This is a genomic window from Gillisia hiemivivida (assembly GCF_007997295.1).
Taxonomy (GTDB): Bacteria; Bacteroidota; Bacteroidia; order Flavobacteriales; family Flavobacteriaceae; genus Gillisia; species Gillisia hiemivivida.
Window position 1 is genome coordinate 1 of the sequence record NZ_VORY01000003.1, and the last position, 115,343, is coordinate 115,343.

The window sequence follows — 115,343 nt, forward strand, 5'->3', positions numbered from 1 at the left end:
ATCAAAATGATCCACTAAGAATTGTGGCAATACAAGCTTAATTAAATCTAGGTAGTTATCCAAACCTCTTTTTTTGGCAAATATCGAACTACATTTTCAATTCACACACAACTTTTGAGATTGATCCGGGAGCCCTAGTAGGCCAACTTCAATAGAAAACCCGAAGTTTTTAGTTCGGGTTTTTTGTTTTATGTATTTGGTGAAAAATAATTTGAAATTTTTAGGAGCTTGAATAAGTAATAGAAAAGGTTGTTTTCTGAAAAGACTCTTGACTCTTGACTCTTCACTCTTGACTCTTCACTTTTAATTTAAGAATGCTCTTCTATTATCCTCACAATTTCATCTTTTGGGACTACTCCAGACTGCCGCCAAAGTTGTTTTCCGTCTTTAAATAGAATTAATGTGGGTACACCTCTTACCTGATATTGGGAAGAAAGTTCCTGATTTTTGTCTACATCTATCTTCACGATCTTCACTTTATCCCCAAGGGAAGACTTCGCATCTTTTAATATTGGAGCCAATGCTTTGCAGGGACCACACCAGTCGGCATAAAAATCTACCAGCACTGGTGTTTCTCCTTTTATTATTTCACTGAAATTGCTTTTCATGAGTTATTTTTTTTGTGTAAGTAAAATTACAAATTTTAAGAGTGAGGAATAGTTGGGGGGATGTTAAAGTGAAATTTCAGGTCTCCAGTTCTAGACTAGGTTACCACATTTCTATAGAAAAACATTCGTGAATTCGAGGCAAAATTTAAAATTAAATAGTATAAGGTGTCTATCTTGTCATCCTGACGCAGGAAGGATCTTCATTATATAGTATTCAGTGCTTCCTTGAGATTCTTCGCGCTGCCCTGAATGGCAAGTAATTGCCTTGCTCTTTCTCCTTTTATTGTTAAACCATAAAATTATAAAAGTTTAACAACTCAATAAATCCTATTTACAAACATAGGATGACAAACGAATTTAATTGTCATCTTATCACTATAGTGATCGGAAGGAGAGATCTCAATGGAGCAGCGAGTTACATTAACAATCGAGATTTCACTATACTTAAAGATAGGCTAGCATTCGTTAATTCGTGGCAAGTTTAAGAGTGATTTCTCGACCCCTCTAGATAAGCAACGTAATTATTGGCTTGGTTGATTTTTACAAGAAGTCTAAAATATCAGTGTTCACTGATTTTTAATGCTGGCAGATTTTGGAAACTTGCTGTTACTCGAATCTTTCTATTTCAGTCGGTTTTTGTCGCGTAGCGAAAACATCTGCAATTTTGATAAATCCATTTTCTTCATCCACTGAATAGATGATTTTGTAATGTTTGAAAAGCAAATATCTATATGTAGTTTTTCTTTCCTTGAGGAGTTCTTCCTTTTGTCCTATAAATGGATCTTTTTCTAATCTATTAGGTTCATTAATTAAACTTTGAACCATTTATTTTGCAACTCTATTACTAGCATTTTTTTTATAATATTTAAAGATATTGTCGAGCTGTTTCTCTGCAAAATCTGACCAAATTATTTCTAAATTCATTATTGGTAGTTAGATAATAATTCTGAAGTTTTTTTAAATCGATTTTTCTCAAAGTCAGATTCAGATTGGTCAATTCGTTTATTTAATTCTTTTTTTGTCATTGGTTTGAATTCTTCTTCAACAACATTTTTTTTCTCTTTTTTAAGTAACTTTTCAAGCCGGGAAATAGCTTCCTCACTTTGTAGCTTTAAAAATTCTTGGATGAATTCTATTTTTCTTGACTGTAAATCCATTTCGACGACCTTTTTATCAAAATTACGAATTCTGATTCAATCCTAAAATTCTTTTATAGACTTCCGATTAGCTTTTGTCAACTTGTTTCCTTAGAGACAAATTTCAATAGAAGGATAATTTTAACACTTTAAAACTTGTTTTTAATCACAAAATTTTGTTAATTTATTTTTTATTGAAAAATGTAAGAACCCTAACATTCAAGCATATGCCAGCATTAGCCTATAAATCTTCAATTCTTTCTTCTTACTATAAAATGGATAATGTTCTTTATGAGATCCGAGATGAAAAAGGCATCCCGAAAAACAGGCGATATGAAGCCTGGAAAGAAGAGGTTTTAAGGGATCTTTTACAGGCAGGTTTTATAAAGATGCAGGAGGATCTTTATACCATTTCTGAAGAAGGTCGGGAAGTGATAAAACAGGACAGTTTTTTGTACTACAATAAAAGAGCTAAAATAAATAAAAGTGCCAGTGTTGATGAAAATTTAGAAGAAAAGTCCGGTCTAATCAGCAATTTTTGGATCCTGCTTATTAGCGGAAGCATTCTGGGTGTCGCCCTGCTCTGGTTTCTGATGAAGTCGGGTGTAGTGTTTTAACCGAATCGGTTTCAAAACTTTGAAAGAGGCTGGTTTGAAGGTAGAACAAACTATAGGAAATAGGAGATGAAATTTTTGAAAATAGTACTTGATCAAAATCACTTATATTTTTTGTTTCAGGGATTCCAAATGAAGCCCGAAACAAAATATTAGTAAACTTATACTACGTATATCCGCAAACAGTACTAAAAGTTAATTTTAATATCCCATAGCCGAATATGTCTTTGCCCCAGCCCTAAAGAGTGGTCATATTCTCAAAATTTTGAATAATTCTAAAATTTTGCTTTCTTTTAGGGTCGGGGGAAACAAAAATTTTTGCGTTTCTAAGTTTAGAATATCCATTAGGACGCAAAGCGGATATGCATACTTATACTATTAACAAAAAGCCCCGACTTCTCAGTTAGGGCTTTTTTAATAGTGTATAATTAATTTAATTCCTACGCAGCACTTACAATATTATAATGTGTAAGTAGATTCTGATAGAAATACAAGCTATTTTCATCTGTTTTTATACAAGATTGAATAAAACTCCCAAGATCTAAACATTCAAAGGTAATAGGAGTATATTTGTCCTTTGATACAGGTAATTGAAGATCTACAGTTTGTTCTTGGTAGTTAATCTTAACTTTCTTTGCATCAAAATACCTTTTGATAATTGCTTTGTGAAGGCTTTTAAATTTAGAGTTATCTACTTCTTGGTTGGTGATACTATATGAGATTAGATTTTTAACATCTTCAAGGATTACGTCTGGTGTAAATTTTGGCATATTCAAGTTCATTAATGTTAATAATTGCATTGGGTTGAACGCCAAAGTTACAGTTCACAATGTTAATAAAAACCTAACATCTAGAGGGTTAGCAATAAATTAACTTTTAAAGTACTTAAACGAACATATTTGATTGCTATCGATAAATCACTGTTATCGGTGGGTTTATATGCCTATAAGATTCGTCTATAGAGGATGAATTAATAAATAAAGTTTTGGAAGTTTTAACTTTACCATACTCATTATGTACATGCCCGAATATGTGATGAGAGACTTTTAAGCTATTTATTCTTTCTTTTAAATTCTTGCAGCCTATCATCATTTTGTTATCTAATTCATCTAAAATGCCAAAGGGCGGGATATGTGTAATTAGAATGTTTGTTTCTACAGGGATCTTTTCCCAATGTTTAGAAATTTGCTTTCCTCTATTTTTGCTGAATGCCCAATTGCTATCGTCTGGAATATAAGGCGAACCCCAAAAGTTAATTTTTTCTATCCTAACACCCGAATCCTGTAAATAATGAATATTGTCTGGAATTATTTGATCTAGTTTATGAAATTTCTTTTCTAAGTAAAAATCATGATTCCCGGCAACTAGTATCTTATGCTTATAGGGGGTTGAAGAAAACCATTCCAGGAAATTTGTGGTTTCTTTTTTTGTGCCTGCTTCTGTGATGTCTCCTGCATGAATTATACAATCCCCTTCAGGAAGTATTAACTCTTCATGTTTATTGTGAGTATCAGATATGCAAATAATCTTCATATGTACTTGTAAAAAAAATCCGATGAAATTAATTTCATCGGATTCTCCAAATTATAGTCCTAATCACTTTCAATCTTAACAACAACTTCGACTATAATTTAATTTAATGGTGCTTTTTGTTTTTCAATATGTTCTTCAGAAATAAAGTCGTCATCTGGAAAAGATTCTGATACTGAAGGTAAAATTTTATTTGTGAATTTTGCAATAATAAATGCCACAATAAAAGCTGTAAAAGCGAAAAATAAAAATTTCATTCCTAAGCTATCTGTCATGAGCAAACTGTAAAAGCCAAGAAATAATTCGATGGCCAAAAACACAATTTTTATTGCTAGTTTAAATATCATTTTTAAGAGAAGTAATAGGGTTTATAAGTTCTAAAATTAATTCTTCAAATATAATACCTTAAGTCGTTCTTTAAATGGAATAATTACAATTTGACTTAAATTTAACTTATAGGCTTTCAGTGGCTTAAAGGAATAAGTTAAAATATGCCCAATGGAAATAAAGAAAACTCCACGGGTTTGTAAATTGGCTCTATAAGAACATTTATAGTGGAGAAAAAATATAAGATTTTACTTTATACTTTTATTGGTTTAGCTGTTTTGTTAGGGGTAGTATACTTTGCTAATAAAATAGTTAAACAAAAAATTAAAGCCGGGATAGAACAAGAGTTACTTAATTCTAATGTAGAATATAAGGACATTAGTGTAGATATTATTAGTGGTAGTTCTGTGGTCTCTAGTCCTAAATTAAAGCTTGGTAGTGCGACAATAAGCTCTGAAGAGCTAAGTGTAATAGACCTGGATTATAAAGAATACTTCTCCAATAATAAAATTGTCTTTGATAGAATTGTATTTAAAAAACCGGAAATTCATATAACTCAATCTGATACTCTTAAAGACCCAGATAAAGAAAATTCTAAAAAAGGTTTTAAAGAAGATATTAAGATCCGGCATTTGGTAATTCAAGAGGGCCATCTCAAAATATCAGAAAACGACACCATAAAGGAACAGTTATATATTTCTTTAAAGAACATGGACATCTATGATCTTCATATTACTGAAGCAAGCCTCAAAAATAAAATACCATTTAGTTTTAGAGAGGTTTCAATAAACAGCGATTCCTTATTTTATTCTTTAGATCCGGAGCATGATCTTCAAGTTAAAAATCTACAACTAAAAAAAGGTACTCTCAATATTTCTGATCTAAGAATTATCCCGAAATTCAGCAAGACGGAATTTGATCAAAGACAAAAAGTAGAAAAAGATAGATTTGAGCTGAACGTTCCCAGAATTAAGATGAAAGGTTTCTCGTGGGGCTTTAATGGAGATAAGCTTCAGTTAGAAAGTGCTACAACGTTTTTTGAGAAGGCTGACTTTCTTGTTTATAGAAACAAACTCCTGCCAGATGATAATTCTATAAAACCTCTATACAGTCAGAAATTAAGAGAGTTGGAAACTAAGCTGAAGTTCGATACTATTCAAATTTCCAATTCGAGTCTCATTTATGAGGAAAAATCTGTAGCAGGAAAACCACCGGGAAAAGTGATGTTTTCTGAAATGGATGTGACTATCGCAAATGTCTCTAATTTAAATATGGAGGCAGAAAATTTCCAACCTACCACTATAAAGGCGAAAGCTAAGTTCATGGGGGAGTCTAATTTAAATTTTAATATGGAATTCGATATTAGTGATCTTGAAGATAAATTCAATTTTTCAGGGAACTTGGTAGGAATATCTGCGGGTGCTATGAATTCATTTTTAAAACCAGCCTTAAATATAGAGGTGGAAGGGAAGATATCTTCCATGTTTTTTAATTTCTACGGGAATGATGATAATGCATTAGGAGATACTCGTTTGCAATATCATGATTTTAAAGTCGAGATACTTAAGAAAGATGGTTACAGCAAAAATAAGATCCTCTCTGGATTGGCTAATTTGATTTTAAAGAAAAACGTTGCTAATAAGAAAATAGATCAAAAAAATATTTCTGCCACCAGAGATAAAACAAAATCTTTTTGGAATTTTCTTTGGTTATGTATTCGTAATGGAGCACTAAAAAGTTTTCTTTAGATCTTAAAAGTAACCACTGGTCTATTTGCATGATTTACCAGATCTTCACTGATGCTTCCATTAAAGAAATGTGCTAATCCCTTTCTGCCATGAGTGCTAATCCCAATCAATCCTGCATTGATGCTTTTCGCGAAATTAAGTACGCCTTTTTCTACAGTAACGTCATTATATACAATTAGAGAGAGCTCATCTAGATCTTCTCCTTTCACGAAATCGTTTAAACATTCCGTAGACTCAATCGAAGTTTTAAAATTATTAGCAGTATTTATATAGACAAGGTGTAAGTGCGCATTGATCTTTTTTGCAAACTGGATGGCTTTATTAAAGGTGTGTTTATGTTCCAGATCGCAGTCTGTAGCAAAAACAAAGTTATTAATATCAAATTTATCGTGTTCGTTTTTAATTACCAACACCGGGATAGTGGAATTTCGAACTACTTTTTCGGTATTAGATCCAATAAATACTTCTTTAAGTCCGCTTGCTCCATTGGAGCCCATAACAATAAAATCACAATTATGTTCTTTGCTCACTTCCATGATGCCATCAAAAGCCTGATGAAATTCTACAATATCATGAACTTTAATTCCTTCCAAAAAAGGGGAGTCTATTAATTTTCCAAATTTCTTTTTAGCTAACTTCATGAAAAACAGTGCCTCAGGTAGGTTTTGATTCCCGGTGCCACTTACAGGATTTACTAATTGTAGCGGTAATTCCAACATGTGTAAAAGAAATATTTCACCATTAAAACGGTTCGCTAATTCAGCAGCAACTTTTAACGCGTTTTCCGCTTTAGCGGAAAAGTCAGTAGGAACGAGGATTCTTTTCATGGTAAAGCTTTAAAAATGATTGTATTATTAAAACTACGAATAAAATTTCATTTACAAAGCTGTTTTAATTCTTCAATAATTTTTATTATATTTGCAGCGTTGAAACGAAAATAAATACAGCGAGGGGACGAAAAGTCCCCTCTTTTTATAAGCATTATGTTGCAAGAGAGAGTAGAAAATTTATTGGAAGAAGCCTTTCACGAAAATAATTCCTTATTTTTAATAGCCTTAAATATCAACGATCAAAATCATATTTCAGTGATAATTGATGGGGATAATGGGGTTACAGTAAGTGATTGTGTTGCGGTGAGCAGAAAAGTTGAAGGAGAGTTAGATGAAGATGAAATAGAATTTTCATTGGAAGTGGCTTCTGCGGGTGCTACTGAACCTTTGAAATTCTCTAGACAGTATAAAAAAAATATCGGAAGAACATTAGCTGTCCAAACAAATTCTAATAAATTTGAAGGGAAATTACAGCAGGTTTCAGAAGATGGAATAAGCATAGAGTGGCAGGCAAGAGAGCCTAAGCCGGTAGGTAAAGGAAAAGTGACCGTAGATAAAGAAGCTACTATAGCGTTTCAAGATATATTGGAAGCTAAAGTTGTGATAACATTTTAATAATAATTTGATATGGAAAATATCGCTTTAATAGAGTCTTTTTCGGAATTTAAAGACGATAAGCTGATAGATCGAGTAACTTTAATGGCAATTTTGGAAGATGTTTTCAGAAGTGCTTTAAAGAAGAAATATGGTGAAGATGATAACTTTGATATCATTGTAAATCCTGATAAAGGGGATTTAGAGATTTGGAGAAACCGTATTGTGGTGGCAGATGGAGAAGTAGAAGATCCAAATCAGGAAATATCTCTAGCGCAAGCAAGAAAAATAGAGCCTGATTTTGAAGTTGGCGAAGATGTTTCTGAAGAAGTGAAATTGATGGATCTGGGAAGAAGATCTATTTTGGCATTGCGTCAAAATTTGATCGCTAAGATCCATGAGCATGATAATACAAATATTTATAAGCAGTTTAAAGAGCTTGAAGGAGAGATTTATACTGCAGAAGTTCACCATATTCGTCATAGAGCAATTATATTGTTGGATGATGAAGGAAACGAGATTATACTTCCAAAAGACCGTCAGATCCCTTCAGATTTTTTCAGAAAAGGAGAAAACGTTCGTGGAATTATAGAAAGTGTAGAATTAAAAGGTAGTAAGCCACAAATTATAATGTCGCGTACTGCTCCGGTTTTCCTAGAGAAATTATTCGAACAGGAAATACCTGAAGTATTTGATGGATTGATCACAGTTAAAAAAGTGGTGCGTATTCCAGGGGAAAAAGCGAAGGTTGCTGTAGATTCCTACGATGATAGAATAGATCCTGTTGGAGCATGTGTGGGGATGAAAGGTTCAAGAATTCACAGTATTGTGCGTGAATTGGGCAACGAGAACATAGATGTTATTAATTACACAAGTAATGACCAGCTATTTATAACAAGGGCTTTAAGTCCTGCTAAAATTGTTTCTATCAAATTAGATGAAGAGACAAAACGTGCAGAAGTTATCCTTAAACCAGAAGAAGTTTCTAAAGCGATTGGTCGTGGAGGTCACAATATCAGGCTTGCAGGTCAGCTTACTGGCTATGAGATTGATGTGTTTAGAGATGGTGGAGAAGAAGATGTTGAGCTTACAGAATTCTCTGATGAGATCGAAGACTGGGTGATCGCAGAGTTTGCGAAAATTGGTTTAGATACTGCTAAGAGTATTTTGGAACAAGATGTGAACGATCTTGTTAGAAGAACAGATCTTGAAGAAGAGACTGTACTACAAGTGATCCAGGTTTTAAGAAAGGAATTTGAATAAATATCAATTTTTTTTAAATTGATAATAATAAAATAAGAGGTTAAATTAGAGGCAATTTATGGCTGAAGCAAAAACAATGCGATTAAACAAGGTACTACGTGAATTCAATATTTCGCTAGATCGTGCTGTGGAATTTTTAAATTCCAAAGGACACGAGATAGAGGCACGTCCTACCACCAAAATTTCTGAGGGTATCTACCAAGTCTTAGCTGATCAATTTGAAACAGATAAGAGTAAAAAGGTGCAGTCCAAAGAAGTTGGGGAAGAAAAGCGCAAGGAGAAGGAGGAATTGCGTTTAGCTCGTGAGAAGGAGCTTGACGACAAACGGAAGGATGAAGTTAAGAAGCAAGAGGTTGTAAGTGCTAGAGCTAAATTAGAAGGGCCTAAACAAGTTGGTAAAATCGACTTGGATAAAAAACCTGGTGGAGAGAAGAAAGCTGAAGAGAAAAAGCCAGAAGTTGAAAAGACTGAAGCTAAAACTCCTGAAGTTGAAGCTCCAAAGGCTGAAAAAGCTAAAGAAGCTCCTGTGAAAGAGGAGACGGAGAAGCCTAAAGCTGTTGAGGCTGAAAAGCCTGTTGTGGAAACACCTAAGGCTGAAGCTAAACCTTCTGAAAAAGAAGTGGCTAAAGAGGTTGTGGAAGCGCCAAAAGCTGAAACACCAAAAGCCGAAACACCGAAGGAGGAAGCTCCAAAAGTTGAGACTGAAAAGACTGAGGAAAAAGTTGCCTCAGGAAAGATTGGTGGTGAAGCTGGGCCTTCGAAAGATGGTGCGGAAGGAGAAGCTGAGAAAGATCCTGAATCTGAAACTCATAAAACAAACTACACGAAATTAAACGGTCCCAATTTTACTGGACAAAAAATTGATCTTTCTAAGTTCAAGAAACCAGTTAAAAAGAAGGACGATAAAAAAGCTACAGACGACAAGAATAAGAAGCGTCGTCGTAGAATAAGCAAAGATGTAAAGCCAGGAACTACTACGGCAGCACCTGCTGGAACATTTAGCAAGTCTCGTGCTGGAGGAGGACCTGGAGGAGGACCTGGAGGAAAAAGACCTGCAAGACCTGCAATGGTCAAGGAAGAACCTAGTGAAGAAGAAGTACAAAAGCAAGTAAGGGAAACCTTAGAAAAACTTCAAGGGAAATCTAGCAAAGGAAAAGGAGCTAAATATAGAAGAGGTAAGCGTGATCAACACCGTCAACGTACAGAAGATGATGCTGCACAACAAGAGTTAGATAGCAAAATCCTTAAAGTAACAGAGTTTGTTACTGTAAGTGAAGTTGCTACGATGATGGATGTGCCGGTTACAAAAATTATCTCTGCATGTATGTCTCTTGGAATGATGGTAACAATGAATCAGCGTTTAGATGCTGAGACCTTATCTATTGTTGCTAGTGAATTTGATTATGAAGTTGAGTTTGTTTCCGCAGATATTGAAGAAGCAGCAGAAGAAGAAAAAGATAAGCCGGAAGATCTTAAACCTAGAGCACCAATCGTTACGGTGATGGGTCACGTAGATCACGGTAAGACATCTTTATTGGATTATATACGTGAAGAAAATGTAATTGCGGGCGAAAGCGGTGGAATTACACAACATATTGGTGCTTACGGGGTAGAATTAAGTGGAGGTCAAAAAATGGCATTTTTAGATACTCCAGGTCACGAGGCCTTTACCGCGATGCGTGCTAGGGGTGCACAGGTTACAGATATTGCAATTATCGTAATTGCAGCAGATGATGATGTGATGCCTCAAACAAAAGAAGCGATCTCTCACGCTCAGGCAGCTGGAGTTCCTATTGTTTTTGCAATCAATAAATCTGATTTGCCAGCGGCGAATCCAGAAAAGATAAAAGAGCAATTAGCTCAAATGAATCTTCTGGTAGAAGATTGGGGAGGAAAAATTCAATCTCACGATATTTCTGCTAAAACAGGAGATGGTGTTAAAGAGTTACTTGAAAAAGTATTGTTGGAAGCAGAGATCTTAGAATTAACTGCTAATCCAGACAAACCAGCAAAAGGTACTGTGGTAGAAGCATTCTTGGATAAAGGAAGAGGATATGTTTCTACAATTCTGGTACAAGATGGATCTTTAAAATTAGGAGATTATGTATTGGCTGGTCGCCACAGTGGTAAGATCAAGGCAATGCAGGATGAACGTGGTAAGGATGTAGCGGTAGCCACACCTTCTACTCCGGTTTCTATCTTAGGATTGGATGGAGCGCCACAGGCAGGTGATAAGTTTAGAGTGATGATGGATGAGCGTGAAGCTAAAGATATCGCTGCAAAACGTACTCAGCTGCAAAGAGAGCAATCTGTTCGTACTCAACGTCACATTACGTTGGATGAAATTGGAAGACGTATTGCTTTAGGTGAATTTAAAGAGATCAATATTATCTTGAAAGGTGATGTGGATGGTTCAGTAGAAGCATTAACAGACAGTTTCCAGAAATTAACTACTGAAGAGATTCAGGTGAATATTATACATAAAGGAGTTGGTCCAATTACAGAAAGTGATGTGTTGTTAGCTTCGGCTTCAGATGCGGTTATAATCGGATTTAATGTTCGTCCTGCAGGAAATGCAAGACAAATTGCAGATAAGGAAGAAATCGATATCAGAACATATTCTATTATCTACGATGCGATCAACGATCTTCGAGATGCGATGGAGGGAATGTTATCTCCAGAGATGAAAGAAGAGATCACAGGTACTGCAGAGGTAAGAGAGTTATTCAAAATATCTAAAATTGGAACCATTGCAGGTTGTATGGTGACAGCTGGTAAGATCTACAGAAACGAAGGTATTAGATTGATTCGTGATGGAGTTGTGGTTCACACAGGTGATCTAATTGCGCTACGTAGATTTAAAGACGATGTAAAAGAAGTTGCCAAAGGATATGATTGTGGTATGCAGATCAAAAACTACAATGATATTCAAGAAGGCGATATAATTGAAGGATATAGAGAGATTGCTGTGAAGAAGAAAATGAAGAAGTAAAAGTAATTTCTTATTAATATAAAAAAGGCTGTTCGGATTTTATCCAGACAGCCTTTTTTTTTGCATCCCCTCCTAAATCCTCCCCGAAGGGAAGGACTTTAAAACAACGCAAGGTGTCATTATGAACGAAGAGCAGTGTATTGAAGAATCTCCTTTATGTGACTGTCTACTATGTCATCCTATCTAAGAATCTCATCACAACGAATACTCATAATTTGGGAAGTTATGATAATTAGAATATTAGCTCCCTTCCCATCGGGAAGGGCTGGGGGATGGGATGAATTATTTTCTCATCCCCTCCTAAATCCTCCCCAGAGTGAAGGACTTTAAAACAACGATAGGATAAATTATAGCTCTCTAACAATAAAGAGATTCCTCCTTTCGTCGGAATGACAAAATACGGAAATGTCATCCTATCTAAGAATCTCGTTACCCCTAATACTCCTAATTTGAGAGTTATATAATTAGAATATTAGGTCCCTTCCCTTTGGGAAGGGCTGGGGGATGGGATGAATTATTTTCTCATCCCCTCCTAAATCCTCCCCAGAGGGAAGGACTTTGAAAAAACGATAGGTTAAATTATAGCCTACTAACAATAACTAGATTCCTCTTTTCGTCGGAATGACAAAATACGGAAATGTCGTCCTATCTAAGAATCTCATCACAACGAATACTCATAATTTGGGAAGTTATGATAATTAGAATATTAGCTCCCTTTCCTTTGGGAAGGGCTGGGGGTTGGGATGAGTTGAATTATTTTCTCATCCCCTCCTAAACCCTCCCCGAAGGGAAGGACTTTGAAAAGCGAGGTGTCATTATGAACGAAGAGCAGTGTATTGAAGAATCTCTTTTATGTGACTGTCTACTATGTCATCCTATCTAAGAATCTCATCACAACGAATACTCCTAATTTGAGAGTTATATAATTAGAATGTTAGCTCCCTTCCCTTTGGGAAGAGCGGGGGATGGGATGATGGGTTGGATGGGAACTATTAATCTCGTTGTGGTTTAGGAATAAATGCGGAAGGGAAATCTCCTTTTACCTTCATAAGAGCACGATCTGCTTCTAAACGATTTCTAAAGTTTCCTATCCAAACTTTATAGTTAGGAGTTTCGTAAATTATTTGTGAAGGCCATTCAGAATGAAGAGATCTGAATTCCTTGATCACCTCACTAGCTGAATTGTTGTCACCATAGTAAAGCTGGATTTTATAACGATCGCCAAATTTTCCGTCTTTGGTCATTTCTGACTTCATTTCTAGTAAATTAGGGATTTTTGCGTCCTGTTGAATGTTTACTTTCCCTATTTGTGCAACTCCAATTTGTTGGATTCCTAAGAGGAAAAGGCCTATAAAAAAACAATCTTTTATTTTTAATATTCTCATTATAAATTGGTTTGATGTAAAAGTAAAATTAAATAACTGATTGGGGAGTGATTTTATTATTTAGAACTAATATAAATTACGTGTTAACATATATGCAACATTTCTAAAATCGACTTTAAGTGTTACTTTTGTGCCTGAATTTAGGGGTGCGATAACTGTATTTTTTTTAGTAATTATTTATTAGTGATAGTTATAAAATATCGTGCCAAACATAAGACGTTAATTCAACTTACAATATGAAAAAGGTGAAATTCCGCCATTCAACATCCAGATTACTACTTTTATCAGTAGTGTTTCTGCTTTCATTTACCAATTTTAACTTTGCTCAAGAAGATCAGGCTTCGGCTGGAGATGAGCAGGCTACAGAGGCTGTTGCTGCAGAACCCGGTTCTGGAGATGTGGCAAATGGTAAAGCATTATTCAATTCATTATGTGCTGCATGTCACAAGCCTTATTCTAAGTCTATCGGGCCTGCTCTGAATGGAGTTTCCGACAGGCGTTCTAGAAGTTGGATAGAATCATGGATCTATAATTCAGCTGAAATGATTGCGTCCGGAGATGCACAGGCAGTTGCTATTTATGAAGAATACAACAAAACGGCAATGCCGGCTTTCCCTCTATTAACAGAGGCAGAGATTGGAGATATTCTTGCATACGTAGAGCAGCCAAAGCCAACTGCTCCTCCTGCGCTTGCAGGTGGTGGTGCTACAGATGGCGGTGCTTCGGGTGGTGGAGTTTCGAATAATGTAATTCTAATGATATTGGCATTTGTTCTAGTAATGCTTCTGCTTGTGTTGTTTTTAGTGAACAAGACACTTAGAAATTTTGCTACAGTAAGTGGTGTGGTGCTTCCGGTTAAGGAAAAAAGAAAGCCCTTGTATAAGTCTTTTGTAGAAAATCAATTCTTAGTATTAGTTACCGCAATAGTCGTATTGCTTGCTAGTGGGTATATGGTTTATGGGTTTTTTATGCAAGTGGGTATAGATCAAGGTTATCAGCCAATCCAACCAATTCATTACTCGCATAGAATCCATGCAGGAGACAACCAGATAGAATGTAAATATTGTCATTCTTCAGCAAGAACATCAAAACATTCAGGAATTCCATCTTTAAATGTTTGTATGAATTGTCATAAATCTATTGGTGAAGTTGCAGAATCTACAGCTACTGAAGAATATTCAAAAGAATTCTACGATAAGGAGATCAAAAAATTATACGAGGCAACGGGATGGGATCCAGCAAATCAGGCCTATACCGGAGAAACTAAGCCAGTTAAATGGATTAGAATTCACAACTTACCAGATTTCGCTTATTTCAATCACTCACAGCATGTTACTGTGGCGGGAATAGAATGTCAGAAATGTCACGGTCCAATTCAGGAAATGGAAATTGTTTATCAAGATGCTCCGTTAACTATGGGATGGTGTATTAACTGTCACCGTGAAACCAACGTGAAAATGGCTGGTAATGAATATTACGAAAAGATCCATGAAGAGTTGTCTAAAAAATACGGAGTAGAGGAATTGACTGCTGCTCAGTTAGGTGGTTTGGAATGTGGTAAATGCCACTATTAATAAAAAGTCAGTCCTGAGCAATCGGGTAATTAATTAAGAAGTAATATCTAGATATATATGTCATCAAACAAAAAATACTGGAAAAGTGTTGAAGAGCTAAATGAAAATAGCTCTATTGTTGAGACGATCCAACAAAAAGAGTTTGCAGAAGAAATCCCTACCGATGAATTTTTAGGTGATAAAGATTCTTTAAGTAGTTCTTCTACAACTCGTCGTGATTTCCTTAAATATGTTGGTTTTAGTACGGCAGCTGCTTCTCTGGCAGCATGTGAAGGTCCGGTTATTAAATCCATTCCTTATTTAGTGCAACCAGAAAGAATTGTACCTGGAATAGCAAACTATTACGCAACTACAATTGCAGATGGTTTTGACTTTTCTAGCGTATTGGTGAAAACTCGCGAAGGACGTCCAGTTAAAATTGATAACAATACCTTGTCTGCTGGAATGTCTGGTGCAAACGCGAGAGTGAATGCTTCGGTACTTTCATTATATGACAATCAAAGAGTAAAAAGACCAATGGCTAATGGCCAGAATGTGTCTTGGGAAGATTTTGACCAGCAAGTTGGAGATGCGTTGAAAGGGGTGACTGGAGAAGTTGTTCTTTTAACTCAAACTTTTGCTAGTCCTTCTACTTCAAATTTGATAAATGAGTTTTCTGGTAAATTCGGGAATGCACGTCACGTTGTATATGATACGGTTTCTGAGGATGGGGTATTAACTGCCTTCCAATCTAAATACGGAACCAGAGCATTACCCAACTACGATTTTTCTAAAGCTGGAACCATCGTTTCTGTTGGTGCAGATTTCTTAGGAGACTGGCAAGGTGGTGGTTATGATGCTGGTTATGCCAAGACAAGAATTCCTGAAAACGGAAAAATGTCCCGTCATATTCAGTTTGAGTCTAATATGTCTTTATCTGGAGCAAATGCAGATAAGCGTATTCCTGTTACTCCAGCACAACAACGAGCGGTTTTAGCAGCATTATACGGATATATTGCTGGAGGTTCTTCAAGTAGTGATCTTCCTGGTAAAATAGACGATGCAGTTGTAAAAGCAGCTTCGCAATTAAGAAAAGCAGGTAGTAAAGGGGTTGTTGTTTCTGGACTTCCAGAGGCAGATGCTCAGGCTCTGGTATTAGAGATCAACGAGGCTATAGGTAGCCAGGTGATGGATACTGCTAATCCTAAAATGACCCGTCAAGGGAATGCTACTGCTGTAGCTAAGTTGGTAGAAGATATGCAGAGTGGAAGTATCGGAGCAATTTTAATTGCAGGGGTGAATCCAGTATATAGCTTACCAAATTCTAAAGAATTTGTAAAAGGATTAAAAGATATTGAAGTTTCTGTTGCTTTCTCTATGAAGGAAGATGAAACTGCTAAATTGTGTAAGTTCGTCGCGGCTACGCCTCATTACCTAGAGAGCTGGGGAGATGTTCAATTCACAAAGAATAATTTCAGTTTGATGCAACCTACTATCAGACCATTGTTTGATACTAGACAGTTCCAAGATTGTTTATTGAAATGGAACGGATCTGATAAATCTTATTACGAGTATATCAAGGAAACTTGGAGCTCATTGGGAACAGATGCCTGGAATACTGCCTTGCATGATGGTGTTTTCGAAGGAACTGCTCCTGCTTCAGGTGCAACTGCAGATTCAGAGTTTGTAGGTGGTACAATCAATACAAGTAGTGCTGCTCGTAACCTAAGTGCAGCTTCAGAAGCTAAAGGTTATCAATTAAGCCTTTATACTAAAGTCTCTTTGGGAGATGGACAACAAGCTAATAACCCATGGCTGCAGGAAATGCCAGATCCTCTTACCAGAGCATCTTGGGATAATTACTTAACAATGTCCAGAGAAGATGCAGATGAACTGGGTGTTATCAATGAGAATGTTGCCAATGGCGCCTTAGATGGTAGCTATGTTAACATTACTATGGATGGTGTAGAAGTAAAAATGGTTCCTGTTCTTATTCAGCCTGGACAAGCAAAAGGATCTGTTGGTCTTGCTTTAGGTTATGGTAAAAAAGAAGGAATTCAAGAAGAAATGCAAGTAGGTGTTAACGCCTACCCATTATATAAAGACTTTAGTTCTCTACAATATATAAATATTGAAAAAGTTGCTGGAGTTCATGAATTTGCATGTGTTCAGTTACAAAACACCCTTATGGGGAGAGGAGATATCATCAAGGAGACTACCTTGGAGATCTTCAATACTAAAGAAAAAAATGCATATAACAAGACTCCGCAGGTTTCCTTAAATCATATTGAAACCGATGTTACTTCTCCAGAAGTAGATATTTGGGAGAGTTTTGACAGGACAATAGGGCATCATTTTAATCTTTCTATAGATTTAAATGCTTGTACTGGTTGTGGTGCTTGTGTAATTGCATGTCATTCAGAAAACAATGTTCCTGTAGTTGGGAAACAAGAGATAAGAAAATCTAGAGATATGCACTGGTTGCGTATAGATAGATATTATTCCTCTGAAGATAGCTTTACTGGAGATATTGAAAAGAAAGATGATATTTCTGGTTTAGGAGAATCATTATCTCAGTTAGCCGAAATGGAATCTCCAGCAGATAACCCGCAAGTGGTTTTTCAACCGGTGATGTGCCAACATTGTAACCATGCACCATGTGAAACTGTATGCCCGGTTGCTGCAACTGTACACGGTCGTCAGGGTCAAAATCAAATGATATATAACAGATGTGTAGGTACAAGATATTGTGCTAACAACTGTCCTTATAAAGTGCGTCGTTTTAACTGGTTTGATTATACTAAGAACGATGAGTTTGATTACCATATGAATAATGACCTTGGTAGAATGGTATTGAATCCAGATGTTACTGTGCGTTCTAGAGGGGTTATGGAAAAATGTTCTATGTGTATTCAAAAAACACAAAAAACGATCCTTGATGCTAAACGTGACGGAAGAGTAATAGAAGATGGTGAATTCCATACAGCTTGTTCTGCAGCATGTGATAAAGGCGCTATGGTCTTTGGAGATGTGAATGATGAGTCCGCGAAGATCGTAAACAAGGTTGAAGATAAGAGAATGTATCACTTATTGGAATCTGTGGGAACTAAGCCAAATGTGATGTATCAAACTAAGGTTAGAAATACTTCAGAAGCTTAAAAATTAATATTAGTAAAGAATCAATTATAAAAGGATATGTCTCATTACGAAGCACCTATTAGAAAGCCTTTAGTTATCGGGGATAAGACCTATCACGATGTAACCGTAGATGTGGCTGCACCAGTTGAAGGCCGGGCGAATAAACACTGGTGGATAGTTTTTTCTATCTCACTTATCGCTTTTCTTTGGGGAGTAGGTTGTATAATTTATACCATTTCTACTGGAATTGGAACTTGGGGATTGAACAAGACCGTGGGTTGGGCTTGGGATATTACCAACTTTGTTTGGTGGGTAGGAATTGGGCATGCAGGAACCCTTATTTCTGCAGTATTATTATTATTCCGTCAAAAATGGAGAATGGCAATTAACCGTTCTGCGGAAGCTATGACCATTTTCTCTGTTATGCAGGCGGGGTTGTTCCCAATTATTCACATGGGGCGTCCATGGTTAGCATACTGGGTTTTACCTATACCAAACCAATTTGGTTCTCTATGGGTAAACTTTAACTCTCCTTTGCTTTGGGATGTATTTGCAATTTCTACTTATTTATCTGTATCGCTAGTTTTCTGGTGGACAGGTTTACTTCCAGATTTTGCAATGATTAGAGATAGAGCAATCACTCCTTTTAATAAACGTATCTACGGAATACTATCTTTTGGATGGAGTGGACGTGCTAAAGATTGGCAACGTTTCGAGGAAGTTTCCTTGGTACTTGCAGGTTTAGCTACTCCTTTAGTACTTTCTGTACACACGATTGTATCCTTTGATTTTGCTACTTCGGTAATTCCGGGATGGCATACCACTATCTTTCCTCCATACTTTGTTGCTGGGGCGGTATTCTCTGGATTTGCAATGGTAAACACACTTTTGATCATTATGAGAAAAGTGTCTAATCTAGAAGATTATATTACAATACAGCATATCGAATTAATGAACATTGTAATTATGATTACAGGTTCTATCGTTGGTTGTGCATATATTACTGAACTGTTTGTTGCTTGGTATTCTGGAGTAGAATACGAGCAGTATGCATTCCTAAACAGAGCAACCGGACCTTATTGGTGGGCTTACTGGGCGATGATGACGTGTAACGTTTTCTCTCCACAATTTATGTGGTTCCCTAAATTAAGAAGAAGTATTATGTTCTCTTTCTTCATCTCTATTGTTGTAAACATTGGGATGTGGTTTGAACGTTTTGTAATTATTGTAACTTCATTGCACCGTGATTATTTACCATCTTCTTGGACAATGTTCTCACCTACATTTGTAGACATCGGGATCTTTATTGGTACAATTGGATTCTTCTTTGTGTTGTTCTTATTATATGCACGTTCTTTCCCAGTGATTGCACAGGCAGAGGTAAAAACGATCTTGAAAGCATCTGGAGCAAAATATAAGAAACTTCGTGCAGAGCATGGAGATGATGTAGATCACCGTAACCCGGCATTCATGGCAGAACCTAGGGCAAATGAAGCTCATGGCTTACACAATAAAGTAAATGATGATTCAGATAACAATCAGCATGAAGAAACTGTTAATGCAGATGCACTAACAACTTCAGAAGTTCAAAAAGATCAATTAGATCAGATGCTTTCTAGAATTGGGATTTACGATCCTGCAACTGAAACTGCAAGCGATCTTACTAAATTAAAAGCTGTTGGACCATTATTACAACAACGTTTACACCAGGTAGGAATTTACACTTTTGCTCAGGTAAGTAGATTGGAATCAATTGATTTTGAATTGTTGAATGAGCTTATCGAGAATTTCCCTTCGGAAACAATGAGAGAAGATTGGATTGCTCAGGCAATTAAACTTAATAATAACTAATTAAGATGGCATCAAAAGTAATACACGCTATTTATACCGATGATGATTTATTGCTACAAGCAGTAAAACAAGTTCGTGACGCCCGTTACAACATCGCAGAGATTTATACTCCATTTCCTGTTCACGGTCTGGACAAAGCAATGGGATTAGAGTCAACTCGTTTGGCAATAGCTTCCTTTATCTACGGACTAATAGGATTTGCTGTGGCAATTATTATGATGAATTATATGATGATAGAAGACTGGCCACAGGATATTGGTGGAAAGCCGAGTTTTTCTTTTATACAGAATTCGCCAGCTTTTGTGCCAATTATATTTGAATTAACAGTATTTTTTGCGGCTCACCTTATGGTAATTACTTTTTATATGAGAAGTAAATTATGGCCTTTTAAAACTGCTGAAAATCCAGATGTAAGAACTACAGACGATCATTTCTTAATGGAAATTGATGTATCCAACCATAATGTAGAAGAACTTTCTAAGTTTTTATATAACACTGGAGCTCTTGAAATTAAATTAATTGAAAATTAATTAGAAGAATGAAAAGTTTATTTCATAAATCAATAGTTTTATTCTTAGTGGTAGTTACCACTACCTCTTGTTTTAATAAGGATAAGCCAAACTATCAATATTTCCCCGATATGTATGTGCCAGTTTCTTATGAAGCTTATGGGGAGTACGATATTTTCGCCAATGGGCAGGAAGCTAAATTGCCGGTAGAGGGTACTATCCCGCGTGGTTGGTATCCTTACGGTTATGAATACTCTAATGAAGGCTATGAGAAAGCAAAAGCGCAATTAACCAATCCAATACCTTATTCTGAAGAGAATCTTGCTGCAGGACAACAATTGTATACTATTTATTGTGCAGTTTGTCACGGAGATCAAGGAAACGGAAAAGGAATTCTAGTAGAGCGTGAGAAAATATTAGGAGTACCAAGTTACGCTGATGCCGGAAGAGCAATTACTGAAGGTAGTGTCTACCATGTAATGTATTACGGGTTAAACTCTATGGGTTCTTACGCATCTCAAACATCTATCGAAGAGCGTTGGCAAATAGATCACTACGTAATGAAATTGAAAGGTGAACTTTTAGAGGAACCTGAAAGAGAATTTGAAAGTGATACTACTGCTAACCTAAAGAGAAATCTTATTCCACCAGTAAGCGCTGATCCTACTATTTTAGGAGATGATGTTAATACGGAATTAGACCAAGAAGGTACAAACTAAAAATAACTGCACTTAGATATATTAATATGTACACGCTATCAAGTAGATTAAAATTAACTGCAATCATTTTTATGATTGTAGGAGCTATTGGCCTTGTTTATGCTTTTATGGCTGCCCCAGATACTATAGAAGATGTAAAGGAAATGTTGGCTGATGATTCTCACCAAGATTCCGAAGAGGATGCAGTTTTAGAAAACGATATTCATCTAGCTAATCCTGAACATGTAGAAGGTGACCACCTTATTGCTGAAGAGAATGAAGGCGCAGGAGCTCATGCTGAGGATGCAGCTCACGATAATGAGCATTACGAACATTTATTGCATCAATTACAAAACAAGCCTTGGGCTGCTGTGTATGTTGCTGCATTCTTCTTCTTTATGATAGCTCTTGGAACCCTAGCATTTTATGCAATTCAGCAAGCTGCACAGGCGGGATGGTCTCCAGTACTTTTTAGAGTAATGGATGGAATTACTGCATATTTGTTACCAGGAAGTATCATTATGTTTATCCTTCTGGCCTTATCTGGCATGCATTTAAATCACCTATTTATCTGGATGGATCCAGAAGTTGTAGCTCACGATGAACTTATTCAGAATAAAACAGCATACTTAAATGTACCATTTTTATTGATAAGAGCCGCTATCTACATCGCAGGATGGAACATCTTTAGATATCTAATGAGAAGGAATTCTTTGAGGTTGGATGAAGCTACAGATGATAGATTACACAAAACAAACTTCAAACTAGCTGCAGGATTCTTAGTGTTCTTCCTAATTTCAGAATCTATGATGTCTTGGGATTGGATCATGAGTATAGATCCGCACTGGTTTAGTACTTTATTTGGATGGTATGTATTTTCAAGTATGATTGTTTCTGCAGTTACTATGATTGCTTTAGTTACTATCTATCTAAAATCTAGAGGTTATTTAGAATATGTTAATGATTCTCATATTCATGATTTAGCGAAATTCATGTTTGGTTTCAGTATCTTCTGGACGTATCTTTGGTTCTCTCAATTTATGTTGATTTGGTATTCAAATATCCCGGAAGAGGTGACTTATTTTATAACAAGAATAGAGGACTATACCTTACCATTCTTCGGAATGGTAGTTATGAACTTTGTTTTCCCAGTATTGTTACTTATGAATAGTGATTACAAACGACTTAATTTGTTCGTAATTATGGCTGGAATTATTATTCTTTGTGGCCATTATTTAGATATTTTTGTAATGATAATGCCATCCGCTGTTGGCGAGTCATGGTTTATAGGAATACCTGAAATTAGTGCTTTATTGATGTTTACAGGATTGTTTGTGTTTATTGTGTTTAGTGGGCTTACAAAAGCTCCGTTGCTGCCAAAACGCAATCCGTTTATTAAGGAGAGTAAGCATTTTCATTATTAATAAAAGATTGTTTAAAGAAGAAATAAAAAAATGACTGTATTTTTAATAATCATTGTAATAGCACTTTTTTCCGTAACTGTATGGCAAATGTCCAAGATATTTGATTTATCTCGTGGCCCTAATACAGATTCTTCACAAGTTGCTAGTCAAAAAGACAATAAGGTAAATGGGTATCTAATGCTCATGTTCTTGGTCTTCATATATGTTATTTCTATTTATTGTTTCTGGCATTATAGTAAGTTCTATTTGCCTGAAGCAGCCTCAGAACATGGTAGTGAAGTAGATACTTTAATGTTCATCACTCTTGCCCTAATCATGTTTGTATTAGTGTTAACTCAGGGATTGTTGCACTGGTTTGCGTTTAAATATCGTGGCGAAAAAGGTAAAAAAGCCTTGTTTTTTGCAGATAATGACAAACTTGAATTTATCTGGACCATTATCCCGGTAATTGTTTTAGCAGGACTAATTATCTACGGATTATTTACTTGGTCTGATATTATGAATATCAACGACGAAGATGATCCTCTAGTTATAGAGATCTATGCATACCAGTTTGACTGGAGAGCCAGATACTCTGGAGAAGATAATACTTTAGGGAAAGCGAATGTTCGTTTTATTCAAGGCGTAAATCAACTTGGAGTAGACGAAAGTGACCCTTACGGAAACGATGATGTTATTATCAATGAATTGCACTTACCAGTTGGAAGACCGGTATTGTTCAAATTCAGATCTCAAGATGTATTACACTCTGCATTCTTCCCTCACTTTAGAGCACAAATGAATGTGGTACCTGGTATGATCACTCAGTTTGGTTTCACTCCAACCATCACTTCTGAAGAAATGAGAGAAAGTGAATACATGGTAGAAAAAGTTGGAAGGATTAACGATATTAGAAAAGATAAATCTAAAGAATTAATGGCAGCTGGTGAAGTGCCTTTAGATTCTTATGAGTTTGAATATTACTTGTTATGTAATAAGATTTGTGGTCAAGGTCACTATAATATGCAAATGAAGATTGTTGTTGAAAGCGAAGAAGATTATAAGGCTTGGATCAAAGAACAACAAACTTTTGGCGCTACAATGGCAGCAGTAGCAGATGTGTCTTCCGTTGATGTCAGTACAAATGAAGATGACGCTTTGGAAGAGGATTTGGATGAAGAGGGAAACACAGAAACTGAGCTTGAATAACATTATAAAAAAAACTAAGATTTAGAGATATGTCAGCAGTAGTAAACGCAACGGAAGCTCACACTCATGATGACCATGGTCATCATGAGCAAACATTTATAACTAAATATATATTTAGTACAGATCATAAGATGATTGCTAAGCAATATCTTATTACAGGTCTCTTAATGGGGATTATAGGAATTGGTATGTCGATTCTTTTTAGAATGCAACTGGCATGGCCAGAGCAATCATTCTGGATCTTCGAAGCTCTTTTAGGGAAATGGGCTCCAGGGGGTGTTATGACACCTGAGATTTATTTAGCTTTAGTTACTATTCACGGTACCATTATGGTATTCTTTGTACTTACAGCTGGACTAAGTGGTACTTTTAGTAACCTCTTAATTCCATTGCAAATTGGAGCAAGGGATATGGCATCAGGATTTTTGAACATGGTCTCTTACTGGTTATTCTTTATATCCAGTTTGGTTATGTTAAGTTCTTTATTTGTTGAAGCTGGGCCAGCATCTGCGGGATGGACTATATATCCTCCTTTAAGTGCCTTACCACAGGCAATTGGTGGATCTGGAATGGGAATGACACTTTGGTTGTCTTCTATGGCAATTTTTATTGCCTCTTCTCTAATGGGATCTTTGAACTATATAGTAACTGTAATCAATCTTAGAACGGTAGGAATGTCTATGACAAGGTTACCCTTAACAATATGGGCATTTTTTGTAACTGCTATTATTGGGGTGGTTTCTTTCCCGGTATTGCTTTCTGCAGCTTTATTACTTATCATGGACAGAAGCTTTGGTACATCCTTCTTCTTAAGTGATATCTTTATTCAAGGAGAAGTATTAAGTCATCAAGGAGGTTCTCCGGTATTATTTGAACACTTATTCTGGTTCTTAGGACACCCGGAAGTATATATTGTGATCTTACCTGCTATGGGTCTGGTTTCAGAAATTTTGGCAACAAACTCTCGTAAACCAATTTTTGGATACAGGGCGATGATTGCTTCTATCTTGGCAATTGCATTTTTATCAACAATTGTTTGGGGTCACCACATGTTTGTCTCAGGGATGAATCCATTCCTAGGTTCTGTGTTTACCTTTACAACTTTATTGATTGCTATTCCATCTGCAGTAAAAGCCTTTAACTGGATTACTACATTGTGGAAAGGGAACATACAATTTAATCCTGCAATGTTATTCTCAATTGGTTTTGTGTCTACCTTTATTACTGGTGGTTTAACAGGAATTATATTAGGAGATAGTACATTAGATATAAACGTTCACGATACCTATTTTGTAATTGCGCATTTCCACTTGGTAATGGGAATCTCTGCACTTTACGGATTGTTAGCTGGTGTTTACCACTGGTTCCCTAAGATGTTTGGTAGAATGATGAATAAGAACCTCGGTTTTGTTCACTTCTGGGTAACTGCAATTGGATCTTACGGAGTATTCTTCCCAATGCACTTTATCGGGATGGCAGGTTTACCAAGAAGATATTATACTAACACGGCGTTCCCATATTTTGATGATCTTCAAGATGTAAATGTTGTGATTACTGTATTTGCGATAATTACATCTGCAGTACAATTAGTATTCTTATACAACTTCTTTAGCTCTATTTTCTTCGGAAAGAAAGCTACAATGAACCCTTGGGAAGCAACTACTTTAGAGTGGACTGCTCCGGTAGAACATATCCACGGAAACTGGTACGGTGACCTTCCTATAGTATACCGTTGGCCTTACGATTACAGTAAGACTAATGAAGATGGAGAGTATGTAATTACAGGACAAGATTTTGTTCCACAAAACATACCACTTCAAAAAGGAGAAGAAGAAATGAATCATTAAGCAAGACCTTAAAATATTAAAAAAAGCCTTTTCTTCCGGGACATCCGGAATGAAGAGGCTTTTTTCTTTTATCTTTGTTTGAATCAATTATTTTCGATTGAATTTTAGAACCTGATTTCATAATATGAACGAGCATCTTGATCCTACCGGTGAGAATTTTTCTTCTGAAGAATTAGAAATAGACAGAGCTTTAAGGCCCCTTAGTTTTGATGATTTTGCAGGTCAAGATCAAGTGCTGGAGAATCTTAAGATATTTGTTGAAGCTGCCAACCAGCGTGGGGAAGCATTAGATCACACCTTATTTCATGGTCCTCCGGGATTAGGTAAGACCACTTTGGCACATATATTAGCTAATGAGTTGCAGGTCGGAATAAAAGTCACCTCGGGCCCGGTTATAGATAAACCCGGAGATCTTGCAGGTTTACTTACTAATCTGGATGAGCGGGATGTTTTGTTTATAGATGAGATCCATAGGTTAAGTCCAATTGTAGAGGAATATCTGTATTCTGCAATGGAAGATTATAAAATCGACATCATGATAGAGACCGGGCCAAATGCACGTACGGTCCAGATCAACTTGAATCCTTTTACACTTATTGGCGCTACCACTAGATCTGGATTACTTACTTCTCCAATGAGAGCGAGGTTTGGAATTTCTAGTCGACTTCAATATTATACCACAGAATTACTTTCTACCATCCTTCAGCGAAGTGCAGATATTTTGAAGGTACCATTATCAATAGACGCTGCTATAGAAATAGCAGGACGAAGCAGAGGAACACCTCGTATTGCAAATGCACTATTGCGTAGAGTTCGTGATTTTGCTCAGATAAAAGGGAATGGTAAAATAGACATGGAGATCGCTAAATATAGCCTGAAGGCGCTTAATGTAGATGCTCATGGTTTAGATGAAATGGATAATAAGATCTTGACCACGATCATAGATAAATTTAAAGGTGGGCCTGTAGGTATTTCTACATTGGCTACCGCGGTAAGTGAAAATGCTGAAACTATTGAAGAGGTGTATGAGCCTTTTTTAATACAACAAGGTTTTATCTTTAGAACTCCAAGAGGTCGAGAAGTAACTGAAGCCGCCTACAAACATTTGGGAAGAATTAAAGGGAATACCCAGGGGGGACTCTTTTAAGGTTTATTTTTCCCTTCTCTATTAAAAAAAATAATATGGCTAAAAAGAATATTCCAAAAGTTTCATTTTTAGAATTTTTGAAGCATGCCTCAAATATTCTGAAGAATCCGTTGCCTTTTCATCATAATAATTTTGAAAAAGTAGGAGACACTTTCAGGTTAATTATTGGTCCTGGAAAATCTGTGATCTTTTCAAGGGATGCCTATTTAGCGGAATATGTCCTTCAGAAAAATCAGAAGAACTATACGAAATCTCCTATCCAAACCAAAGATCTTGTAAAATATGTAGGTCGTGGCTTGCTTACTGCTGAAGGAGACCACTGGAAAAAGCAACGAAAGTTGATTCAGCCTGCTTTTCATAAAAAGCAGCTCACCTTATTGTTAGATAGCATTCATAATGCTATCCTTACTGAGCTCGATAAAATTGAAACGGATAAAGAAATAGATATATTTCCAGTCTTCAACGATCTGGCTTTTCAAACGGTAGTGAAATCATTGTTTAGTAGTGCAGTGGGATTAAAAGATATAGAACGCTTGCAATATATCACAGAAGCTGCTCAAAAAATGTTGGTAAGAGAACTCCGGCAGCCCTTTTTAAGCTTATGGTTTAAATATGGAGGGGAAATTAAAAAACATACAGATCTAACAGACGAGGCCAGAGTGATCCTCAAAAAACTTGTACAGGAAAGAAAAGAAAGCGGGAAACGAGAGGAAGATCTATTGGATATGTTATTGGATGCACGTTATGAGGATGGAAACGAAATGGACGAAGAGCAACTAATAGACGAAATATTGATTCTTTTTACTGCCGGCCATGAGACAACTTCCAATGCGCTCACGTTTGCAGCTCAACTTTTAGCTCGAAATCCAGAATCACAACAATTGATATTTAATGAAGTTCAACAGGCGAAAAAAGAGACTCATTCTTTAATGGAGTTTATTCAAGCTTGTAATTATACTAAAAAAGTGGTTGAGGAAACTATGCGTTTATATCCTCCGGCTTATTTTATTGATAGAATAAATTTGGAAGATGATGAATTTGAGGGCGTGCAGATCCCAAAAGGATCTAATTTATTGTTTTCGTTTTATGAGATTCATAAACACAAATCGCATTGGGAAGACCCTGAAAAATTTAGTCCTGAAAGATTTTCAGATTCGGATCCTTATTTACACACTCCGTTTTATGCCCCTTTTGGCGCAGGACCAAGAAAATGTATTGGGAATAACTTTGCAATGTTCGAAATGATTCTTGCAGTTGCAGAAATGGTTGGGAAATATGAGATCGAAGAAAAAACGACCCCTATTGAAATTCTTCCCTTGATCACATTAAAGCCGAAAAATGCTATTTTGAATTTTAAAAAGAGGGTTTAAGTAAAATTCCCTCTTTATCTTGTATTTTTCATTTGAAAAAACACTCGTTTTCCCCTATTTCTTTTCATGAACATAATTGTTAGCTTAGGTATATGATTACTTTCTCTATGCAGTAGATTATGTTTCTAATTATCTAATGGATTTATAATCCTACCTCATTACCTGCTATAATTAATAGTAAATTTTTCCGGTAATCAGTTTTTTTTGAAGTGTTACTTTTTATAAAATACACAATCAAAACGATCAAGTTTGTACTTGTACTGTTATTAATCCAGGAGTCTCCTCAATACAGCACTGAAATCGAATTTCAAGTTTAATTAATAAATCAGTTATTATGGAGGCAAAAATTGAAGAGCTAAAAAGCCAAATTAAAGGTAGGCTTATCACGCCAGAGGATAAGGAGTATGATGATGCCCGGCAGATCTATAACGGCATGATCGATAAACATCCGGGAATTATATTAAAATGTAAGGATACGAATGATGTTATACACGCAGTGAATTTTGGACGGGAAAATAATCTAGAAATCGCTATAAAAAGTGGTGGCCATCACGGTGCAGGTCTATGTTTGGTCAATGATGGGTTGGTGATTGATCTGTCTGAAATGAAAAAGTTAGAGATAGATGCAGCTACTAAAACTGCAGTTATCGAACCTGGCAATCTCTTGAGCGATATAGACGCAGCTACCTATCCATACGGCCTTGCATTGCCAAGTGGTATAATTGGGTCAACAGGTATAGGAGGGATTACTTTGGGAGGCGGCACCGGCTATCTAACTAGAAAGGGTGGATTGACCATAGATAATTTACTTGAGTGTAAAGTGGTACTTGCCAATGGTAAAATAGTAATCGCCAATAAGCTAAAGAACCCAGATCTTTTTTGGGCGCTCAGAGGTGGTGGCGGAAATTTTGGAGTTGTCGTCTCATTTAAATTTAAGCTCATTGAGATTAAAGATGTGTATGCGGGTCCAATGTTTTGGCCAATAGAAAAGGCGGAAGCTGCATTAAAATTTTATGATAAAATCACTAAAAACGCTTCCAATGATCTTTATGGATTCTTTGCCTTTTTAATTGTTCCTGCCGCAGAACCTTTTCCCGAAAACCTATGGAATAAAAATGTTTGCGGTGTGGTTTGGAACTATACTGGACCAAGAGAAAAGGCAGAAGAAATTTTTAAATCGATACGAGAATTTGGCCCTCCCATTCTCGATTTTGTTGGGGAGATTCCCATGAAGGATTTAAATGGAATGTTTGACGGCTTATATCCTCCAGGTTATCAATGGTATTGGCGAGCACATTATATGAAAGAATTGTCAGATGGGGCCATTCAAGTTAATTTGAATTATGGCTCAAAAGTGCCTACGATGCATTCAACTACACATTTATATCCTATAGATGGAGCCGTGCATAATTTTGGAAACAATGAAACGGCTTGGGCAAATAGAGATGCTCGTTGGATACAAGTTTTTGCAGGGGTAGACCCAGACCCTGACAAAGTTGATAAAGTGACCAACTGGTGCAAAAACTATTTTGACGCTCTCAAACCTTACGCCATGGGTGGATCTTATGTGAATATGATGATGGATGAGGGTCAGGAGAGAGTGAAAGCTGCCTATAAGGATAACTATGAACGACTGACAAAAATTAAGGGTAAATATGATCCTAAAAATTTATTTCATATTAATCAGAATATTGAACCATGTGAATAAAATTGAAAGTTCTTTGTTCTAAAACAGGATATTTGTACTATTAAGAATAGCTTTGTTTTAGTGGAATTAAGATCAAAATATTCTGAAATTATTAAAGCCGAAGCCAAACGCCTCGGCTTTATGTCTTGTGGAATCTCCAAAGCTGAATTCTTAGAGACAGAAGCTCCGCGTTTAGAAAAATGGCTGAAGCAGAATATGCATGGTGAAATGAGCTATATGGAGAACCATTTCGATAAGAGGCTGGATCCAACAAAATTGGTTTCCGGATCAAAAAGTGTGATCTCATTGCTGCTTAATTATTATCCTTCCGAATTTCAAAATAAAGATTCTTACAAGATCAGCAAATATGCCTATGGCACAGATTATCATTTTGTGATTAAAGAGAAACTTAAGCAATTGCTTCAATTTATTCAACAGGAAATAGGAGAAGTAGAGGGTAGAGCCTTTGTAGATTCTGCACCGGTTTTAGATAAAGCCTGGGCAGCGAAAAGTGGCCTGGGCTGGATTGGTAAGAATTCCAATTTATTGACTAAACAGGTCGGATCTTTCTACTTTATAGCAGAACTTATTGTAGATCTGGAATTGGAGTATGATACACCAGTCACTGATCATTGCGGAAGTTGTACCGCCTGTATAGACGCGTGCCCAACTCAGGCAATTGTAGAGCCTTACAAAGTAGATGGTAGCAAATGTATTTCTTATTTCACCATTGAACTTAAGAATGAGTTGCCAAATTCCTATAAAGATCAATTCGACGATTGGATGTTTGGCTGTGATGTTTGTCAAGACGTATGCCCCTGGAATAAATTCTCAAAATCCCATAACGAACCCTTATTCGATCCTAATCCACAAATTTTAGAGTATGACAAGAAGGATTGGGAAGAACTTACCAAAGAGACTTTCAATGAAATTTTCAAAAAATCGGCCGTAAAACGAACAAAATTTGATGGTTTAAAAAGGAATATTGAGTTTTTGAAAAAGTAAATTTTAGATTTTATTCTCTAAAACTGTAATAAAGTCATCTTTCCGTAACTAATGAATTAAAAGAAGCTTTGAGTAAAGATTTCTATACACAGTTCATTTTGCCTTATGCCGGAATTATCATTAAGATCTGCCGTGCATATACAGACAGCGAAGAAGATTTTCAGGATTATTATCAAGAAGTTTGTCTTCAGTTATGGAAGAGTCGGGAGAATTTCAAGGGTGATTCCAAATGGTCTACTTGGGTCTACAGAATTTCTTTAAATGTTTCACTCTCTTTACTTAAGAAGGATAAAAAAGTAAATAAGAAAAGTGTTGAATTACCAGATCTTGATGGGGGTTTACAGGACTCGAATCCTTTCAATGACGAATCGCTCAAACTTCTTTATTTGGCTATAAAGCAGCTTTCCGAGCTGGACCGGGCCATCATACTTCTTTACTTAGAAGAGAATTCGTACCAAGAAATAGGCGAAATCATGGGGTTGTCGCCGAATAATATCGGAGTTAAAATCACTCGAATTAAGAAAAAACTAAAAACATTACTTGATGGAAAAATCTATTGAAAATATATGGAAAGAAGGTTTTGAATCTAATAAAAGTTTCAAACTACCTTTAGTTAAGGATCTCTATACTAGTAAATCCAATTTGATAATTGATAAAATCAAGTCTACTTCGAAATGGGATAACATTAGTCTTATTCCGATGGCCATATTTTTATTTGGACTATTTACTTATTTAGATAAGTTGCTGCTAGGAATTTATGTAGGAGCTTTAATTCTTTCATTATTTTTTCTGAATAAAAAGATGTTAAAGAGAGTGGATGCATTTAATCCAAACTCGAACACCTATCAGTATCTAATAAATTATGATGCTCAGTTAAAAGCGATTCAGAAGTTTTATACCAAATTATTAGCGATAGGCCCAACAGTCTTTATAATCCCAGCTTACTGGATGTATTTTCAGGGAACACCTGTGATGTCTGGTTTTATGGGATTAGATATTTATTTCCAAATTCTCATAATAGGAGTAACTGCTGTATTATTATCGGGGTTAGGGGTGCTCAGTTACAAACTAAGTACTCATTTATTCTATGGCAAATTAATAACCAGGATTGAGGAAATTATCAATGATATGCAAGAGCTAGAGAAATTAGAGATGTAAGAGTATTTTGATCTAGTTTCTAGATAAATATCAAGTTTAAAGTATTTGATATTTATATACCTGAAAAAACTAAAGCTTATTACCTTTGTTACTCAGCCAATAATTTTGAATATGAGTAAGGACAGCAAAAGGAGAGAAGCACTAGTTTATCACGCAAAACCGAAACCTGGAAAGATAGAGGTTGTGCCAACCAAGAAATATGCAACCCAAAGAGATCTATCTTTGGCATATTCCCCGGGAGTTGCTATTCCATGTTTAGAAATAGAAAAGGATAAGGAGAACGCCTATAAATATACAGCGAAGGGAAACTTGGTTGCGGTAATTTCTAATGGTACTGCAGTTCTTGGTCTTGGAGACATAGGTCCATTAGCATCAAAACCAGTGATGGAAGGTAAGGGATTGCTTTTCAAGATCTTTGCAGATATAGATGTGTTCGATATTGAAGTAGATACCAAAGATGTAGAAGCATTTATTCAGACCGTAAAAAATATTGCTCCCACTTTTGGAGGAATTAATTTAGAAGATATTAAGGCTCCCGAAGCTTTTGAAATAGAACGCAGATTAAAAGAGGAGCTTGATATTCCTGTAATGCACGATGATCAGCACGGAACAGCTATTATCTCTGCTGCTGCCTTATTAAACGCGTTGGGGATCGCAAAAAAGAAAATTGAAAAGGTTAAAATAGTAATTAGCGGAGCAGGTGCCGCAGCAGTGTCTTGCACAAAATTGTATAAATCCTTTGGTGCGAAGGCTGAAAACATCGTAATGCTTGATAGCAAGGGAGTAATTCGAGCAGATAGAGCTAACTTATCTGTTGAAAAACTTGAATTTGCTACAAAAAGAAAAATAGACACTCTCAAAGAAGCAATGAAAGATGCAGATGTATTCGTAGGTCTTTCTATTGCTAATATAGTAGATGTTCAAATGCTGAAAAGCATGGCCAAACGCCCAATAGTTTTCGCAATGGCCAATCCAGACCCGGAAATTGAATATGATCTTGCTGTTTCTGCGCGTAAAGATCTTATTATGGCAACAGGAAGAAGCGATCATCCTAATCAGGTGAATAATGTGCTTGGTTTCCCTTTTATTTTTAGAGGCGCCTTGGATGTACGAGCTACCAAAATTAACGAGGCTATGAAAATGGCTGCAGTTAAAGCTTTGGCAGAATTAGCAAAAGAGCCTGTGCCAGAGCAAGTGAATATTGCATATGGAGAGACAAAATTGAATTTTGGTCCAGAATACATAATTCCAAAACCTTTTGATCCTAGATTAATAGCCCGAGTTCCGCCGGCAGTTGCGAAGGCAGCTATGGAAAGTGGCGTAGCTAAAAGTCCGATTCTGGATTGGGTGCGATATGAGGAGGAATTACTGAACAGAATGGGGAATGATAATAAGATCTCCCGTTTATTGATGAATCGTGCAAAAATGGATCCTAAAAAGGTGGTTTTTGCAGAAGCAGATCAGTTAGATGTTCTTAAAGCTGCACAGATCACTCAGGAAGAGGGAATTGCTATTCCAATTCTTTTGGGTAGAAAAGATGTGATTATTGAATTGATGAATGAAATAGATTTTGATGAAGATCTTGTAACTATCATCGATCCAAAATCTGATGAAGAAAAAGAGCGCCGAGAACGTTATGCAGATGTTTACTGGAAATCCAGGTACCGAAGTGGGGTTACAAAATACGATGCTCAAAATTTATTGCGTGAGCGTAATTACTTTGCTGCAATGATGGTGAATGAAGGAGATGCAGATGCCTTGCTTTCTGGATATTCAAGAGCGTATCCTACAGTGGTAAAACCAATGTTAGAATTAATAGGAATGGCCAAAGGGGTAGATAGAATAGCGGCAACCAACTTAATGAATACTTCCAGAGGACCACTCTTTATAAGTGACACTTCTATAAACATAGATCCTTCTGCTAAAGATCTTGCTAAGATAGCAATGATGACTTCCAAAACCGTTAGAATGTTTGGAATGGAGCCGGTGATAGCCATGATCTCTTATGCTAATTTTGGGTCTTCTAAAAATGAACGTGCTAGAAAAGTGAAAGAGGCAGTTGCTATTTTGCATAGATCCAACCCAGAACTTATTGTAGATGGGGAGATCCAAACAGATTTTGCCTTGAATAAAGAAATGCTTCAAAGTAAGTTCCCTTTTTCAAAATTAGTTGGTAAAAAGGTGAATACCTTGATATACCCTAATTTAGAATCGGCAAATGGCACTTATAAACTTCTGAAAGAAATGAACAACGCCGACTCTATTGGTCCTATTATGATGGGAATGAGAAAGCCGGTACATATTTTACAGTTAGGTGCTAGTGTGGAGGAAATAGTAAATATGGCAGCGGTAGCTGTTGTAGATGCGCAGGAAAAAGGAAAAAAACCAAAAACAATAAAATAGCTGTGTTTTCGGGTCTTGTATCGACTTGGAGCTCTGTATTATTTTAGTACATTTGAAAATTAACATTTTTTTTTAAATACATGATCCATCACCTTAAAGGACAGTTAATAGAAAAAAATCCTACTTATGTTGTAATAGATTGCAATGGAGTAGGATATTTTTTGCACATTTCTTTACACACATTTGCCTTGCTTAAAAACGCTTCAGAAGCGATAAGCCTTTATACCCATTTACAAGTAAAAGAAGACTCACATACATTATTCGGATTTATGGAGAAATCTGAGCGAGAATTGTTCAGATTGCTAGTCTCTGTTTCTGGTATTGGCGCTAGCATTGCACGTACTATGTTGTCTTCTTTAGATCCAAAGCAAATAATGGATGCCATTGCTTCTGGTGATGTTGCCACTATCCAGAGCATTAAAGGGATTGGCGCAAAAACTTCCCAACGCGTAATTTTAGATCTAAAGGATAAGGTTTTAAAGGTCTTTGGAGAAGGGGAGGTTTTCATCTCTCAGAGCAATACAAATAAAGAAGAAGCGTTATCTGCATTAGAGACTTTAGGTTTTGTGAGAAAATCTGCCGAAAAAGTGGTAGACCGCATTATGAAAGACGCTACAGAAGACCCTACCGTAGAAACAATAATAAAATTAGCATTAAAGAATTTATAATTTCATACTAACTAATCTTGAGGAATAATTACTCGAAACTGCAATTAACATCTCTGCTTGGGATTTTCTGGTTATTTGCCTCTTCTCCAAGTTTGTATGCGCAAGATACTCTTGTGGCTCAAGATTCTACCCGCACTGGTTATGCAACCGGCACCTTGTCTTTGCCCAATCCTGCAAGTATTGTAGCAGGATATGAGTATGACCCTATTCTTAATAGATATATTTATACTGAAAAACTTGGGACTTATAATTTGTCTATTCCTTTAATTCTTACACCAGAGGAATATCAAGAGTTGGTTATTCAGGAAGAGATTCGTAATTATTTCAAGGAAAAAAATAACGCCATTTCTGAAAATAGAGAAGGAGATCCTGAAGCTCAGCAAGATCTTCTCCCAAGTTATTATGTGAATTCAGGTTTTTTTGAAAGTGTTTTTGGTGGCAAAGAAATAGAAGTGGTACCTCAAGGAAGTGTTGCTATGGATCTTGGGCTACTTTATACAAAACAGGATAATCCATCTTTTTCCCCAAGAAATAGAAGTAACCTCACATTCGATTTTGACCAAAGGATCCAACTTAGTTTGTTAGGAAATGTTGGAACAAAATTAAGAGTGCTCGCAAATTACGATACCGAATCTACCTTCGATTTTCAGAACCAATTAAAGTTGGAATATACACCCAATGAAGATGATATTGTTCAGAAAATTGAAGTTGGGAATGTAAATATGCCTTTAAATAGTGCTCTTATTCAGGGAGCACAAAGTTTATTCGGATTTAAAACAGAATTGCAATTTGGGAAAACGCGTGTTACGGGAGTTTTTTCTGAACAAAAATCTGAGCGGAGAACTGTAAATGTGGAGGGTGGAGCAACTGTTGAAGAATTTGAGAAATTCGCTATAGATTACGATCAAGACAGACACTTTTTCTTAGCTCATTACTTCCGGGATAATTATAATCAGGCACTTCAGAATTATCCATTTATCAATAGTAATATTCAAATTCAGAGAATTCAGGTTTGGGTAACAAACCGTACTAATAATATTCAGAGTTTAAATGATACCCGAAATATAGTTGCTATTCAAGATCTTGGAGAGGTGAATGTTCCTGGTAATATAGGTTTGAACAACCCTCCAGCTGGCTTCTTTAATAGACCTGCGGGAGCATTTCCAAATAACCCTAATAACGATTTTAACCCCTTTGGAATAACGGGTTCTGGAGAATCTATTTTAACTCCTGCAATACGAGACATTTCTACAATCCAGAGCGGTTTTGGTGGAGTTGTGGTTTCTGAAGGTGAAGATTACGCAAAACTCGAGAACGCCAGGCAATTAAAGCCAAATGAATTCACTTTCGATCAGAGACTTGGTTATATAAGCCTTAATCAAAGATTAAGTAATGATGAGGTTTTAGGAGTTGCTTTTCAATATACGGTAAACGGGCAAGTGTATCAAGTGGGTGAATTCGCCAATGATGGGGTAGATGCTAATACGCAGTTTGGTGATAATGAAGTTAGGATTAATCAGAACTTAGTGGTAAAGATGCTAAAAAGCACACTTACCAATGTGAACGAACCAGTTTGGGATCTAATGATGAAAAATATCTATGCTTTAGGTGCTTTTCAATTAGAACGAGCTGACTTCAGATTAAATATTTTATATACAGATCCACAGCCACAAAATTATTTATCTCCAGCTCCGGGATCTGGAGTTCCATTGCCTGAAGATGTTGCAGAAACTACCTTGCTTCGTGTATTCAATCTCGATAAACTAAATGACAATAACGATCCTGTAAATGGAGGCGATGGCTTTTTCGATTATGTGCCTGGAATTACTATTAATCCACAAAATGGCTTGGTTATTTTTACAACAGTAGAACCATTTGGAGAGTATTTATTTGATAAGTTGGACACTAACCCTAATGCTGGAGGTGAAGATTATAATTTGCCCGAAACTTATAATGATAATCAGCGAGAGTATGTGTTTAGGTCTTTATATCGTACCACGAAGATTCAGGCAGAGCAAGAAGACGCCGATAAAAATAAATTTCAGTTAAAAGGGAGGTACAAATCCTCTCAAGTGGATGGGATTCCAGTGGGTTTTAATTTACCTCAAGGTTCGGTAACCGTTACTGCGGGAGGAAGAGTTTTACAGGAAGGGGTAGATTATGTGGTGAATTATCAGTTAGGGAGAGTACAAATTATAGATGAATCTTTATTAGCTTCAGATATTCCAATTCAGGTATCTACAGAAAACAACGCCTTATTTGGGCAGCAATCTAAAAGGTTTACGGGGATTAATATTGAACACCAGTTCAACGAAAAATTATTAGTTGGAGGGACATTTTTGAATTTAAAAGAACGCCCGCTTACTCAAAAGGCCAATTATAGTTATGAGCCGGTTAACAACTCCATTTATGGCTTAAATGCTGCTTATAGCACAGAAGTGCCATTTTTAACCAGACTGATAAATAAGTTGCCGAATATTGATACCGATGTTGCTTCTAATTTTTCTATTCGTGGAGAATTTGCCTATTTACAGCCAGGAGCGCCACAAGTAAATGACTTTGACCAAAAAGCTACCACTTATATAGACGATTTTGAAGCATCTCAAACTTCTATCTCAATAAATAACCCTTTAAGCTGGGAACTCTCCAGTGTGCCTTTAGATTTTGGAGGAGAACTAAGCAACGGAGACTTAGCTGTAGGATATAAAAGGGCAAATTTGTCTTGGTATACAATAGACCCTATTTTTTATAGCAGTAGAAGACCAAATGGGATCACGGATGCTGATCTCTCTAATTTTGCAACTAGAAGGGTTTTTCTAAATGAAATATTCCCTAATACAGATGTGATCCAGGGACAGCCACAGGTAATCTATACAATGGATCTTGCTTTTTCACCAACTACTCGTGGCCCTTATAACTTTAATCCGGCAGCTGCGGGTGGAAATTCTTTGAACAATCCTAAGGAAAATTTTGCAGGTATTTCCAGAGCAATTACCTCTACCAATTTTGAGCAGACCAATGTGGAATTTATTGAATTCTGGATGATGGATCCCTTTATTTATTCTGAAAATGCGGGAAACCCTGGAGGGACTATTAGTTTCAACTTAGGAAATGTATCTGAAGATGTACTTAAAGACGGAAGAAAACAATATGAAAATGGGCTTCCACCGGACGGTGGACCCGAAAACACCGTTATCACTGAATTTGCCAAAGTACCGGCAGATCAATCTCTAATATATGCCTTTGATACGCAAGGTCAGGCAAGAATTAATCAAGATGCAGGATTTGATGGATTAGGAGATGCGGAAGAAGCCATAAAATTTTCAGCCTTTGGAAACCTTCCAGATCCTGCAGCAGATAACTACGAATATTTTCTAAATAGGACCGGAAATATTGTAGATCGATATAGAAATTATAATGGAACACAGGGAAATTCTCCAACAGATATAACTGACACCAATAGAGGTAATACCACCTTGCCAACCACTGAGGATCTCAACAGTGATAATACTATGAATACTATTAATAGTTATTTTCAGTATGATGTGAAGATCTTCCCTGGAATGAATGCTTCTAATAATCCATATATTACCGATGTGAGGGAATTGGATGCCCCGCTTCCGAATGGTCAGGATATTCCAGTTAGATGGATACAGTTTAAAGTGCCAATTTTTGAACCTACAGATACTAAAGGTGGTATTGCAGATTTTAGATCGATTCGGTTTATGCGACTTTTCTTAACAGACTTTGAACAGGAAACTGTTTTGAGATTTGGAACAATGGATCTGGTTCGTGGAGATTATAGAAGATACAATCAAAGTTTGAATCCAGATGAGCCAAATGAACCTATAGAAGAAGGAACTTTGTTTGAGGTTTCTGCTGTGAATATAGAAGAGAATGAAAATCGTGAACCAATTCCTTATGTATTGCCTCCAGGGGTGAACCGCGAGGAATTATTCAATAATAACACAAATATACGTCAGAATGAGCAGTCGCTTTCTATTAGAACTTGCGATTTAGAGCCACAAGCTGCTCGGGCAGTTTATAAGAATTTCCAAGTGGATATGCGCCAGTATAAGAATTTGGAAATGTTCTTGCATGCCGAATCATTTGTAAACGAGATCGCTCTAAAAGATGGGCAATTAATTGCTTTTGTAAGAATAGGAACCGATTTTACAGATAACTATTATCAAATTGAAGTGCCGCTAACTGCTACTTTGCCTGGTGCTACTTCTGCTGAAGAAATTTGGCCTGAAGCGAACAGGCTTTTGTTGAGGTTAGATTTACTACAACAGGTGAAAACTAAAGTTTTGGGTGATCCTTCTTTGATTCCCACAGAGTTGAATTATTTTAATGAAGAAGTAAATCTTGTAAATTCTAATGACCCATATGAAGTTGGGCAACTTAGAATAGGGATAAAAGGAAACCCGAGTTTTGGAAATGTAAGATTATTAATGCTTGGGGTAAAAAATGGAAGCCCTGAAAATACTGCCTCAGATATTTGCGGAGAAGTATGGTTCAATGAATTGAGATTATCTGATCTGGATAATGAAGGGGGTTGGGCAGCTATTGTAAATATGGACACCAACATTGCAGATTTTGCAACGGTATCTGCAACAGGAAGAAAAAGCACTATTGGATTTGGAGCTTTGGAAGAAGGACCAAATCAGAGAAGTAGGGAAGATCTTCAGCAATATGATGTAGTTACCAATATAAACGCGGGGCAATTATTACCACAAAAATGGGGAGTTCAAATTCCTTTTAATTATAGTAGAGGAGAAGAGTTAATTACGCCTAAATTCGATCAGGAGTTCTTAGATCTGGAACTTCAAACAAGGCTAGATGATACTACAGATCCGGACGAGCGGGATCTAGTGAGAGAACAATCTGAATCTTATACCAAAAGACAGAGTATAAATGTTATTGGTTTAAGAAAGGAACGAGTAGGAGATAAAAAACCTATGCCTTATGATATAGAAAATTTCGCTTTTTCTACTTCTTACAATCAAGTTGACCATCGCGATTTTGAAATTGAAGATGCGTTGAGTCAAAATGTAAGGGTAGGAGCAACCTACGATTACGGATTTTTGCCGCTAACTCTGGAGCCATTCAAAAACATAAAAGCTTTAGATAGTAGCGATTATTATTCTTTGGTAAAAGATTTTAATGTGAATCTATTGCCTACCAATATATCTTTAGGGTCAAATATTTTTAGACAATATAACGAGCAAAAATTTAGAGAGTTATCTTTAAATGAAAATGATATAGGGATACCAACATTGTATCAACGGAATTTTATGTTCGACTGGCAATACCGGATAAATTATAATTTAACAAAATCCCTTCAGTTTAGTTTTAGTGCAACCAACAACAGATTGGTGAGAAATTATTTCACTGAAGATAATTTTGTGGATAACAGCATTGGTATATGGGACGGATTTTTTGAAACAGGAACTCCTAATCAGCATTTTCAATCGCTACAAGTGAATTATGAATTACCATTCGCTAAGATCCCGATCTTAGAATTCATTAAAACTACTTATTCCTATACGGGAGACTTTCAATGGCAACGCGGGTCTCAGATCTTCGATCAGTTAGAAGGTATTCCAGATTTAGGGAATTCAGTTCAAAATTCAAGCATTCACCAGATTAATGCGAATATGGATATGCAAGGTTTATACAAATATCTAAATCTTGTGCCAAGAGTATCTAAAGCAAACTCCATTAAAGCTCGTAGCGCAGCTGTACCAAAATCACCAAATGAGACTAAGGAAGAGGAGAATGCCACAAAGCCTAGATCTGATAAGACTTACAACACCGTTTTAGGTCTTGTAACTGCTCTAAAGCGAGTGCAAGTAACCTACCGAGAAAATAGAGGTATCTTTTTACCTGGTTATACCCCTAGTATAGGTTTTTTGGGAACGCTTAGACCTACAACAGGTTTTACTTTGGGAAGCCAAAATGATGTTAGAGGTATCGCTGCAAGAAACGGCTGGTTGACATTATATCAGGAATTCAATCAGCAGTATACTTCGGTTCAAAATAAGCAATTGGATATGCAGGCATCTTTGAGTTTGATCCCAGATCTTATAATAGATCTAAATGCTAGTAGAATATATTCAGAAACATATAATGAAAGTTATAAAATTAATCCAACAAGTCTGGAATATCAATCTTTGAGCCCTTATACTTTCGGAAATTTCAACATTTCAACAGTTCTTATAAAGAGTGCTTTTCAGAAAAACGATCAGCAATTTTCTGAAACATTCGACAGTTTTAGAGAGAATAGATTGGAAGTTGCGCAACGATTGGCATCAGAAAATGGCAGGGATCTTAATGATGTAGATGCAGATGGTTTCCCAGTAGGTTATGGAAAAACTAATCAGGCTGTTTTATTGCCAGCATTTCTAGCTGCGTATACAGGGCAAAGTGCTTCTTCAGTAAAATTGGGCGCTTTTAGAAATGTGCCATTGCCTAACTGGGATCTTAAATACACCGGTTTAATGCGATTGGATTGGTTTAAAAAGAATTTTAGAAGGTTCTCTCTAAGTCATGGATATCGTGCAGGATATACGATTAATCAGTTTCAATCTAATTTAGATTACAACCCTAGCGATCCTTTTGAATTTAATCAGGCTAATAACTTTAAAAATGAACTTTTATTTGCAAATATAAATCTAACAGAGCTTTTTAGCCCGTTGGTTAGAGTAGATCTGGAAACCACAGAAGCGATTAGAATATTGGCTGAAATTAAGAAAGACAGAACTATGTCTTTGAGTTTTGATAATAACTTGCTAACAGAAGTAAAAGGGAATGAGTATATATTAGGCTTAGGATATAGAATTAAAGATCTTAAGATTGCAACTAATTTTGGTGGCAAACAGCGCGTTCTGAGTAGCGATCTTAATTTTAAAGCCGATGTTGCTTACAGAAAAAATATAAATATCATTAGGTATCTGGATCTTGGTAATAACCAAGTGATCGCAGGACAAGACCTCTGGGCAATTAATTTTGTAGCAGATTATGCGATATCAAAAAATTTAACGGCCTTGTTTTATTATGATCATACCTTCTCTGAATATGCTATCTCTACAGCCTTCCCGCAAACAACTATTCGTTCTGGGTTCACTTTGAGATATAATTTCGGAAATTAATAGGTAGCTATTTGAACAGACCTAAGAATAAATTAACTTTGTGCACTTAGAAAAAAACAAAATGATGAATATACCACATGAATTAAAGTACACCAAAGATCACGAATGGGTGAAAATCGATGGGAATGTTGCCACAATTGGCGTTACAGATTTCGCGCAAGGAGAACTTGGTGACATAGTCTATGTTGAAGTGGAAACCGTTGGAGAGACTATGGAGCGAGAAGAAGTTTTTGGGACTGTTGAAGCCGTAAAAACTGTATCAGATCTATTTTTGCCTCTTGCCGGTGAGATTATTGAATTTAATGAAAGTCTTGAAGATGCTCCAGAAAAAGTAAATACAGATCCTTACGGAGATGGATGGATGGTCAAGATAAAAATATCTGATGAAGACGAGATTGCGGGTTTAATGAGCCCAGAAGATTATAAAGATTTTATTGGGGGCTAGAATATTATTAATAATTGCGGTATTTTATACCTTATTAATCACCTCTTTGTCCTTAATTCAATTGGGTAAGATCTCTATTGGAGATTTTAATCCTACAGATAAAATGATGCATTTAGGTGCATATTTTGTTTTGGCTTTTGTGTGGTTTTTTTACTATTTGTTTAAAATCCAGGAAGAAAGCCTTAAGATTAAGGGTTTTTTTAACATTTCGATCTTAATTATACTCTTTGGTATGTTAATTGAGGTTTTACAAGGAGCTCTTACAGATTATCGAGACCCGGATTGGGCTGATATGCTGGCAAATAGTATCGGAGTTTTATTGGCGTTGGGCATGTGTCTAGGATTTTTAAAATTCTTTAAACGCTTAAAACATAAGATTAATTCATTTTTATGAAAAAAATTTTTACTTTAGCAACCCTTATTAATTAGTATCGAATTATGAAACCCAAGAAAAATCCTAAAGCCGATTTATCAAAGAAAAGTGTTTTCTTTCTTCAGTTTGGACTTATTTTAGTCTTATTTATTGCATGGCAAGCTATAGAATGGAAAACTTACGATAAAGATAATTTAGACATAGGTCAATTAGACCTTGGTGATCTAGATGATGAAGAAATTCCAATCACGGAAATTCTGAACACACCACCACCACCACCACCACCACCACCAGCTCCAGAAATAATTGAAGTTGTTGAAGATGAAGCAGAAGTAGAGGAAGATATAATTGAATCTACAGAAACTAATCAAGACGAGATCGTTGAGGTTAAGGAAGTTGTTGAAGCTCCTGTAGAAGAAGTAATTGCAGATGTACCATTTGCTGTTATTGAAAATGTGCCAATTTTCCCAGGTTGTGAAAATTTAGCTAACAATGACCAACGTAAGAAATGTATGAGTGAGAAGGTACAGGAATTTGTACAAAGAAAATTTAATACAGACTTAGGTAGTCAATTAGGATTAAGTGGAGTTAACCGAGTAATTGTTCAGTTTAAAATAGACAAGAACGGTAACATTACAGATGTACGTTCTCGTGCACCACACCCAAGATTGGAGCAAGAGGCAGCAAGAGTTATAAACGCTCTTCCTAAAATGCAACCGGGTAGACAAAGAGGTAAGCCAGTAGGTGTAATGTACTCTTTACCTATTGTGTTCCAAGTTCAGGATTAAGACACTTTAAAATTATATACAATTCCCAAATTGCTTTGCAGTTTGGGAATTTTTTGTTTAGAGTGGTTTTAGATGGAAGAATAAAAATTTTGGTATCTTTCGGCTGTATCACACTATAATATCTCTGCTCCTTTTATGAAATACATTGGATTCCTACTTCTCTGTTTTATTTCCTATAATGCATTTTCGCAAGATGGATTTTCTGAATTCGAAACCTATCCCTCTTTTTCTGAATGTTCAGAAATAGATTTTAGTGGTGAGGAAGCTTGTTTTAAGAATACCTTAATGAAAATGGTGACCGCGAACTTTCAGTTGCCCTCAAAGGTTTCCGAAGAAAATTATAAAGGGGAAGCCATAGTTCTTTTTGAAGTTACCAAAGAAGGAAAGTTCAAAGTGCTTTATATAGACGCGATCTATTCAGAACTAAAAGAAGAGATTCAACGGGTTTTTGAAGAGTTACCTACTATTTCACCTGCAACTTATAATGGAAAGCCTGCATACGCTCAATTTCGATTTCCTCTTAAGATTCCCATTGGATATACTGAAATGTTATCGCCTTCGACTGAAGCTGGAACTGCAAACGAGAGCAGATCTGTTCAGAAGAAAAACACACTTACAGAATATGATAGTATAGTCTCCGAACCATTTGTCAGCCAAAGAAATTCTAGCAATTTATTTGTGCCACTTTCTCATGAGCGCTACAATAGATTTGATGCAGAAATGAATAGAGTTGGAAACAATAGTCATACTGCTACCAAGCCTTATTTGTATAATGAAGTTTCTAAGTATTACGATTTTGATGCTGAATTTGAGCAAGGCAAGACTCGTGATTCTTGGCTTGGAAGAAAGATATGGGATGAGCATTTAGTCAATTTTCAGGGGGAAAATTACTGGTTTACTGGAGATGTAGTTTTAGACCTTCAGATTGGGAAGAATTTCCAGAGTGATGTTGCATTTACCTATAACAATACTCGTGGTGCCATTTTTCAAGGAGGATTGGGGGAGAATTTCAATTTCTATACCGTGGTTTTTGAAAGTCAGGCCCGTTTTGCCGATTATTTTAACCGGTATGCTGAAAGTATTGGTCCTTTTGGAGGTAACCCTGCGGTTGTTCCCGGCAGAGGTATTGCTAAAGAGTTTTTAGATGATGGTTATGATTTTCCTGTTGCTGAAGGATATTTGTCTTATAAAGTTTCAGATTTCTTCGATGTACAATTCGGGCACGGAAAGAACTTTATTGGAGATGGCTATCGCTCTTTGTTGATGAGTGATATTGCCAGTCCTTATCCGTATTTGAAATTCAACACCAGTTTCTGGAAGCTTAAATATACCAATACCTTTATGTCTCTTCGTGACGTGAGGGGAGAAGTGGTGGAGGAAGGTTCTTATAGAACCAAATACATGGCCAATCACTACTTGAGTTTGAATCTAACTAAAAGATTTAATCTTGGTTTATTTGAGTCGGTTATTTGGCAAAATGATAATGGCCGTGGTTTCGATGTTAATTATCTAAATCCGGTCATTTTTTATAGATCGATCGAGTTCTCCACAGGCGCCAGAGGTGGGAATGCTATTATTGGAATCACTGGGAAATATAAATTGAGTGATCAGATCAATCTTTATGGGCAATGGATCATAGATGAATTTTCTACTGAAAAGGTCTTTGGAGGAAACCAAAGCTGGAAAAATAAATTAGGCTACCAGTTAGGAGTTAAATATTTTGATGCCTTTAATGTGCCGGATCTTTATTTACAGGCAGAATATAATCAAGTTAGGCCTTACACTTATTCTCACAATTCTATTGTATTAAATTATGGTCATAACAATCAATCTTTAGCTCATTTATGGGGCGCTAATTTTAGAGAGATCATAGGAATTGCAAGATATAGGAAAGACCGAATTTTTGGAAGTGCAAAAGTGATCTATGGGAAACGCGGTTTCGATTTTGATGATGGAAGTGACGATAGGTATTATGGAGGTAACATTTATCGGAGTGAGCGCGACAGAGCCTTTGAGGATGGGGTGAAAATTGGGCAGGGAAATACTACCACTACTTTGTTTTCTGAAGTGGAAGCAGGATATATTATAAATCCGGTGACCAATCTTAAAGTGTTTGGAAGCCTTATTTATAGAAATTTCAATCCTCAGGTAAACACCGATCTTATCTTTAAAGAGAATACGGTTTGGTTCAATGTGGGACTTAGAACAGATATATTTAACTGGTATTACGAATATTAACAGTTGATCTAGCTGTTGCAATAAATGAAGTTATTCTGTTAGTTTAGCTCATTAGTTATAAGAGTTTATCATAAATAACAAGTAAGCTTTATTGTTCTTATCTCAAATACTGATAAATCGATTTGGCCTTTTTTTTTCAAGTAGATGAAGTTCTTGAAATTAACTTTTTCACATTCTTGTTAAAACACAATTAAGAAGTATCTTTGCACCAAATATAAAATTGCTTTTTTTGAGTAATATAAGCGTACATACCCCTTCTGTATCAGTACTTTCAGATTTTAAGGAGATCACTAAAATGCGATTGGCCATAAGTGTGGTTTTTTCATCTGTTGCTGGATATTTTCTAGGGGCAGAAGCGGTTAATTTTGTTACCGTATTGTTATTGGCTATTGGAGGCTATTGTATGGTAGGCGCATCTAATGCCTACAATCAAATTATAGAGAAGGATCTTGATGTATTGATGGATCGTACTAAAAACAGACCTATACCTGCGGGAAGAATGTCTGTGAATACGGCTTTTGTAATTGCAAGTACTCTAACTATCATTGGCCTGATAGTTCTTTATATCATCAACCCGAAAACAGCTATGTTTGGGGCAATTAGTATATTTTTATATGTGAGTGTTTATACACCACTTAAAACCAGAACACCATTATCTGTATTTGTTGGAGCATTTCCAGGAGCTATTCCTTTTATGTTAGGATGGGTAGCAGCAACCAATGAATTTAGTATAGAGCCGGGAACACTTTTTATGATCCAGTTCTTCTGGCAATTTCCTCATTTTTGGGCTATTGGCTGGTGGTTGTTCGATGATTATAAAAAAGGCGGATTCTTTATGCTCCCAACAGGAAAAAGAGATAAGGGCACAGCTATTCAAGTGATATTATATACAGTTTGGACTATTTTGGTTTCCTTAATCCCTGTTTTTGGGGTTACAGGAAGACTGTTCTTAACACCTTATGCAGGGGCTATTATATTAGTGCTAGGTTTAGGGATGTTATATTATGCCTTCAAATTATATAAGAATCGTGATGCGGTTTCAGCTAAAAAATTAATGTTTGCAAGTGTTTCCTATATCACACTTTTGCAGATCGTTTATGTACTGGATAAATTTTTAAGACAATGGATATAACACAAGAGACCCATGACCATAAAATTGGCAGAGCCAAAAAAATGATGTTATGGTTTGGTATTGCCAGTATGGTAATGATGTTTGCGGGTATCACCAGTGCCTATGTGGTTAGTAAGAGCAGGCCAGACTGGATCTCAGATTTTGAATTACCAGATACCTTGTACTGGAGTACTTTAGTTATTATAGTGAGTAGTATCACCTTTATGCTTGCAAAAAGTGCTATTTTAAAGGGAAGTCGTTCGCAAGCTACGGTACTGTTATTAACTACATTGGCTCTAGGGATTGTTTTTGTTGATCTGCAATTCAGAAGTTTTTCAGAAATTATAGCATCTGGGTATTATTTTACAGGAAGTGAGAGTACAATTACCACTTCGTTTATTTATGTGGTAGTGTTATTACATCTTGCTCACCTTACAGCCGGACTGATAGTGCTTTTGGTTGTAATTTATAACCATTTTAAACAACGATACAAAAAGGGGCAAATGCTTGGAATTGAGCTAGGTGCCACCTTTTGGCACTTTCTGGATGCGCTCTGGGTTTACCTGTTTGTATTTTTATATTTCTTTAGATAATAAATTTGCGTATTTTTGCCCATCATATAAAATCAAATTCTTCATATGGAAGCTACTGTTATTAGAACAGGCACCGAAGGTAAAACTTGGGGCGGTGGAAATGAGCCATTAAAGGCTAGTTACGGTAAATTGATGATGTGGTTCTTCATCGTCTCTGATGCACTAACATTTTCAGGATTCTTAGCTGCTTACGGTTTTTCAAGATTTAAATACATAGATTCTTGGCCAATTGCCGATGAAGTGTTTAATCACTTTCCGTTTTTACATGGAGTAGATGCTCCTATGTACTACGTGGCATTTATGACGTTCATTCTTATATTCTCCTCTGTAACTATGGTATTGGCAGTAGATGCTGGTCATCATATGAATAAAGGAAAAGTAACTTTGTATATGTTCTTAACCATTATTGGTGGAGCGATCTTCGTAGGTTCACAGGCATGGGAATGGAAGAATTTTATACAAGGGGAATATGGTGCAGTAACTACAAGGGGAGGAAATGTTCTTCAGTTTGTTGATTTAGAAGGAGAACGCGTTGCAATTGAAGGTTTTGTAGCTGAGTTGCCTGTTACCAGAGTAGCTAATCAACGAAATAATGGGATCTGGTTTTCTGAAAATGAAAGCATATCTGAATACACTATTGAAGAAGTGAAAGCTGGTTTTGAAGCCAATGAAAATATTCTTGTTAGAACTCAAATGGTCGATGAGAATGGCCAAAAAACTATTCTTTCTAGAGAAGAATCGCTTAGTAAATTAAATGCTGAAGCTGTCGGCGTGGTTGAAGGAGCCAATCTTACTGAGAATGAATATGGTCCGCCTTTATTTGCAGATTTCTTCTTTTTTATAACAGGGTTTCACGGATTCCACGTTTTATCTGGAGTTATAATAAACATCATAATCTTTTTCAACGTGATCTTGGGAACTTACGAGCGCAGAGGAAATTATGAAATGGTTGAAAAGGTTGGTTTATACTGGCACTTTGTAGATTTAGTTTGGGTATTTGTATTTACATTCTTCTACCTAGTTTAATTCTGAAATAAATAAAAATGGCACATAGTACTACACATCACCACGAATCCAATACCAAAGGAATTTGGTTCGTTTTTGCCTTACTTTCTGTTGTTACAATAGTAGAGGTGTTCCTTGGGATTGTTAAACCTGAATTTTTAGTTGACACGAAATTTCTTGCGATGAGTCTTCTCAACTGGATCTTTATAATTCTTACTATTTACAAGGCATATTATATTGCTTGGGCATTTATGCACCTAGAAGGAGAATCAAAGGGACTACGTCGTGCAGTTGTTTGGTCCGCGATCTTTTTAATAAGTTACTTGATGTTCATTTTATTGACTGAAGGAGATTATATCTACGATGTTTTTGAGAGCAATCATGTGGCATGGGATTTTTAATATCTCATTATAAGTTAAAAGCATAAGAAAAGACGGTTATTTAAAACCGTCTTTTTATTTTTGTAACCCGTAACAACACGGATTTATGAAGAAATTTTTAGTACTTGGCGTTTTATTCTTACTACCTATACTTGCCTATTTATTCTTTTCTTCTGGAATAAATAATTTCGCTAAACTTCCTGTGCTTACAGAGAAGGTAGAAGACATAAGAGATTTAGAGAATAATCGAGATTCTATAGTAAGTTTTCAAAACAAGATTAGCATAGTGGCTTTCTTTGGAAATGATCTAGCGGCATTAAAAGGGAACACTTTTAATCTAGATAAGAAGATCCTGGAAAAATTTTACGAATTCGATGATTTTCAATTTGTGATCATTCTTCCAAAAGAAGCTAAGCCACAAGCGCAGCAGTTCGTGTCTGAATTTAATAATATTACCAATTCCTCTTATTGGAGTTTCGTTTATGCCGAGCCGGAGGAGATCAAAGACGTTTTTAAAAGTTTTAAAACTAATTTAGAACTAGATTCTAATCTGCAAACACCCTACGTGTTCATAATAGATAAGGATTCTAATTTGAGAGGACGAGATGATGATGATAATGAGGGGTTGCTTTATGGATATGATTCTAGATCTGTATCAGAACTTGGAAATAAGATGAATGATGATATTAAAGTGATCTTAGCAGAATACAGATTAGCCTTAAAAAAATACAACTCCAAATTAAATACGAAGTAATGAATAGCAAATCTTATATAGGTATATCCTTAGTAATATTAGTTTTCGGGATTATTTTTATTCCGAAAATAATAGATAGGATCACTAATGATGAGGTTGTAAAAAATGATCGATTGAACATTGGGAGAGAGCTCCCTAAGTCAGACGAACTTTCCTATATAGAATTATATGGAGAAAATAAAAAAGTCCCCGATTTTCAATTTGTAAATCAAAATGGAGATACCATCTCCAATAAAGATTATTTGGGAAAAGTGTATGTTGTAGAATTCTTCTTTACAACCTGCCCTTCTATTTGCCCTATCATGAATAAGAATTTAGTAGAAGTAGAAAAAGAATTGGGTAAAAATGAGGATTTTGGAATAGTTTCTATTTCTATAGATCCAGTCCATGATACTCCAGAAGTGCTTAAAGAGTATGCTGAAAATTATGAAATAGATAATCCTAACTGGAATTTTCTAACTGGAGATAAAGAGGACATTTACACATTGGCAAATAAAGGTTTTGGGATTTTCGCAAATACAGATGAAACTGTACCTGGAGGCTTTGCTCATTCCGGCTTATTTGCTTTGATAGATAGAGAAGGTTACGTACGTTCTCGTTTAGATAATTATGGAAACCCTATTATCTATTACAAAGGTTCTATAGAGCGCGGAGTATCTGTTTTGGAAGGAGAAGAAGAACCACAAATAGACATATTAATAGAAGATCTTAGAAAACTATTATAATGGGAAATACAAAGACCGATAAAATTGCGATTCCAATAATCATTGCGCTTTCAATCCTCATTCCTATCGTAGTTATCATTTTAATGTATTTACCAGAACGTTATAATATTTTTGGAACACAATCTGGAACCTTTCCATTTTTTCATGCTGTTTTAAATGGTAGCACTGCATTATTGCTAACCATTGGTTATTTTTTTATGAGCATTAAAGAATACAAATGGCATAGAAATGTAATGATCATGGCATTTGTACTATCCTCGGTATTCCTTGTAAGCTATGTGATCTCAAAGATCAGTAACGAGCCTGTACCATATGGGGGAGAAGGTGTGTTACGTTATATCTATTTCTTTATTCTGATAACACATATTATACTTTCGGCAATAATAGTTCCTTTAGTGTTATTTACTATGTATAGAGGGCTTAGTGTTCAATATACCAAGCATGCTAAAATTGCACGTTGGACATTTCCAATTTGGTTATATGTTTCAGTAACCGGAGTTTTAGTGTATGTTTTTATGTGGCCATATTATTAATTTTAATTAAATTTATAATTGATATTTATTGCATTAATTTTGAAAGAATCAAAATGAAAATTAAATTGATCATTGTGTTATTTTTATTTGCTTTAATGCCATCGTTGGCTGAAGCACAGTGTGCAATGTGTAGAGCAGTATTAGAAAGTGAAGGCTCTGAAGCTGCTGCTAAAGGGATAAATGATGGAATCGTTTATTTAATGATCTTCCCATATATCCTCATTGGAGGTATAGGTTTTTTTATCTATAGAACGCTTCGGAATAAAAAGACTACCGAGTAACTTCTTAATATCCAGTTAAATTTTAACAGTTTCATAACATATAGGACTGTAACAAATTCTTCTTGTTTAGGTCTTATGCTTATACCTGAATTAAGCACCTATAATCTTGGTCGGGTATTTCTAATTTTAGAAGTATGATCGAAATTAAAAATTTGCACAAATCTTATAAGATGGGGACCAATTCTCTCCATGTCCTCAAAGGAATAAATTTTAGCGTTGCTGAAGGCGAATTAGTTTCTATCATGGGTTCTTCTGGTTCTGGTAAATCTACACTTCTTAATATTCTGGGAATGCTAGATGAAGCCGATGAGGGTTCTTATACTTTGGATGGACTTCCTATTAAGAATTTGAATGAGAAGATCGCAGCGCAATACCGCAATAAATTTCTTGGCTTTATATTTCAATCTTTCAATCTTATATCTTACAAAAACGCCTTAGATAACGTGGGTTTACCATTGTATTATCAAGGAATAAAGCATAAGGAGCGCGTAGAAATTGCCATGAGCTATCTGGAAAAAGTTGGTCTGGCAGATTGGGCGGGACACTTACCAAACGAACTTTCTGGGGGACAAAAACAGCGTGTGGCAATTGCCAGAGCATTGGCCTCTAATCCAAAAGTCTTATTGGCAGATGAGCCTACCGGAGCCTTAGACACCAAGACTTCTTACGAAGTAATGGATTTAATTCAGGGAATAAACGAGGAAGGAAGAACAATTCTAATTGTTACTCATGAGCATGATATTGCAGAAATGACGAAAAGAATTGTAAACTTAAAAGATGGGGTAATTATAGACGATTCTAAAGTGAACCAAGTAAGAGCGTTAAGCAATGTTTGATCTGGAAAGATGGCAAGAGATTTTTGAAACGATAAGCAAGAACAAATTGCGTACGTTTTTAACCGGGCTTTCTGTAGCATCGGGAATCTTTATATTGGTAATTCTTTTGGGAATTGGGCAAGGAATGCAAAATGGAATCGCGAAGGAATTCGAACAAGACGCCTCTAATATGTTATCTGTTTGGACCAATGTAACTTCCAAAGAGTATAAAGGATTGAATCCGGGGAGACAAATTACCTTAAAGAATGATGATTATACACAAACCGTAAATAAATACAATGATCAGCTAGAATATAAATCTTCTGTTTTTAGAATCTGGAGTGGACTTATAAATTATAAGAAAGAGTCTGGAAATTATAGGGTAGAAGGGGTTTGGCCAGATCTCCAATTTCTGGAAAACGCTAAAATGACCCAAGGGCGATTTTTAAATTATAGGGATATTGATAATGTGGAAAAAGTGGTGGTTCTCGGGAATAAAGTGAAGAACGATTTGTTTAAGAATGGGGAAGATGTAATTGGTAAATATGTGCAGATCTCCGATATTAATTTTAAAGTTATTGGAGTGTTCTCAGATCCAGGAGGAGAACGGGATGAGTCAGTTGTGTTTCTACCTATCTCCACTGCACAAATGGTATTTAATGGAGGGAATGATTTAAGAAGGCTTGCTTTTACTCTTCCACAAAGAGATAATTTTGAACAAGCATTAGCAGAGTCAGAAAAATTTTCTGAAGAATTGGGTGCTTATTTAAAAGAAAAACACTCTGTTGCGCCAGATGATAATCGTGCAATCACTATAAATAACAGCTTAGAGAATACTAAAAGATTCTATGACCTTAATAAGATGATCGAGATGTTTTTCTGGGGAGTTGGGATCTGTACTATTATAGCGGGAATCGTAGGGGTAAGTAATATTATGCTAATCATAGTTAAAGAGCGTACCAAAGAAATTGGGATTAGAAAAGCCTTGGGTGCACAACCGCTTAGTATTATAGGGATGATCCTTCATGAATCTATTTTTGTTACAACTATTTCAGGTTTTATTGGACTCATTTTCAGTTTAGCCCTTCTGGAGTTTGTGGGGCCCCTTATAGAAACCGAATATATTGCAAATCCATCTGTAGATTTTAATGTTGCATTAACCACCGTATTTATTTTGGTGTTGGCGGGAGCTATTGCAGGATTTTTCCCCGCTTGGAGAGCCGCCAGAATTAAACCAATAATCGCTTTAAGAGACGAATAATATGTTTAGTAAAGATAAGTGGAGCGAAATAATAGAATCATTAACTTCTAACTGGTTTAGAACAATTCTAACTTCATTTGGGGTATTATGGGGCATCTTCATATTAGTTATTCTGCTTGCTGCAGGAAAAGGATTGGAGAATGGCGTTAAGCAAGGCTTTGGGGGTATCGCAACCAATTCCATGTTTATGTGGGCGCAAACGCCTGCCAAACCTTATAAGGGCTTACCAAAAGGAAGGCGATATAATTTTAAAATTAGTGATGTAGCTGCAATAAAGCAAAACGTACCTAATCTAAAATATGTTTCTCCCAGAAATCAATTAGGTGGTTTTGGTGGAGCAAACAATGTAGTGCGTGGACTTAAAAGTGGAGCCTTTAATGTCTATGGCGATTATCCGGAAGTTATTAAGCAAGAACCTATGGATATTACATCTGGAAGGTTTGTGAACTATTCCGATATCGAACAAAATAGAAAAGTAGCAATTCTTGGGGCTGGAGTGATTAATGACATGTATGATCCCGGGGAAGAAGTTATTGGATCCTATATAAAGATAAACGGCGTGAATTTTATGGTGATTGGTACCTACAAAAAGAAGGGAAACAATGGAAACCCAGAAGAGAACCAAAAACAGATCTATGTCCCATTCACCGCTTTTTCTCAAGCATTTAATATGGGCGATACCGTAGGCTGGATGTCTATAACTGCTGAAGACGGCTCCTCAATTACCGATCTAAAAACCCAAATCTTCGATGTTATAAAATCCAGGCATACTATTCACCCAGAAGATGACAGGGCTATTGGGAATTTTGATCTTTTTCAGGAATTCAGCAAGATCAATGGCTTGTTCATAGCCTTAAAAGCTGTGGCATATTTTGTAGGGATCCTGGTCTTATTATCTGGAATTATAGGGATTTCGAATATCATGCTTATCGTTGTAAAAGAACGCACAAATGAAATTGGGGTACGTAGGGCTTTAGGTGCAACGCCTTGGGATATTAGAGGTCAAATTCTAATGGAATCTATCTTTCTAACCATTATTTCCGGGATGTCTGGAATAGCTTTGGCAACTGGGGTAATTGCGCTGGTGAATATGCAGTTGGATGGCGTAGATACTTCAGAAATGATGTTTGCAAATCCAAGTGTAGATCTTGGTGTAGTAATTATTGCACTGAGTATTTTAATAATATCTGGACTTTTGGCAGGATTAATTCCAGCCCAAAATGCTATTAAGATCCAGCCCGTAGATGCCTTAAGAACAGAATAACAACAAATTGATTAATACCATTTTAAAATGAAAAAAGTAGTTACAGTAATAATTCTAATAGTTATCGCGATCTCATTCGTTGGTGCTTTGTATTATTTATTTCAAAAAAATCAGGAAGATCCGATAGTTTATGAAACCGAGACTCCAAGCAAGCAAGATATTGTAAAGAAAACTGTAGCCACGGGAAGCATCGTTCCAAGGGAAGAGGTGCTAATAAAACCAAATATCTCTGGAATCATAGACGAGATCTATATTGAAGCCGGAGATGCTATAAAATCTGGTGATCTTATCGCAAAAATCAGGGTGATTCCTAATGTGTCTTCTTTGCAAAGTGGAAAGGATGCAGTTGCAACTGCTAAGATCAATTTAGATACTGAAAAAAAACTATACGATCGTCAAAAATCACTTTTCGATAAAGGGGTGATCTCTGCAAATGATTGGGATAACGCACAAGTTGCTTATCAAAGGTCGCTTCAGAATTATAAATCTGCCCAACAGAATTATGAAATTATCAAAACAGGAACCACTAGTGGGCTTGGAAGTTCAGCAAACACCCTTATACGATCTACGATAGATGGAATGGTGTTAGATGTTCCAGTAAAAGAAGGAAATCAGGTTATTGAGAGCAATAACTTTAATGATGGAACCACTTTGGCTACGTTGGCAGATGTGAATAATATGATCTTTGAAGGAAAAGTAGATGAGAGTGAAGTTGGTAAGATCAAGGAAAACCTTCCGTTGGAAATCACTGTGGGAGCTATAGAGAACAAAAAATTTGATGCAATTTTAGATTATATCGCACCAAAAGGAATCAGTGAGAACGGAGCAATTCAATTTAATATAAAGGGAACTTTAAATAAGGCTGATACTACATTTATTAGAGCTGGTCTTAGTGCAAATGCCTCTATTATTCTTGCAAAAGTAGTTGATGCCTTGGCTATCAAAGAGGCCTTAGTGCAATTTGATCCAAAGACCCAAAATCCATATGTAGAAGTAATGACCGGCGATCAGGAATTTACAAAGAAAGATATCGAACTGGGAGTGAGTGATGGAATCTATGTTCAGGTTTTAAGCGGAATTTCAGAAGGCGATAAGATCAAGGTTTGGAATCAGATCAAACCGATTCAGGCCATGAACAATAACTAGTTTCAATTTTTGTGTAACAACTTCCTAATTACTTAGACCAATCCTTCACAATCTTAATTATGAAAAAATCAATTTTACTGGCATGCCTATTTTTAATTTCCGCAGGGGTAACTGCGCAAACTAAAAAGTGGACCTTGCAAGAATGCGTAGTATATGCTTTAGAAAACAATATATCTATTAAGCAGTCGGCTTTAGATGTTGAGTCTGCCGAAATCGAACGTTTAGATGCTATTGGAAATTTTATTCCTACTTTGAATGGACGTGGTTCCTTATCCAGCAATGGAGGTTTGAGTATAAATCCTACAAACAATCAATTTGAAAATACCCGTTTTACATCATTTTCTGCGGGTTTAACTTCTGGATTAACTTTATTTGATGGTTTGCGGAATTTAAGACAACTAGAACGCGCAAAGATCTCTAGACTTGCAAGCCAGTATTCTTTAGAGCAAATGAAGGATGATATTGCATTATTTGTTGCTAACTCCTATTTACAGGTTTTATTCAATAAACAAAATTTAGAGATTCTAAAATCTCAAAATACAATCACACAAAATCAGCTAAACAGGACTCAAGATCTGGTAGAGGCAGGTGTTTTGCCAAAAGGAGATCTTTTAGAGATTCAAGCGACCGCTGCTAACGAACTTCAACGAATCATCGTAGCTAAGAACAATATTCAAATTTCATTAATTAGCCTTGCCCAATTACTGCTTATCAAGGATTATGAGAATTTTGATATAGTTGAAAAAGATTATGAAGTTTTAGGAAATGAAATATTAGCAAATTCGCCTTATCAGCTTATAGAAAAAGCGAAAGAAGAGCGTTACGAAATCAGGATTGCTGAAGAGCAAAAACTGTTAGCTGAAAAAGATGTACAAATAGCAAGAGGAGCATATTATCCAACTTTGTCTGCCTTTTATAACTACAATACACGTTACGCAGATAATGATAACTTTGACAGGGATTTTACGCGACAATTATATGAGAACGATGGAACTTCTTATGGACTTCAAATAAATATCCCAATTTTAAATGGTTTTGCAACTAGAAATCAGGTAAAGCGAAACTTGATCAATGTAGAAAGAGCAGAGTATCGCTTGGAACAGGTAGAGCTGGATCTGGAAGCAGATGTGTATCAGGCCTATGTAGATGCACAGGGAGCTTTAGAAGCATACGAAGCTGCACTAGTGGCATTGTCTGCACAAGAGCAGGCTTATCTTTATGCAACAGAACGTTTTGATGTTGGATTGACCAATGCTTTCGATTTTAGTCAGTCTAAGGTGAGATTAGAAAATTCACAAACAGAATTGTTAAGAACTAAGTACGATTATATATTTAAATTAAAGGTGATCGAGTTATATTTTGGAATCCCGGTAACCGATCTTAAATTTTAAATCATGAAGAAAAAAACACTTATTATTATTGGTGTAATAGCAGTTTTATTAATAGTTGTCCTTGTAGTAGGTAAAAAAGCCGGTTGGTTTGGTGCTTCAGGAAACTTTAAAGAAGTGGAGATCACCAAGATCGAACCTTTGGAAATAATTGAAACTGTTTCAGCTACTGGAAAAATTCAGCCTGAGATCGAAGTAAAGCTTTCTTCTGAAGTATCTGGAGAAATTATTGATCTTCCAATTGTTGAAGGACAAATGGTAGAAAAAGGAGATCTATTAGCTCGAGTTAACCCAGATATTTATCAGTCTAACTTGCAACGATCTAGAGCGGGACTTCAGAATGTAAAAGCGAATTATGCGCAATCTGAAGCTAGTTTAAAAGAAGCTAAATCCAATTACGATAGAAATAAGACCTTATTTGATAAAGGAGTAATTTCCAAAGCAGAGTGGGATCAAATTGTAGCAGCTTACGAACGTTCTCAGGCTATGAAAACCGCAAGTTATTATAGCATGCAAAGTGCTGCAGCTACAGTTACTGAAGCTACAGATAACTTAGCGAGAACAACTATATATGCACCAATGCGTGGAACTATCTCTAAGTTGGATGTAGAATTAGGGGAACGAGTTGTTGGAACTCAACAAATGGCAGGTACCGAAATTATGCGTGTTGCCAATCTTTCCAAAATGGAAGTAGAGGTAGATGTAAATGAGAACGATATTGTAAAGGTTTCTGTTGGAGATAGCACTAAGGTTGAAGTAGATGCTTACTTAAAAAGAGAATTTAAGGGAGTGGTAACAGAAATTTCTAATTCTGCAATCCAAGGTTTAACTGCAGATCAGGTTACAAACTTTAAAGTAAAGGTTAGAATATTAGAATCTTCTTACCAGGATCTTTTAGAAGGGAAAAAGGAAAATTATTCACCTTTTAGACCGGGAATGACTGCTACAGTAGATATTATTACCAGAAGAAAAAGCAATGTTATTGGAGTGCCAATTAGTGCCATTGTTATTAAAAATGATACTACTACCACGAAATCTTCAGGAAAGAAAGATGAAGCTATAGTGAATAAGGATCAAAAATTTGAAACTGTCTTTGTAAAGGACGGGGAGAAGGCTAAATTGCGAGTTGTTAAGACTGGGATCCAAGACGATAGAAATATCGAAATTGTTTCAGGTTTAAAACCAGGAGAAATAGTAATAACCGGGCCTTACAACACAGTTACAAAATCTTTAAAATCTGGAGATGATGTAATTTTGCTAAAAGAGGAAAAACCTACAGAATAAATAAAACAAAAGTGTCTACCATACTTTGTATAGAAACCGCTTCCACCAATTGCTCTGTTGCTATTGGTGTGAACGGAAAGTTGCTCGCATTAAAAGAAGATTATGATTCCAGCTACTCCCACGCGGAAAGGCTACATAATTTTATAAAAGAAATCTTAGCTGAAAATGATCTGGAGCTCTCAGATCTGGATGCTATTGCAGTAAGCAAAGGTCCAGGATCTTATACCGGTTTACGGATTGGTGTTTCTGCTGCTAAGGGATTGTGTTTTTCATTAGACCTTCCACTAATTTCTGTAGCAACCCTTACCTCTTTGGCTAATCAAGTTGAAAATAAGGGGACTATTATTCCTATGATGGATGCTCGCCGTATGGAAGTTTATACTGCCGTATTTGATAAGGATAAAAATCAGATTGAAGATACATCAGCTAAAATACTAGATGCAGAATCTTATAAGGAATATCTAGATGAACAAGTAGTTTATTTTATTGGTAGTGGTGTAGAGAAGTTCAAAAAGATCTGTGAACATCCAAATGCGCGATATATTGAAGATAAATTGCCCTCGTCCTCTCAGATGGTTTCATTAGCAACTATAAAGCACAAAAAAAGCGACTTTGAAGATGTCGCTTATTTTGAACCTTACTATTTGAAAGATTTTATGATGGGTTAACTTCTAGTTATTTTCATTGTTCTCTTCCTTATTATTTTCTTCTTTATTTTCTTCTTTATTTTCCTCCTCCTTATTCTCTACTTTATCACCTTCCTTGTTATCTTTTTTATTCTCTTCCTCAGTGTTTTCAGAATGATTATAGAAATGAACATCTCTTTGGGGGAACGGAATTCCAACTCCTGCAGCTTCTAGTCTTATTTTTGCCTCTTCAATGGTGTACCAATGACAATCCCAGAAATCTTCATTATAAGCCCAGAAACGTAATGATAGATTTACAGCGCTATCTGCGAGTTCGGCAACAACCACTTGTGGCGCTGGGTCTTCAAAGATCTTCTCATGTCCAGCCATAAGATTTACCAGAATATCTTTAGCCTGCTTTATATCACTATCGTAAGAGATACCAATAGTAATGGAGTCTTTTCTCTTTCCTTCAACAGAGTAATTTATAATATTATCGTTAGTAAGTTGACCGTTGGGAATTATAGCCAATTGGTTTCCAAAAGTGGTTAATTTTGTATAGAATAAAGAAGTTTCCTTTACTGTTCCTGAAACACCTTGAGCCTCAATAAAATCTCCAACTTTAAAAGGTTTGAGTACAATTATAAGTACTCCACCAGCAAAGTTAGAAAGCGATCCTTGCAAGGCTAAACCTATCGCCAAACCAGCGGCACCAATAATTGCGACTAAAGAAGTGGTTTCTACTCCTAATTTGGTGATTACAAGTACAAATAAAATTATTTTTAATGTCCAGTTAGTAATACTAACCGCAAAGTTTTCTAGGGTAGGGTCGTAATCTTTCTTATCAAAATACTTGCGTATATATTTCACCAATATGTTAATGAGCCATAATCCAAAGACTAATAAGAATATGGCATAAAGTAGACTCGGTAGAAAGTCGATAAATTTATCGGTATATTCTGTAGCGTAAGCTTCCCAATTGTCTAAGTATTCCATGTAATTTATTTTTTTTGCAAAAAAAAGGTTTTTATTGCGGGATTGATAATTTTTGCTGTTTAAGTATTGTTAAATCTATTTTATTAACTCTAATACTGAAGTTATTGTTTTTACAGGAAGCTGGCAGGTTCCGTTGGTACAAACGTAAATAAGATCTTCTCCTTCTTTAAATCGATTTTGGAACAGCGGAGAACTATTGCTCTCCACAGTTGAACCTGCAATTAGAATATTTGGAAGATACGCTTTGTGGAGTTTCGCTAATAAGTCTTTTGCATTAGGTCCCATAATTACAACGTCATAAAAATTATGACTGAAATTAAGTTTTAAAGAAAGCCAATTGGAATAACCTTGTGGATAATCTTTAAGCTGAGGTGTCACCGCAGTTAGCATTTTTTCTGAAATAGTCAGAAAATCTTTCTGCCCGAAATATTTAGAAAGTTTGAATAGGTTTTGAGCCATTACAGAATTTGAAGCCGGGATCACATTATCTGAAAGTTCATAGTTTCGGGTAATAAGTGGTTGGTCTTGTTTAGATGTAAAATAAAATAAGCCTGATTTTGGATCATGGAAATTTTGAATACAACAATCTATAAGGTCTTTTGAGAAAGTAAGCCAATTAAAATCGAAGGTAACTTCATATAGTTTTATACAAGCTTCAATTAAAAACGCATAATCTTCCAAATAACCATTAATAGAGCTTTCTCCATTCTTAAATGAGCGCTGAAGATTTCCTTCTGTCTTATATAGGTGCTTCTTGATAAAGTAAGCGTTTTTAAGCGCGATAGCTAAATAATCTTCATTATGGGTAATCTTATAAGCATCCACATAACCGGAGAGCATTAAAGCGTTCCAGGAGGTTAATTGCTTATCGTCTAATCTTGGTTTTTCTCGAGTATTTCTTTTTGAAGAAAGAGAGGTAGACCAATTGTCTTTCATCTTTCTAAATTCAGCCGAATTTAATTTATGTTCTTCTAAGAAAGTAGTATCTTCTTGGGTTCTTATTAAAACATACTCATTGTTTTCCCATTTTCCGTAAGAATTAATATTATAGTATTCTTTAAAAATGGGAAACTCTTCATTTAAAAGTTCTTTCAATTCATCTATTTCCCAGGTATAAAAGGCTCCCTCTTTAAGTTGCCCTTTTTTATTAATGCTGTCTGCATCTAACGAAGAGTAAAAAGAGCCTTCTTTGGTTGTAAGATTGTTCTTGATGAATTCCAAGCTTTGCTCCACCACTTCTCTATACCAATCTATATTGGTTAATGCATAAGCTTTACTGTACAAACTCACCATTTGAGCATTATCGTACAACATTTTCTCAAAATGCGGAATATGCCATTTTTCGTCTACAGAATATCTTGAAAAACCTCCTTCTATATGGTCGTAAATTCCACCAAAGGAAATTTTAGTGAGACTCAGTTTTACAAATTCTTCAACATTTTCCTTCTTATATAGTTGAGCATATTTAAGTAAAAACTCAAAGTTAGCTGGGATTACAAACTTGGGAACCTGTTTAGTTCCTCCATATTTCCAATCGAAGTTTTTTTCTAATTTCTCTATAATAATATCAAGAGATATGTCGTTTTCTGAAGCAGAGGATTCTGGTATTAGTTGCATGCTTTTAAGCCCTTCACTTAATTTATCGGCATATTCATGCAGTTTTTCGGGATTCTCTTTATAAAGTTTAGCAATTTGTAATAGCGAGCTTTTCCAAGTATCTTTCTTAAAATAAGTACCACCCCAAACTGGCCGCCCATCTGGTAAAGCCACAATATTCATTGGCCAACCACCGCTTCCTGTCATTATTTGTACAGCACTCATGTATACCATATCTAGGTCTGGGCGTTCTTCTCTGTCTACTTTTATATTATAATAATGGGAGTTCATGATCTCTGCTACGTCTTCATCTTCAAAACTCTCATGCTCCATTACATGGCACCAGTGGCAAGCTGCATAACCCACACTAATAATAATAAGTTTATTGTCTGCTACGGCCTTCTCCAGGATATTAGACCCCCAGGGATACCAGTTTACAGGGTTGTGGGCGTGTTGTAAAAGATAAGGACTGCTTTCTTGTATAAGGGAGTTGGTGTGCTTTTCTGATTTCATAAAGAATAATATAATGAAATAAAAGAATTGTTTGAAATAAATAAAGCTAATAGCAAGTATTTCAGTCTTAAAGACAATTAAAATAACTTGTTATTAGCTCTACTATTTTTCTGAAGCAAACTTTAGCTCACTTCAAAAGAGATTTTCACGTTGACACGATATTCGGTTAAATTTTCACCTTGTACGCGTGCGCTCTGATCTTTTATATAAACAGATTTAATGTTTTTAACAGTTTTTGCTGCGTGTACAACTGCATTTTTTGCGGCATCTTCCCAACCACTACTAGAGGTTGCCATTATTTCAATCACTTTAATTACAGGCATAATATTTCTTTTTAAATTGGTTACTAATAATTAGTACCTAAGTTACAAAATATTGAAAGCCAAGTTTATAAAGCTTTGTTAAATGAAAGACCCTTGCTTTTGGATACAAATATTATCCGTTTACAGCTTCAACATATTCTACCTTGCCTTTAAGCATATCTCGCATCATGGTTTCAATTCCATTCTTTAGGGTGGCAGTAGATGATGGGCAGCCACTGCATGCACCTTGTAAGATTACTTTTACGGTTTTGGTTTCTTCATTATAAGAATCGAACATTATATTTCCGCCATCACTTGCAACGGCTGGTTTAATATATTCTTCTAAAATGTCTATTACTTGTTTAGAAACAGGATCTAGATTTTCATTTGAAACAGAAGGCTTTGCTTGCTCTGTACCATTCTCTGCTTCAGTTGCAGTTTTAAGAGTTTCTTTTAGAACGATATCCTTTCCATCCTGAATGTACTTAGTTATAAATTCACGTAACTCCATTGCGATCTCATCCCAGTTCGCGATATCGTACTTATTGATGGAAATATAATTTTCATCTATAAATACTTCTTTTACGAAAGGGAAATTAAATAACTCACGTGCAATGGGTGCATTGGCGGTAGCATCTATATTTTTAAACTCGGTAGGAGCGATCACTAATTTTTTGTTCGCTACAAACCTCATTACTGATGGATTAGGAGTTGTTTCAGCATAAACAGTTACAGGCACTTTTTTAGATGGCGTAGTGGTGTCCTCTTCAGCCTTTAATATGATTCCATCATTATTTAAATACTCCAATAATTGCTCTGAAACCGCTTCTTGAACATCTGCCCATTCTACGATATTGTATTTTTCTATTGCTATAAAATTCTGAGCTATAAAAACAGTTTTTACAAATGGTAAATGAAAAAGTTGCTGTGCCAGTGGCGATTTTTGAGCTTCTTCAATATTTCCAAATTCAAAACTTTCATGTCTTGTTAAAAACTGATTTGTTTCAAATTTAACGATCGCAGAATTAGACGTTGGCTCTATATTAATAGTATATGTGTTCATCTTCAATATTTTGTTGCAAAATTACTAAAACAAAGTGCGGTAATCTATATATTTACAATTGTTATTCTGGTTGAGCGCATAGTCTTAACCTATATGCTAGTATTTTGAAATCATAAAGCTATTAGTGCTTTAAAAATGATTTGTTTTAATGAAATTATATCTTTGCTTTAGTTTTTTCTTGTCTTTATTTATAGCTACTACCTCTGATGCACAAGAGGTAATTCCAACCTATTCAGATTATCTAACAGACAACTTATACTTGCTTCATCCAGCTATGGCGGGTGCTGCAAACTTTAATAAAATTAGACTTACTGCCAGACAGCAGTGGTTTGACGTGAAAGATGCGCCAAGTTTACAAACATTGAGTGTGAATGGGAGAGTAGGGGATAAAATAGGAATAGGAGGTATTGTTTTTAACGATAAGAACGGAAACTATTCTAAACAAGGTGCTTATGCTACCTTAGCTTACCATTTATTGCTATCTAGGAGTGAACTCGATCTTAATCAGTTTTCTTTTGGGATAAGCCTAGGCGTTATACAACATAGCCTGGATCAATCTGGATTCACAGACTTTGATCCCATAATTGGTGGTGGAAATCCTTCAGATATTTATGCAAATATGGATGTAGGGATGTCTTATTATTATTTAGATTTTTTCGCACATGCAACAGCCAAAAATATACTTCCGGTAAGTAGAGAATTGTTTTACTCAGATGCAGTGCCTAACAACCAGCGTAAATATTTGTTTTCTACAGGTTATATTTTTACTAGAGCTAATAGTGACTGGAGTTTTGAGCCTTCTATCTTATTTCAACTTAGAGAGCAAACTTCAGAAAAAGCTATTGATGCTAATTTAAAGGCTTATAGAACGTTGGAGTTTGGCGATATATGGGGAGGTGTTTCCTATAGAAGAAGTTTTGAAGGGGCCGAGTATACTACAGATGGCTCAAAAATTGAAAATCAACAACTGCAATATGTTACTCCATTTGTTGGATTGGACTATAAGAGATTCCTTTTTGCTTATACTTATTCACATCAAATAAATTCCCTTGTTTTAAGCAACAGTGGATTTCATCAAATTACCTTAGGATATAATTTTGGAGAAGATCGCGGGAGATACGATTGTAAATGCCCAGCTATCAATTAGAAATTCAGGTAAGAAACATCCAGATTATTTTTTTTAGCATGCACCAGATTTGCCAGAATCTCGGGTTTTGCATTGGTGAAAAGTAAATGTTTTGGAGAGATGTTTATGTTATTCATTAAGTTGTTTTCCAAAAGCAGTTTTTTGGTTTGTCTGGCGACAGCCTCTCCAGAATCTATTATAGTTACGTCGTTAGGCAAAAGCTCTTTTAAAACAGGAACTAAATAAGGGTAATGGCTGCATCCTAAAACCAGGTAATCTATTTTTGCAGCTAACATTGGTTTCAGAAGATTGGATAATAACCCTTTAATTTCCTCAGAATCCTGTTTACCTTGCTCAATAAGACTTACCAATCCATTTCCTACCACCTCAATGATAGTTATGTTTTTTGAATACAGTTCAGAGGTTTTAGAAAATAGCTTGCTGGAAAGCGTTCCTTTTGTAGCTAGGATTCCAATAGATTTTGTTTGAGATCCTAAAGCTGCAGGCTTAATTGCCGGTTCTATCCCAATAATTGGAAGTGGATAAGTGTCTCTTAAAATTTGGATGGCATTGGTGGTAGCCGTGTTGCACGCTACAACAATAATTTTGGAACCCATAGATATGAGCTTTTCAGTATTCTTTTTACTTAAAGCTATAATTTCTTCTATAGGTTTTTCACCATATGGAGCGTTTATACTATCTGAGAGATAGATACTATTTTCGTTTGGCAATAGCTGGATCACTTCTTTCCAAATTGAAGTGCCGCCTACGCCAGAATCAAAAAATCCAATGGGGTTAGAATTACTCATTAGTACAAAAATAAAAACTGCGCTTCAAGGAAGCGCAGTTTTTAGAAATAATATTAAGAAAATATTACATTCCTAATTCTTTCTTCACGTCTGGCATTAAATTAAAACCATCTGCCATGATTACTCCGGCTCCGTTAGAAGAGTCTAAAACGTAATCGTATCCTTTTGCTCTTGCAACTTTTTGGATTGCAACTCTAGCTTTTTCATACACAGGCTTTAAAAGATCAAGTTCTTTTTTCTGAAGATCTTGTTGTGCTTTTTGTCCGTGTTCTTGAATTCTTCTTTGAGTTCCTTGTAATTCTTGAGCTCTTTTTTGATTCTCCTCTTCTGTCTTAGTTGCAGCTTCAGATTCGTAACGTTGCATTGTTTTTTGAGCTTCAGTCATCATATCTCTGATCTCAGCATCGTAGGTTTTTTGTAATTTTTCTAATTGTCCCATAGCTTCTTTATAAGAAGGCATAGTTTCAACTAATTCTTGAGATGCTACGTGAGCAACTTTGGATTGTGCATTTGTAAAAGCTGTTGCTCCAATCATTAAAGCTACTGCTATAAAAAGGGTTCTAAATTGTTTCATTTTAAATGTATTAATTATTAATTGTTAAGGGTTTGCGTTATTTATTAATCGTTATCTTTATTTTCTTTTTCCTCGATCTTTTGCTTTCTAACTGTATCTATCGAATCTTTTTTACGTTGTCTATCTGCTAATATCTTTGCTCTGCGCTCGTCAAATTCTCTTTGCTTTACTGCTCTAATAGAATCTCTTTCTTGCTTTCTTGCTTCTAAAAGTGCTTCTCTTTCATCTTGCACAGCTTTAACGGCTTGTTGTTTTTCTGCAATCTCTTCATCTTCTTCAACCGTACGATTCTCTTCAACTTCCATTTCCGCAATCTCATCTCTAGAACTCAACTGTTCTCTTTTAGATGCTCTTGTAATAATTCTTAAAACCTGATCGCTAATATTATGTTTTTCTGCTGAAAAAACCATACCAACATTAGACGTCCTGTCAAAAATATAATCGTAATTTCTTTGAGTTCCAATTTCCTGAATCGCATTAAAAACTTGATCCTGGATTGGCTTTATTAATTGTTTCTTCTGAAGTAAAAAATCTCCATTGGAACCAAAACGTTTTTGTTGATATTCTGCAATTTTAGATTCTTCAAAAGCTATTGTAGCTTCTCTTTCTTCAACAAGTTCCTTTGTTAATAATGGTCTTTCTTGTTCCAGAGCAATTTGCATTGCTTCCACTTTTTTCAGATCTCTATCCAACTCCATTTTCCACTGCTGAACTCGTTCTTCTAGTTGAGCCGAAGCTTCTTTATATTCAGGAACATTTGCCAAGATAAATTCCATATCTATATAAGCGATCCTGTTAGGTTTCTGAGCCTGAATTAATGGCTGAAATCCTGCTAAAAAAACTAGTAGAATAAAAACTTGACGTTTCATAGTATTGCTATTAGAAATAATCGTGCCAAACCTAGAATTGCTGTCCGATTATAAAGTGAGTTTCCCAACCATTTGGTGATGTCCCTCCAGGGATAGGATCAAAACCATAACCAAAGTCTATTCCTAACAATCCAAATTGAGGCATAAAAACCCTCAATCCAGCACCGGCAGATCTGTTTAATTGAAACGGATTAAAATCTCTAAAATTGTCATAAGACGCTCCTCCTTCTATAAACATTAATCCGTAAATAGATGCAGCAGGTTTAAGTGTTATTGGATATCTTAATTCCAATGAATATTTGTTATAAATAACCGCCCCGTCTTCATTAGTGGCCTGACTAAAACTTGTTCTATCTAAAGGCACTAAAGATTGATTTGGATATCCTCTTAAAGCAATGCTTTCTCTTCCGTCTAAACTAAAAGCACCTAGGCCATCCCCACCTAAATAGAAACGCTCAAAAGGAGGAATTCCACGCTCATTGTTGTAGGCTCCCAAGAAACCATATTCCATTCCAGTCTTTAAAACTAATGGTCCTTTTGGTCCAATGTTAAATAAAGTGGTGTACCATGCAGCATCGAATTTTATTTTGTAAAATTCTAACCATTTGAATTTTTCCTGATCTATTTTACCTTGATCTCCCACAGCTTCATCTCCTGGTCTTAATCTTAATCCGTCTGAATTTAAAAGATTTCCGTTTTCATCTTCCAATTGAAAGGCTCTCTGGTTTTCAAGATCATTATAATCTATTCCATTCCAAAGGGAATAGGGAGGTGTAAATTTTGCTATAAAATTAAATTCTGAACCTACTGTTGGGAATATTGGGTTTAGCCCTTTACTATTTCTGCTTAATCCAATTGTGTAAGTAAGATTGTTAGAAAAACCATCTCCAAAGGTGAATAATCCAGTGTTGTAATTATTTAAATCATATCTCTGGAAACCTAAAGATTGAGATAAGGTAAAGTAATCATCTGGCCATTGTAATCTCTTCGCTAGACCAACATTTACTCCTAGAATATCAAAACTTCTAGATCTGTCTGCTCTTCTAGTTCGGGGATCAAAAAGGAATTGTCTGGTATAAGAAAAGGAAGTAGATAAACTTTGAGGTTTTTTACCGCCTAACCATGGTTCTACAAAAGATAGACTATAAGTTTGATAGTAAATACTTGCTTGTGCTCTTAAAGATAATTTTTGACCATCTCCCATTGGAATTGGTCTATAAGCTTCTTTGTCAAAAATTCCTGCAAGAGAGAAGTTATTAAAAGATAAACCTAAAGTTCCTATGAAACCACCACCACCATATCCACCTTGCAGTTCTATTTGGCTTGCTCCAGCTTCTACAACAGCATATTCCATATCCAGAGTCCCACTGTTAGGGTCTACGTTTTGGAAATTTGGTTGCACATTTTCTGCATCAAAAAATCCAAGTTGACCTATCTCTCTAATAGTTCTTACTACATTTTCTTGACTGTATTTTTGACCTGGTTTAGTCCGTAGCTCACGGTAAATTACATGATCTTTAGTTTTTGTATTACCTACTACACTAATCTTGTTAAAATAAGCTTCCTTGCCTTCTACAATTCTAATTTCAAAATCTATTGTGTCATTGTAAACCTTTGTTTCAACCGTATTTATTTGAGCAAATAGGTATCCATTGTTCTTGTATAGGTTGGCTATATCCTGAGAATCTGGCTTGGACTCATCTGAGATACGTTTTTCCAATAGCACCCCATTGTAGACATCACCTTTGCTTATTCCTAGAGCTCTGGTAAGTAAATCGTCAGAATAAACCACATTTCCAATGAAATCTATGTTTCCAATATAATGCTTGTTTCCTTCTTCTACCTGAATTTGTAACGCAACCGTTTTAGGATCTTCAATAATTAAAGAATCAGATACTATTCTTGCATCTCTAAATCCTTTCTCCTTATACTTGTTTACTATTCCAACTTTATCTGCTTCGAAATCATCGGAATTGAATTTAGATCTTTTCCAAACCCTAAAGAAGTTCTTCTCTTTAGTGTTACTCATGGCGCCTTTAAGTTTAGAATCAGTCAATTCTTCGTTACCAATGAATTCTATATTTCCTACTTTAACTTTCTCTCCACGATCTACATTAACCACCATATTTACCTTATTGGTGCCTGTGGTGTCAACAATTTGAGTTGTGTTAATGACTACTTTAGTATTAAAGTATCCATCTTTTTTATATTTGTTCTCTATATAGTTTTTAGTAGTGGTTGTGAGGTTTTCTGTAACTTTAGATCCCGGTGTTAACGAGTTCTCTTTAATAAGTTCCTCTTGAGTAGATTTCTTTTTGATTCCTTGAATTCTCACTTCCGCCAATTCCGGAACTTCCTGAATTTCAAGTTCAAGATCTGCAACATTTCCTTCTATATTGGTAACGTAAAAATTAATATCACTAAAAAGACCAAGATCCCATAATTTCTTTAGAACCTTACTTATTTTATCTCCTGGAATAAAGATTTCATCACCAGGTTTAAGGCCTGTATAGGCTATCACAGTTTGTTCGTTATAACTAACTGTTCCTGTTACTTCAATCTTTCCTATTGTATATTTACTTCCTCCACCTAGCGGTAAATCTTGTGCCTGAAATGTTAGGGTATACAAAAAACAAAATGCCAAAAGGCTTAAAAACTTTTTTGACATGTTTGTGTTAACTAATCTGCTCACTGGTTTTTCCAAATCTTCGTTCTCTCGTTTGATAATTATAAATGGCCTCATATAAATTTTCTCTACGAAAATCCGGCCATAAAATCGTGCTAAAATATAATTCTGCGTATGCTATTTGCCATAATAAAAAGTTACTTATCCGTTGCTCGCCACTGGTTCGGATAAGTAAATCTACGTCCGGTAAATTTTGGGTGTAAAGATGCTGATTTATAATTGATTCATCAATAGCATCTAAAGATAATTCCTCATTTTTTACTTTTTGGCTAATATCCTTAACTGCATGAATCAATTCTTCCCTAGAACCATAGCTTAGAGCCAAAGTCAGGATCATTCTCTTATTATTTTTGGTCTTCTCTATAACTTCATTAAGTTCTTTTTGTGCCTTTTTAGGTAACGTATGAAGATTTCCTATTGCATTTAGCTTAATGTCATTTTTGAGGAGTGTTTTTATTTCTTTCTTAAGGGAGGTTACTAGTAACCGCATGAGCGTATCTACTTCCAATTTTGGACGATTCCAGTTTTCAGTAGAAAAAGCATACAAGGTGAGGTTTTCAATACCTATTTCGGCAGAACCTTCTACAACGTCACGAACTGCTTTAGTGCCTTCTTCATGTCCAAACGCGCGTAAAAATCCTTTTTGCTTAGCCCATCTACCGTTCCCGTCCATAATAATGGAGATATGTTTGGGTAAGCTCTTTGGGTTAATTTTTTCTTTGAACATCCTATATATTACAGTAACATGGTTTTTTTCCGAATGTAAAGGTAAAGCTTACACCCGAAAATACATACCAGTCTTTAGTATTTGTATTTCCAAATTCTCTAGGAGGATCTCTTCTTCCTAATAATTCTTGGGGATTACTCCCATCAATATTATCTGTAAAGGAGTATCTAACCCCAATTTCCAAGGCTCCGATAATCATAGGGGTTATTGTTTGTTTATATCCAAATATAACTGGAATAGCGAAACTCCAATTGTCTCCCTGAGGCTCTAACATGCCTGAATTTGGATGATCTGCACTCAAATAGTGATGGTTAGTGTTAAAATAAGAGATCCCTGTATAGAGATAGGGGGTGCTTTGTGGTACGGCATCATGAAGATCAAAAGAATAAAAATTAAACTCCAGTCCTAAAGAAGCCTCTGCAATATGGTTTGTGAAACTATAACCTCTTTGCTGTCTTCTTACTTCATTAGATTTTGCATCATCTGCTTGAATTTCGGCATATAATAAGCTAAATCTAAAACTATGGCGATCGCTCCTGTTCCATTTCACTATCCCTCCACCAACAAGAGTACTGGGATTTATAAAAGATGATTTACCTACATCTCCAATATAATTAGCACCTCCAATAAATGGGCCTACTTCGAATGTTTGAGCAACAGAAGAGTTAGAGAAAGCAAACAAAATAAGTAGTAATAACAGGTGCCTCATAGGTTTTTAAAAGTTTGCAAATATAGTAATATTGTTTACCCTGCAATATTTTGGGCGTTTTTGTATATGCTTATAAACAAATAATGGAAGCTTTTATTGTTTAGTTACGTTTGTCTTCGCCCCACAAAAGTTTTTTTCTAAGGGTTTCTAGAAAACTGCCCTTTTCTATTTCTACCATGCTAATTGTAAAGGGAGCAATTTTAATGCTTATCACTGTTGCATTGCTTAGGGTTGCAATTCGGGAATCCATAGAAACTAGAAAAAAATCTTCCCTTCCAGATACTTTAAGTTTTATTTTGGTGTCATCTTTTATTACTAGAGGTCTTGCATTCAAATTATGTGGTGCAATTGGTGTTATTACTAAAGCCTTAGTATCTGGTACAATTACCGGACCGCCACAGCTTAGGGAATAACCGGTAGAGCCAGTAGGAGTAGAAACAATTAGTCCATCTGCCCAATAAGAAGTTAAATATTTATCGTTTAACCAGGTTTCCACAGTGATCATAGAGGTAGTATTTTTTCTACTTACCGCTATCTCATTCAATGCATAATTTGTCTCGCCAATCTCATCGCTTGAGGGATTTGTTTCTATACAAAGAACAGTTCTTTCTGAGATCTCATATTTTTTGTGAAGTATAGATGAAATGCTTCTCTTTATTTCTTCCTTCTGAATGGTAGCAAGAAAACCGAGCCTTCCTGTATTAATACCCAGTATAGGGATATTAAGATCCTGAATATAATTGATGGATTTTAGAATAGTTCCATCTCCGCCAATACTGAAGAATAGATCGTAGCTGGCATCTAACTCCCTAAAGGTGCTAAAATGTTTATAATTCTTTTTTAATATTTTATGTTCATGAATAAGATCCAGAAAGTTTTTCTCAATACTTACCTCAATATTTTCATGATCCAGAATATCAAAAAGTTCTTCTATATAAATGCCAGAATCTTGGTGGTAAAACTGACCATAAATCCCTACTTTCATTGTTATATATTAAGGTATTTGTCCAAATATCTGGAGCGCTCTATTAAATTTTTGCTATAAAGGTCTTCCTGATGTTCAGAAATTATAGTATATCCATACCTTCTGAGGGTCTGTAATATTTCATTTAAACCAGATGCGTTTACTTTAACCGTGATTTGGGTAAGGTCATTTTCTTGCGAAGAAACAAACATTCCTGAAATCCGGGCATTTTGAGATTCTATGATCTGTCCTATTTCACTAAATGAATAATCTAAACTTCCTTTCTCCAAAACAACAATTCCACCAGGTTCGTTTAGAAATGGAGTTTCGTTGAACTGATGCAATATGTCACTCAGTTCTAAATAGCCTAAGTATTGATTTTCTGAACCTAAAACCGGGAGTATATTAGCCTGATTCTGAGCGAAGGTTTCTAAAGTATCCAACCAATTATCTGATACTCGGGCGAAAAATCCTTGCAGAGCGTATTGATAATCAGCCAGAGTCTTTTCAGCATCAAAACATCGCACATCATTTTCAGATATACTTCCCAAATAAACACCATCTTTTCCTACAGGCATGTGAGAATAGGTGAGTTCATTGAATTTTTTCTTTAGATCCCCAATCTTTTCAGTGATTTGGCAGATCTCCATGTCATTTACTATATAACTTTCAATACTCATAATTCCTCCTCATTTTAATGCAAATTAATTAAAATTATATTCAATAAGGCATCTGCATCTTTGTATTTTTGTTAATTCAAAGCCAAATATAATGACCCATTTAAGTGTAAATATCAATAAAATTGCCACACTAAGAAATGCCAGAGGTGGTAATGTTCCAGATTTAGTTCAATTCACAAAGGATATAGAGTCTTTTGGAGCCCAAGGAATCACCGTTCATCCCAGGCCAGACGAGCGACATATTAGATATCAAGATGTTTTGGATCTTAAACCTGTAGTGAAAACAGAATTCAATATAGAAGGAAACCCAATAGCAAAATTTATTGATCTGGTTTTAAGAGCAAAGCCTGCGCAGGTAACTTTAGTGCCAGATGCGGTAGATGCTATTACTTCCAATTCAGGTTGGGATACGGTTAAACATAAAGATTTTTTGAAAGAAGTTATTTCAGAATTTAAAAGAAATGATATTAGAACCTCCATTTTTGTAGATCCAAACTTAAGTATGGTAGAACATGCTGCAAATACTGGCGCAGATAGAATAGAATTGTATACCGAAGCCTATGCAGAAGAATTTAGCAAAGGGAATAAAGATGCGGTAAAAATATATACAGATTGTGCCAAAAAGGCTATTGAAATGGATCTTGGTTTAAACGCAGGCCATGATCTTTCCTTGCAAAACATTCAATATTTTAAACAACATGTTCCTGGTTTGCTAGAAGTTTCTATTGGGCATGCCTTAATAACCGAATCTTTATATTTTGGTTTGGAAACTACTATTAAAAGATATTTAAATTTATTAAAAGGATGATTAAACTAAATGCAACCGTTATAGGCGAAGGTACACCTTTTTTGTTCCTTCATGGATTTTTAGGAATGGGTGATAATTGGAAAACACTTGGAAGTAAGTTTGCAGAGAATGGGTTTCAGGTTCATTTAATAGATCAGCGAAATCATGGAAGAAGCCCTCATACTACAGAAATGAATTATGAGCTAATGTCTCGAGACATTAAAGGATATTGCGAAGAGAACAATTTAAAGAATATTATCTTATTGGGGCATTCCATGGGCGGAAAAGTAGCGATGCAAGTTGCAGGAGATTTTCCGGAGCTGCTACAAAAACTTATAATTGTTGATATTTCTCCAAAATATTACGCTCCACATCATCATGAAATATTGCAGGGCTTAGAAGCTTTAGACAATGAAGTAATCACTTCTAGGGGAGATGCTGAAGATTTCTTAGCCAAATTTGTTCCAGATAAAGGAACTCGACTTTTTCTTCTGAAGAATTTATACTGGAAAACTAAAGAGAAATTATCTCTTCGATTAAACCTGGATGTGTTGAGTAAATCTGGAGAAGATATAGGTATGGCGCTCTCAGATAGTATTATATTTTCTAAACCAAGCTTATTTATTCGTGGAGGAAAGTCTGGTTATATTTCTGAAGAGGATAAACCCTTAATAAAAAAGCATTTCCCAAATGCAACAATCCAAACAATAGAAGGAGCAGGACATTGGGTGCATGCTGAGAAGATCACTGAATTTTTTAAGAATGTAACAGATTTCATTTAAACTTTAATGGAATTATTATGTATGCATAATAAATTGCATCAATTGCTTGCGTAATTTATAATTTATACTAATCTTGGAGCATCCAAAAAATAAAAAATTAACTCAAATTTAATTATGAAAAAACTATTATTTCTTGCGGTTTTCATGTTGGCTACCGCTGTAACCTATGCCGGAGGGTATCGGGTAAGCTTGCAAGGGCAGCGAGCTTTGGCAATGGGACACACCGGAGTTGCGGTAGTGAACAATGCAGAACTCGGATTTTTCAATCCTGCAGGTCTAGTATATTTAGAAAATCGCTTAAACGTTTCTGCTGGTGGTTTTGGAGTGTTTGCAGATATAGCTTATCAAAATGAACAAACTGGGGATGCTGCTAGAGTAAATAGTTCTGTAGGAACTCCTTTCTATTTATACGCTTCCTATAAAGTTACCGATTGGTTGACTGCTGGTTTAAGTGTATATACACCTTATGGAAGTGGTGTGGAATGGGAAGACGATTGGGCAGGTTCTCATCTTGTTAATAATATAGATCTTGCTGCCATATATATTCAGCCAATAGTATCATTAAAGCTTAATGAATATTTTAGTGTTGGGGGTGGACCTATTTATGTTACAGGAAGTGTAAATTTCAATAGAAATTTGAACAGAACACTAAGTGATATTGATGGAAATAGATCTGAAGTTACAGTAGATGCTTCTGGTGTTACCAACTGGGGATGGTCTGCAAGTGCAATGTTCTCTCCAACGGATAATATGAGAATAGGTTTCAATTATCGATCTGAAATTATTTTGGAAGCTGAAGGCGGAGATGCTGATTTCGAAAATATTCCGAATTCTCCTGCAGCTCCTTTCGCAGATACAGAATTTAATGCTGCATTACCTTTACCAGCAGAACTTGCTGTAGGTTTTTCTTACGAATTCTGTGATAAATGGTTGTTCGCTTTTGATTATAACCAAACATTTTGGAGTGTATATGAATCTTTAGACATTGATTTTGCCAATCCATCTATTCCGGATTCGCAAAATGCTAGAATGTATGAAGACGCTTCAACTTATAGATTTGGACTTCAATACGAAGCTAACGATATGTTTACTTTAAGAGCTGGATACTACTTTGATGAATCTCCTGTTCAAGAAGGATACTTTGCTCCAGAAACTCCGCGTAACGATTCTAACAACTTTACTGGTGGTTTTTCTATAAATGTAAATGAGCGTTTAGCAATAGATGCTTCTTTCTTGTATATCCGATTTAAGGAAGTGGACGCTTCTTATGATTTCTACTTTGAAAACGGTCAGGCAGTTCCATTTTCTGGAACTTACAAGTCTAGTGCGTTTGTACCAGGACTAGGAATAACTTATAAATTATAATAGATTAAACCAGATATTAAAATGAAAAATTATATAAAATATTTACCATTTCTGGCATTAGGAGTTATTTCTTGCGAGCCGGAATTTGATACCCCAGTAGATGAAGCTGGATTTTATTCTAATGGAGAGACAGATTTCTCAAATTATGTTGCTTTAGGAAATTCGCTTACTGCAGGTTATGCAGATGGAGCACTATATATTACAGGACAGGAAGATTCCTATCCTAATATCATGGCGCAACAGTTTGCAAAAGTGCAAGAAACCCAATTATTTACGCAGCCTTTAGTAAATGACAATGCTGGTGGATTGTTATTGGCCGGGACACAAATAACTTCAAATAGAAGAGTGCTTGCTTTTGGACCTGATGGAAGCCCAGCTCCAAGAGTGTATACAGGAATGCAACCAACTACAGACATTACTAATGTATTATCTGGGCCGTTTAATAACATGGGAGTTCCGGGAGCAAAAAGTTTTCATTTAATAACTCCTAATTATGGAGATATTTCTGGAGTGCCTGTTGGATCTGCTAATCCATATTTTGTAAGATTTGCATCTAGCCCTAGCTCAACAGTTTTAGCCGATGCCGCTGCGCAGAATCCAACTTTTTTCTCAGTTTTTATTGGGAGTAACGATATTTTAAGTTTTGCTACTTCAGGTGGAGTTGGTGAAGACCAAACAGGGAATTTAGATCCATCTACCTATGAACCTGGTGATATTACAGATCCACAAGTTTTTGCTTCAGCATATTCTACAATTGTAAGTACAATGGTGGGAACAGGTGCAGATGGTGTTTTAGTAAATATACCAAATGTGACTTCTATTCCATTTTTTACTACTGTTCCAAATAATGCTTTGGCTCTAGATGCAGCAACAGCAGCAAACTTAACCGGATTTTTTCAGGCGGTTGCAGGTATTTTTGCGCAAGGAGCAATTCAACAAGGTTTAGATCCAGCAGTAGCACAGGGATTAGCTGCACAATACGCACTTACATTTAGTGCAGGTCCAAATAGATTTTTAATAGATGTGCCGGTTTCTCAGACAAATCCATTAGGATTTAGACAAATGACTGCAGATGAGTTGTTAGTTCTTACTATAGACCAAGGAGCTTTAGCTCAAGGATATGGTTCAGTTGTTTTAGCTCCTGAAGTTCTTCAAGTTTTGGGTATACTCCAAGCAGGGGGTCAGCCAACCCCTGAACAAGCTCAATTGGTTTTAGATGCTGTTAGCGGAATAGACGATAAAGATGCTTTAGACAAAGACGAATTAACTGCGATTTCTACTGCACAAGCTAGCTATAATGCAACTATAAAAGCATTAGCTCAGGCTAACGGATTGGCCTTTGTAGATGCACAAGCAATTTTTAATCAAGTTGCTACTCAAGGTGTGCCTTTTGATGCTGGTGTTTTAACTACAGCCTTTGTAACAGGGGGAGTTTTCTCTTTAGATGGAGTACACCCAACTCCAAGAGGTTATGCATATTTAGCTAATAATATTTTAGATGCAATTAATACAACTTATAATTCTACTGTTCCAAAAGTAAACATTGGAGCTTATAAGACTGTTACTATAAGTAATGAAGTTCAATAATAGTATTTCTTAATATCATTCAATTCTTATAAGGATGAGGTGGTATTGAATAAATCATAAAAAAAGAAAGCGCCGGATTAATTTCCGGCGTTTTTTTTGTGTTTTTTTGAAATAGTAAACAAGAAAAATAAAAAGTTCAAGTTTCTATCAAGCATTCGCTTAACTACGGTAGCGATAGTTTTATTTTAAAAGTTTGACTTGAAGATGCATTAACAGGTTATGTGATTTCAATAATTATAGAAGTGGTTTTAGCGTTTCTTAGACATCTAGGATACTAACCTGGTGTTGTGAATATTATTAATAGTGGTGTTGATTTTTGAAAGTTGTAAAGAATAGGAACAAGATCTTTTAAGTAAGGTGGTTTGTTTCTTTGTCTCTAAAAAATCTATTCATAAAATTACCCAACTAATAGAAATAATCGATGTTATATACTTTGCAAATGAGGATTTATAACCAGAAGAGCGTTTTCAAATGGTTTATTAAGTTGAGGTTTGCTAAAACAATTTATCGTTAGTTTTTCAAAAAATCAATAACTGGTTCTAGGCTTTTTAGTGGACTTTCCTCCATTGGAGTATGACCGGTTTTTTCCAAGATAACTAATGTGTCATTTTGTAGATCTTCCTGAAATTTATAGGCATTTTCCACCGGAATCAATAAATCTTCTGCTCCCCAAAGTATAAGCGTTGGCTGTTGAATTTCTTTTATGTTTGTAAATACACTGGTGTCCTTAGACACCTTGAACCTATCTACAAAGGCTTGACGATTTCCTTCTCTGAGAGCGAGTTCAAAAAATCTATCGACTAATGAATCTGTTACTTTAGATTTATCAAAATAAACATTTTCAACACTAGATCTCACTAAAAATCGTGGAGTTATAAAGGTGAGTAGTTTTCTAAAAACAGGAACCTGAGCCAATTTAAAAGCTATTGGAACACTCCTTGAACTTAGACGATATCCTGCGGCATCTATTAAGATCAATTTTTCGACCATGTCTGGTTGCTCCAAGCTAAAGTTCCATGCTATCTGTCCGCCTAAGGAATTACCAGCCAATACACATTTCTTAATACCCAAAGCAGCTAGAAAGTCCTTTAAGAAAGCGGTATAATTTTCAATGGTATAATCACCGTTTAGGAATGGGCCAGTTAAGCCGTATCCAGGAAGATCCATTCTTATTACACGGTTTGTTTTCTTTAAACTATCTGCCCAAGCATCGAATGTATGTAAGCTAGACGCTGTGCCATGGATTAGGACAAGTGGGAGTGAGTCGGCTTTGTCTCCCTCGTCACGATAATGAACATCCATCCCATTCATAGAAATGAAGGAAGAAGCCTTATTAGTATACTTTGCTTTCAATTCGTTCAATGGTATATCTCGATGCCCGAAGAAAATAATGATAACCGCTATAAATAGTAAAGCAAAGATTGAAATTATCTTTAATCCTTTGAAGAAATACTTCATCTGCTTATATCATTTGAAGCTTCAGAGCTATTCATCATGGAACTTCCAGTGTTCATTTTCTTAAGCGTGTCACTCTTACCAAGTTCAATTTTAGCAGGTATCTGATCCATTGCACGTTCGGCAATCGCTGTTATTGACAAGGATGGATTTACACCTGGATTTGCAGAAATCATCGCACCATCTATCACAAACATATTCTTGTACCCAAAAACCTTATTGTCCTTGTCAATTACACCTGTGTTGTGATCCTTTCCCATAACTGCACCGCCTAGGATATGTGCTGTAGAAGGTATTCCCGCTAAGGTTTCTAAAGCAAAAGAGGTGCTTACTCCATTAATAGCTTTGCGATAGGCTTTTACCAGATTTATAGATTCTGGGATAAAAGGCGTAGGAGCCTTCCCTGTACTTACTGTTGAAGTCATTTGTCCCAGAGCGTTTCGTTTAAATTTTAAGGTACTGTCCAGGGTTTGCATAAAAAGCAATACGACCGTGTTCTTTGCCCAGCCGTTCACAAAGTATATTTTGAAATAGTCAACAGGATTTTTCAGGAGTTTAACTAGCGTTTTAAAAAGACGGGAAAAAACATTAGAACCAGTTACGTAAGGTAAATGAGCCAATTTCCAAGCATCAGAACCTTCACCATATCTGCAAATTTCAAGATGGCTGTTTTCATCTGTGTCAAGGATGCTACCTATTGCTATACCTTTTGAATAGTTTTTATCTTTGTCGAGTCCAGAAACACTTATCAATGTCTCATTATTACTACGAATGTCTTCTCCAAGCTTATCTGAGAGATTGGGTAGTGATTTCAACTTAAGCTTCAATAGTAATTTTACTGTACCCAGAACACCGCCTGAGAATATAACACCTTTGGCTTTGATCTTTTGGTGCTTGCCAAAAATCCTGGTACTTCTTTTCAAGGAAACTTCATACCCCTGAGACCCGTCAGCTGTGCCGATGGGTTGTACATCAACTACTTCATTTTCGGCAAGAATTTCTGCACCGTTTTTTTGAGCGAGGTAGAGATAGTTCTTATCGAGTGTGTTTTTTGCATTATATCTACAACCTGTCATACAGGCTCCGCAAAAATTACAGCCAGAGCGATCTGGTCCCTCCCCATTAAAATAAGGATCTTTTACTGTTTGATCTGGTTTTCCGAAAAAAACAGCGACACGGGTGGTGTCAAAATTTTTCTTGATGTTTAAATCTTCTGCCACCTTTTTGAGACCCAGATCTCCATCGAATAATTTTGGGTTTTGTGCAGCTCCCAACATTCTTAATGCTTCCTTATAATAGGGTTTCAGTTCATTTTCCCAATCATTTAGCTCCTTCCAACTTCCAGAATTAAAAAAAGCAGTTTTAGGTGTAGGTAAGGTGTTTGCATAAACCAAAGATCCACCACCAACACCAGTTCCGGAAATTATTGCAATGTGTTTAAAAATGGAAAGTTTCATAATTCCAAAAAACCGTAAATATGGCATCCACAGCCATTTTTTGAAGTTCCAGTTACTTTTAGGGAAATCTTTAGCCTTGTACCATTTTCCTTTTTCAACTACTAAAACCTTGTATCCTTTTTCTGACAGCCTTAGGGCACTCACAGAACCTCCAAAACCACTTCCAACAATAATATAATCGTACTCCATTTTTATTTGCTATAACGAGTTTGTGCATGAGGCAGGTTGAGTCTCGACCCCTAAATTAGTAAAAACAAGGTAGGGATAATTCACTAAGATTTCAAACTGTATACTTAGAGCGTATTAATTAAATCATAAAAACCAAAGCGCTGGATTTATTCCGATGTTTTTTTTGCATTTTTGTTAGATAATCAAACAAAAAAAGCAAAGAGATGAAATTTCTAATACGCATTCTATTGACCGCAGTTGCGGTAGTTTTACTAGCAAAATTTTTACCTGGTGTAACAGTTGCAGGATATGTAACTGCAATTATTGTTGCAATTGTTTTGGCTATTCTCAATTTGATAGTTAAGCCTATTCTGGTGTTGCTAACATTACCAGTTACTATTGTCACTTTGGGCTTATTTTTGTTGGTTATTAATGCAGTTATAATCTTACTAGCAGATGCATTTGTGAGCGGGTTTGGAGTAGATGGGTTTTTAATTGCCCTTATATTTAGCTTGCTGTTATCTCTTTTGCAAACTATATTATATTCTGTACTGGGATCAGATTAGAGGATGCTGAAATTCAGCAGTTTGAAACTTTGTGAACAATCCAAAAATGTGTACTTTTGCACACCAATTTTTAATACGTTACAATGAATATTACTAGAGAGAATATTGATGAATTGAATGCGATAGTAAAAGTAGATATCGCGAAAGACGACTACATTGAAAAGGTAGACAAGATCTTAAAAGATTACAAAAAGAACGCAAATATACCTGGATTTCGAAAAGGTCATGTTCCAATGGGGATGGTGAAGAAGCAATATGGTCAGGCTGTATTGGTAGATGAGGTAAATAAATTATTACAAGAAGCTTTAAACAAGTATTTAACCGAAGAAAAGTTAGATGTTCTTGGTAATCCTTTGCCAAAAGAGAAAGAGAACTTTAATTGGGATCAGGATAATTACAGTTTTGAATTTGAATTAGGGCTAACTCCTCAATTCGAGTTGAATTTAAAGACTAAAAAACCTATTACCCTTTACAAAATTGTTGCGGGAGAAGAGATGATTCAAAATCAGATCACCAATATCCAAAAACAATATGGGAAATTGATCTCTAAAGAGGTAGCTGAAGAAGGGGATGTTGTAGTTGGTACCATTGTAAATGAAGAAGAAAATATAGATAATTTAGGCACTATTTCTTTAGACCAATTAAAAGGGAAAAAGAATATCAATAAATTTGTTGGAGCAAAAAAAGGGGATTTAATTACATTAAAAACTAAAGGTCTTTTTGAGGATGATCATCAATTAGAAAAAGTTTTAAATGTAGAGCATGAAAGGATTCATGATTTAGATGTAGAGGTTACTCTAACAGTAACCGAAATCAATCATCAGGAATCTGCTGAGTTGAATCAGGAATTATTTGATAAGCTTTTCCCAAATTCAGAAGTGAAAAATGTAGAAGATCTTAAGGAAAAGATTAAAGAAGATGCTGCAAAACAATTTCAGCAACAAGGAGATCAGCAATTATTGAATGATGTTACTGAAGCTTTAATAGAGAATAATAAGTTTGATCTTCCAAAAGAATTTCTTCAGAAATGGATTCGCACAGTAGGAGAGAAGCCATTAACAGAAGAAGAAGCTAAAGAAGAATTTATAAAGAGCGAGCAAGGTTTAAGATTTCAATTGATCGAAGGGAAGTTGATCAGCGAGAACAAATTGGAAGTTAAATTTGAAGATCTTAAAGAATTCACTACTGCTAGGATCAAGGAACAGATGGCTCAATTTGGCCAAACAGATCCTGCAGAAAAGGAATTGGATGATATCGCTGCGCGTGTTCTTTCAAATCAAGATGAGATCAAACGTTTATCTGAACAATTGATGAACGAAAAACTCTTAGGATTCTATAAAGAAAATATCAGTTTAAAAGAAAAAGAGGTTACTTACGAAGACTTTGTTAAAGAGATCTACAAGTAGACTTTCTTAAATTTTTATACATATCTTTAAGGCGTTAAACCAATGGTTATAACGCCTTATTTACTTAAATAGAGAATATAATAAGCTATGGATTACGGAAAAGAATTCGAAAAATACGCCATTAAAGATCATGGCATCAACGGGAACTATTACGATAAGATTATCACTAGTATGAACCCAACGGGGATGACCCCAAATATTATTGAAGAACGCCAAATGAATGCAGTAGCAATGGACGTGTTTTCAAGATTAATGATGGATAGGATCATCTTTTTAGGGACTGGTATCAACGACCAGATCGCTAATATTATCCAAGCGCAACTTTTGTTTTTAGAAAGTACAGATGCTTCTAAGGATATCCAGATATATATTAACTCCCCAGGCGGAAGTGTTTATGCTGGATTAGGGATCTATGATACTATGCAATTTATTAAGCCAGACGTGGCAACTATATGTACAGGAATGGCGGCTTCAATGGGAGCCGTGTTATTATGTGCAGGAGCAAAAGGAAAACGTAGTGGATTGCCTCACTCAAGAGTGATGATCCACCAACCTTTAGGTGGTGCGCAAGGTCAAGCGAGCGATATAGAAATCACAGCACGTGAGATCGTTAGCTTGAAAAAGGAATTGTATGATATTATTGCCAAGCATAGTGGGCAAACTTACGAGAAAATTGAAGAAGATAGCGATAGAGACTTTTGGATGAAAGCAGATCGCGCGAAGGATTACGGGATGATAGATGAGGTTTTAACCCGCGATAAATAGAATGATTTAGGATACTGCTGAGATATTTCATATATTCTATAAGCAGTATTTAAATATTGAAATTGTAAGAAATGGCGAAAGATGATTTAGAATGTTCCTTTTGTGGAAGGAAAAAACCAGAGACTGATCTCCTGATCGCAGGTTTAGATGCACACATTTGTGATAAATGTATCGAGCAGGCTCATGGGATAGTTTTAGAAGAATCAAAACAAGGAGGCGAAAAGGAGTTGTCATCAGATTTGATGTTAAGCAAGCCGAAGATTATAAAAGCTTTTTTAGATGAATATATCATAGGGCAAGAAGCCACTAAAAAAGTGATGTCAGTGGCTGTTTATAATCACTATAAAAGATTATTACAACCTAAAAGTGATGATGATATAGAGATCCAAAAGAGTAATATCATTATGGTAGGGGAGACCGGAACCGGAAAAACCCTAATGGCAAAAACCATCTCTAAAATGCTGAATGTTCCATTGGCAATTGTAGACGCTACAGTGCTTACAGAAGCAGGTTATGTTGGTGAAGATGTGGAAGGTATTTTAACGAAGTTACTTCAGGCAGCAGACTATGATGTAGAGAAAGCACAACGCGGAATTGTTTTTATAGATGAGATAGATAAGATCGCTCGTAAAAGTGATAACCCATCTATTACCAGAGATGTTTCTGGGGAAGGTGTTCAGCAGGCTTTATTGAAGTTATTAGAAGGGACTACCGTGAATGTTCCGCCAAAAGGAGGAAGAAAGCATCCAGATCAGAAATTTATTGAGGTAGATACAGAAAATATCCTTTTTATTGCAGGTGGAGCTTTTGATGGTATCGAAAGAAACATCAGTAAGCGTTTAAATATGCAAGCTGTTGGTTTTAGTGCTTCTCAAAGTGACGATAAAATAGAGCGCACCAATCTTTTGAAATATATTATTCCGAAGGATCTTAAAGATTATGGATTAATTCCTGAAATTATCGGGCGTTTACCAGCACTTACTTACATGGACCCTTTAGATGAGGAAACATTAAGAGCAATTCTTACAGAGCCTAAAAATGCCATTATCAAACAATATCAAAAGTTGTTTGAAATAGATGATATTTCTTTTGAAATTACTGAAGATGCGCTTAATTATATAGTTGGAAAAGCAGTTGAATATAAATTGGGAGCACGAGGCTTAAGATCTTTATGTGAAGCAATTTTAACTGATGCGATGTTCGAAATGCCGGAAGGTGAAGAAACAGAACTATTGGTTACTAGAGAATATGCAGAAGATAAATTGAATAAATCTACTATAAGCAAACTTAAAGCAGTTTCTTAAACAAGGATTATAATTTATAAAAAGCCATCTGTATTTTTTACAGATGGCTTTTTTAATATCTTTAATCCCTCATTGAGGATTTAATTCCGCGAGGCTTGCCTCGAATTTTAAAAGTATTTTTTCAATTCATACCTCGTAGGCTTGCCCCGAGGTTTTCGATTTTAAAACTAATGTCATGGCAGAATCAAACAAAAAACAATGGAACTGGAAAATGATCTTAGTATTTGTTGTAGTTTTTTTGGTTGTAAGTCAAATTTTATCAGACTGGGAACATTTCAAGGAAGGGCTTTTTTCAGCTTTTTGATACTTTATTGAGGGTTTAATCTCGAGTTTTATGTTGGGTTTTTCAAAAGTATCTTCCGTCTAGATCTTTCAGGACATATTTCTCAGTGTCACCTCAAGGTTCTTGATTAATTATGGTCGCCTTGTTGAGTTTAGCTTTCATCGGTTTGTTAAAATTTAATAGCAATTAGGTAATTTAAGAATTTTAGAAAAAAGATAGGTTCTTTCTGTCTTATCTGAAACAACTATTTTTATAGTTATTCCTTTGATTTATAAAATTAAATCCCCAAATTGACAGCTGTATAAGACACAAACCTCAATTTCTTATGAAACGATTCCTTTTTATTTTGGTTATTACCTTCAGCTTAAATTCTTATTCTCAATCTGTAAAGGATATTTTAAAATATCGTGTGGTTTATGAATTAACCTATCAACCTGACTCAACTGATGTCAATTCCAAAAAATCTGAAACAATCTGGCTTTTTACGGGTGGCAAAGGTTCTTTGTTCTTAAGCGAACGAAAGGCGTTGAAAGATTCTCTTTCTCAAAGCATGAATATTTCTCAAATAGGTAGCCAGGATTGGAAAGATAAAACCGCAGCAACTAAAACCGATTTTGACTTTAAGATCTACAAGAATCGTGATCTTGATAAAATATATCATACTGAAAAAATATTCCAAGATGGCCTGTATTATATCGAAAAGGCTTCAGAAATAAAATGGAAAATAGAAGACGACACAAAACAAATAGCTGGTTATCCATCACAAAAGGCAACAACTTCTTTTGCAGGAAGGAATTTCATTGCTTGGTTTACTTCAGCAATCCCAATACCGGACGGACCATATAAATTTTCTGGACTTCCCGGTTTGATCCTTGAAGTTTCAGATGTTGAAAATGAATATGTTTTTCACTTTAAAGGATTATCGACTTCATTTGATCCTATTGTGAAAGCTTTTCCGCCAAAACTTTTCGGAGAATCTTCAAAAGAGGATTTTCTAAAATTAAAGCGGCAATATCAAGAAAATCCTATAAAATATATTAATAATTACGTTGGTGAAAGTGGTAAAAAAATAACTATTAGTTTCAATAATGGAAACGATAAAAATAAATACCGAAAAAAACGAAAGGTTCAATTAGCCAAAGAAAACAACCCCATAGAACTGGAATAACCTGTAATAGCAACTAAAAATTTAAAATATAATGAAGAAAATTTACCTAATTTTTATAATGACTATTGCGCCCCTGCTCGGTTTTTCACAAACTGAAATAGGAAAGGATTTTAAATATAAGGCTACTTATGAACTTACCTATCAACCAGACTCTACAGATGTAAATTCCATAAAATCGGAATCAATGATTCTTTACCTAGGTGACAAAATTTCCAGATTTTCTAGCTTGGGAACTGTCGTTGGTGACTCGTTAATGAAACATAGAGATAAATCTAACAAGAATATGGCCGCTTTTGCAAGGCTGCGATCCCAAATTCCTAAAACAGACTTTGATTATTATATTTATAAAGGAATCCCTGAAAATAAATTCTCCTATACCCAGGAAATCGTAAAGGATAATTACAGAGTTATTGAAGATCTGGCTATTTTCGATTGGAAAATCCAACCAGAAACCAAAAGTATTAATGGTTTTAAGTCTCAAAAGGCAACTACAAAATTCGCTGGTAGGGACTATACTGCGTGGTTCACTTCTGAAATTCCTATTCTAGATGGGCCCTATAAATTCAATGGATTGCCAGGTCTAATACTAGAGATTAGTGATCGGAAAAATCATTACTCATTTGTACTTACCGAATTTCAAAAATTGCGTGAACCTATTCCTTTTAAATTTACTCCAAACGATTATCTGCTTACTAAAAGAGACGAATTACTTAATATTTATGACGAGTATATGAGTAATCCCTTTGCTGCCTTAGGACGCCAGGGTATTACTCTAGACTTTCAACCTGGACAAAAAGAAAAAATGATGAAAGAGCATAGAGAAGAGCTCAAAAAAAAGAACAATCCTATCGAACTGGAATAAACCAAAAAAAAATGAAAACCTTCTGTTCCATTCTACTGCTTTGTTTTGTTTTTAATAATGGTTTTTCACAAAAACTGAAAGATCATTTTAATTACAAGGTAATGTACAAACTTACCTATCAGTTGGATTCTACTGATGTGGATTCAGAAAAATCGGAGTACATGACGCTTTTTCTGGGTGATGACTATTCAATGTATTCCAGTAGGGCGAAAACGCTCGCTAATCAAGTTGTTTATAACGGCAATACTGCGCATACCTCCAGAGCTGCATTGACCTATTTTCATTATGAAATTATAAAGGAAAAGGAAAAGGAAACCAGGCAACTTTTTTATACCCTCAAAGTTCCTAAAATGCAAGATCATTTTTATTACGTTCAGGATAAAAATTTGTTCGACTGGAAAGTTGAGAACGAAACAAAGTTTATCAAAGAATATAAGGTTCAAAAAGCGACAACTTCTTTTGCAGGAAGGGAATATGTAGCATGGTTCGCTACTGAAATTCCTATTTCAGACGGTCCTTATAAGTTCAACGGTTTGCCTGGACTTATCCTTGAAATTTACGATACTGAAAAACATTGGAATTTTGAATTCTTTGGATTTAAGAAATTATCGCCAAAAATGCAGTTCAAATTAAACTTGAATCAATACGTTGAAACTACCCAAGAAGAGTTACAAGATCTCTGGTACCGTTATCGGAGAGATCCGATGGGTTATGCTAACAATCCTAATGTAAAGGCTAGTCCGGAAGTTAAAAGAAAACTAGTGGAAGCCTTCACAAAGATGTTAGAGAAAGAAAATAATCCTTTGGAATTTGAATAATTTGAATAAATATTCCTGCTATATTTTGCTGTGTCTATTATTCGTAGGAACTAAAGGATATACTCAGTCGGTGATAACGGGGAAAATTTTTGATGAAAATAACCGGGAACTAAGCGGAGCCACTATAATTATTAGTACAGATTCCACTTCGGCCATTTTGGCCTATGGGATTTCTAATGAAAAAGGGAATTTTGATATAAAGCTGAATTCAACTTCAGATTCATTGTTTATTAAAGTATCCTTTATAGGCTATAAAACTTGGGCCAAAACCATTGAGAATAAAACCAGTCAACTTTCGGTACAGCTTACCCCATCTTCAGAAGAATTAAAAGAAGTGCTTATAGAGGCTAAAATTATAGAACAGCGTGGCGATACGCTTAGTTTTTCAGTTTCTGCATTTAAAGATCAGAAAGACCGTGTAATTGCCGATATTATTAAGAAACTGCCGGGAATTGAAATGAGACCTGGTGGTCAAATTTATTACAATGGTAAACCTATACAGAAATATTATATCGAAGGACTCGATTTGCTGGAAGGCAGATATAGCCTTGCTAATGAAAACCTTGCTGTAGATGATGTTTCTAAAGTGGAGATTCTGGAAAATCATCAGCCTATAAAAGTTTTGGACAGTCTGGAATTTTCAGAACGCGCTTCTTTGAATATAAAATTAAAGAAAGAGATAACCACTAGCGGGACGGCTGAAGTAGGATTAGGTTTGGCGCCTTTGCTTTGGAAAGCAAAAATAACCCCTATGATATTTACGAAAAAGAGGCAAGCTATTGTTACTTATCAAAGCAATAATACAGGGAGCGATGTCTCACGCGAAATCCGAGACTTTTCTTTCGATCTTTCTGGCAATGATTTTAGTATAGACAAAACTAATTGGCTCTCTATTCAAAAACTTTCGGAACCACCCTTCGCACAGGAACGTTGGTTAGACAATAATGTGCATTTGGGGTCGGTCAATTTCCTGCAAAGGATAAAAGAAGATGTAGATTTAAAAGTGAATCTTTCTTATTTAAATGACGCGCAAACACAGCAGGGGAGCACGCAAACTCGCTTTTTTACACCTACCGATACAATAAACCTGATAGAGAAAACGAATAATGATATATTTATTAATACACTGCAAAGCAAATTTACCCTAGAAAAAAACACGGAGAAGAATTATTTGAAAAACCAGTTGGAGCTTAACGCTTTTTGGGATTCCCAGCGTGGGTTGATACAGCAATCTGATGTTACAATTCATCAAAATCTTAACAATCCTTTTACCGCAATTCGCAATAAGTTACGGGTATTAAAAACCTTGGGAAAACAACTTATTACTTTCCGATCCAACATAGGTTATACCCATGCTAATCAAAATCTACTTGTGTCTCCGGGGCAATTTGAAGGAATTTTAAATAAGAGTGAACCTTATTCAGAAATTGAACAGATTCTAAAAACCTCACATTTTTTTACCAATAATTCGGCTGGCATTACCAAAGGTTTAGGAAAATTTACAATTTCCCCAGAAATAGGATTTTCAATAGAAAAGCAACAGATAGATAGTGATCTTTTTCTAAACGAAAACAACCAAATTTCCGAAACTGATTTTAAAAACAGGCTTGACTTTGTGACTTCAAATCTTTATTTCAAAAATGCTTTTCGTTTTAAAAGTAACGATGAAACCTGGAATCTTAGACTTAGTACACCGCTATCTCTTAAGTCTTTTAAATTGGATGATGAAAATATTTTAGTAAAACGAAAGATCGAGCGCTTGGTATTTGAACCAAACTTTTATGTGAAAAAGAAATTATCTGCCTTTTTGGAAAGCAGTATTTCCGCAGGTCTGAATTATGATTTTGGGGAGGTTCAGCAATTGTATTATGGTTTTATTTTGACAAATTACAGAAATTTGCAACGCTATAATGCTCCCATTGCGCAACAAGTCAATCAGAAATACAACGGTACACTTTCTTATAGAAATCCGTTGAAACGGCTATTTTTTAGCGGCTCTTATTCTTATACCCTTGCAAATAATAACCTGTTGTACAGCAACCAAATTAGTGAAAACGGGGCAAATGTTTTACAGGCGATAGAAAAGGATAATTTTTCAAACTCGAATAATTTCAATCTTAACGGCAGCAAATATTTTAGTAAAATTAATACCACATTGAAGTTGAGTGCAAATTATTCGGTAACAAAGCGGGAACAATTGCTAAATGGAAATTTTGTTGATGTAGGAAATAAAAATTTCAGGCTTTCCGGAAGTTTAGATGCGGAAATTTCAAGCTGGCTCACGGTGACCTACAACGGAATTTTTTCAGTTTATGAAACCGCCTTTGAAAATGCGCAACCTGCATTACCCACCGGGAGGATTCAGCAAATAAAAACAAATAAGCATACGGTAGATGCATTCTTTTATCTGGCCGATAATCAATATTTCAGTGGCGGAGGCGAATATTACGGCAACTCTCTTTCTGAAGAAAATGCGAACAATTATTTTGTGAATTTCAGTTATCAATATACATTTGAAAAGCCCAAGATTGACCTGAACATCGGCTGGAATAATATTTTAAATACCGATGAATTTGTAAATGCTTATACAAATGAATTTTCTTATGTGGAAAGCCGTTATCAGCTAAGGCCATCTCAGGTTGTAGCAAGTTTAAAATTTTCGTTCTAAAAACATAAACTATGAGCTATAAACAAAAACCCCGCTTTGTTAGAAGCAGGGTTTTTAATTTAGTGTGGCAATGCCACCTACATCATTCCGGGCATACCTCCACCCATTCCGCCGCCTGGCATTCCGCCACCAGCGCTATCTTCTTTTATGTCTACTAAAGCACATTCTGTAGTTAAGATCATTCCGGCAACAGAAGCTGCATTTTCTAATGCAATTCTTGTTACTTTCTTAGGATCGATTATACCTGCTTTTAGCATATCTACATAAGTATCGGTTTTGGCATCATAACCAAAATCTTTTTTACCTTCTAATACTTTATTGATCACTACGGAGCCTTCACCACCAGCATTTTCAACAATAGTACGCAAAGGAGATTCAATCGCTTTATTCACGATTTGAATACCGGTCATTTGGTCTGCATTTTCACCTTTTAAGCTCTCAAGAACTTTTTTGGCTCTAACTAAGGCAACACCACCACCAGCAACAATACCTTCTTCAATAGCCGCACGAGTTGCATTTAAAGCATCGTCTACACGGTCTTTCTTCTCTTTCATTTCAACTTCTGAAGCAGCACCTACATAAAGTACAGCAACTCCACCAGCTAATTTAGCTAAACGCTCTTGAAGTTTTTCTTTGTCGTAGTCTGAAGTAGTTGACTCTATTTGAGCTTTGATCTGTTGAACTCGCTCTTTAATAGTGTTGTTATCTCCAGCTCCATTTACTAAAGTTGTATTGTCTTTATCTATAGCAACTTTTTCAGCAGTTCCTAACATATCTAGAGTAGCATTTTCTAAAGAGAATCCTCTTTCTTCAGAAATTACAGTACCACCAGTTAGGATTGCGATGTCTTCCAACATTGCTTTTCTACGATCTCCAAATCCTGGAGCTTTCACTGCAGCGATTTTTAATGATCCACGAAGTTTGTTTACAACTAAAGTTGCAAGTGCTTCTCCATCTACATCTTCAGCGATGATCAATAATGGTTTTCCAGATTGAGCAACCGGTTCCAAAATAGGAAGTAGGTCTTTCATAGAAGAGATCTTCTTGTCAAATAATAATATATATGGATCTTCAAGATCTGCGGTCATTTTCTCACTGTTTGTAACAAAATATGGAGAAAGATATCCTCTGTCGAATTGCATACCTTCAACAACATCTACATGCGTATCAGTTCCTTTAGCCTCTTCAACAGTAATTACACCATCTTTTCCAACTTTCTGAAAAGCTTGTGCTATAAGTTCACCAATATGGTCATCATTATTAGCAGAGATAGATGCAACTTGTTTTATTTTTTCAGAAGAGTTTCCAACTTCTTTCGCTTGTTTAGTAAGATCTTCTGTGATCGCTTCAACAGCTTTGTCTATTCCTCTCTTTAGATCCATTGGGTTTGCACCTGCAGCAACGTTCTTAAGGCCTTCAGCTACGATAGCTTGTGCAAGAACTGTAGCGGTAGTTGTACCATCACCAGCAAGATCATTGGTTTTAGAAGCAACTTCTTTAACCATTTGAGCTCCCATGTTCTCTAGAGCATTATCTAATTCTATTTCTTTAGCAACACTTACTCCATCTTTAGTAACCATAGGTGCTCCAAAAGATTTTCCAATAATTACATTACGACCTTTAGGTCCTAAAGTAACTTTTACAGCATTTGCTAATGCATCTACTCCGCGTTTTATTCCATCGCGGGCTTCAAGATTAAATTTAATATCTTTTGCCATTCTTTTTAGTTTTTTGAAAATTTCACATCTGATTTATGCCAGGCATAAAAGCGAAATTTTTTAATTAATAAATTTTAGTTTCTTAATTTAAAACGCAGACTGCATTTTAAATGTGTAAGGGTTTACACAATTGCAAGAATATCATCTTCTCTCATGATAAGATAATCCTTCCCTTCCAATTTTAGTTCTGTACCAGTATATTTACCATAAAGGACTTCATCACCAACCTTAACGGTCATGTCATGTTTTTTAGTCCCTTTTCCAACTGCAACTACTTTACCTTTTTGTGGTTTTTCCTTTGCGGTTTCAGGAATATAAATACCAGATGCTGTTTTAGTCTCGGCAGCAGCTGGCTCGATAAGTACTCTGTCTGAAAGAGGTTTGATTTTTAAAGCCATTATGTAATGTATTTTAGTTAATTAATTTAATTTGTACAAAGCCTAAATGACTAAAATTATGCCACGCCATATATACTGACATTATGAAACAAAAAATGCCAGCTTATGACAAGCTGGCATTGTATATTATGATGTCAGGAGTGTTTATTCCTGCTCTGGCTCTTGTTCTGTTTGAACTGGAGTTTGTGTAGCTTCTGGAACTGTGTTTTCAATAGTGCCGTCACCATCTATCACTCTAGACTCAGAGATTCCGTTGCTTTCCATCACCGGGATGTTAGATAATAGGATTAAAGCCAACATTAAAGTAGCAAGGGTCCAAGTACTTTTATCTAAAAAGTCTCCCGTTTTCTTTACTCCTCCAATTTGCTGGCCTCCGCCACCTCCAAATGAAGATGAAAGTCCGCCGCCTTTAGGATTTTGTACCATAATTACTATTACTAGTAAAAATGCTACAATGATTATCAATGCTAAAAAAATAGTGAATGTGCTCATTCTTTTCCGGTATTATTTTCTTGTAATTTCTTAATTGCCCTAATTTGGTCTGCAAAGAAACCACTTTTTTCGGGATTTTTCAAACTTAAAATCTTGAAAGCTTGAATTGCTTTTTTATAGTTTTTTTGTTCCAGATAAACCCTCGCTAAAGTTTCTGTCATTAAAGCTTCTGGAGGAACTGTTCTATCCAGTGCAAAATTGGGATTGCTCGCAGGTTTGTTAGGTTTTATCTTGGGACTTTTCGAGATAAAATTATCTATAAGCTGCGATTTTCTAGATTTTAATGGAGACTCTGATTTTTGTTTAGAAGTATTTCTTTCTATAGGAGTTGCTCTAGTTAAACTCAACCATTCCGAAAAAGAATGCGATTCTTGAGAATTGAATTCTAAGGGTTTGCCAATATTTATTAAAGACTCTTGAGGAATATTTTCATTTTGTACCTCAGGAGTGGCTTGCTCTTTTAATTCTTCAAATAAAAACGGATCCATTACTTGGTCCGATTCTATTTGCTTCATTTTAATAGCTTCGTTTATTGCAAGACTTTTAGTTCCAAAAACTTCTTCAGGTTCAAAAACCGTAATATTTCTTAAGTTTTCTTCCTGATTCTTAATTTGTAAGGCAACCTTATCCTGTAGGAAATTCGTTGAGGTTATAAAATCGAACAAAACACTTCTATCTAAAGTATGTGCAGCTGTCTTTTTTAATTCCGAATTATAACGTGGACTATCCATGGAGTGTAATCCTTTAAGATAGGTGGCTCTAGCAGCCTGAAAAAATGGAAATTTCTCTAGAATAGGTTCCAATACGGCTATCTCTGAATTTTTTACAGGAGCAGAATTCGCAAATAAGGAAGTTAATTCTTTAGAATTCATTACCAATTTGTAAGCGTTGCGTTAAAAATATCTTGAGTGATTCTGGAAAAGATCTCCTCTAAGGCGGTATCTAGGGTAGGTCCTGTTAGTTGGGCATTTGCATCATAATCATAATAAAAGGAAAACTGCCTTTCAAGATCTTTTTCTGGCTGCAAGGTATTATAATATCTTAGGTTCACCGCAATTGTGAGCCTGTTTTGTGCAGCGGTATTTTGTGCTGTTGCTGTTATTGGTGCTACATAATAATCTATGATTTCTCCTTCATAAATAAGATCTCCTCCATCATTTGTTAGGGTTAAATTGGTTTGGCCCTGGATAAGATCTTGAAGCTGTATTGTGAAGGCTCTATCTATTCCAGGTTCTACTATATCTGCGTTATTCTGAAAATAATTCACCTGAAATGTACTAGCTGCGCCTGTATCTGCCCCGGTAAAAGAATAGATGCCACAGGATTGAAAGCTAAATAGCAATATGCAACTTAAAATAAAACCAATTTTATTCATTGAAAATAAATATTTAAAATCTTTAAACTTCCTGTGATATCAAATTTGAGTTAAAGATCATATTGCTTAATCTTCCTGTATAAGGTACGCTCGCTTATGCCCAATTCTTCAGCAGCATTTTTTCTTTTTCCGCTGTGTCTTTCCAAAGATTTTTTAATAAGTTCTAATTCTTTATCCTGTAAAGAAAGGGTTTCTTCCTCTTCTATTTCTTCAGCAAAGTAGTATTTATCTTCTTTTTCTTTAGAAGAATTTTGAGGTATCTGTAAAATGTTAAGCTCTTCCTCGTTTAGATCTTCTATATCTTGCTCATCATCATCATTCTCCCCATATATTTTCTGGATCAATCCTTCATGTTCATCTTTTGCATCCTTAAGATTTCCACTTTCCATCAATTTCATGGTGAGTTTCTTGAGGTCGTTCAAGTCACTTTTCATATCAAAAAGAACTTTGTAAAGGATCTCTCGCTCATTGCTAAAATCGCTTTCTTTCTTTTTTTCTGAAATAACAGCTGGTAAATTGCTTCCAATATTGGGAAGGTAGCCTTTTATCAGAGGGCCGTTAATATTTCTTTCCTGTTCTAAAACAGAAATTTGTTCAGCAACATTTCGTAATTGGCGAATATTTCCACCCCATTGGTATTTCTGAATAAGTTCTACTGCAGCATCCTCTAACCTAATGGTAGGCATCTTATATTTGATAGCGAAATCTGCTGCGAATTTTCTAAATAACAAATGGATGTCGTCTTTTCTATCCCTTAGAGGCGGTAGATTGATTTCTACGGTGCTCAATCTATAATAAAGATCTTCTCTAAACTTTTCTTTTTTAATAGCATCAAACATATTAAGGTTTGTAGCGGCTACAATTCTAACATTTGTCTTTTGAACTTTTGAAGATCCAACTTTTATAAACTCGCCATTTTCTAAAACTCTAAGTAATCTTACCTGAGTGGTTAATGGAAGTTCTCCTACTTCATCTAAAAATATAGTTCCTCCATCTGCAACTTCAAAATAACCGTTACGGGTTTGTGTTGCTCCTGTAAAAGCCCCTTTTTCGTGACCAAATAATTCACTGTCTATAGTTCCCTCTGGAATTGCGCCGCAGTTTACAGCAATATATTTCCCGTGTTTTCTATGAGATAAGGAATGTATTATTTTAGGAATACTTTCTTTACCAACACCACTTTCTCCTGTAACCAAAACAGAAATATCTGTAGGAGCTACTTGGATAGCTTTTTCTACTGCACGATTTAGTACCTGATCGTTCCCTATGATCTCAAATCGCTGTTTTATTGCTTGAACTGATTCCATATATTTCTTACCTATTGCTTATTGGCTTGCGCCAGGTTGCAACTTTAAATTTATATAATTTTTTATTGGTGGTTTACTAATTATGGATGCTGTATCCAATAGGTTTACCAATTAAAGTCCCACTTGTACAGTCGGTAATTTCAACATTTACGAAATCTCCAATCTTATAGGTGTCTTTATCAAAAACAGCAACCGCATTATAGGTAGTTCTACCACTCCATTGCTTGTCAGATTTTTTTGACTCTCTTTCTATAAGTACTTCTACTGTTTTGCCAATATAACCTTGTGTTCTAAGAAGTGAATGTCCTCGCTGAAGTTTTACAATTTCAGCAAGTCTTCTTTGTTTTGTGTCTTCAGGAACATCATCTTCAAATTTCTTAGCACCTAATGTTCCAGGTCTTTCAGAATAGGAGTACATATATCCAAAATCGTATTTAACATGTTCCATTAAAGATAAGGTGTCTTGATGATCTTCTTCAGTCTCACCACAAAATCCTGCGATCATATCCTGAGAAATGGCACAATCTGGGATTCTTTTTCTTATGTTATCTATAAGTGTAAAATATTCTTCTCTTGTGTGAAGCCTGTTCATTCTTTCCAACACCTTATTACTTCCGCTTTGCAATGGTAAGTGGATGTGCTTGCAAATATTTGGATATTTTACCATCATATCTACAACATCCATCGTCATATCCTGAGGATTAGAAGTAGAAAAACGAATACGTAATTTAGGATGGGCTTCAGCAACAATTTTTAATAGTGTTGCAAAATTGGTTGCAGTTGCTTTTTGTATTTCAGAAGCATTCTTAAAATCTTTTTTAAGTCCGCCGCCATACCACAAATAACTATCTACATTCTGGCCTAGAAGAGTGATCTCTTTAAAACCTTTACTGGCCAGATCATTTACTTCTTCTATAATACTCTGCGGATCCCTACTTCTCTCACGTCCTCTTGTAAAAGGCACCACGCAGAAAGTACACATATTATCGCATCCTCTGGTAATAGAAACCAATGCAGAAACTCCATTGCTTTGCAATCTTACTGGCGAGATATCTCCATAAGTTTCATCTTTAGAAAGAATTACATTCACTGCATTTCTTCCCTCTTCAACTTCACTAATAAGATTGGGAAGATCTTTATAAGCATCTGGTCCCACTACGAGATCCACGATCTTTTCTTCTTCTAAAAATTTGCTTTTTAAACGCTCTGCCATACAGCCAAGAACCCCAACCTTCATTTTCGGGTTTATTCTTTTAACAGCATTGTATTTTTGTAAGCGCTTTCTAACAGTTTGTTCAGCCTTATCTCTAATAGAACAGGTGTTTACTAAAACCAGATCTGCATCTTCAAGATTTTTTGTGGTATTAAAGCCCTCTTTTTCAAGTATGGATGCTACAATTTCACTATCGCTAAAATTCATTGCACAGCCATAGCTTTCAATGAATAACTTCCGTTTGTTTTCGGCTTTCGGCTCTATAACTAAGGTGTTTCCCTGTAATTTTTCATCTATGATCTTCTCCATATGTCAATCGTGTCCTATAGGTAATTTAGCTTGCAAAGATAGGTTTTACTGCGATTATGACAAAGTGACAGCACTAAAAATTCTAGAGATTAATTTCCCTTGTTTAGTGGAATTTTCAGGATTTTGAGTGCATATTTAAAAATTGCTCTACTTTTGCAGCTAGAAAATAGACAAACATGGCAAAGAATTTAGTGATTGTAGAGTCTCCGGCCAAAGCCAAAACCATCGAGAAATTTTTAGGGAAGGATTTTACTGTAATGTCCAGTTTTGGTCACATAGCAGATCTACCTACCAAAGAATTAGGAGTGGATACGGAAGGGGATTTTAAACCTAAATATATAGTATCTAAGGATAAGAAGGATGTTGTAAGTAAACTGAAGAAGCAGGCAAAAAATGCTGAAATGGTTTGGTTAGCGAGTGATGAAGACCGGGAGGGAGAAGCAATCGCATGGCATTTAGCAGAAGAGCTTAAACTAGATAAAAATAGAACTAAAAGAATAGTATTTCACGAGATCACCAAAACAGCTATCTTAAAAGCGATCGAAAACCCTCGTGATATTAATTACGATCTCGTAAATGCTCAGCAAGCAAGAAGAGTATTAGATAGATTGGTGGGATACGAACTTTCTCCTATATTATGGAGAAAAGTAAAAGGTGGGCTTTCTGCGGGAAGGGTGCAATCTGTCTCTGTGCGTCTTATTGTAGAGAGAGAGCGTGAGATCGAAGGTTTTACTGCGGAAGCTTCCTATAGAATAGATGCAGAATTTACTACGGAAGAAGGAAAGACCTTAAAAGCGAAATTGCCTCGTAATTTTGATACTAAGGAAGAAGCTGAAAAGTTTCTTTTAGAAAATCAGCAGGCTAATTTTAAGGTAGCAGATCTAACCACTAAGCCAGCTAAGAAATCTCCAGCACCTCCATTTACAACTTCAACGCTTCAGCAAGAAGCATCCAGAAAGTTATATTTTTCAGTAAGTAAAACCATGACTATGGCGCAACGTTTATACGAAGCGGGTCATATTACTTATATGAGAACAGATAGTGTGAACTTATCTGATGATGCCCGAAAAGGTGCAAAAGATGAAATTCTAAAGGCTTACGGGGAGAAATTCAGTAAAACTAGACAATTCAAAGGCAAATCTAAGGGAGCACAAGAAGCTCACGAAGCGATTAGACCTACACTTTTTGAAAATCATACGGTTAATGCAGATCGCGATCAAGAGCGTTTGTACGAATTGATCTGGAAAAGAGCCATCGCATCTCAAATGAGTGATGCTCAATTGGAGCGTACTAACGTTAAGATTGAAGCAGATAAACACGATAAAAATTTCACTGCAAATGGAGAAGTGTTGAAATTTGAAGGTTTCTTAAAAGTGTATTTAGAAGGAAGTGATGATGAAGATGAAGAGCAAGAAGGAATGCTTCCGGCACTAAGAGTAAATGAAAAATTAGACAACAATTATATTACCGCTACAGAGCGTTTTACGAGACCTCCTTATAGATATACCGAAGCTTCTTTGGTAAAGAAATTAGAGGAATTGGGAATTGGAAGACCTTCTACCTATGCACCAACTATTTCTACAATCCAGAATCGTAATTATGTAGAAAAAGGAACTGTAGATGGCATTGAGCGAAAATATGCGCAGTTAAGATTGAAAAATGATAAATTCAGTGAACAGGAATTAACTGAAAATATTGGAAGTGATAAAGGGAAGTTAGTGCCTACCGCAGTTGGTCAGGTAGTAAACGACTTTTTAGTGATGCACTTTTCTAATATATTAGATTATAATTTTACAGCAAAAGTAGAGCAGAGTTTCGATGATATTGCAGAAGGAAATGAAGAATGGACGAAAATGTTGAGAGACTTTTATTCTGAATTTCATCCTCAAGTATTGGATGTCGCAGCAAACGCAGATAGAGAAGTAGGGGAGCGAATTCTAGGAGAAGATCCTGAATCAGGAAAACCTGTGAGTGTGCGTTTAGGTAAATTTGGGCCGATGGTGCAAATTGGATCTGTAGAAGATGAAGAGAAACCAAGATTTGCGGGATTAACTCCAAATCAATCCTTGGGTTCTATTACCTATGAAGAGGCTATGGATCTTTTCAAACTTCCCAAAGAAATCGGGGTATGGGAAGGAGAACCAGTGGAGGTGAATAACGGAAGGTTTGGACCTTATGTAAAATATTCTGGAAAATTCGTTTCTTTAGATAAGGGTGAAGATCCGATGAGTGTAGATATGGAACGCGCTTTAGAGCTTATTGAAGCTAAAGAAAAAGCAGATGCTCCTATATATTTTTACAACGAGCTTCCTGTGCAAAAAGGAGTTGGAAGATTTGGCCCCTTTTTGAAGTGGAATAATATCTTTATCAACGTTAATAAAAAATACGATTTTGATAATTTAACCGATGCGAATATTGAAGAGCTTATCAAGGATAAGATCCAAAAGGAGATAGATAAAGTGCTTCATAACTGGGAAGATGAAGGGATTCGAGTTGAAAAAGCGCGATGGGGACGCTCTAATATTATCAAGGGAAAAACCAAGATCGAACTACCTAAAACTGTAGATGCAACTAAATTAACATTGGTTGAGGTGCAGGAAATAATAGAAAAGAACACTAAGAAAAAGCCTGCAAAAAAGAAAGCTGCTGCTAAGAAAAAGGCTCCAGCAAAGAAAACTGCCGCTAAAAAGAAACCAGCTCCAAAAAAGAAGTAATTGATGGATTTTGAATTTTTAAGACCTTTAGACCAGCAATTGTTTGAAGAAATTGTTACGGCAGAAGCACATAACTTGGGAAGCCAGTTGTTGGTTCATACCCAGTCCTCAGGAATTCCTGATCTTGAAAATGTACAAATAGCAATAGTTTCAGTAAATGAAAATAGATTGGTAGAGGGATATGAAGATGAGTTTCTTAATTTCAATAAAATAAGAAGATCTTTTTATAGCCTTTTCCCAGGAAACTGGCATTTAAATATTGCAGATCTTGGTTCTATAGAAAAAGGGGAGACAGTAGAAGACACCTATTTTGCATTACAGTCTTTAGTAAAAGAGTTGCTTAAGAAAAATATTATTCCAGTAATACTAGGAGGAAGTCAAGATCTAATTTATGCACAATACAGGGCGTACGATTTTGTAGAACAAATGGTGAATCTTGTTAATGTAGATTCAAGATTTGACCTTGGAGATGCAGAAAAGTCAATAAGCAACAAGTCCTATATTGGAAAGATAGTAGTAAATAAACCCTATAACTTATTTAATTATTCTAATGTTGGCTATCAAACATATTACAACTCTCAGGAGGAAATAGGTTTGATGGAACGTTTGTTTTTTGATGCTTTTAGATTGGGAGAGGTTTCAAATAATATAAGAATAGTCGAGCCAGTAATGAGAGATGCAAACTTGGTTGGCATAGATCTTAATGCTGTAAATGCTTCTTCTATTAATAGTTCACCAAACAACTCTCCAAACGGATTTGATGGAAAGGAAATTTGTGCTCTAGCGCGTTATGCTGGGATAAGCGATAAAGTTTCTTCTTTTGGGATTTATGAATATACTTCCAATTATTCTGAAACTGGAAACATGTTAATAGCCCAGATGATCTGGTATTTTATAGAAGGAGTAAATTATAGGTCTAATGAAAATACCCTATCTGCTAAAAAAGATTTTATTAAATATCAAGTGCCAATAGAAGAAGAAATTTTAGTGTTTTTTAAAAGCCCTAGAACCGGAAGGTGGTGGATAGAAATACCTTTTATTTCAAATTCTAATACTAAATTGAAAAGGCACACGTTATTACCTTGCAACCATGAGGATTACTTAGAGGCTTGCAACCAAGTTATTCCGGAAAGATGGTATAAGACCAAAAGGAAGAACGAAGTTTAAAATTTTGTAAGCATATTCATATATTACTGTATTTTTGCAAAAAGTATTGTTTTTTAAAATTTATTTGGATAGGTTTACTACCTAAATCAAATATGTCATAACCAGAGAGATATTATGAAGAAATTATTTTCGCTTATTGCTGTAATAACATTGCTTTATAGCTGTAACAGTGGTGATCGTGGGCAGCTTGTAGGTGCAGAAGGTAAGAGGTGGAATCCGGAGAAGCCCTTTGGAATGACGCTAATACCAGGCGGAGCATTTATTATGGGAAAGGCAGATGATGATATTGCTGACGCGAAAAATGCGCCAACTAAAACGGTTACAGTGCGTTCTTTTTATATGGATGAAACAGAGATCACTAATTCTGAATACAGACAATTCACTGATTGGGTGCGTGATTCTATTGTTAGAATGAATCTTGCTATCGAAGCCGATTTTGAAGGGGCAACCGCAGGTCAAGAGGGTATCGGAGAGTTTGCATTCCTTGATTCTGACGAGGCAGACATGACGGTCTATGAGAAATACATGTATGATAACTACACTCAATTTTCTGAAGATTATCAAGGAAGAAAACTGAATAAAGATATCGATATCATCTGGGATACTAGAGATTATCCAGACGAAGCTTATGCTCGAGTAATGGATTCTATGTATATCCCTTTAGAAGAATCTTATAACGGTCAAAGAACCATAGACGTTAAAAAGTTGAAATTCAAGTACCGTTGGATGGATATACAGAAAGCGGCAAGAGCAAAAACTCAAAAGAGAAGTGACTTTATAGTTACTGAAGAGATAAATGTTTATCCAGACACCACGGTTTGGATTAAAGATTTCAATTACTCTTATAATGAACCAATGCATAATGATTATTATTGGCATACTGCCTTTGATGATTATCCTGTAGTGGGTGTTAGCTGGAAACAAGCTAAAGCTTTTACTCAATGGAGAACATTGTACCATAATGCTTTCAGAAAATCTAAGGGAGATCACGATGTTCCTTTTTATAGGTTACCTACTGAAGCAGAATGGGAATATGCTGCTAGAGGTGGTTTACAATCTGCAACCTTCCCTTGGGGTGGGCCGTATGCTAAGAATGACAGAGGTTGTTTCATGGCAAACTTTAAACCTCTAAGAGGAGATTATGCTGCAGATCAAGCTTTGTATACTGTAGAGGCAAAATCGTATGAGCCAAATGATTATAATTTATATAACATGGCAGGAAACGTTTCAGAATGGGTGAACTCTTCATACGATCCAGCGGCTTATGAATATATGTCTTCTATGAACCCTACCGTTAATGATGAAAATGATATGCGAAAGGTAGTGAGAGGTGGTTCCTGGAAGGATGTTGCTTATTTCTTACAGGTAAGTACAAGAGATTACGAATACTCGGATACAGCAAGAAGTTATATTGGTTTTAGAACAGTTCAAGATTATCTTGGAACAGATGTTACTCTAAACCAATCTCCAAGAAATTAAAATAATTAACAAGAACCCAAATTAATAATAACCCACAAGAAATAATCATTTAATATCATGGCAAATTCAAGAAACGTAAAGAAGATAACAAATATGGTGTACGGTTTAGGTGCATCTGTAGTAATTTTGGGAGCTTTATTTAAAATTATGCACTGGCCTTTTGGTAATGAATTTTTAATTGCTGGTTTAGTAACAGAAGCATTGGTATTTGCTTATTCTGCTTTTGAACCCGTAGATGATGATCTTGACTGGGCGTTAGTATACCCAGAATTAAATGGAGGTTCTGCGGCTGCAAGACATAATGCTTTAATTGAAGAAGATAAAGAAACTGAAGCATCTCTATCTAAGAAGTTAGATGTAATGCTGAAGGAAGCTAAAATAGATGCTAATTTAATGGAAAGCCTTGGAACAAGTATCCGTAATTTTGAAGGAGCTGCAAAAGGGATTGCTCCAACAGTAGATTCTATGGTTTCTCAAAGAAAATATTCAGAAGAATTAAGTGTAGCTGCTGCCCAAATGGAAACATTGAATAACCTATATAAAGTTCAAGTAGAGTCTTCAGCTAGACAATCAGAGATAAACGAAGAAGTTGCTGAAAACGCAAGTAAATTAAAAGATCAGATGAGTTCAATGGCTGCTAACCTTTCATCATTAAATGGAGTTTATGGTGGTATGCTTACTGCAATGAATGTGAACGTAAAAGCATAATTATTTAGTTGTAACGACTAGAAGAGATCTAATAAAAAACTAAACTAATTATACATGGCGTCTGGAAAACAATCACCAAGACAGAAGATGATTAACCTAATGTACTTGGTTTTCATTGCAATGTTGGCTTTAAATATGTCTAAAGAGGTACTTACCGCTTTTGGACTAATGAATGAAAAATTAACAGAATCTAATGCTACAACTGCACAACGGAATAATGCGTTTTTGGCAGGTTTAGAGGAAAAAGTAAGTGAGCAGCCTGAAAAATATACCATTTTGAAAGAGAAAGCGGATAAAATTGATGTTTTATCTGAAGATTTCAATTCGTATTTAGAAAACTTGAAAACTGAGATATTATCAGATGTTGATGATAAGCAACAATATGAGGAAATGGATAAGTCCAATAAATTGGATGGTTTGTTTTTTCAAAGCGGAAGAGTTAGCCCGAAAGGACAAGAATTTTTAGATAAAATGAGTGGTTACAAAAATGGAGTTGTATCTATTATTGGTGACGAAAAAGGATTTGAAAAAATAGTACAGAATGTCCAAGCAGAATTTTCAACTGAATCTGTTAAGGTAGATGGTGCAAATGTAGAGTGGTTAAAATACCGTTATGAAGGTTTTCCTTTAGTAGCTTCGGTAACTCAGCTAACCCAAACTCAAGCAGATATTAAATCTACTGAAAGTGAAATTCTTTCTGCAATGTTATCTGGACAATTACAAAGTGAAGTTTCATTAACAAACTATGAAGCTATTGTTGTTCCCTCTAAAACAGCATTCTTTAGTGGTGAAAACTTCAAAGGGAAAGTAGTTTTAGGAAGAGTAGATAAGACACTTAAATTTGACAATGTTATTGTTAATGGTAAGAAAATTGAAAGCTCTCAAGCAGGGCAGGTAGTTTTAGACTTTCCGGCTGGTAATGTTGGAGAGCAAGAGATTAGAGGAGAAATTCAATTTAAAGAAGGGGATTCTATAGTTAAAATTCCAATTACTAGTTCTTATGCGGTAATACCAAAACCCAATTCGGCAGTAATTTCTGCAGATAAAATGAATGTAGTATATCGTGGGGTTCAAAACCCAATGACTATCTCTATTCCTGGTGTAGCTAGTGTTACTGCAAATGCTCCAGGGTTAAGATCGACAAGTGGTGCGGGGAATTATATGATGGATGTTACAACACTTCAAGCAAGAGAAGTTACAATTAGCGTAAGTGGAAAACTACCTGGAGGAGAAACTGTTTCAGACAAAAAAAGTTTTAGAGTAAAAGATATTCCTAGACCGGTTGGAACTATTCGTGGGGAAGATGGTGCTGTAAAAATGCAACGTAGCAGTTTAGAGATCTCTGAAGTTGGTGCAACATTGCCTGATTTCGATTTTGAGATAGGTTTACGTGTTACAGGTTTTAGTTTTAGTGTTTCTGGTCAACCTACTATTAGAGTAAATGGTGCTAGGTTGGATGCTGCAGCTAAAGCGGCGTTAAGACGCGCAGGAAGAGGAGAGACCGTACAAATATTCGATATTGAAGCTACATTAGCTACCAATAGTGGATATAAACTTAAGAAAGTGTCTCCGGTATTTGTGGAGTTAACAAATTAATAAATTCATTATAATGAAGTGGAATCAGATTTTGATTGGTGTATTTGGATTGCTTATTACCGGATCGGTAATGGGACAGGCAAATATGTTAAATGCGACTTCTCCAGACCAGATTGGACAGTTATCTGAGGGGGAGAAAGCTGTGAAGAAAGAAAGCAAGCCATTGCCTTATGGTTTTGTAGATGACAGAGATGTCTTATGGTCTAAAAACACATGGGAGATCATAGATCTAGATGAACGCGTAAATTTCCCAATGTATTACCCTATAGATACCAATAACATTGGTTCTAATAGAAGATCACTTTATGATGTTCTTATGACGGGGATCAAATCTGGAAAAATCAAGAATATCTATGCAGATTCCTACTTCAATGAAAAGAGAACTTTAAGCGATATTAGTGCTGCTATCTCTAAAATTGATACTACAGACCTTGGGGTTGAGCAGTACAATGCAGGAGAAGAAATAGATCAGCAATTTATTGATAGAAGAGATATTACTTCTGCAGACATTGCAGAATATCATATTCGTGGAATGTGGTATTTTGACAAACGTATGGCAGAATTGAAATACAGAATATTAGGAATCGCTCCAGTAGCTCCAGATGTTAATTTTATTGATGAAGAAGTTCCTGCCCTAGTTGAGTTATTTTGGGTATGGTTCCCGGATGCGCGAGAAGTGTTATTTGATAATAATGCTTTTAATGGAAGCAACACGGCACAATCTATAACTTTTGATCATTTACTGAATGCAAGAAGATTCAGTGCAGTGATCTATAAAGAAGATAACGTGCAAGGAGATCGTGAGGTAGATGAGTATATTGCAGAGAATGCATTTATGCAGCTATTGGAATCTCAAAGGATCAAGGAGCAAATTCGAAATTTCGAACAAGATATGTGGAACTACTAAGTTTCAAATTTTAAATAGATTAAGCGCTCCGGAATTTCCGGGGCGTTTTTCAATTATACGCTATGTTGGATTATATTATTGTGGGTTCCGGATTAAGCGGAATTGCCGTTGCTGAAAAGTTGCTTTCTAAGGACAAAAAGATTCTGGTATATGATGATAACTCCCAATCTTCCTCTACAGTTGCCGGAGGCATATACAATCCAGTGATATTAAAAAGATTTACATTGGCCTGGAATGCTAATGAACAATTAGATACCGCTCTTTCATTTTATAGATCGTTAGAGAGAAAATTAGAGATAAGCCTAATCCATCCATTACCAATTTATAGAAGATTTCATTCTATAGAAGAACAGAACAATTGGTTTTCTGCAATGGATAAACCTTATTTGAGTAGATTTTTAGATGAAAAGTTAGTCTCAACTATAAATCCACATATTCCCTCATCATTTTATTTTGGTCATGTTAGAGAAACCGGCGTTGTAAATACAGAACTCCTACTTGAAAAATATCGGGCTTATTTAACGGAGATAAATTCATTTCAGCAAGAAACCTTCGATTTTGATCAATTTGAAGTAAATGAGGATCACTGCATTTATAAAAATAGGAGAGCTAAAATGATCATCTTTTGTGATGGCTTCGGATTAAAAACAAATCCATATTTCAATTACTTGCCTTTAAATGGAAATAAAGGGGAATATTTAATTATTAAAGCTCAAGATTTAAAACTGGAAGTTGCAGTAAAATCTTCGGTATTTATTATTCCGCTTGGAGAAGATCTTTATAAGGTTGGCGCAACTTATAATAATTGGGATAAAACAAAAGAACCGACTCTGGAAGGAAAAAACTACTTGTTGGAAAAATTAAACGGATTCTTAAATTGTGATTTTGAGATTGTAGATCAAGTTGCCGGAATTCGACCTGCAGCTAAGGATAGAAAGCCGCTCGTAGGGAAACATCCCAAACATGGAAATATGTATTGCTGCAATGGCTTTGGAAGTCGAGGAGTGTTAATAGGGCCTACAGTAGCTTCAGAATTGATTAACTACATAGAAGATTCAGTAGCACTTTCCGAAGAAATAGATATAAATAGATTTGCTAAATTATATCAGGCAGCGTCGTCATAACTTAGAAACATATTTATCCAGATATTTCTGGATAATCTAAGAATTATTGGCATTAATACAATCAAGCTTATTGTAATAGTAATAAAGGTGGTCATCAGTCCGCCGCCAAGAAAAACATAAGAGATTATAAAAGCGGCAACAGATACTGCAACTCCTAAAGCATAGCTTACATACATAGCTCCAAAGAAAAAAGAAGGTTCTATTTTATATTTTGTTCCGCAATTGGAACATCTTTCGTGCATTTTTAAAATATTTTGCAGCCTATATGGGTTGGAATCCATGTACATACTTTCCTCATGACACACCGGACAAGTCCCTGTTAGTATACTATATGATTTTGAGCCCTTTAAGAATTGCATTTCTATTTTTTTAGTAATGCAAAAATAGGCATCTTTGCAAAAAATTTAGAATAATATAATGCTTAACATTCATAATTTATCTATTTCATTTGGAGGCGAGAGTTTATTTGATGAAATTACCTTTAGACTTGGCGCCGGAGATCGCGTAGGACTTATTGGTAAGAACGGGGCGGGAAAGTCTACAATGCTTAAAATCCTTTCTGGGGAACAAGAGGCAGATACAGGGCAAATAGCTAAAGACAAGGAACTTAAAATAGGTTTCTTAAAACAGGATATAGATTTTATTCAAGGTCGTACAGTGATCGAAGAGGCGCAACAGGCGTTTGTGGAGATCAAAGCGATGGAGAAGAAGATAGACTTTATCAATGAGCAATTAGCTACCAGAACCGATTACGAGAGTGACGAATACACTCAAATAATCCAAGATCTTAGTGAGATTACTCATCAATATGAAATTATTGGTGGATATAATTACCAGGGAGAAACTGAAAAAGTACTTGTTGGACTTGGTTTTGAGCGTGATAAATTCGACAAACTTACCGATACTTTTTCTGGAGGTTGGAGAATGCGTATAGAATTGGCTAAGCTTTTGCTACAGAGCAATGACATTTTATTGCTGGATGAGCCAACTAACCACTTGGATATAGAATCTATTATCTGGTTGGAATCTTTCTTAACCAATTATCCTGGGTGTGTGATCATTGTATCTCACGATAAGATGTTCTTAGATAATGTTACCAATAGAACTATTGAGATCTCTCTAGGGAAGATCTACGATTATAAAAAACCATATTCGGAATATTTAGTTTTACGTCAGGAATTGAGAGAGCAACAATTAGCTTCTCAAAAAAACCAGGCAAAACAAATTGAACAAACCGAAAAATTGATTGAAAAATTCCGTGCTAAAGCTTCCAAGGCATCTATGGCACAATCCTTAATCAAGAAGTTAGATAAGGTAGATAGAATAGAGGTAGATGAAGATGATAATGCCGTAATGAATTTACGTTTTCCTATCTCTTTGCAGCCAGGGAAAATTGTAATAGAGACGGAAGAGGTTGGGAAAGCATACGGAGAGGTGCAAATATTAGAGGATATAGACCTTCTGATAGAAAGAGGCAGTAAGATCGCTTTTGTTGGACAAAACGGACAAGGTAAAACCACACTGGCTAAAGTAATAGTTGGAGAGATTGGGCATACCGGTAAACTGAAACTTGGACATAACGTACAGTTAGGGTATTTCGCGCAGAATCAGGCAGACGAGTTGGATGGTGAAAAGACGGTGCTGGACACGATGATAGACGCCGCTACAGAGTCTACTAGAAGTAAAGTAAGAGATATGTTAGGCTCGTTCCTGTTTAGAGGAGACGAGGTAAGTAAGAAGGTTAAAGTTCTATCTGGTGGAGAAAGAAATAGATTGGCACTATGTAAATTATTGCTTCAGCCATTTAATGTGCTTATTATGGATGAGCCAACCAACCACTTAGATATCAAATCTAAAAATGTTTTAAAAGAAGCGTTAAAAAGTTTTGAAGGAACCCTTATAATTGTTTCTCACGATAGAGATTTCCTTCAAAATTTAACACATTCTGTTTATGAGTTCAAGGATAAAAAGATTAGAGAATATTTAGGAGATATAGATTTTTATCTGGATCAGCGTAATGTTGAAAACATGCGTGCTATCGAAAAAAGAGATAAAGTTCAGAAAGAAGTATCTAATAATTCCAATTCTAAGCAATCTTATAATGATCAGAAAAAGTTTAAATCTCTTCAGAATAAACTAAGCAATACCGAAGCTAAAATAGGTAAGCTGGAAAAGGAATTAAAGGTGAAGGATGAGGAAATGGCTACAAATTATAAAGCCGCTGTCGCTAAGCCTCATTTTCTTGAAAATTATAAGAAGAAGAAAAAGGAAATAGAGCAATTAATGAAATCTTGGGAACAGTTACAAGAGGAGTTGGAGCTCATATCTTAAGCTTCTTATGATTGATCATCCGTGTTTATATTATTAGCTCAGGAAATTAAATGATTTAATCCCTCATTGAGGGTTTAACCCGCCTGACCGGCTGGGCAGGTTCCCCGAGGCCTGCCCGAAACATTCAGGCGGGCTTGCCTCGAATTTTTAAAAGTATTTTCCTCCCGAACCATCGGGACATACCTCGTGGGCCCGCCCGTACTGTTCGGGCGGGCCCACGAGGTTCTTGATTTATTTTGTCTGCCTGAGACCCGTAATAAAAAATTATCTATCGGAGGTTTTGACATATGATTGTTCCTAGTAGGTTTATCTTCTTAAGAAATTCTTTTTTGCAAGTGTAGTAGTTCCACGGCGTAAAATTTTCGAAGCCTTGGAGAAAATTTAGCCGTGGAAGTACGGTTCTAATTATGCGGTAGCATAATTGGAAACACCTACAAAAAAGTGTCCTTTTTTTGGTTCGTTTTTTTGGACACGCAAAAAAATGAACAATCTTAAAAATTAAACAGATCTTTACAGACCAGAGGGAGTGTGTTCCAGATTCTTGGAATTACGTCAATGGTAGCACTTTAGCTATCACTCATGACAAACTAAAGTCGAAGGGTCAAAAAAACATTTCGATTTTAGCCTGCATTGAGCGAAGGGGAAATACTCGATTGACAATTAAAAATATTAGTGGTGCATTAGAGGATTTCGACTTTTATGATAATTAAAAGGATTGTTAATTAAACGCTTTATACTTTTACCAGTCTAAGGTGTAATTAAAAGTCAATAATGCGTAAAATAATCCTTTCCATCCTAGGAGTTGTTCTTGTTATAGTTGCCATTTTTGTTGCCAAAGCAATTATAGAAAGCAATACTAAAGAGAGACCTCCTGCTAAAAAAGTAATTAAAACTGTTTATGTGCAAACGGTTAGCAATGGGACGGTTCCTATTGTGATTCCTGCAAATGGTACTGTTACTGCTTTACAAAGAACCTCCCTTTTTTCTGAAGTAGAGGGCATCTTTAGAAGTAGTTCCAAACCTTTTAGACCTGGTCAAGAATACTCGCGAGGACAAGTGCTCTTAAGAATTGATGCTGCAGAATATGCGGCTAATGTGCGGGCTTCCAAAAGTGAGTTGTATAATAAGATCGCTGCAGTAATGCCAGATCTTCGGCTAGATTATCCAGATGTCTATCCAAAATGGGAAACTTATTTAAATAACTTTGATGTTAATAAAAGTTTAGCTCCACTTCCAGAATCTTCTTCAGATCAAGAGAATTATTTTATTTCAGGACGAGGGATCGTTTCTGGGTATTATAATATCAAGAATCAAGAATCCAGACTTAATAAATTTACAATTGTAGCACCCTATAATGGAGTGCTTACAGAAGCAATCGTTACAGAGGGATCTTTGGTAAGACCTGGTCAAAAACTAGGAGAATTCATAGATCCTTCAGAATATGAATTAGAAGTTGCGGTAAGAAAATCCTTTAGTGATCTTTTGCAAGTAGGTGAGAAAGTTGCTCTTAAAAATCTTGAAGGAACTCAGCAGTTTCAGGGCGAAGTAAGCAGGGTAAACAGCAAGATAGATGCGAACTCTCAAACAGTACAGGTCTTTATAAAGATCAAAGATGCTAAAGTTAAAGAGGGAATGTATCTGGAAGCTAATTTGGAAGCAAGAAACGTAGAAAATGCGCTATCCATAGCTAGAAATCTGTTGGTAGATCAAGATAAAGTGTATGTTGTAGAAAACAATACGCTGCAATTAACAGAGATAGATGCCGTACATTTTTCATCTGAATCTGTTGTAATCACAGGCTTGGAGAATGGTGCGAAACTAATCTCAGCTCCGGTTCCTGGAGCCTTTGTAGGTATGCCAGTGGAAATAAGTGATAATTCTAGTCTAGTAAAAACCAACTAATTGTGAGAAAGATAATTAGTTATTTTATAAAGTATGAGGTTGCGGTAAATGTTTTGATCTTCGCTTTCGTCATCTTTGGATTGATTGGGGTATTTAATATGAAGTCTTCCTTTTTTCCTTTGGTAGACTCTAGGATCATAACTATAAATGTTGCTTATCCAGGGTCTTCTCCAGAAGAGATAGAAGAAGGAATTATCCTTAAGATAGAAGATAATTTAAAAGGCTTGGTAGGGATAGACCGAGTAACCTCTACTGCCAGAGAAAGTGGTGGATCTATCACTGTAGAAATTGAAAAAGGGGAAAACATTGATGCACTTCTAGCCGAAGTTAAAAATGCAGTAGATAGAGTGCCGAATTTCCCCACTGGAATGGAGCCTTTGGTAGTTGCAAAACAAGAACAAGTAAGGTCAACTATCAGTTTTGCCGTTAGTGGAGAAAATATTCCTCTCGCAACTTTGAAAGAGATTAGTCAGCAAATAGAAAATGATCTTCGGGCGATAGACGGAATTTCTCAAATTACTATTTCAGGATTTCCTCAGGAAGAAATAGAAATTGCGGTAAGTCAGGATGATCTTTTGGCTTATAATCTTTCTTTTGAAGAAGTGGCCGCAACTGTCGCCAATGCTAACATACTTACTACAGGAGGAACTATAAAGACCAATGCAGAGGATTATCTAATACGAGCTAATAATCGTTCTTATTACGGAGATGCATTAAACGATCTTGTGGTAAGAGCTAGTCCTTCTGGACAAACAGTTCGTTTGGGTGATATCGCAGAAATCAGGGATCGTTTTTCTGAAACACCTAATGCTTCCTATTTTAACGGAAACAATTCAGTAAATATCCAAATAAGCAATACGAACAGCGAAGATCTAGTGTCTACTGCAGAGAATGTTCGTGAATATGTTGAAGATTTTAATGAGAAGAATACCAATGTTAGGCTAGATGTAGTAAGTGATTCCTCAATTACTCTGGATCAGCGAACCATGCTGTTATTAGAAAATGGCTTTATAGGGATTTTATTAGTGCTCTTCTTTTTGTCCTTTTTTCTAAATACCAGATTAGCTTTTTGGGTAGCTTTTGGATTGCCGGTGGCATTTTTAGGAATGTTCATTTTTGCTCAACAATTTGGAGTTACCATAAATGTGTTGTCTCTATTTGGAATGATCATAGTGATCGGGATTTTAGTGGATGATGGAATAGTTATTTCAGAAAACATCTACCAGCATTACGAAATGGGTAAATCTCCCGTAAAAGCTGCTATAGATGGAACAATGGAGGTAGTGCCTCCAATTATTTCAGCAATTTTAACTACTATCCTTGCCTTTGGTACTTTCTTATTTCTGGATAGCAGGATTGGAGAGTATTTCGCAGAGGTCTCAACGGTAGTTATATTAACCTTAGCGGTTTCCTTGGTGGAAGCTTTAATTATTTTGCCTGCTCATATTGCACATTCCAAGGCTTTAAAAAGAGATCCAGAAAACGGAACCGAGGAGAAAAAGGGAATGGCCAAAGTTTTTGATAAGCTAAGGGGATTCAATAGAACTGGTGATAAAATAATGACTTATTTAAGAGATAGGATCTATAGTCCTGTTCTAAAATTTGTTTTACACCAACAGGTATTAAGTTTTTCTGTTTTATTGGTATTCCTTATTCTTACAATAGGAGCCATTGGTGGTGGTTGGATAAGGGTTACCCTATTTCCAAGTATTGCCAGTGATCAAGTTTCTATAGATCTTTTAATGGCAGAGGGAACTAATCCTGCTAAAACAGATTCTATAATCAGTATGGTAGAAGCGGCTGCATGGAGAGTAAATAAGGATTATTCTGAAAAGCAAACTGGTAAGAAACAGGTGGTAGAAAATATAATAAAGAGAGTTGGACCTGGAAATAATAAGGCTTCTTTACAAGTAAATCTATTGCCAGGAGAAGAGCGTGATTTTGGATCACCAGAAATTACCAACTCAATTAGAGAGGAAGTTGGGCCGGTGTTTGGTGTGGAAAGTCTCACGTTTGGTTCTGGAGGAAATTTTGGTGGAAGTCCGGTTTCGGTATCATTACTTGGAAATAATATTTCTGAATTGGAAGCCGCTAAGGAAGAGCTTAAAATCATCTTAGAAAATAACTCCTTGCTGAAGGATGTTACAGATAGCGATCCAAAAGGTATAAAGGAAATAGATATTAAACTGAAGGATAACGCGTACGCATTGGGATTAGATCTTAACAATGTGATGAGGCAGATTAGAAACGCATTCTTTGGTGCTCAAGCACAGCGTTTCCAACGTGGGCAAGATGAAATTAAGGTTTGGGTTCGCTACGATCTGGAAGCAAGATCGTCTATCACCCAGTTAGATGACTATAGATTGATTACTCCTTCTGGAAATCGTGTTCCATTCAGGGAAATAGCGACTTATGAAATTGTTCGAGGAACCGAATCTATAAGTCACTTAGATGGGAAAAGAGAGATTCGTGTAAGTGCCGATATGGAAGATCCCAACGGGTCTGCTACAGATATTTTGCAGGATATTCAGGATAACATAATGCCAGACCTTCTTGCACAATACCCATCTTTATCTGTTTCTTATGAAGGACAGAATCGGGAAGCTGGTAAACTAAGTAGTTCTGCAAATAAAGTACTACCAATTGTATTATTTCTTATTTATGCAACTATTGCATTTACTTTCAGAAGTTACAGTCAGCCTTTATTATTGATGCTTATGATCCCTTTTAGTATAATTGGAATAGCATGGGGACACTGGATACACGGTTTTCCAATAAACGTGCTTTCGGCTTTGGGTATTATAGCTCTCATCGGGATCATGGTGAACGATGGCTTGGTCTTTATTGGTAAATTCAACAGCTTTTTGGTAGAAGGAATGAAGTTTGAAAAGGCGCTTTATGAAGCCGGACGTTCTAGATTTCGAGCCATATTTTTAACTTCAATAACTACTATTGCAGGATTAGCTCCCTTAATTTTCGAAAAGAGCAGGCAAGCACAGTTCTTAAAACCTATGGCAATTTCTATTGCTTACGGAATTGGAATTGCAACTGTACTTACATTGCTTTTACTACCCTTATTTATTTCCATAAGTAATAATATCAAAGTGGGTAGTATTTGGTTGGCTACTGGTAAAAAAGTTGATAATGAACAAGTTGAAAGAGCTATTAAAGAACAAAAAGAAAAAGAAGTTCATGAAGCACATTAATAATTCTCTATTATTCTTTTTGATCATTCTCTGCGGAAGAAGTTTTGGGCAAACCACAGTGCTTACCAAAGATGAAGCGATCACAAAAACTTTGAAAAGTAATTATGGGATTCAACGATCTCAAAATTTAATTGAAATAGCCGATAATAACCAGGGTATTTTAAATTCCGGATATCTACCTAGTTTAAGTGCAAACGCAGGAGCTAATTATAGTAATGAAAATATTGAAGCCCAATTTCAAGATGGGGAGCCTCGAATTTTAAATGGTGCCGAGACTAAACGCTATAATGCTTCCCTTAATTTAAATTATACCTTATTTGACGGTCTGGGAAGACTTTACAATTATAAGCAGTTGAAAGAGCAATACAAGTTAACCGAACTGGAGGCAAGGGAAACCATTGAGAATACCATTTTACAATTGCTCAGTGTTTATTTTGAAGTGGCTAGATTAACAGAGAATGTGACTGTTTTAAATGAAACCTTAGATATATCCAAACAGCGAATTACAAGAGCACAATACCAATTTGATTACGGGCAAACTTCAAGATTGGGAATATTGAATGCTGAAGTAGATGTAAATAATGATAGCATTGCATTATTAAACACACAACAGCAGCTGGAAAACACCAAAAGAGACCTGCTTGTGATACTAAATGAACCGGAAACGGAACTTAGAGATGTAGCTATTGATACTACAATTAATTTTTTGTCTGAACTTGAGCTGGAAGATTTTATAAAGACTGCGAATTTGAATAACGTTAGCCTTTTGCAAGCAGAGAGTAACCTGTTAATATCAGATTACGACATCAAGGTTAGTAAGTCAGGATATCTTCCTAGCCTGGGCCTTACGGGTTCTTATGGTTGGAACAATAGCAATCTTCCATCTACGTCTTTTGTGCAAACAAATACTACAGATGGATACTCGGCAGGATTAAATTTAAGCTGGAGTCTTTTTGACGGAGGAAGAACGATTACCAATATTAAAAACGCTGAAATTAGGCTAGAGAATCAGCAGTATTTAAAAGAGCAGGTAATTTTAGAGGTGCAGCGGGATATAGCAAACTCTTGGGGGAATTACCAAAACAAGCGATATATTTATGAAGTCCAGGAGAAGAACGTATTAACAAATGAAGATAATTTTAATAGATCTCAAGAGCAATTCAAACTTGGGCAAATATCTTCTATAGAATTCCGTCAGGCTCAAATTAATTTGCTCAATGCAAAAACAAATAAGAACTTAGCTAAATATGATGCTAAATTTGCTGAGCTTCAGGTATTACAATTAACCGGGCAGCTTTTAAATTTAGAATTTTAATCCATCATTGGGTTTAATTACTCGTCTAAATAGCTTCTGGGATGCCTCGAAATTTTAAAATTATTTTCTAAATCCTTAGCTCGTGGACCTGTCCGTATTTCGGGCGGGCTTACCCCGAGTTTCTTGATTTTATAATAATATTGTCCGATAAAAAAAATCAGGATTTCGGTGAGGCTAGAAGTAATGCGGA

The 115,343-nt window shown here is 35.8% G+C and carries 96 protein-coding genes; 66 read left to right on the forward strand and 30 right to left on the reverse strand.

Features of this window, described 5'->3' with window-relative positions:
- Positions 1-308: 308 nt before the first annotated feature.
- The 3 genes from trxA to ES724_RS04115 all read right to left on the reverse strand — a co-directional run bounded on the left by trxA (position 309) and on the right by ES724_RS04115 (position 1,765).
- The gene (trxA, locus tag ES724_RS04105) at positions 309-608 is read right to left on the reverse strand and encodes a thioredoxin (RefSeq protein WP_146929961.1); all 300 of its coding nucleotides are present in this window, start codon (positions 606-608) and stop codon (positions 309-311) included.
- 606 nt (positions 609-1,214) lie between these two features.
- A complete protein-coding gene (locus ES724_RS04110; protein WP_246136815.1) occupies positions 1,215-1,433 on the reverse strand; it encodes a hypothetical protein in 219 nt (72 codons plus the stop codon).
- Between the two features lie 98 nt (positions 1,434-1,531).
- Positions 1,532-1,765 (reverse strand): hypothetical protein, encoded by a 234-nt coding sequence (locus ES724_RS04115; RefSeq protein WP_146929964.1) that lies wholly within the window; start codon positions 1,763-1,765, stop codon positions 1,532-1,534.
- Between the two features lie 206 nt (positions 1,766-1,971).
- Between ES724_RS04115 and ES724_RS04120 the strand changes: the two genes are divergently transcribed.
- A complete protein-coding gene (locus ES724_RS04120) occupies positions 1,972-2,361 on the forward strand; it encodes a hypothetical protein (RefSeq protein ID WP_146929967.1) in 390 nt (129 codons plus the stop codon).
- Positions 2,362-2,798: 437 nt separating this feature from the next.
- Here the strand turns inward: ES724_RS04120 and ES724_RS04125 are convergent, their stop codons facing one another.
- From ES724_RS04125 to ES724_RS04135, 3 genes are all read right to left on the reverse strand, one after another.
- The gene (locus ES724_RS04125; protein WP_146929970.1) at positions 2,799-3,128 is read right to left on the reverse strand and encodes a hypothetical protein; all 330 of its coding nucleotides are present in this window, start codon (positions 3,126-3,128) and stop codon (positions 2,799-2,801) included.
- Between the two features lie 136 nt (positions 3,129-3,264).
- Complete coding sequence (locus tag ES724_RS04130; RefSeq protein ID WP_146929973.1) at positions 3,265-3,891, reverse strand: metallophosphatase domain-containing protein; 627 nt, start codon at positions 3,889-3,891, stop codon at positions 3,265-3,267.
- A gap of 98 nt (positions 3,892-3,989) precedes the next feature.
- A complete protein-coding gene (locus ES724_RS04135) occupies positions 3,990-4,235 on the reverse strand; it encodes a hypothetical protein (RefSeq protein WP_146929976.1) in 246 nt (81 codons plus the stop codon).
- A gap of 207 nt (positions 4,236-4,442) precedes the next feature.
- Here ES724_RS04135 and ES724_RS04140 point away from each other — a divergent pair, with 207 nt between their 5' ends.
- Positions 4,443-5,963: an AsmA family protein gene (locus ES724_RS04140; protein ID WP_146929979.1), complete on the forward strand. Its 1,521-nt coding sequence runs from the start codon at positions 4,443-4,445 to the stop codon at positions 5,961-5,963.
- Here ES724_RS04140 and ES724_RS04145 read toward each other — a convergent pair.
- Positions 5,960-6,790 carry a universal stress protein gene (locus ES724_RS04145; RefSeq protein ID WP_146929982.1) on the reverse strand — a complete coding sequence of 277 codons (831 nt, stop codon included), beginning with the start codon at positions 6,788-6,790 and terminating at the stop codon, positions 5,960-5,962. The genes ES724_RS04140 and ES724_RS04145 overlap by 4 nt on opposite strands.
- Before the next feature lie 156 nt (positions 6,791-6,946).
- Between ES724_RS04145 and rimP the strand changes: the two genes are divergently transcribed.
- The 3 genes from rimP to infB are packed head-to-tail and all read left to right on the forward strand — an operon-like array spanning position 6,947 to position 11,642.
- A complete protein-coding gene (rimP, locus tag ES724_RS04150; protein ID WP_026837430.1) occupies positions 6,947-7,408 on the forward strand; it encodes a ribosome assembly cofactor RimP in 462 nt (153 codons plus the stop codon).
- Positions 7,409-7,420: 12 nt separating this feature from the next.
- Positions 7,421-8,650, forward strand: coding sequence for a transcription termination factor NusA (nusA, locus tag ES724_RS04155; protein WP_026837431.1), 1,230 nt, complete (start codon positions 7,421-7,423; stop codon positions 8,648-8,650).
- Between the two features lie 58 nt (positions 8,651-8,708).
- Positions 8,709-11,642 carry a translation initiation factor IF-2 gene (gene infB, locus ES724_RS04160; protein ID WP_146929985.1) on the forward strand — a complete coding sequence of 978 codons (2,934 nt, stop codon included), beginning with the start codon at positions 8,709-8,711 and terminating at the stop codon, positions 11,640-11,642.
- A gap of 992 nt (positions 11,643-12,634) precedes the next feature.
- Here the strand turns inward: infB and ES724_RS04165 are convergent.
- Positions 12,635-13,027 (reverse strand): SPOR domain-containing protein, encoded by a 393-nt coding sequence (locus tag ES724_RS04165; RefSeq protein ID WP_026837433.1) that lies wholly within the window; start codon positions 13,025-13,027, stop codon positions 12,635-12,637.
- A gap of 236 nt (positions 13,028-13,263) precedes the next feature.
- Here ES724_RS04165 and ES724_RS04170 point away from each other — a divergent pair, with 236 nt between their 5' ends.
- The 36 genes from ES724_RS04170 to tsaB all read left to right on the forward strand — a co-directional run bounded on the left by ES724_RS04170 (position 13,264) and on the right by tsaB (position 58,879).
- Positions 13,264-14,601, forward strand: a complete 1,338-nt coding sequence (locus tag ES724_RS04170; RefSeq protein WP_146929988.1) for a c-type cytochrome — start codon at positions 13,264-13,266, stop codon at positions 14,599-14,601.
- Positions 14,602-14,658: 57 nt separating this feature from the next.
- Complete coding sequence (locus ES724_RS04175; RefSeq protein ID WP_146929991.1) at positions 14,659-17,739, forward strand: TAT-variant-translocated molybdopterin oxidoreductase; 3,081 nt, start codon at positions 14,659-14,661, stop codon at positions 17,737-17,739.
- A gap of 36 nt (positions 17,740-17,775) precedes the next feature.
- Entirely contained in the window at positions 17,776-19,569 is a 1,794-nt protein-coding gene (gene nrfD / locus ES724_RS04180; protein ID WP_146929994.1) for an NrfD/PsrC family molybdoenzyme membrane anchor subunit, read from the forward strand.
- Positions 19,570-19,574: 5 nt separating this feature from the next.
- A complete protein-coding gene (locus ES724_RS04185; RefSeq protein ID WP_026837436.1) occupies positions 19,575-20,099 on the forward strand; it encodes a DUF3341 domain-containing protein in 525 nt (174 codons plus the stop codon).
- Positions 20,100-20,107: 8 nt separating this feature from the next.
- Entirely contained in the window at positions 20,108-20,797 is a 690-nt protein-coding gene (locus ES724_RS04190) for a c-type cytochrome (RefSeq protein ID WP_146929997.1), read from the forward strand.
- A gap of 26 nt (positions 20,798-20,823) precedes the next feature.
- On the forward strand, positions 20,824-22,200 hold the full coding sequence (locus ES724_RS04195; RefSeq protein WP_146930000.1) for a quinol:cytochrome C oxidoreductase: 1,377 nt from the start codon (positions 20,824-20,826) through the stop codon (positions 22,198-22,200).
- A gap of 30 nt (positions 22,201-22,230) precedes the next feature.
- Entirely contained in the window at positions 22,231-23,388 is a 1,158-nt protein-coding gene (locus tag ES724_RS04200) for a cytochrome c oxidase subunit II (RefSeq protein ID WP_146930003.1), read from the forward strand.
- A gap of 29 nt (positions 23,389-23,417) precedes the next feature.
- The gene (locus ES724_RS04205; protein ID WP_146930006.1) at positions 23,418-25,235 is read left to right on the forward strand and encodes a cytochrome c oxidase subunit I; all 1,818 of its coding nucleotides are present in this window, start codon (positions 23,418-23,420) and stop codon (positions 25,233-25,235) included.
- 124 nt (positions 25,236-25,359) lie between these two features.
- A complete protein-coding gene (gene ruvB, locus ES724_RS04210; protein ID WP_146930009.1) occupies positions 25,360-26,382 on the forward strand; it encodes a Holliday junction branch migration DNA helicase RuvB in 1,023 nt (340 codons plus the stop codon).
- Between the two features lie 35 nt (positions 26,383-26,417).
- Positions 26,418-27,752, forward strand: coding sequence for a cytochrome P450 (locus ES724_RS04215; RefSeq protein ID WP_146930012.1), 1,335 nt, complete (start codon positions 26,418-26,420; stop codon positions 27,750-27,752).
- A gap of 334 nt (positions 27,753-28,086) precedes the next feature.
- A complete protein-coding gene (locus ES724_RS04220; RefSeq protein ID WP_146930015.1) occupies positions 28,087-29,460 on the forward strand; it encodes an FAD-binding oxidoreductase in 1,374 nt (457 codons plus the stop codon).
- 60 nt (positions 29,461-29,520) lie between these two features.
- Positions 29,521-30,444, forward strand: coding sequence for a tRNA epoxyqueuosine(34) reductase QueG (gene queG, locus ES724_RS04225; protein ID WP_146930018.1), 924 nt, complete (start codon positions 29,521-29,523; stop codon positions 30,442-30,444).
- Positions 30,445-30,512: 68 nt separating this feature from the next.
- Complete coding sequence (locus ES724_RS04230; protein ID WP_146930021.1) at positions 30,513-31,004, forward strand: RNA polymerase sigma factor; 492 nt, start codon at positions 30,513-30,515, stop codon at positions 31,002-31,004.
- Positions 30,988-31,602: a hypothetical protein gene (locus ES724_RS04235; protein ID WP_146930024.1), complete on the forward strand. Its 615-nt coding sequence runs from the start codon at positions 30,988-30,990 to the stop codon at positions 31,600-31,602. The genes ES724_RS04230 and ES724_RS04235 overlap by 17 nt, the downstream gene beginning before the upstream one ends.
- Positions 31,603-31,713: 111 nt before the next feature.
- Positions 31,714-34,005, forward strand: coding sequence for an NADP-dependent malic enzyme (locus tag ES724_RS04240; RefSeq protein ID WP_146930026.1), 2,292 nt, complete (start codon positions 31,714-31,716; stop codon positions 34,003-34,005).
- Between the two features lie 80 nt (positions 34,006-34,085).
- Complete coding sequence (gene ruvA, locus ES724_RS04245) at positions 34,086-34,673, forward strand: Holliday junction branch migration protein RuvA (RefSeq protein WP_146930029.1); 588 nt, start codon at positions 34,086-34,088, stop codon at positions 34,671-34,673.
- A 17-nt stretch (positions 34,674-34,690) separates the two neighbouring features.
- Entirely contained in the window at positions 34,691-41,827 is a 7,137-nt protein-coding gene (sov, locus tag ES724_RS04250) for a T9SS outer membrane translocon Sov/SprA (protein ID WP_394345066.1), read from the forward strand.
- Between the two features lie 64 nt (positions 41,828-41,891).
- Positions 41,892-42,272: a glycine cleavage system protein GcvH gene (gene gcvH / locus ES724_RS04255; RefSeq protein ID WP_026837453.1), complete on the forward strand. Its 381-nt coding sequence runs from the start codon at positions 41,892-41,894 to the stop codon at positions 42,270-42,272.
- Between the two features lie 46 nt (positions 42,273-42,318).
- Complete coding sequence (locus tag ES724_RS04260) at positions 42,319-42,666, forward strand: VanZ family protein (protein WP_246136816.1); 348 nt, start codon at positions 42,319-42,321, stop codon at positions 42,664-42,666.
- A 44-nt stretch (positions 42,667-42,710) separates the two neighbouring features.
- Positions 42,711-43,433: an energy transducer TonB gene (locus tag ES724_RS04265; RefSeq protein WP_146930032.1), complete on the forward strand. Its 723-nt coding sequence runs from the start codon at positions 42,711-42,713 to the stop codon at positions 43,431-43,433.
- 135 nt (positions 43,434-43,568) lie between these two features.
- A complete protein-coding gene (locus tag ES724_RS04270) occupies positions 43,569-45,671 on the forward strand; it encodes a gliding motility protein RemB (RefSeq protein ID WP_146930034.1) in 2,103 nt (700 codons plus the stop codon).
- A gap of 229 nt (positions 45,672-45,900) precedes the next feature.
- Positions 45,901-46,803 carry a heme o synthase gene (cyoE, locus tag ES724_RS04275; protein WP_026837457.1) on the forward strand — a complete coding sequence of 301 codons (903 nt, stop codon included), beginning with the start codon at positions 45,901-45,903 and terminating at the stop codon, positions 46,801-46,803.
- Complete coding sequence (locus ES724_RS04280; RefSeq protein ID WP_146930037.1) at positions 46,794-47,375, forward strand: cytochrome c oxidase subunit 3; 582 nt, start codon at positions 46,794-46,796, stop codon at positions 47,373-47,375. Before cyoE ends, ES724_RS04280 begins: the two co-directional genes overlap by 10 nt.
- A gap of 45 nt (positions 47,376-47,420) precedes the next feature.
- Positions 47,421-48,401, forward strand: coding sequence for a cytochrome c oxidase subunit 3 (locus ES724_RS04285; RefSeq protein ID WP_026837459.1), 981 nt, complete (start codon positions 47,421-47,423; stop codon positions 48,399-48,401).
- A 17-nt stretch (positions 48,402-48,418) separates the two neighbouring features.
- Positions 48,419-48,781 (forward strand): cytochrome C oxidase subunit IV family protein, encoded by a 363-nt coding sequence (locus tag ES724_RS04290; protein WP_146930040.1) that lies wholly within the window; start codon positions 48,419-48,421, stop codon positions 48,779-48,781.
- 85 nt (positions 48,782-48,866) lie between these two features.
- On the forward strand, positions 48,867-49,514 hold the full coding sequence (locus ES724_RS04295) for a hypothetical protein (RefSeq protein WP_146930043.1): 648 nt from the start codon (positions 48,867-48,869) through the stop codon (positions 49,512-49,514).
- Entirely contained in the window at positions 49,514-50,239 is a 726-nt protein-coding gene (locus ES724_RS04300; RefSeq protein ID WP_146930046.1) for an SCO family protein, read from the forward strand. Before ES724_RS04295 ends, ES724_RS04300 begins: the two co-directional genes overlap by 1 nt.
- Entirely contained in the window at positions 50,239-50,772 is a 534-nt protein-coding gene (locus ES724_RS04305; protein ID WP_146930049.1) for a DUF420 domain-containing protein, read from the forward strand. The genes ES724_RS04300 and ES724_RS04305 overlap by 1 nt, the downstream gene beginning before the upstream one ends.
- A gap of 53 nt (positions 50,773-50,825) precedes the next feature.
- Complete coding sequence (locus ES724_RS04310) at positions 50,826-51,053, forward strand: hypothetical protein (RefSeq protein WP_146930052.1); 228 nt, start codon at positions 50,826-50,828, stop codon at positions 51,051-51,053.
- 134 nt (positions 51,054-51,187) lie between these two features.
- Positions 51,188-51,889: an ABC transporter ATP-binding protein gene (locus ES724_RS04315; RefSeq protein ID WP_146930054.1), complete on the forward strand. Its 702-nt coding sequence runs from the start codon at positions 51,188-51,190 to the stop codon at positions 51,887-51,889.
- Positions 51,882-53,129, forward strand: coding sequence for an ABC transporter permease (locus ES724_RS04320; protein ID WP_146930057.1), 1,248 nt, complete (start codon positions 51,882-51,884; stop codon positions 53,127-53,129). Before ES724_RS04315 ends, ES724_RS04320 begins: the two co-directional genes overlap by 8 nt.
- Before the next feature lies 1 nt (position 53,130).
- Entirely contained in the window at positions 53,131-54,393 is a 1,263-nt protein-coding gene (locus tag ES724_RS04325; protein WP_146930060.1) for an ABC transporter permease, read from the forward strand.
- Positions 54,394-54,420: 27 nt separating this feature from the next.
- Entirely contained in the window at positions 54,421-55,539 is a 1,119-nt protein-coding gene (locus tag ES724_RS04330; RefSeq protein WP_146930063.1) for an efflux RND transporter periplasmic adaptor subunit, read from the forward strand.
- Between the two features lie 59 nt (positions 55,540-55,598).
- Entirely contained in the window at positions 55,599-56,930 is a 1,332-nt protein-coding gene (locus tag ES724_RS04335) for a TolC family protein (protein ID WP_146930066.1), read from the forward strand.
- Positions 56,931-56,933: 3 nt separating this feature from the next.
- Positions 56,934-58,211 (forward strand): efflux RND transporter periplasmic adaptor subunit, encoded by a 1,278-nt coding sequence (locus ES724_RS04340; RefSeq protein WP_146930069.1) that lies wholly within the window; start codon positions 56,934-56,936, stop codon positions 58,209-58,211.
- Positions 58,212-58,222: 11 nt separating this feature from the next.
- The gene (gene tsaB, locus ES724_RS04345) at positions 58,223-58,879 is read left to right on the forward strand and encodes a tRNA (adenosine(37)-N6)-threonylcarbamoyltransferase complex dimerization subunit type 1 TsaB (protein ID WP_146930071.1); all 657 of its coding nucleotides are present in this window, start codon (positions 58,223-58,225) and stop codon (positions 58,877-58,879) included.
- Between the two features lie 3 nt (positions 58,880-58,882).
- Here tsaB and ES724_RS04350 read toward each other — a convergent pair whose 3' ends face one another.
- The 4 genes from ES724_RS04350 to ES724_RS04365 all read right to left on the reverse strand — a co-directional run bounded on the left by ES724_RS04350 (position 58,883) and on the right by ES724_RS04365 (position 63,307).
- Positions 58,883-59,833 carry a mechanosensitive ion channel family protein gene (locus tag ES724_RS04350; protein WP_146930074.1) on the reverse strand — a complete coding sequence of 317 codons (951 nt, stop codon included), beginning with the start codon at positions 59,831-59,833 and terminating at the stop codon, positions 58,883-58,885.
- Between the two features lie 75 nt (positions 59,834-59,908).
- Positions 59,909-61,942, reverse strand: a complete 2,034-nt coding sequence (locus tag ES724_RS04355) for a thioredoxin domain-containing protein (protein WP_146930077.1) — start codon at positions 61,940-61,942, stop codon at positions 59,909-59,911.
- A gap of 122 nt (positions 61,943-62,064) precedes the next feature.
- A complete protein-coding gene (locus ES724_RS04360; protein WP_026837473.1) occupies positions 62,065-62,265 on the reverse strand; it encodes a dodecin family protein in 201 nt (66 codons plus the stop codon).
- A 112-nt stretch (positions 62,266-62,377) separates the two neighbouring features.
- Positions 62,378-63,307, reverse strand: coding sequence for a NifU family protein (locus ES724_RS04365; protein WP_146930080.1), 930 nt, complete (start codon positions 63,305-63,307; stop codon positions 62,378-62,380).
- Between the two features lie 148 nt (positions 63,308-63,455).
- On the opposite strand from ES724_RS04365, the gene ES724_RS04370 reads away from it, so the two are divergent.
- Positions 63,456-64,454, forward strand: a complete 999-nt coding sequence (locus tag ES724_RS04370; RefSeq protein ID WP_146930083.1) for a PorP/SprF family type IX secretion system membrane protein — start codon at positions 63,456-63,458, stop codon at positions 64,452-64,454.
- On the opposite strand, the gene murI is transcribed toward ES724_RS04370, so the two are convergent.
- The 8 genes from murI to ES724_RS04410 all read right to left on the reverse strand — a co-directional run bounded on the left by murI (position 64,451) and on the right by ES724_RS04410 (position 72,451).
- Complete coding sequence (gene murI, locus ES724_RS04375; RefSeq protein ID WP_146930086.1) at positions 64,451-65,242, reverse strand: glutamate racemase; 792 nt, start codon at positions 65,240-65,242, stop codon at positions 64,451-64,453. The genes ES724_RS04370 and murI overlap by 4 nt on opposite strands.
- 64 nt (positions 65,243-65,306) lie before the next feature.
- Complete coding sequence (locus ES724_RS04380) at positions 65,307-65,816, reverse strand: OmpH family outer membrane protein (protein WP_026837477.1); 510 nt, start codon at positions 65,814-65,816, stop codon at positions 65,307-65,309.
- Positions 65,817-65,860: 44 nt separating this feature from the next.
- Positions 65,861-66,685 carry an OmpH family outer membrane protein gene (locus ES724_RS04385; protein ID WP_146930089.1) on the reverse strand — a complete coding sequence of 275 codons (825 nt, stop codon included), beginning with the start codon at positions 66,683-66,685 and terminating at the stop codon, positions 65,861-65,863.
- A gap of 31 nt (positions 66,686-66,716) precedes the next feature.
- Complete coding sequence (gene bamA / locus ES724_RS04390) at positions 66,717-69,353, reverse strand: outer membrane protein assembly factor BamA (protein ID WP_246136817.1); 2,637 nt, start codon at positions 69,351-69,353, stop codon at positions 66,717-66,719.
- Between the two features lie 7 nt (positions 69,354-69,360).
- A complete protein-coding gene (locus tag ES724_RS04395) occupies positions 69,361-70,098 on the reverse strand; it encodes an isoprenyl transferase (protein WP_146930095.1) in 738 nt (245 codons plus the stop codon).
- 1 nt (position 70,099) lies between these two features.
- On the reverse strand, positions 70,100-70,807 hold the full coding sequence (gene porG, locus ES724_RS04400; protein WP_146930097.1) for a type IX secretion system protein PorG: 708 nt from the start codon (positions 70,805-70,807) through the stop codon (positions 70,100-70,102).
- Positions 70,808-70,907: 100 nt separating this feature from the next.
- Complete coding sequence (locus ES724_RS04405) at positions 70,908-71,792, reverse strand: NAD kinase (protein WP_146930100.1); 885 nt, start codon at positions 71,790-71,792, stop codon at positions 70,908-70,910.
- Positions 71,793-71,794: 2 nt separating this feature from the next.
- Positions 71,795-72,451 carry a CBS domain-containing protein gene (locus ES724_RS04410; RefSeq protein WP_146930103.1) on the reverse strand — a complete coding sequence of 219 codons (657 nt, stop codon included), beginning with the start codon at positions 72,449-72,451 and terminating at the stop codon, positions 71,795-71,797.
- Positions 72,452-72,542: 91 nt separating this feature from the next.
- Here ES724_RS04410 and ES724_RS04415 point away from each other — a divergent pair, with 91 nt between their 5' ends.
- From ES724_RS04415 to ES724_RS04430, 4 genes are all read left to right on the forward strand, one after another.
- On the forward strand, positions 72,543-73,259 hold the full coding sequence (locus ES724_RS04415) for a pyridoxine 5'-phosphate synthase (protein ID WP_146930106.1): 717 nt from the start codon (positions 72,543-72,545) through the stop codon (positions 73,257-73,259).
- On the forward strand, positions 73,256-74,020 hold the full coding sequence (locus tag ES724_RS04420; RefSeq protein WP_146930109.1) for an alpha/beta fold hydrolase: 765 nt from the start codon (positions 73,256-73,258) through the stop codon (positions 74,018-74,020). The genes ES724_RS04415 and ES724_RS04420 overlap by 4 nt, the downstream gene beginning before the upstream one ends.
- 114 nt (positions 74,021-74,134) lie before the next feature.
- Entirely contained in the window at positions 74,135-75,385 is a 1,251-nt protein-coding gene (locus tag ES724_RS04425) for an OmpP1/FadL family transporter (RefSeq protein ID WP_146930113.1), read from the forward strand.
- 21 nt (positions 75,386-75,406) lie between these two features.
- A complete protein-coding gene (locus ES724_RS04430; RefSeq protein WP_146930116.1) occupies positions 75,407-76,972 on the forward strand; it encodes an SGNH/GDSL hydrolase family protein in 1,566 nt (521 codons plus the stop codon).
- 510 nt (positions 76,973-77,482) lie between these two features.
- Here ES724_RS04430 and ES724_RS04435 read toward each other — a convergent pair.
- Both ES724_RS04435 and ES724_RS04440 read right to left on the reverse strand, forming a co-directional pair.
- Positions 77,483-78,430, reverse strand: a complete 948-nt coding sequence (locus ES724_RS04435; protein ID WP_146930119.1) for an alpha/beta fold hydrolase — start codon at positions 78,428-78,430, stop codon at positions 77,483-77,485.
- Complete coding sequence (locus ES724_RS04440; protein ID WP_146930122.1) at positions 78,427-80,073, reverse strand: GMC oxidoreductase; 1,647 nt, start codon at positions 80,071-80,073, stop codon at positions 78,427-78,429. The genes ES724_RS04435 and ES724_RS04440 overlap by 4 nt, the downstream gene beginning before the upstream one ends.
- A gap of 203 nt (positions 80,074-80,276) precedes the next feature.
- On the opposite strand from ES724_RS04440, the gene ES724_RS04445 reads away from it, so the two are divergent.
- The 9 genes from ES724_RS04445 (at position 80,277) to ES724_RS04480 (ending at position 89,892) form a co-directional block, all read left to right on the forward strand.
- Positions 80,277-80,618 carry a phage holin family protein gene (locus ES724_RS04445; RefSeq protein ID WP_026837488.1) on the forward strand — a complete coding sequence of 114 codons (342 nt, stop codon included), beginning with the start codon at positions 80,277-80,279 and terminating at the stop codon, positions 80,616-80,618.
- An 83-nt stretch (positions 80,619-80,701) separates the two neighbouring features.
- The gene (gene tig, locus ES724_RS04450; protein WP_146930125.1) at positions 80,702-82,024 is read left to right on the forward strand and encodes a trigger factor; all 1,323 of its coding nucleotides are present in this window, start codon (positions 80,702-80,704) and stop codon (positions 82,022-82,024) included.
- 87 nt (positions 82,025-82,111) lie between these two features.
- Positions 82,112-82,789 (forward strand): ATP-dependent Clp endopeptidase proteolytic subunit ClpP, encoded by a 678-nt coding sequence (clpP, locus tag ES724_RS04455; RefSeq protein WP_146930127.1) that lies wholly within the window; start codon positions 82,112-82,114, stop codon positions 82,787-82,789.
- Between the two features lie 71 nt (positions 82,790-82,860).
- Complete coding sequence (gene clpX, locus ES724_RS04460; protein WP_146930130.1) at positions 82,861-84,093, forward strand: ATP-dependent Clp protease ATP-binding subunit ClpX; 1,233 nt, start codon at positions 82,861-82,863, stop codon at positions 84,091-84,093.
- Between the two features lie 175 nt (positions 84,094-84,268).
- Positions 84,269-84,397, forward strand: a complete 129-nt coding sequence (locus ES724_RS16880) for a hypothetical protein (protein ID WP_262712792.1) — start codon at positions 84,269-84,271, stop codon at positions 84,395-84,397.
- Positions 84,398-84,701: 304 nt separating this feature from the next.
- Positions 84,702-85,544, forward strand: a complete 843-nt coding sequence (locus tag ES724_RS04465; RefSeq protein WP_146930133.1) for a GLPGLI family protein — start codon at positions 84,702-84,704, stop codon at positions 85,542-85,544.
- Between the two features lie 31 nt (positions 85,545-85,575).
- Positions 85,576-86,406, forward strand: coding sequence for a GLPGLI family protein (locus tag ES724_RS04470; protein ID WP_146930136.1), 831 nt, complete (start codon positions 85,576-85,578; stop codon positions 86,404-86,406).
- Between the two features lie 11 nt (positions 86,407-86,417).
- Positions 86,418-87,224, forward strand: coding sequence for a GLPGLI family protein (locus ES724_RS04475; protein WP_146930139.1), 807 nt, complete (start codon positions 86,418-86,420; stop codon positions 87,222-87,224).
- 25 nt (positions 87,225-87,249) lie between these two features.
- Positions 87,250-89,892, forward strand: coding sequence for a carboxypeptidase-like regulatory domain-containing protein (locus ES724_RS04480; RefSeq protein WP_246136818.1), 2,643 nt, complete (start codon positions 87,250-87,252; stop codon positions 89,890-89,892).
- Positions 89,893-89,969: 77 nt separating this feature from the next.
- On the opposite strand, the gene groL is transcribed toward ES724_RS04480, so the two are convergent.
- From groL to miaB, 7 genes are all read right to left on the reverse strand, one after another.
- Positions 89,970-91,610 carry a chaperonin GroEL gene (groL, locus tag ES724_RS04485; RefSeq protein ID WP_146930141.1) on the reverse strand — a complete coding sequence of 547 codons (1,641 nt, stop codon included), beginning with the start codon at positions 91,608-91,610 and terminating at the stop codon, positions 89,970-89,972.
- Positions 91,611-91,732: 122 nt separating this feature from the next.
- Complete coding sequence (locus ES724_RS04490) at positions 91,733-92,008, reverse strand: co-chaperone GroES (RefSeq protein ID WP_026837493.1); 276 nt, start codon at positions 92,006-92,008, stop codon at positions 91,733-91,735.
- A gap of 144 nt (positions 92,009-92,152) precedes the next feature.
- Positions 92,153-92,500 carry a preprotein translocase subunit SecG gene (secG, locus tag ES724_RS04495; RefSeq protein WP_026837494.1) on the reverse strand — a complete coding sequence of 116 codons (348 nt, stop codon included), beginning with the start codon at positions 92,498-92,500 and terminating at the stop codon, positions 92,153-92,155.
- Positions 92,497-93,372, reverse strand: coding sequence for a hypothetical protein (locus tag ES724_RS04500; RefSeq protein ID WP_146930144.1), 876 nt, complete (start codon positions 93,370-93,372; stop codon positions 92,497-92,499). Before ES724_RS04500 ends, secG begins: the two co-directional genes overlap by 4 nt.
- Positions 93,372-93,875 (reverse strand): LPS assembly lipoprotein LptE, encoded by a 504-nt coding sequence (lptE, locus tag ES724_RS04505; protein ID WP_146930147.1) that lies wholly within the window; start codon positions 93,873-93,875, stop codon positions 93,372-93,374. The genes ES724_RS04500 and lptE overlap by 1 nt, the downstream gene beginning before the upstream one ends.
- A 50-nt stretch (positions 93,876-93,925) precedes the next feature.
- Positions 93,926-95,182: a sigma 54-interacting transcriptional regulator gene (locus ES724_RS04510; RefSeq protein WP_146930150.1), complete on the reverse strand. Its 1,257-nt coding sequence runs from the start codon at positions 95,180-95,182 to the stop codon at positions 93,926-93,928.
- Positions 95,183-95,258: 76 nt separating this feature from the next.
- Positions 95,259-96,704: a tRNA (N6-isopentenyl adenosine(37)-C2)-methylthiotransferase MiaB gene (miaB, locus tag ES724_RS04515; protein WP_146930153.1), complete on the reverse strand. Its 1,446-nt coding sequence runs from the start codon at positions 96,702-96,704 to the stop codon at positions 95,259-95,261.
- Between the two features lie 176 nt (positions 96,705-96,880).
- On the opposite strand from miaB, the gene topA reads away from it, so the two are divergent.
- From topA to ES724_RS04550, 7 genes are all read left to right on the forward strand, one after another.
- Positions 96,881-99,418: a type I DNA topoisomerase gene (topA, locus tag ES724_RS04520; RefSeq protein WP_146930156.1), complete on the forward strand. Its 2,538-nt coding sequence runs from the start codon at positions 96,881-96,883 to the stop codon at positions 99,416-99,418.
- A 3-nt stretch (positions 99,419-99,421) separates the two neighbouring features.
- On the forward strand, positions 99,422-100,585 hold the full coding sequence (locus tag ES724_RS04525; protein WP_146930159.1) for a formimidoylglutamase: 1,164 nt from the start codon (positions 99,422-99,424) through the stop codon (positions 100,583-100,585).
- 114 nt (positions 100,586-100,699) lie between these two features.
- Positions 100,700-102,064, forward strand: coding sequence for a T9SS ring complex lipoprotein PorK/GldK (porK, locus tag ES724_RS04530; protein ID WP_146930161.1), 1,365 nt, complete (start codon positions 100,700-100,702; stop codon positions 102,062-102,064).
- Between the two features lie 57 nt (positions 102,065-102,121).
- Positions 102,122-102,772 carry a type IX secretion system motor protein PorL/GldL gene (porL, locus tag ES724_RS04535; RefSeq protein ID WP_146930164.1) on the forward strand — a complete coding sequence of 217 codons (651 nt, stop codon included), beginning with the start codon at positions 102,122-102,124 and terminating at the stop codon, positions 102,770-102,772.
- 54 nt (positions 102,773-102,826) lie between these two features.
- On the forward strand, positions 102,827-104,368 hold the full coding sequence (gene porM / locus ES724_RS04540; protein WP_146930167.1) for a type IX secretion system motor protein PorM/GldM: 1,542 nt from the start codon (positions 102,827-102,829) through the stop codon (positions 104,366-104,368).
- A 13-nt stretch (positions 104,369-104,381) separates the two neighbouring features.
- Entirely contained in the window at positions 104,382-105,275 is an 894-nt protein-coding gene (gene porN / locus ES724_RS04545) for a type IX secretion system ring subunit PorN/GldN (protein ID WP_146930170.1), read from the forward strand.
- Positions 105,276-105,337: 62 nt separating this feature from the next.
- On the forward strand, positions 105,338-106,399 hold the full coding sequence (locus ES724_RS04550; protein WP_146930173.1) for an NAD(P)/FAD-dependent oxidoreductase: 1,062 nt from the start codon (positions 105,338-105,340) through the stop codon (positions 106,397-106,399).
- Here ES724_RS04550 and ES724_RS04555 read toward each other — a convergent pair.
- Positions 106,381-106,758: a DUF983 domain-containing protein gene (locus tag ES724_RS04555; protein ID WP_146930175.1), complete on the reverse strand. Its 378-nt coding sequence runs from the start codon at positions 106,756-106,758 to the stop codon at positions 106,381-106,383. The two genes, ES724_RS04550 and ES724_RS04555, sit on opposite strands and share 19 nt — an antisense overlap.
- Positions 106,759-106,816: 58 nt before the next feature.
- Here ES724_RS04555 and ES724_RS04560 point away from each other — a divergent pair, with 58 nt between their 5' ends.
- The 4 genes from ES724_RS04560 to ES724_RS04575 all read left to right on the forward strand — a co-directional run bounded on the left by ES724_RS04560 (position 106,817) and on the right by ES724_RS04575 (position 115,153).
- On the forward strand, positions 106,817-108,730 hold the full coding sequence (locus tag ES724_RS04560) for an ABC-F family ATP-binding cassette domain-containing protein (protein WP_146930178.1): 1,914 nt from the start codon (positions 106,817-106,819) through the stop codon (positions 108,728-108,730).
- Between the two features lie 771 nt (positions 108,731-109,501).
- Positions 109,502-110,632 carry an efflux RND transporter periplasmic adaptor subunit gene (locus ES724_RS04565; protein ID WP_146930181.1) on the forward strand — a complete coding sequence of 377 codons (1,131 nt, stop codon included), beginning with the start codon at positions 109,502-109,504 and terminating at the stop codon, positions 110,630-110,632.
- A gap of 2 nt (positions 110,633-110,634) precedes the next feature.
- Positions 110,635-113,838 (forward strand): efflux RND transporter permease subunit, encoded by a 3,204-nt coding sequence (locus tag ES724_RS04570; RefSeq protein ID WP_146930184.1) that lies wholly within the window; start codon positions 110,635-110,637, stop codon positions 113,836-113,838.
- A complete protein-coding gene (locus ES724_RS04575; RefSeq protein ID WP_146930630.1) occupies positions 113,825-115,153 on the forward strand; it encodes a TolC family protein in 1,329 nt (442 codons plus the stop codon). Before ES724_RS04570 ends, ES724_RS04575 begins: the two co-directional genes overlap by 14 nt.
- Positions 115,154-115,343: the final 190 nt, after the last annotated feature.

Coding starts and splice junctions, on each gene's coding strand:
- ES724_RS04270 (WP_146930034.1), top strand. CDS start 43,569: ATGAAATACATTGGATTCCTACTTCTCTGTTTTATTTCCTATAATGCA.
- topA (WP_146930156.1), top strand. CDS start 96,881: ATGGCAAAGAATTTAGTGATTGTAGAGTCTCCGGCCAAAGCCAAAACC.
- ES724_RS04420 (WP_146930109.1), top strand. CDS start 73,256: ATGATTAAACTAAATGCAACCGTTATAGGCGAAGGTACACCTTTTTTG.
- ES724_RS04310 (WP_146930052.1), top strand. CDS start 50,826: ATGAAAATTAAATTGATCATTGTGTTATTTTTATTTGCTTTAATGCCA.
- ES724_RS04200 (WP_146930003.1), top strand. CDS start 22,231: ATGACTGTATTTTTAATAATCATTGTAATAGCACTTTTTTCCGTAACT.
- ES724_RS04355 (WP_146930077.1), bottom strand. CDS start 61,942: ATGAAATCAGAAAAGCACACCAACTCCCTTATACAAGAAAGCAGTCCT.
- porL (WP_146930164.1), top strand. CDS start 102,122: ATGGCAAATTCAAGAAACGTAAAGAAGATAACAAATATGGTGTACGGT.
- ES724_RS04500 (WP_146930144.1), bottom strand. CDS start 93,372: ATGAATTCTAAAGAATTAACTTCCTTATTTGCGAATTCTGCTCCTGTA.
- tig (WP_146930125.1), top strand. CDS start 80,702: ATGAATATTACTAGAGAGAATATTGATGAATTGAATGCGATAGTAAAA.
- ES724_RS04115 (WP_146929964.1), bottom strand. CDS start 1,765: ATGGATTTACAGTCAAGAAAAATAGAATTCATCCAAGAATTTTTAAAG.
- porM (WP_146930167.1), top strand. CDS start 102,827: ATGGCGTCTGGAAAACAATCACCAAGACAGAAGATGATTAACCTAATG.
- ES724_RS04490 (WP_026837493.1), bottom strand. CDS start 92,008: ATGGCTTTAAAAATCAAACCTCTTTCAGACAGAGTACTTATCGAGCCA.
- ES724_RS04385 (WP_146930089.1), bottom strand. CDS start 66,685: ATGAAACGTCAAGTTTTTATTCTACTAGTTTTTTTAGCAGGATTTCAG.
- ES724_RS04415 (WP_146930106.1), top strand. CDS start 72,543: ATGACCCATTTAAGTGTAAATATCAATAAAATTGCCACACTAAGAAAT.
- ES724_RS04475 (WP_146930139.1), top strand. CDS start 86,418: ATGAAAACCTTCTGTTCCATTCTACTGCTTTGTTTTGTTTTTAATAAT.
- ES724_RS04205 (WP_146930006.1), top strand. CDS start 23,418: ATGTCAGCAGTAGTAAACGCAACGGAAGCTCACACTCATGATGACCAT.
- ES724_RS04340 (WP_146930069.1), top strand. CDS start 56,934: ATGAAGAAAAAAACACTTATTATTATTGGTGTAATAGCAGTTTTATTA.
- ES724_RS04430 (WP_146930116.1), top strand. CDS start 75,407: ATGAAAAATTATATAAAATATTTACCATTTCTGGCATTAGGAGTTATT.
- ES724_RS04295 (WP_146930043.1), top strand. CDS start 48,867: ATGAAGAAATTTTTAGTACTTGGCGTTTTATTCTTACTACCTATACTT.
- miaB (WP_146930153.1), bottom strand. CDS start 96,704: ATGGAGAAGATCATAGATGAAAAATTACAGGGAAACACCTTAGTTATA.
- ES724_RS04170 (WP_146929988.1), top strand. CDS start 13,264: ATGAAAAAGGTGAAATTCCGCCATTCAACATCCAGATTACTACTTTTA.
- bamA (WP_246136817.1), bottom strand. CDS start 69,353: ATGTCAAAAAAGTTTTTAAGCCTTTTGGCATTTTGTTTTTTGTATACC.
- ES724_RS04240 (WP_146930026.1), top strand. CDS start 31,714: ATGAGTAAGGACAGCAAAAGGAGAGAAGCACTAGTTTATCACGCAAAA.
- ES724_RS04395 (WP_146930095.1), bottom strand. CDS start 70,098: ATGTTCAAAGAAAAAATTAACCCAAAGAGCTTACCCAAACATATCTCC.
- ES724_RS04405 (WP_146930100.1), bottom strand. CDS start 71,792: ATGAAAGTAGGGATTTATGGTCAGTTTTACCACCAAGATTCTGGCATT.
- ES724_RS04560 (WP_146930178.1), top strand. CDS start 106,817: ATGCTTAACATTCATAATTTATCTATTTCATTTGGAGGCGAGAGTTTA.
- murI (WP_146930086.1), bottom strand. CDS start 65,242: ATGAGTAATTCTAACCCCATTGGATTTTTTGATTCTGGCGTAGGCGGC.
- ES724_RS04350 (WP_146930074.1), bottom strand. CDS start 59,833: ATGGAATACTTAGACAATTGGGAAGCTTACGCTACAGAATATACCGAT.
- ES724_RS04300 (WP_146930046.1), top strand. CDS start 49,514: ATGAATAGCAAATCTTATATAGGTATATCCTTAGTAATATTAGTTTTC.
- clpP (WP_146930127.1), top strand. CDS start 82,112: ATGGATTACGGAAAAGAATTCGAAAAATACGCCATTAAAGATCATGGC.
- ES724_RS04330 (WP_146930063.1), top strand. CDS start 54,421: ATGAAAAAAGTAGTTACAGTAATAATTCTAATAGTTATCGCGATCTCA.
- ES724_RS04290 (WP_146930040.1), top strand. CDS start 48,419: ATGGCACATAGTACTACACATCACCACGAATCCAATACCAAAGGAATT.
- ES724_RS04335 (WP_146930066.1), top strand. CDS start 55,599: ATGAAAAAATCAATTTTACTGGCATGCCTATTTTTAATTTCCGCAGGG.
- ES724_RS04440 (WP_146930122.1), bottom strand. CDS start 80,073: ATGGAGTACGATTATATTATTGTTGGAAGTGGTTTTGGAGGTTCTGTG.
- ES724_RS04465 (WP_146930133.1), top strand. CDS start 84,702: ATGAAACGATTCCTTTTTATTTTGGTTATTACCTTCAGCTTAAATTCT.
- ES724_RS04125 (WP_146929970.1), bottom strand. CDS start 3,128: ATGCCAAAATTTACACCAGACGTAATCCTTGAAGATGTTAAAAATCTA.
- ES724_RS04220 (WP_146930015.1), top strand. CDS start 28,087: ATGGAGGCAAAAATTGAAGAGCTAAAAAGCCAAATTAAAGGTAGGCTT.
- ES724_RS04285 (WP_026837459.1), top strand. CDS start 47,421: ATGGAAGCTACTGTTATTAGAACAGGCACCGAAGGTAAAACTTGGGGC.
- ES724_RS04410 (WP_146930103.1), bottom strand. CDS start 72,451: ATGAGTATTGAAAGTTATATAGTAAATGACATGGAGATCTGCCAAATC.
- ES724_RS04235 (WP_146930024.1), top strand. CDS start 30,988: ATGGAAAAATCTATTGAAAATATATGGAAAGAAGGTTTTGAATCTAAT.
- ES724_RS04380 (WP_026837477.1), bottom strand. CDS start 65,816: ATGAAACAATTTAGAACCCTTTTTATAGCAGTAGCTTTAATGATTGGA.
- ES724_RS04120 (WP_146929967.1), top strand. CDS start 1,972: ATGCCAGCATTAGCCTATAAATCTTCAATTCTTTCTTCTTACTATAAA.
- ES724_RS04165 (WP_026837433.1), bottom strand. CDS start 13,027: ATGAGAATATTAAAAATAAAAGATTGTTTTTTTATAGGCCTTTTCCTC.
- ES724_RS04315 (WP_146930054.1), top strand. CDS start 51,188: ATGATCGAAATTAAAAATTTGCACAAATCTTATAAGATGGGGACCAAT.
- ES724_RS04265 (WP_146930032.1), top strand. CDS start 42,711: ATGAAACCCAAGAAAAATCCTAAAGCCGATTTATCAAAGAAAAGTGTT.
- ES724_RS04185 (WP_026837436.1), top strand. CDS start 19,575: ATGGCATCAAAAGTAATACACGCTATTTATACCGATGATGATTTATTG.
- porN (WP_146930170.1), top strand. CDS start 104,382: ATGAAGTGGAATCAGATTTTGATTGGTGTATTTGGATTGCTTATTACC.
- ES724_RS04510 (WP_146930150.1), bottom strand. CDS start 95,182: ATGGAATCAGTTCAAGCAATAAAACAGCGATTTGAGATCATAGGGAAC.
- groL (WP_146930141.1), bottom strand. CDS start 91,610: ATGGCAAAAGATATTAAATTTAATCTTGAAGCCCGCGATGGAATAAAA.
- ES724_RS04555 (WP_146930175.1), bottom strand. CDS start 106,758: ATGCAATTCTTAAAGGGCTCAAAATCATATAGTATACTAACAGGGACT.
- ES724_RS04575 (WP_146930630.1), top strand. CDS start 113,825: ATGAAGCACATTAATAATTCTCTATTATTCTTTTTGATCATTCTCTGC.
- ES724_RS04215 (WP_146930012.1), top strand. CDS start 26,418: ATGGCTAAAAAGAATATTCCAAAAGTTTCATTTTTAGAATTTTTGAAG.
- ES724_RS04470 (WP_146930136.1), top strand. CDS start 85,576: ATGAAGAAAATTTACCTAATTTTTATAATGACTATTGCGCCCCTGCTC.
- lptE (WP_146930147.1), bottom strand. CDS start 93,875: ATGAATAAAATTGGTTTTATTTTAAGTTGCATATTGCTATTTAGCTTT.
- ruvA (WP_146930029.1), top strand. CDS start 34,086: ATGATCCATCACCTTAAAGGACAGTTAATAGAAAAAAATCCTACTTAT.
- nusA (WP_026837431.1), top strand. CDS start 7,421: ATGGAAAATATCGCTTTAATAGAGTCTTTTTCGGAATTTAAAGACGAT.
- rimP (WP_026837430.1), top strand. CDS start 6,947: ATGTTGCAAGAGAGAGTAGAAAATTTATTGGAAGAAGCCTTTCACGAA.
- porK (WP_146930161.1), top strand. CDS start 100,700: ATGAAGAAATTATTTTCGCTTATTGCTGTAATAACATTGCTTTATAGC.
- ES724_RS04130 (WP_146929973.1), bottom strand. CDS start 3,891: ATGAAGATTATTTGCATATCTGATACTCACAATAAACATGAAGAGTTA.
- ruvB (WP_146930009.1), top strand. CDS start 25,360: ATGAACGAGCATCTTGATCCTACCGGTGAGAATTTTTCTTCTGAAGAA.
- ES724_RS04135 (WP_146929976.1), bottom strand. CDS start 4,235: ATGATATTTAAACTAGCAATAAAAATTGTGTTTTTGGCCATCGAATTA.
- ES724_RS04370 (WP_146930083.1), top strand. CDS start 63,456: ATGAAATTATATCTTTGCTTTAGTTTTTTCTTGTCTTTATTTATAGCT.
- ES724_RS04360 (WP_026837473.1), bottom strand. CDS start 62,265: ATGCCTGTAATTAAAGTGATTGAAATAATGGCAACCTCTAGTAGTGGT.
- ES724_RS04195 (WP_146930000.1), top strand. CDS start 20,824: ATGTACACGCTATCAAGTAGATTAAAATTAACTGCAATCATTTTTATG.
- secG (WP_026837494.1), bottom strand. CDS start 92,500: ATGAGCACATTCACTATTTTTTTAGCATTGATAATCATTGTAGCATTT.
- ES724_RS04305 (WP_146930049.1), top strand. CDS start 50,239: ATGGGAAATACAAAGACCGATAAAATTGCGATTCCAATAATCATTGCG.
- ES724_RS04280 (WP_146930037.1), top strand. CDS start 46,794: ATGGATATAACACAAGAGACCCATGACCATAAAATTGGCAGAGCCAAA.
- ES724_RS16880 (WP_262712792.1), top strand. CDS start 84,269: ATGGCAGAATCAAACAAAAAACAATGGAACTGGAAAATGATCTTAGTA.
- ES724_RS04110 (WP_246136815.1), bottom strand. CDS start 1,433: ATGGTTCAAAGTTTAATTAATGAACCTAATAGATTAGAAAAAGATCCA.
- trxA (WP_146929961.1), bottom strand. CDS start 608: ATGAAAAGCAATTTCAGTGAAATAATAAAAGGAGAAACACCAGTGCTG.
- ES724_RS04365 (WP_146930080.1), bottom strand. CDS start 63,307: ATGAACACATATACTATTAATATAGAGCCAACGTCTAATTCTGCGATC.
- ES724_RS04445 (WP_026837488.1), top strand. CDS start 80,277: ATGAAATTTCTAATACGCATTCTATTGACCGCAGTTGCGGTAGTTTTA.
- ES724_RS04325 (WP_146930060.1), top strand. CDS start 53,131: ATGTTTAGTAAAGATAAGTGGAGCGAAATAATAGAATCATTAACTTCT.
- ES724_RS04525 (WP_146930159.1), top strand. CDS start 99,422: ATGGATTTTGAATTTTTAAGACCTTTAGACCAGCAATTGTTTGAAGAA.
- gcvH (WP_026837453.1), top strand. CDS start 41,892: ATGAATATACCACATGAATTAAAGTACACCAAAGATCACGAATGGGTG.
- porG (WP_146930097.1), bottom strand. CDS start 70,807: ATGAGGCACCTGTTATTACTACTTATTTTGTTTGCTTTCTCTAACTCT.
- ES724_RS04175 (WP_146929991.1), top strand. CDS start 14,659: ATGTCATCAAACAAAAAATACTGGAAAAGTGTTGAAGAGCTAAATGAA.
- ES724_RS04550 (WP_146930173.1), top strand. CDS start 105,338: ATGTTGGATTATATTATTGTGGGTTCCGGATTAAGCGGAATTGCCGTT.
- ES724_RS04435 (WP_146930119.1), bottom strand. CDS start 78,430: ATGAAGTATTTCTTCAAAGGATTAAAGATAATTTCAATCTTTGCTTTA.
- nrfD (WP_146929994.1), top strand. CDS start 17,776: ATGTCTCATTACGAAGCACCTATTAGAAAGCCTTTAGTTATCGGGGAT.
- infB (WP_146929985.1), top strand. CDS start 8,709: ATGGCTGAAGCAAAAACAATGCGATTAAACAAGGTACTACGTGAATTC.
- ES724_RS04320 (WP_146930057.1), top strand. CDS start 51,882: ATGTTTGATCTGGAAAGATGGCAAGAGATTTTTGAAACGATAAGCAAG.
- ES724_RS04425 (WP_146930113.1), top strand. CDS start 74,135: ATGAAAAAACTATTATTTCTTGCGGTTTTCATGTTGGCTACCGCTGTA.
- ES724_RS04565 (WP_146930181.1), top strand. CDS start 109,502: ATGCGTAAAATAATCCTTTCCATCCTAGGAGTTGTTCTTGTTATAGTT.
- ES724_RS04190 (WP_146929997.1), top strand. CDS start 20,108: ATGAAAAGTTTATTTCATAAATCAATAGTTTTATTCTTAGTGGTAGTT.
- ES724_RS04145 (WP_146929982.1), bottom strand. CDS start 6,790: ATGAAAAGAATCCTCGTTCCTACTGACTTTTCCGCTAAAGCGGAAAAC.
- clpX (WP_146930130.1), top strand. CDS start 82,861: ATGGCGAAAGATGATTTAGAATGTTCCTTTTGTGGAAGGAAAAAACCA.